Raw genomic sequence first — 83,961 nt, 5'->3', positions numbered from 1 at the left:
CGCTTCAGCGTCCGCCGGTCCATCGCGACCGTAGATCATGATCGACCGGCGGCTTCAACAACCGACTAAGTGGTACTTGCCACCTGCTGGTTACCGCGACGCCCGGTTTCGATGGTGGGGAGCTGGTCCGCTCAAGAAACGAATCTTGGAGCGCCCTACGCCAGCGCAGCTCTACCAAGAGGACGCCCTACGACGCCGGCCGCACCCATCGCCACATGGAGCGCTTCGAGACGTACTGCCAGCGGGCGAGAGACAGCCAGGGCCCGTGGCGCTGGCGTATGAGGTATCCGCGCGCCTGGCGCTCCACCGCGCCGACGCCTCACTCAACGCCTCTCGGCACGTCGTTGGCCGGACGAATACCAAATGGCAAACGACATCGGGCTGCGCAGCCTCGTCTACGCCTTCTGGTCGGGCGCCGGCTCGATGAAGAAGGCCATCGGCACACTGGGCAGGTGGTGCTCAGAGCTGGACATCAGCAGCAGCCGGTTGACGTTGTTGTGCTGGATGCCGTGAGTGGGAAAGATGCCGCGCACCACGCCCTGAGTAAAGGAGGGGACGGTCTGCCTCATCTGCCTTTGCGCCTCGCGGTTGAGGTGCTCCAGCCGACTAGCAAGCTGGGCATCCCTGTTGGGCTTCGCGCCCTGACGGCCCAGTTCGGAGAGACAGTTGAACACGTCGCGGAACAGCGGCCCGTAACCTTCGTAAGCGCCCGTCGCCGAGACGCGCATATAGTCCTCGAATTCATTAACGAACCCAAGCGGCGTCGCGGCAAGAGCGCGGGCGAACTCGGCGACCTCAGGGGGCTGGCAGCCACCCTGGCGCAGCACGGCCAGTTGAACTTCCTTCCAGCGGTGCGGTGAGTCGGTGACGATCGAGGCGCCCGTGGCCTGGGCGAGATAGAGGGCCATCTCAAAGTTCGGCGCCATCCTAAAACTGCTGTACTGGCCGCTATCTTTTCCCCCATCCATCAGTCCGTCCTGCACCGCCGCTAATGGGTCGAGCTCCCGAAGTCGCCGGAAGCCAGCGATGGCTGCGTCGCGGCCGTAGGCGTCCAATTTTGGCGACATCTTTCGTAACTGCGCAAGGTGGTATTCCTCGGGCATCGACATCAGGCTGCGGCGACAGTCCTGGTCCATCAACCGCATCGCGCGCTTATCTTCGGCCGGGGAGATGCGACTGCCGGCCGACCGCACATTCGCCATCTGCATCATCTGCTGGTGCAGGTAGATGTCGAACACCGTCGGATTAGGAATCAGATTGACGTAACCCGCCTCGACCAACGGCATCAGCTTCAGGAACAGGAACACGGTCTTGATGAATTCCTGATGGTATCTGCGGGGATTTTCGATCGGGCTGAACTCTGGGCGCATGTTCGCCGCGTGGAGGAACGGGCTCTCGATGATGAGTTCACCGAAGTAGAGCGCCGAACCAAAGGCAAACTCCATGATAGCCATGGGATGTAGAAGCCCGGTGTAGACCGCGCGCGGTCGGCCGTCGGGTTTCGGCAGGAGCTGCAGGATGTCGGTCTCGATCGGCCACAGCGCTCGGTAGAGGCTGTGAACATCGCGGATCTGCTCATCCGAAAGGGCGCGCCTCACTTCCAGCCAATCTGGCGCCTTGCCGAGCCCAAGTATTCCCTCGATCCCTCGATAAAGCATAAGGTTGCGCTCGCGAATCCCGCGCTCGGTCCAAATTGGCCGGAGCTGCTGCGGCAATGGCTGGCAGCAGATGCCAAACAACTTGCCTGAGCCGCAACCACAGACGTCACGAGGAGACAGATCGACCTTCGGCGGCGGTTTCTTGAGGAAATCAGCCTCCTTCTCGGTACGACCGAACGCGTCCTGGTAGTAGACGCGCCCGTCCTCGAAGCCGGCGAAGAGATCGCCGCCGAAGCGGCAGAGAGCCTCTTGGGGAGGGCGGAGCACCTCCCTCAGTGAATCCCATGGAGTCACGTCGCCCACCTCGGGGTCCAGCCACTCCTCGCGACCTGCGGCGACATAGCGGTGAGCGCGCGCCTTGATCACGCGGTTGATTCGGCGGACATCATCTGCGCTGAGCCGGCGCGTCCGTACGAACGTGTCCGTCCTCGTGAACGAGGTGCGGAAGTTCCGCGCGAAGGTGCGCTTCTCAAGCGGCGCAGCGTTCTTGTCCTTCGCGTATTCCAGGTTGGTGAGGATAAGGCAATGGTCACGATCGAGGGGGTAGATCGTCTGCGAGCCCTTGAGCGCAATCGATGGTTCGAGCGGGTAGCGACAGCCGGCGGCAGTCGGCGGCACACCATAGTTGTAGATGGTAACGGGGTGGTCGCTGATGATGAACTTCACTTCCGAATCCGCAGCAGACACGATCTCGCGCACGCCCTCCATCCAGATTGTGCAGTGCATCGCCTGGATGCCCTGCATCTCCATCATCAACTCGTTCTGGGATAGGCGAGGGTAGCTCATCTTCAGCCAGTCGAGCCCCTTGGGCGTCCGCAACTTCTGAATGTCGATGAAGCGGAACATCATCTCGAAGTGCGTGTGCCATGCACTCGGGTCCTCCCCGATGAGCGCCTTAATCGCCGGAGCGCCGTCGGCGTCTATCCGACCGAAGAGCCGCCGTTCAATTTCGTCGTTCAATAGGTCGCCGAATGCTGTCGTGTATAAGTCGCGCTGGACAAAGCATTGCTTGGGCGAGGATTTGAAGCGGGAACGGCCGGGCTTGAGACTCCCATCTGGCAGATGATGGGCTTTCGGCCGAAGGTCACGATACGCGAGCTGGGTGCAACCCGTCTCGAGAAAGCCGCGCTGGTACCAGATCGGGACGTAATGGTTATCGCGTGTGATGGACATGTGGCGGCGTTTGTAGGTCGAACGAGGCGAGTCCCGACGGCGTCGGTGATGTGCGGAGCGCCGCGTTAGTCAGTCGGTGAACGTTCAGGTTCTGTGGCGGCCGTATAGTACTACATGGTCACTTCGGACCTAGCCCGAGGAAGCTTCTCCTCGGAGAATCGCCGGGAGCCCGAGGGAAGTGACCGTGTAGTAATAGGGCCCCGTCCATTCCTTTGTTAGAAGCTTCTGCATCTTGTCCGTGTAGGGCGGCATCATGGCGCAGTATTTCAGCCACAGCTTGGCGGTGAACTGGCCTTCGGGCCGCACGTCGCCAGCGTCATGTCCGCAAGGGTAGCGCGCCCAGCCTTCGTTGCGCTCGGCAAGTGCGTAGAATGCCCAGCGGTCCCGAACCTTGAAGGGGACTGGGGGCTGTCCCTGATTAACTCAGCCAGAGAAGCATGGCTGCGACGTGCAGGACGGCGAGGTAGCTGGCCGCCATCTTGTCGTAGCGGGTAGCGACAACCATCCTGTTCCGTCACCTCGACATAGGCGTCCAGGGAGCACCGGGCACTCGCGACGCTCCGCACGCGTTACAGCCCCGGCGCCGTCACCCGCACCGTGGCCGTGCCGTTGCCCTGGCGGTTGAGGTCCGCCGTTCCACTCAGCCAGCGCACGCACCACTTAGCGCCCGCGGGCTGGAGCTCAGCGACGCCGCTTTCGCCGCTCAGGGATGAAGACCTCCACCGTCAGCTCCCGCCGGCCGTCGTCCTCCTGCTCCACATCCCGCGTCAGTCGCATCCGCATGGGGCCACCTCCGACAGCAGTAGGCGTTGGGAGCGCGGCTGGCGGCAATCCCCCAGAAGAGGTAGGCGGCAACGGCGAACGCAGTGGACACAGGCCCAGGGCGTCCCACAGCTCCCCCTTCTCCGCCAGCAGACGACACGGCGAAGGTGGCTTTGTGCATCGCGCCCGGTTGGGCCCGTTGGGTATTTAGTGTCCAGGTCGAAGCCCTCCTTACCCAGCCGGGACGAGGAGCCGAGTACCGGGTGGTCGCGAGCTGAACCATCAGCAATCTGCCGCGGTCGGCTCGGCTCCGCCCACAGAGGCGGCGGGAGACAAGAACGGGAGCGGCCAATCGGCGCCGAATCGCCGCCGATGTTCCGGACAGACCGGCAGGTTGACTTCCCCTCGAGTGCTTTCGCGTCCAATCCTAGCTTGGTCCCATGCGTTAGTAACTTGTCCGTTCGAAATGGGGGGCTACCCCCGTGGCGAACGCGGTAGGATTGGCTCGTATGCCCCTGAACTATCCGAGCGACTGGCGCTTCTCCGATGGAGTATTTCCTGTGCCAAACGAGGCGGTATCGGCGGTCGAGCGCCTTGTCGAAGAGATCGTTGGCTCATCTGACGATCCCCAAGAGGTGTACGAAACAGTCAAGCGCCGATTTGGAAACCCTGGAATGAGTAGTGACGCGTCCTGGGCTGAGACGGACATGGGCCGGGCACTTCGCCGGTCAATCGGTAATGCCCCTGGATTCGTGGACAAGCTCTGGATGGCTATTGAGGATCTCCGCGCAAGTGGCCACATCGTTCCATCTCACCACGTCGTCAACCAACTACTAGGCAAAGCGGGCATCATTTTCCAGATCGTTCCACCACGCCTAGTCCGAATGGACAACGTCGATTTAGCGAGCCCAAGCAAGACGTCTGTTCCACTACCTGCATCAGAGACGCCCGCCACGCCTCATACTCCCGCAAGCAAGACTGAGGATGCGCGCCACCAAATAAAAAGTATCGAGGAGCAGCTCGAAAGAATCCTCCGAATGCCCATCGAGTCGGAGCTTGAATTCGACGACTCCCTTCGACTTACTCAATCATGGACTCAGAATGCCTCGCATGCCTTTGAAAATCTCTCGCCCAATATTTCCCCCTTTGCGCAAGAGATATTGAATCAACTAAGGACCGCGCTGGTTCGGCCCAGTGCCGTCCACCATTATTCAGGCAAACAGCTTCTTGAAGCACTCAGCAAGGCACACTATGGGATCGGTGCTCTGCTCAAACGAGTTGATCTATACACGCAGGCCGATTCCGCGACCTCACCTCGCTCATCCACGAGCCAATTCGCCCCCCAACAATTCACATCATTTCTGAATGCGGAAAAAGGTGAGCCAAACATGTCCACCCAAGAGCCACCGTTCGACGTAGCTATCATCTGTGCCTTGCGTGTACCGGAACTCGAGAAGGTGCTCAAGACAGGTGAAGAGGCATGGAAGAAGCTTCCTGGCAATACCAGCGACCCACAGGCCTACCATCAAGGTGGCTACACGACCACAGCGGGCACACGCCTACAGGTGATCGCGGCTGCACCCAACCACATGGGCGCTCCTGCCTCTGCCGCGCTGGCCACAAAAATGATCCTCCGCTTCAAGCCTCGGCTCGTTGCAATGGTAGGCATTGCAGCCGGGTCCCGCGTGGACTCCGGAGGCTTTGGTGACGTACTCTCGCCAAACATTACATTTGACTACACCTCGGGAAAGCTCACCGATGACGGAGAGAAGCTCGCATTCAGCCCGGACCCCAATCCAGCCCATATCAATTCGCGACTCTTGTCCTTACTAAAGGAGTGGCAAGCCAACGGTCGCGGGCTGTATGATGTCTGGCGCAATTGGGCTGGCCTCAAGCCTGAGCGGCCACCCAAATTAGTCATTGGCCCGCTCGCCTCGGGCCCCAATGTCGTCGCTACCCGCAAGGTGGTTGACGACATTGAGCTGCATTGGCGCAAGCTTATCGGCCTCGAAATGGAAGCATACGCAGTGCATTGCGCCTGTCGCGACACGGTCTCCCCTGAAATTCCGTACCTAGCCTTCAAGTCAGTATGCGACTTCGCCGACAACAACAAAAGCGATGCGTGGCAGCCTTATGCTGCCTATACGGCGGCGGCATCACTGCATCAATTCCTCGCTGCTGAGTGGGAGAATCTCTTTCCGGACGGACGTTCAAGTCGCTAATACTACCCGGTCACTTGAATCCAGGTGCCCTGTGTGATCTACGGTTGGGATGACACCCGCGCAGCTCAAGAAGCTGGATGAGGCGCTGGGCGCCTATCTTGAAGAGATGGTCGCCGGCATGGGGCGACTGGAGAGGCGGCGCGCCATGGAGGCCTACGTCACGGGCCTGCTGCTGGATGGGGAGCGCAAGAGCATCGAGCCGATGGCGGCCCGGCTGGTGGAGGACGCCGGGAAAGTCGAGGCAATGCGCCAGCGACTGCAGCAGTGCGTCTCGCAAGGGACGTGGAGCGACGAGGCGCTGAGGGAGCGACTGGCGCGGAAGCTGGAAGAGCGGCTGCCGGAGGTGGAAGCACTGGTGGTGGACGACACGGGCTTTCCGAAGAAGGGGAAGCACTCGGTGGGAGTCGCCCGTCAGTACTCGGGGACGCTGGGGCGCACGGACAACTGCCAGGTGGCTGTCAGTCTGCACCTGGCTGGGGCACGCGGCAGTGGGTGCATTGGCATGCGGTTGTACCTGCCCGAGGAGTGGGTGACGGACAAGGCGCGGCGCAAGGCGGCCGGAGTTCCCGAGGAGGTGGGTGCCACGCGAAAATGGGAATTGGCGCTGTCGCAGTTGGATGACGCGCTGAAGTGGGGCGTGCGCAAGCACGTCGTCCTGGCGGATGCGGGGTATGGCAACTGCCGGGAGTTTCGCGAAGGCCTCACGGCTCGTGGCCTGCCCTACCTCGTCGCTGTGCCAGGGCAGCACAAGGTGTGGCCTCCGGGTGCGACGCCGCACCTGCCGGTGAAGAAGGCGGGCGCGTACGGACGCCCCCGGACACGCTTCGTCGACGACAGCGGCGTGCAGCCCTGGACGATTGAAGAGCTGGCGCGCCAGTTACCCGAGGAGGAGTACCGCCGCATCAGCTGGCGCGAGGGTAGCCGCGGCACACAGTCCTCCACTTTCGCCGCGGTGCGAATCCAGGTTGCCGAAGGCCATGTCGTGCGCAAGGCGCCCGGCGCTCCCGAGTGGCTCTTGTGCGAGTGGCCGCCAGGCGAGGCCGCGCCAACGAAGTACTACCTCTCATCTCTGCCGGAAGACACGCCTCTCAAACGCCTCGTCACCCTGGCGAAGCTGCGCTGGCGCGTCGAGCGCGACTACCAGGAGATGAAGGGCGAAGTCGGCCTGGACCACTTCGAGGGCCGCACCTGGAGAGGCTTTCACCACCACGCCACGCTTTGCATGGTGGCCCATGGCTTCCTCGCGCTCCGTCGAGCGCTTTTCCCCCCGGAGGAGGATTCCCTGGACGCTGCCCCAGGTGCGTCGGCGGCTTCAGCATCTGCTGCTGCGTCGCATCGGCCACTGCCCGCTGTGCCTCCGCAGACTCGGCGCTCGCGCTCCTCCTCGAGGACCGTCACACATCTGATCAAGTAGTACTAACCCGGCAGGGCCATTTTGCTTTTCACGGGCTTCGTGATGCTGAAGAGGCCGAGCTCGCCCCTCTCCCCCGCCGCACCAGCAGGCGCCTGAAGCGGTTGAGCCAGGAGTGGGGCCGCTCGCGGACGGGCCTGAAGGCATACCCCAGGTCGGCGCACGAAGTTCGGCCGGGGCCTTCGGACTGCGATGGACTCAATCCGCGACCACGAGGCCGAGGGGGACGGATGGCACAAGGCCGTCGCATTCAACACGCCCCACGGCATCCCCGTGCGCAGCACCCGAGGGATTCCCTCCAGGGCGTGTCGGTCGGGCACGCGTGGATGGTGGGAGCCCAGAGGGTGCTCCCGCCGGGCCGGCGGCAGCGGTTCGACGCAACGCTTCTGACACCCGCCGGCCGTCGTCCTTCTTCCCTACCAAAATCGGTTCCAGGCGCGGCTATCCACGGCCCGCGCCCCACGCCGTGTCGAGCGCCTTGCGGAACGCCTCGACGGGCTGCGCGCCCGAGACCACGTACTTTCCGTCGAGGACGAAGAACGGGACGCCCTGGATGCCGATCGCGTTCGCCTGACTCTGGTCGGCGGCGACCTCGGAGTCGAAGCCGCCGCGCTCCAGCACCTCGAGCGCGCGCGCCCTGTCGAGCCCGACCTCGGCGGCGAGGTCGGCGAGCACGTCGTACTTGCCGACGTTCTTGCCCTCCGTGAAGTAGGCGCGGAAGAGCCGCTGCATGAAGGCGTGCTGCCGGCCCTCGGCCAGCGCGAACTGCGAGAGCCGCTGCGCCGAGCGCGTGTTCACGACCAGCGCCTGGTCGAGGTGGTACTCGAGCCCGACCTCGGCGGCGCGCGCCTCGACCTGCTTGTTCATCGCGATGGCCTGCGCGCGCGGGATGCCCTTCGCCTTCACGAGGATCTCGGTCGCATTCATATCGCTGTCCACCGGCAGTCCCGGCATGAGCTGGTAGCTGCGGTAGCGGACCTCGACCTGCTCCTTGTGCGGGAACGTGTCCAGCGCCTTCGCGAGGAGCGCGTCGCCCATGTAGCAGAACGGGCACATCACATCGCTCCACACGTCGATGGTGAGCGGCCTGGTCATGAGCATTCTCCGTCGAGGTTGCAGACGCCCACGGCGGCGTCGGTGGTGAGCACGACGAGCCGCGGCGTGACCACGGGCTCGACGGGCTTCAGCTCTGAGGACGCGTCCGGCTTCGGGGCTTCCTGGGTCTCGGTCTCAGCTTCCATCGCGGTCTCCTTCACGCTGCGCGAGCTCGGCGCGTAGCGTCCGTGGGCGGCGGCTCTCATGGCCCACGAGCAGCCAGCCGTTGCCGGACGTCGCGCTCACTTCTTGCCATTCCAGATGATGGGCGCGCGGTGGACCCACTCGTGCTTGTCGACGCAGTCGAGGCAGAAGGTCGCCACTTCGGCGCGCGTCACGTTCAGCGTTCCGGGCTTCGCCCCCCCGACCTCGGTGGTGTGCAGCGGGCCGAGCGCGCCTGCGGGTTTGTCGTTCAGGCCGACGGCGCGCACCAACGTCCAGTCGGTGTCGCTCTTGCGCACGAGCGCGTCGACGCCATCGTGGTCGGCGTAGCCAATCTTGATGTTGCTCAGCTTGATGAACGCCCGGAAGAGCCACGAGACGGTCGGCCACGAGTCACCGGCGCCAATCGCGGAGATGAAGACGGCGCGCTTCACGTGCTGCTCGCCCATCACGGCGAGGATGTTTCGCGCCGTGTCCGTCATGAACCGCGGCGAGTTGAGCTGCTTCGCCCAGGGGTTGTCGGACGCGCGCGAGTTGTTGTGGGCGACGATGACCGCTTCGGTCCCCTTCATCGCATCGCGCAGGTCCTCGATTCTCTCCGGCGTGCCCTTCACCAGCTCGACCCCGGGCGGAGCTTCCAAGGCCTCGGGCTTGCGTACGAGCGCACGGACTTTGTGCCCGCGCTGCGCGGCCTGTTCGAGGAGGTGCAGGCCCGTCCGACCGCTGCCACCGAGGATGAGGAGCTTCGCCATTTCCAACCCGTAACACCGCACACTCTCTTTTGGGAAGTACGCACATTTATGTTAGTGCATCAGGGATGGCGAAGCCTGGCGATCTTCTCAAGGAGTCCTACGCACCCGACTGCCCCGGGCGGGACGTGCTCGACCACGTCGTGTCCAAGTGGGGCATGCTCATCATGCTCGCGCTCGCCGAGCGCACCTACCGCTACGCCGAGCTGCGGCGTCGCGTGGGCGGCGTCAGCGAGCGCATGCTCGCCCTGACGCTCCGTACACTGGAGGAGGACGGCTTCGTCGCGCGGCGTGACCACGGAGAGGTGCCTCCGCGCGTGGATTACTCATTGACGCCATTGGGCAGCGGGCTCGCGGAGCACCTCGACGCGCTCGGCCGGTGGATCGCGACGAACACGCCCAAGGTGCTCGCGGCGCGCGAGAAGCATCGTCAGCGCGCCGCGAAGTAGGTCCCGTCGAACGCCCTGCATCACGAACTTCTCGAGGACGACGACTGGCGGGTGCCAGAAGCGTTGTGGCGACGCATCGAACCGCTGCCGCCGGCCCGGCCGGAGCACCCACTGGACTGCCCCCCACGCGTGCCCGACCGGCACGCCCTGGAGGGAGTCCCTCGGGCGCTGCGCACGGGGATGCCGTGGGGCGCGTTGAAGGCGAAGGGCTTGTGCCATTCGTGTCCCTCGGCCTCGTGGTCGCGACTTGAGCCCATTCCAGGCCGAAGGCCCCGGCCGAACTTCGTGCGCCGACCTGGGGTATGCCTTCAGGCCCGTCCGCGAGCGGCCCCCTTCCTGACTCAACCGCTTCAGGCGCCTGCGGGTGCACTCGGAAAAGCGAGAGGACACCTGCGTCGCGATGCGACACTTCGTCTCGGCGCAGGTGGCGCTTGTCTTCTCCTACCTCCGCGAGGGCCTAGCTCACGGGCACCGTCCCGCCGTCAATCACGTACTCCGCCCCGGTGATCGCGCTCGCGCGGTCCGAGACGAGAAACCCGATCAACTCGGCGACCTCGGCTGGGCGCGCGGGACGCCCGAGCGGAATCCCGCCGAGCGAGCGCATCACGATTTCCTTCGCTCCCGCCTCGTCGGTGCCGTTCTTCGCCGCGATCTCGCTCATGAACCCGACGGAGGCCTCGGTCTCGACCCAGCCCGGTGACACGCGATTCACGCGCACGCCCTGCGGCGCGACCTCCTTCGAGAGGGCCTTGCTGTAGTTCGACAGCGCGGCCTTGGCCGAGGCGTACGCGGTCGTCGCTTCATGAAGCGGCATCTGCCGCTGGATCGACGTCACGTGCACGACCGCGCCGGTCCGGCGCTTGAGCATTCCGGGAACCAGTGCCCGGTCGAGACGCACCGCCGCCATCAGGTTCAGGTCGAGCGTCTTCTGCCACGCGTCGTCGTCGAGGACGGAGAAGCCGCCCGCCGGCGCCGACGTTCCACCTACGACGTGGACCAGGATGTCCACTGCTCCGGCGGCCTCCACAACGCGCGCACAGCCCTCGGCCGTGGCGACATCAGCGGCGATGAAGCCCTCACCCGCTCCCTCCCGCGCGGTCGTCAGCACCGTCGCGCCGGCCGCGCGCAGCCATGCGACCACCGCCTTGCCAATGCCCTTCGTTCCGCCCGTCACGAGCGCACGCCTACCCTCTAGCTCTCTCATCACGTCATCTCCTTCTGCAGGGTTGAAATGGGCATCACGGCTCACGGGCCGATGCTCAAAGCCGCGATCCGATCGCCCTTCATCCGGAACGCAAACGTGAGCGTGATGGGACTGCCGGGAAACTGGCCTGTCACCTTCGCGCGAACCTCGCAGGCATCGTCCTTCGCGTTCACCTCGAGGGGCTGCGCGACGGCCTGATACTTCTCCTGGGAGTCACGCCACCATTCGTCGATGGCCACATGCCCGACATGCCGATGTCCCTCATCCTCGACAACGGCATCGGGCGCGAAGGCGTGGAGCGGCGTGGCACTGTCCGCTTCGAAATAGGCTCGAATCGATGGGTGCATGGTCATGACCCAAGACGTAAGCCCGCACGATTGCCCTCTCAATAGGGACAAAATAGGATGCGGCATCCCGACCTACAGGACTATCGATGTATCAACCCGGACTGAATGACCTCGACGCCGTCCTCGCCGTCGCTCGCAGGAGCTCGTTTCGCGGCGCTGCCCTCGATCTCGGGATGTCGACGACGGCGATGAGCAGCGCGATCGCGAAGCTCGAAGCACATCTTGGCGTCCGCCTCTTCAACCGCACGACGCGCAGCGTCTCGCTGACCGACGCCGGCAGGGTGTTCGTCGAACAGGTGGCTCCGGGACTCGAGGACATCCGCGGCGCGATGGACGCGGCGCGCTCCCAGCAGGCAAAGCCGTCTGGCATGCTGCGCATCAACACCTTCGCGACAGCGGCGCGCGAGATCCTCGCGCCCCTGGTGCTGGAGTACCTCCGCCGCCATCCGGACGTGCATGTCGACGTCGTGACCGAAGGCCGGCTGGTCGACGTCGTCGCCGAGGGGTTCGACTTCGGCGTGCGGATGGCGAACCTCGTGCCAACCGACATGATCGCCATTCCGCTGGGAGCGCCCCAACGCCATGCCGTCGTCGCTTCGCCAGCGTACCTGAAGAAGCACGGTCGGCCTCGCGTCCCATCGGACCTCTTCCGTCATCGGTGTATCCGGGTGCGCTTGCCGAACGGCAGCCTCTTCCGGTGGGAGTTCCGTAAGCGGGGGCAGACGGCCCTGATCGATGTGACAGGGCCCATCACGCTGGACGAGGCCAGCCTCTCGCGGATCGCAGTCATGGAGGGCATCGGACTCGGCTTCTTCATGGAGCCGGACGTGCGCGGCGACATGGAAGCGGGACGCCTCGTTCGCGTGCTCGATGACTGGACACCGGAGCTCGCTCGGCTCTGCCTCTACTATCCCGGGCGGCGCAATGCCTCGGCCGCCCACACGGCGTTCGTCGCACTGGCCCGCGAAGTCGCGGTCGCTCGCTAATGAGGAACGAGTGCCGAGATGGCAGCCGCCGGAGCTATCGTGTCGGGGGCCTCTTCACCGAGGAATACCCAGTCACGCAGTGGCGGTGCCGTTACCGGTGGACCTGATGCCGCAGTGCATCCATCAGGAGGTTCAACAGGCGACCGGCCAGAACCTCTCCTGGCGCAATCGCTTCCGACGTCTGCTGGTGCGCTGGGAGAAGCGAGAGGACACCTACGTCGCGATGCTGCACTTCGCGTTGGTCATCATCACCTGGTTCCACTCGCGGAAGAGTCGGTATAGCAGGCTGTTGAAGAAGCCCGGTTTGCAGGTATGAGTCCGGGCTTCTCGTGCCCTCCGTTCTCAACCTTGTCATCCGGGGGGAGGCAGAGGGCGAAGGGCGCCTATGCGGCAGTCAGCCGCGCCATCCGCACCAGGTTGTACGCGGCGCCCACCAGGTAGGCCGCCAGTTCCGTCCGCGCCCACGGAAGCGCGCGCGTTCCGGGACTTCAGCCCCTCGAGCATCATCACGGCCGCGTCGCGCTCGGCGAAGCCATCCGCCGGCATCACCGCGAGGTCTACGAGCAGCCCGTTGCGATTCTCCATGACGCCATTGAGGCTGTAGGCCAGCCGCGCCTCCTTGCCGTCGCCCTTGCGAGCAAGCCGTGCCTCCGGGTCCGTCGTCGAGGCGTGCGTCGCATTGCCCCTCTTCTGCCCGTGGAAGTTCACCGTCGGGTTGCCCTTGTCGTCGGGCGGCTCCTTCTTCTCGTCCTTCTCGTCCTTCGGGCGGAACGACTTCAGGGACGCCCAGGCCTCAATCAGGCTGCCATCCACGCTGAAGTGCTCGCTGCTGGTAAGCCCCGCGCTTTGCGCCTGGCTCATGACCGCCAGGAAGAACCTCCGGGCGACGTCATGCTCCAAGAGCCGGTCCCGGTTCTGCGAGAAGGTGCTGTGGTCGAAGGAGGCGTCCTCCATCCCCATGTCGAGGAACCATCGGAAGAGGAGGTTGTAGTCGAGCTGCTCGCAGAAGAGCCGCTCGCTTCTCACCGAGTAGAACGCCATGAGCAGGCAGGACTTCAGCAACTGCTCCGGCGGGATGCTCGGGCGGCCGATGCCGCTGTACATCGCGTCAAACGTCGGCGAGAGCGCCGCCAGCGCGGCGTCCGCCATGTCCTTCACCCTGCGCAGCGGATGGCCCGCGGGGACCCGGTCTCCCGGCGTCCTCAAGCTGAAGAGTGCCGTCTGCTGCTTGGGCCGTCCGAGCATCACTCCCTCCGTGACGCGGAGGACACCACGCCTCGGTGCGGGGTGTCGATCCCTCGGAGGGGTTCCTCAACAGCCTGCTAGGGCAGCAGGGTGATGCGATTGAGCGCGGGGGCGGGCAAGGGGCTCGCCTGGGTGCTGTGTGCCTTCAGGTAGGCCTCCAGCGCGTCGTTGTCCACGGCGCCACCCAGCCGGTTCGTCCCCTCGGCGAACACCTGGAAGCCATCACCCCCACTCGCGAGGTAGTTGTTCGCGGTGACGCGGTAGTTCGCCGCCGGGTCCACCGTCACGCCGTTGATCCGGATGGACGCCGGGTCGACGCGGCTTCCGACGGGCGCTGACGCGCTGAACGCATAGGTGAAGCCCGCCGACGGAAGCAGCATGAGGGTGGCTCCCGACGGCCGCCACTGCCACTCCAGCAGTTGCTCGATTTGCGCGCCCGTCAGCGTCAGGGTGACCAGGCTGTTGCCGAACGGCTGCGTGGTGAAGGCCTCGCCGTAGGTGACCTCGCCCTGGGCGATGTCCGCGCGCATGCCGCCCGGGTTCATGAAGGCCACCTGCGCCCCACCCAGGTTCGCGGGCTTCGTCGCCTCCAGATGCGAGTCCGCGATGACGAGGCCCAGGGTGGACTGGCCCACGGAGTCCGACTGTGTCCTGAGCGTCTGCGACACCCAGCCGATGACCCGGTTGGCCCTCGGCGTGACGAGCTCCTGGTACTTCGTCACCAGCTCCTTCACCGCGCCGTCCTCCTGCACGTCGCGAGTGACGATGACGTTGTTCGCTCGCGCCTCCACGACGTCGCCCGTCGCCTTGCTCAACGTCAGGTCGATGTCCGTGACGAGCTGCCCCATCGACGAGGCGCTCGTGACGACCTTGCCATCGATGACGCAGTTGTAGGCCTGATGCGTGTGGCCGCTGACGATGACATCCACCGCGTCGTTGAGGCCCTTGGCCACGCCCACGATGGCACCTGAGATGAGGCCGTCCGCACCCGCGCCCTTGCAGTCGTTCACCAGCGAGCCCGAGGTCGGAATTCCGCCCTGGTGCACCACCACGATGATGGCTTCGATGCCCTGCCGCCGCAGCTCCGGCACCAGCGCGTTCACCGTCTGCACTTCGTCCTTGAAGGTGAGCCCCGCCACGCCCGTGGGTATGACGCTTTCCGGCGTAGCCTCCAACGTCATGCCGATGAAGGCCACCTTCACGCCCTCGAACTCACGCACGTCGTAGCGGGGGAACAGCGTGCGGTCCACGCCCGTGGCCACGTTGGCCGCCAGGAACTTGAACGTCGCGCCCGGGAAGCCATCCCCGTCCAGGCAGCCATCCACCGGGTGGCAGCCGCCCGACTGCATGCGCAACAGCTCCGTGCTGCCCTCGTCGAACTCGTGGTTGCCCACCGCGACCAGGTCCAGGCCAATCAGGTTCATCGCCTCGACGGTGGGCTCGTCGTGGAAGAGCCCCGACAGCAGCGGGGAGGCGCCGATGAGGTCTCCCGCCGCGACCACCACCGTGTTCGGATTGGTGGCCCGCAGGGCCGCGATGTGCCGGGCGAAGTACGTCACGCCGCCCGCCTTCACCCGCACCGCTCCACCGTCGGGGGCCACTCCCGTCAGGATCTGGCCCGCGGGCTCCTCGAGCTGCCCGTGGAAGTCATTGAACGCGAGCACCTGCACGCTCACCGTGGTGGGACCCGAGTCGGGAGCCCCCGAGTCGGGTCTCCCCGAGTCGGGTCTCCCCGCGTCGGGCGTCCCCGCGTCCGTGCCGGAATCCGGGGGCGGCACCTGGACGGAATGCTGCTCACAGCGATTGTCCTCGCAGACCCACTCCGTGTTCGAAGCCGGCGGTCCCTTGTATTCACGGCAGTCGGTGGCGTCCTGGCACTCGTCACGCCCGCAGCCGCCCTGGGCGAAGAGGAACATGCCGGTGACGAACGCTCCGGCGAGCAGGAAGACGCTGGGACGCGCGTCCAGAAGTGACGAGCGCGGGATGGCTTGTGGCATCGACGGAACTCCAGCGAACAGGGAGGGAGAACCTACCCGGGTTCGTGGACGATGGCGCGACTTCATTCGACGCTGTCAAAGAGGGGCGCCAGCGCGCGTTCCATGGCGTTGGCGGTCGCATCGCCGCTCTGGTTGGTGATGATGAACACCCCCAACTGATACTTCGGCACGACGTAGAGATAGCATTGCGCGCGAGGCACGCCGCCGTGATGCACGTAGTGGGTGCCCAACTGGCTGCTCTGGCCGATGTTCCAGAAATAGCCAATGCTGAAGTCCTCCGCGAAGCGCACCAGCGGCTTGTGTGACTCTGTCACCGCGGGATGGTTGCTCAACTGCAAGCGCAAGTACTTCACCATCTCCGGCATCGTCGCCTTCAAGGCTCCCGCCGCGCCCCAGGGCAGGAGTGGCATCGGCGTGGTGCCGACCGGGTTGTCGCTGTGGTAGCCAGGAGCCAGGCGGTGGGCGTCCTGGGCACGCAGGCGCAGCCACGTGTCGTGCATCCCGGCTTCCCGCGCCAGGAACTCCGAGAGCAACGACTCGTAGGGAGCCCCGTGGATCTTCTCGAGGGTGTGCGCGACCAACTCGGTGCCGGCGCTCGAGTAAGCATAGTCCTTGCCGAGCGGGCCCTTGATGCTGACGGTGTGCAGGTCCTGCCAGAACCGCGGCTGCCCGTAGTCCGCATAGGCGGCATTGAGCCTTGCCGGGGTGGCATGCGCAGTGAAGTCCCTCAACACCTCATTCACTTGCAGTGGCAACATCCCCGGCATGCCGCTGGTGTGTGTGACCAGATGGCGCAGACGGATCGGCTCGCCGTCTGACTGAAGGTTCGGATAGGCGGACGGCAGATACTTTTGTATCGGGTCGTCGAGGGTCGCCTTGCCTTCGAGGACAGCGTTTGCCAACAGCAGGCCGGCGAAGGTCTTGCTGACCGACCCTATCTCATAGAGGGTCGAATCATCGGGCGGATTGGACTTGCCGGTCTCCAGCTCACCCCGATGCAGGATGAACTCCTCGCCGCGATAGACCACTGCGATCGACGTTGCGTGCAGCAGTCGTGACTGCAGCAGGGTCGTCGCGGCCTGGTTCATTGCCGCGGGGATATCGCGGGCGGGTGCAGGGCCCGTCGTCTTGCAAGCGGCCAGCACCAGCATCATTCCAGCAATGGCTACGGAGAGTTTGTTCATCAGGCGCATAACGGGGATGGGCACTCTCGCACGCCCCCCAGGTCGGAGCCAGACACGCGAGGCCCCATGCCCAACAGTGGGAGTAGCTCTCGGCTGAGGGCCGCACCCTCTGGGGCCACCACGCCGGACGGCGCCTGGCGAGAACGCACGTTCATGATACGAGTGGCTGCCGGTATCATGTAGACGAAATCGAACAGAGGGGGACATCCATGCAACGGTGTTTCGGAGTGCTGGTCTGCGCAGCGCTGCTCGTCGCGTGCGGAGGGCCGGGAAGCGACCCAGCGAAGACGTCGGCGCGCATCGAGGTGGAGCGCCAGATCGCCCAGCGCGGCTTCGATCTGCGCGACACCGCGGTCGTCCCGATGAAGGACGGTGACGACACGTACCACCGACTGCACGTCCAGGGCGTCCCCGTGTGGGGCCTCGGGGCGAAGACCGCGAACGGCCAGACCCGTTTCACCGACATCCGCTTCGAGCCGGCGGAGAAGGTCGAGACCCGCGCCCGGATCACCCGGGCCGCTGCGGAGGCGGCGGCGCTCGCGGAGCTCTCCGATCCGACGGCGGCGATCGTCCGGGACGCGGAGCTGGTGCTCCGCCCGCGCGAGGAGCTGCGGCTCAGGCCGGACGCGCCGGCGCGCGCGAAGCCCAACGCCGAGGACTACGAGCGCGTGATCACCGAGCTGACGCCGATCTTCCGGCTGACGCTCTCCACCGGCGGACCGGGCTCCCGCTGGCCGACCCCTGAGCGATGGATCGCCCAGGTGGATGCGCGCTCGGGGCAGGTGCGGCTGGCGCCGATGCGGCTGGACCTCACCTACGGCAAGGCGACGCTGAAGGGCTACTACTCCGGCACCGCGATCTCTTCCGTCGTGACGGCCAAAGACATCCGGCAGTGGGAGCTCCAGGACATGCGGGGCAACCGCTACTTCGCGACGAGACGGAACGCGGACAAGAGCTACACCTTCCTCCCGTACACGAGCGCCGACGCGTACTTCGGCGACGGCGCGCAGTACGTGATCGGGTGGCCGATCCTCAGCGCGAACGGCGAGACCGCCGCGGTCGACGCCTTCGCGGCCGTGAACATGACGTCGACCATGTTCGAGTACTTCCTCGGGCGGACCGGCACCAAGGCGCTCCCGGCGATGCGGGTCAACCTCCACTATCCCTGGAACAACGCCTCCTACAACCCGGATGACACGACCCCGAGCCTCGACATCGGCTACCGCATCTATCCCGCGGAGCCGGGGATGACGACGCTGCAGCCGCTGGCCGTGACCGACGTGATGGCCCACGAGCTGGCGCACGACTTCTTCGGCCGCGAGGTGTACGGCAACCCCGAGCTCCTCGTGTACGAGCGCTCCGAGGAAGGCGGCCTCAACGAGGGCACGGCCGACATCATCGGCTTCTTCACCGAGCTGGGCCGCGACACCATGAAGGTGCGCCCGCTGAACGAGATCGACCAGACCCCGCTGCGGCAGGCCAGCCTGACGATGGGCGAGGACACCGGCTTCCCCGGCCGCAACATCCTCACGCCGATCTTCACCGAGTGGTCGCCCACCCTCGGCGAGGAAGACCCGCACTACGCGGGCGGACCGCTCACGCGGATGTACCTGCTCCTCGCGTACGGCTGTCAGCCCCTGGCGCAAGGCCAGCCCCCCGGCCCCTGGCAGTGTCCCCTCGTCCCCCAGGGCTTCACCGGCATCGGCCCCTCGATGGCGGCCGTGCTCTGGACCCGCGCGGTGGAGATGCTCTCGCCGGGCGCCAGCTACGCGCAGGCCCGGACCGCCATGCTCTCGGCCGCGGAGACGGCGGACGGCGCCTTCGGCGGCACGAAGCTGCGCGCCGTCGCCTCCGCCTTCGGCGCGATCAACGTCGGCACCGCGCCGGACACCAACCCGCCGCAGGTGTCGCTCACCTGCAAGCAGGCCGGCCCGGACATCTCATGCATCGGCAACATCACCGACGCCGAGGTGCCTTACCAGTGGCGCACGCCGTCGCGGCTCTCGCTCGATGGCGGCGCGCAGACGATCGTGCTGGGGGGTTGGAACTTCAACCGGAGCTTCTCCGGCGCCGGCCTCTCGGCGGGCAGCCACACCGTCACGCTCACCGCCTGGGATTACTGGAACAACTCCGCGTCGCAGACCGTGACGGTGACGCTGGACCGGACGCCGCCCACCGCGTCGCTCAGCGTGAGCGGCCCGCCGAAGCAGCCCCTGTTCACCATCACCGCGAACGACAGCGCGGGGATCGGCGGCATCGACATCTACGACGGCACGGAGTTCCGCACCCACTTCGGCCCGTCCTATCCGCCTCCCTACGAGCAGACGTACGACATCACGACGTGGACCGAGGGGACGCACCCGATGATCTTCAAGGTCTACGACGGGTTCGGAAACGTGACGACGCTCACCCACGCGCTCGTCGTGGACCACTCGCCGCCCAGCGTGACGCTCGGCACCTCCCAGGTCGGCGTGGTGGTCACCCTGAACGTGAATATCTCCGACCCGTGCGGCCTCACGTATCCGTACGGGCTCTACGTGGACGGACTCCTGGTCGCCTCACCGGCCGGTCCCAGCTCGGTGCTCACGTTCGGGGACGAGATGGCCCAGGGCGTCCACGCGTTCCACGCCATCGTGGCGGACGGCTGCGGGAACACCGCCAGCTTCCAGACCACCTTCATCAAGGCGATCTCGCCGCCGGCGATCGCCTCGATCGCGCGCGACGACACCCAGCCCAAGAAGCCCAGGTTCACCGTCACCTGCAACGCCCTCAATGGCGTCCACCACGTCGAGCTGCGCGAGAACGGCGTCGTTCTCCAGTCCGACACCACCGCGCCCTACGAGTTCGTGATCGACACCACCTCGCGCACCGATGGCACGTACACCCTGCTTTTCCAGTGCATGGACAACCAGGGCACCTCCAGCACCCCCGAGACCCGGACGGTCATCGCGGACAACACCGGGCCGACGTTCAACTTCAGCGTGTACGGCGCGGGCCGCTCGTACCTGGTGTCCGCGGGCACGGTGAGCGATCCGCGCGGCGTGCAGTCGGTGGCGCTGTTCGGTGGTCTGATCCCGGGCTTCTCCGTCACGTTGACCCAGGCTCCGTATCAGTACCTGTGGAACATCGGCGGCACGGCCACGATCCAGAGCGACCTGCCGTTCGGGGTCACGGCCCGCGACGCCTGGGGTAACGAGTCCACGCTCAGCCGCGCCTGCTACGTGGACACCGTGAACATGACGCCCGCGACGCTGTACTGCCACTGAGCCATCCACCACACGAAGCAGAGGGGAGCCCCATGAGGCGGTACTCCGGAGTGCTGCTGGGCGCGGCGATGGTCGTCGCCTGCGGCGGGTCGATGACTTGCGCGAACGGCGGTGGCGCGACAGCGGAAGGATGAGGGAGGGCAGGAGCACGGTACGCATGCGCGTGGGGGGGCGCGTCGCCCAACGTCTCGCGGCGTCGCCGGAGTGCGCGTGGGGCGGCGCCGCGCTGCGTATGCTGAGGCCCATGACGTCGTCCGCCCTCTTCGCGGGATGCCTCGCGCTCTCGCTCGCCGCCTCGGCCGCCCTGCCCTCCGCACGACAGGGACAGGTGCAGGTGCACACGGAGGATTTCCCCGCGGCAGTAGCGCTTGCTGGGGATGCGCCGGGCTGGCGGACGGTGGAGAGCCGTGAGTTGAATGAGGGGGCCGGCCCCTTCTGGCTGCGCACGCAGGTAGAGGTGCCCCCGCGTGAGGCCGGAGCCCCGACGCCTGCCCTCGCCCTGTCGGTGCTCGGGTCATGGGAGGCCTGGTGGGACGGCAGGCCCCTGGGGCGCAACGGTCAGGTGGGGCGCACACCCGCGGAGGAGGTACCAGGACGCGTCGATGCCCTGCTCCCGCTCCCGCCCGAGCTCAGCGCGCCGGGCCCTCATGTGCTGACGATGCGCGTCTCGGCGCACCGGCTCGGCTTCCAGCCCGTGGGCACCCTCCACTACCTGCGGGTGGGCGAGGCCGCGTCCCTCGCCCGGGCGCGGATGCTCGGCCTGGTGCCAGCCCTTTGCACGCTGGGCGCATTGGTGCTGATGGGGCTCTACCACCTCGCGCGCGTGCGGCTCGCTCACGGAGGGCTCGCAACGCTGCTGCTCGGCGTGCTGTGCCTCGCCGCCACGGCGCTCGTGCTGCTGGAGGCGTGGCGCGGGCTCGCCAACTACCCCTACCCACTGCACGCCGTGAGGCTGCGATTGCTGGCGGCGGCCGTGCTGGCGGTGACGGCGCTGCTGCCGGCGACCGTGCACGCGGCCTTCGGCGAGCCACGCCGCTGGCTGCGGTGGATGGGACTCGGACTGGGGCTGCTCTCACTCGTCTTCATTCCGGGCTTCGATGGCAAGAACGGCATCGCGCTCGGGGCCTCGCTCGCCGTCTCCACGGCGCTCGCCGTGCGCGCGTGGCACCGCGGGGAACCGGGGGCCATGGGCGCGCTGGCGGGGCTCGGCTTCGCCGGGACGCTCTACATGCTGGCCCCCTGGGACTTCTCCGAGCGCGGCTTCTTCCTCGCCTTTGGGGGGCTGCTGCTCTGCCTCACGGCGGTGCATGCCCAGCAGCAGCGCCGCCAGCAGGAACGGCTGGAGAGCGCGACGCGCGCCGCGGAGCGTCTGCAACTGGAGCTGCTCAAGCGCAGCCTGCAACCGCACTTCTTGATGAACACGCTGGGCGCGCTGAGTGAGTGGGTGGAGACGGAGCCCACGCAAGCCGTGCGCTTCATCGAGGCCCTGGGCTCGGTGTACCGGCACCTGCTCGCCGTCTCGGGTGAGCGCACCATTCCGCTCGCCCGCGAGCTCGAGCTGTGCCGCGCCCACCTGGCCGTCATGGGCTGCCGGCAGGGCACGGCCTTCCACCTCGAGACCGAGGGCGTAGACCTCGAGGCCCCCGTCCCCCCTGCCCTGCTGCACACGCTGCTGGAGAACGCTTTCAGCCACAACCGCTACATCTCGCCCCACACCTTCCGGCTCCAGAGCAGCCTCGTTGCCGATGGCGCCCGGCCGCGGCGGCGCTACGTCTTCCTCGCCCCCCTGGGCACGGGCACGCGCCAAGGGGGCGGTGAGGGCACCGGCTCGCGCTACCTGCGCGCGCGCCTGGAGGAGGCCTTCCCCGGTGCGTGGCGGCTCGAGGACGGGCCCGCGCAGGATGGGTGGATGACGCGGGTGGAGGTGCCGGCGTGAGGCTGCTCATCGTGGAGGACGAGCCGCTGGCGGCGCGCCGCCTCGCTCGGCTGTGCGAGCAGCAACTGGGGCCGGGCGCCCCGCCCCCGCGCGTGTGCGCGAGTCTGGACGAGGCGCGCGCGCTGCTGGCCGGGCGCGACGTGGACGTGCTGCTGCTGGACCTGAACCTCTCGGGCGAGGACGGCTTCGCGCTGCTCGCGGAGGCGGCCACGGGCGCATTCCAGACGGTGGTGGTCTCAGCGAACACCGACCAGGCGCTGCGCGCCTTCGAGTTGGGGGTGCTGGACTTCGTGCCAAAGCCATACACGCCGGAGCGGCTCGCCCTCGCGCTCGCCCGCGTGGGAAGCCGCGCGGCCACTCCATTGCGCACCCTCGCGGTGAGAAAGGGCGGAGGCGTGGTCCTCGTGCCACTGGACTCCGTCGCGTACATCCAGGGCGCTGGAGACTACGCGGAGCTGGTCCTGCGCGAAGGCGGCACCGAGCTGAGCGAGAAGAGCCTGGAGCGGCTCGAGCAACTGCTCCCCGCCGACTTCCTCCGCGTCCACCGCTCCTATCTCGTCCGCGTGACGGACATCCGAGAGCTCGTCGCCTCCGAGGGCTCGCGCACCGCGGTGGAGCTGCGGGACGGCACCCGACTGCCGGTGGGCCGCAGCCGACTGAGCGCGCTGCGCAAGCGGCTGGAGGCGTAGGCGCCGTCGCTACCGGTGCTCGGTACAGACGCCGCGAATGGCATCAAGGTGCGGCCGGTGCAGGAGCGTTGCACCGACCCGGCCACGGACGAGTGCTCGACGTCAGGGCTTCGCCTTGATCTCCAGCCGCTCATCGCGGAGCGCTTCGCCCTTCAGGAAGGCCTTCATGCGCTCGAGGATGCGCGAGTCCGACTGGAAAAGGCCGTCGTGTCCCGCGCCCACCAGCACCAGGTGGACGGTCCGGGAGAGCCCGGGGCGCAGGGCCTCCGCGTTGTCCGGACTCGTGCGCCCATCCAGGGTGCCGCTGATGAGGAGCACGGGCACCGCGGACTTCAGCGGACCGCGGAAGGACTCGCCCAGGTCGCTCACGCCGGGCACATCCCCTGCCCGCAGGGCTCCCGGGTTGGCGCTGCCACCGAGCAGTGCCTTCGCGGCCTCCCTCTTGATGAGGGCGTATCGCGCCGGGCTCACGCCGGAGGCCGCGTCCATGGCGAGCGACATGGGCGCCAGCCACCCTTCACGCAGTTGGCGCGCGAAGGGCGCCATCGGCGCATAGTCCCCGGCTTCCAGCGCCGGAAGCAGGGTGAGGAAGCGCCGGAAGGTGGCGGGGTCTCGAAGGGACTCGAAGGTGGCGCACTGAAGGTCGAAGGGGCTGACCCGCCAGGTGTGGCGCTCACCCTTCGCCGGGTCTGTGAACGCAACGGTGCGGGGCTCGCGCTTCAGCGACCTCAACAGCTTCGCCAGCCGCGCTTTCAGGCCCGGCCCGCGCTCGCCCTCGGCGCGCAGAACGGCCTCCCAGCGCTCGAGCAGGGCCTCCGCATGGGCAGGCCGCTTCCAGGTGTCGTCCGGCCCCTCGATGCCGGCGAGGATGACGTGGTCCACCCGCTGTCCGTGGCGCCGCAGGTAGGCGAGGCCCAGGTGGGTGCCGTAGCTGATGCCCCAGAGGTTGAGCTTCGGCGCGCCCAGCGCCTTGCGCAGCGCCTCCAGGTCGTCGGCGTTCTCCTCCGTGGTGTAGGCGCCCAGATCCACGCCGGCCGTGGCCCAGGTCCGGCTCGCCTCGGCGGCGGCCTTCTTCACCGTGGTGGTGAGCAGCGCCTCGTCCATGCGCTGCTCGAGCGGGATGGCCCAGCGCTGCTCCAGATTGGGATGGGGGTCGGACTGGCCGGTGCCGCGTTGGTCCAGCGCGATGACGTCGGCCACCTCGCGCAGGGCAAGGAACAGATCGAAGCGGACGCCGCGTGCGGCCTCGATACCGGAGCCGCCCGGGCCACCGGCCAGGTAGACGATGGGGGCCGCGGGCGAGGCGCTCGTGCTCTTGAAGCGCACGAAGCGCAGGGACAGACCCGGGCCCTCGGGGCGGGCGTGGCGCAGGGGCACGGTGACGGTGCCCAGCTCGGCCTGGACGCCGCGACCGTCGCGGGCCTGGAAGGCGTAGGGCTGCAGTTGGAGTTCCTGGGCCTGGGCGAGTGACAGCGGAAGGATGAGGCAGAGCAGGAGCACGGCGCGCATGGGCGTTCCTCCGAGAGCGGGGCGACCGCGAGGAGAATGCGATGGCCCGCGCGGCGCGTGGGGTGCCGGTCGCCCAACATCTCGCGGCGTCGCCGAAGTGCACGTGGGGTTGTGCCCATCCCAAATGCCCTGGTGTCTCAATAATCGGTGCGGTACGGGGTACGTGCAGGGCGTCGGCGCTGGCGTCGATTCACTCCACACTACACGCCTGTCCACGGCAGTTGGCTCAATCAGGCGGAGGTGGAGATTTCCCTGCTCTCCCGTCAGTGTTTGGGGCGTCGGCGCATCCCCACGCTCGACAAGCTCCGCTGTGAAACGCAGGCATGGCAGGAGTGGGCCAACCGCCACCGGCTCCAGATTCGCTGGCAATTCACCGTGCCGAAGGCCCGGGCGAAATTCCATGACCAACCCACAGACTTCACCCGGTCATGGGATTAGACTCGGCCGCATGGGACTCTTGACCTTCATCATCAACGTCACCCTGGACGGCTGCGTCGACCACCAGGAGGGAATCGTCGACGACGAGACACACGCCTTCTTCACCCGCCTCATGGACGAGGGCGGGGCGATGCTGTGGGGCCGCGTCACCTACGAGATGATGGAGAGCTACTGGCCAGCGGTCGCCCGCGGCGACGCGGAGGCGCCGCCAGCGATGCGCGAGTGGGCGGTCAAGCTGGAGGCCAAGCCGAAGTACGTGGTGTCGTCGACGCGAAAGGACTTCCCGTGGACCAACAGCCACCACATCGCCGGCGACCTGCGCGCGGGCGTGCAGAAGCTCAAGGACGCGACCCCGGCCGGCGTGCTCCTCTGTAGCGGCAAGCTCGCGACCGAGCTGGACCGGCTGGATCTGATCGACGAGTACAGGTTCCTCGTCCACCCCAGGATCGCCGGCCACGGCCCGACCCTGTACCAGAGCGGGCTGCCCAGCACGCGACGGCTCGAGCTGGTCTCGGCGAAGCCGCTCCGCTGCGGCGCGATCGCCGTGCACTACCGGCGCGCGCGCTGAGACGCCCGGCCCCGGCCGCCGGGAGCAGGAAGCCGAATCCGCCCTGGAGCGGGGCGGCACCCTATACTCCCGGCCCACGCTTTCCGGCTCACCCGACACATCAGAGCGATGGAGCCTGTTGCGCTCTTCGCCCTCGGGACTGCGCGCCCCACACCCCATCCGACACGCCGGACCCGTTCGCGGTCCCGACCGTTCGGGCACACAAACCTGTCCGCAAGCTTCGGTGCTCGCACGCTCTCGGTTTTGTGGAGCGGTAGAAGCCGAAAGGCATTCAACCTGCTGCGTGAGAACGCTGCCGACGGCATGGACACCGAGTCCACCCGGGACGGCTCCATCCCGGCGGAACCGAGGTCTCGTCACGAAGGCACGAGTTCGCGCTCCTGGAGCCGTCTGCGCAAGATGAGGTGTGCCACGCCCAGGTTGGGGAGCCAGCAGAGCCAGGCGACAATTCTGTAGGCCGTGATGAAGTCCCCCAGAGCGTAGCTCAGGACGGGCATCCAGAGTCTCAGCGTGACTGCCGCGAAGCAGGCGGCATAGCTGTATGTCATCATGTGCCGGTGTTCTTCGACTCGCCGGCTCTTGATGAGCCGATAGGCCGAGGCCGTGGTGTAGAGCCAGACGATGCCCAGGCTGACGAAGCCCGACGCGGCGATGACGCCCCCCGTGGCGAAGAAGCCGGCGTAGACGCTGGCGATCCCGCTCAGCAGGACCGCCACGACGTAGACCTTTCCGAGGAGCCGGTGTGCACCTGGGCGATGGAGTCGCAGTCTCGCGACGAACTGGGTCCAACCGATGGCCAGCGCGAGTCCTCCCAGGGCGATGTGCGTGTAGAAGGCCGCGTTCCAGACGGGGTCGGTCAGGAGTTCGCTGCTCTTCAAGGCACGAAGTCCGAAGTTCGAGGCCGCGAGGAAATAGCTCCCGGGATAGAGGCCCACAGAAAGACAGAGAGCGGAAAAGAGGATCCAGCACGCCTTGCTTGCCATCAGGGAGACTCGCGGTTCGGAACGGGGAGACACATGGAGGAAGGGGGAACACCCGGAACCGCGTGCGATGTTACTCGAAATGGACCGTGCACCAGACCTCGAAGGGCAAGGCGCTGATCGCAAACGGGAAGGGATAAGAGTGAGGTTCGCGGAGATTCAAGCGGTCCCCAATTGAATGGCACCAGCAGCCCCTCCGTGAAACATCTGAAGATGACTCGCCTTTTACCCTCGGAGAGTTTGAGTTCTCTGGACCGCTCTCAAGCGCTCCCTGACGCCCGCGCCACCGCTCACCGAGTGCTGCCGCCACTCGCTGAAGAGTACGCCAGGCACGCCGATGGGGGGACGAGAGTGGCGCAACCACCGCTCGGAGGACCCCATGCCGCTGCACCCCTTCGCCTCGACGCTGCTCACCGTCTGGCTGATGGCCACCCCCAACGACGACGTGGCGGCCATCCGCGCGGTCGTCGCTGATTATACCGAGGGGGTGAAGTCGGGCGACGAAGCTCGCCTCCACCGCGCCTTCCATCCCGAGGCGAAGCTCCTCTCCGTGGGGCCCAACGACGCGCTCGCCACATGGCCAGGCGCCGACTACATCCAGACGGCCGTGAAGCGCCCCTTCATCGGGCGCGAGGACGCGGTGCTCCAGGTGGACGTCTTCGGCAGCGCGGCGGTCGCCAAGGTGTCCGTGCGCACATCGAAGTGGGACTTCATCGACTACATCTCCCTGCTCAAGCTGGAGGGCAGGTGGAGCATCGTGAGCAAGGTCTACCACCGCGCGCCCCGGGAGGCGGGCACCGTGCGCGCGGAGACACCGGAGGGTCAGGTCAGCGAGTTCCAGGTGGACCGCGCGCTCTCGGAAGCGCGTCCCGGCGCCTACCACGCGCTCTATCTGCCCGGGGGGACCCACAGCGCGGACAGCCTGCGCATCGCCTCCGGAGCGACTGACTTCGTGCAGGGCTTCCTCCGGGCGAAGAAGCCGGTGGCGGCCATCTGTCACGGGCTGTGGCTGCTCGCCGACGCGGGCGGCGTGAAGGGCCGCCGGGTGACGTCCTTCCCATCCCTGCGGCGCGACCTGCAGAATGCAGGGGCCACGTGGGTCGATGAGGTGGTGGTGGTGGATGGCCTGCTCGTCACCAGTCGCCGGCCAGCGGACCTGCCCGCGTTCAACCGGCAGGTGGTGGCGCGCTTCGCCCGCACCGCCTCGCCCTGAGCCGACCTCCCCGGAGCCATGACGCCCTCGCGCCGCCTCTTCTGGAAGCTGAACGCCGCCGGATGGCTCGGCTACGGCCTGGCCACCTACGTCACCTACGCGCCCGTGCTGGCGGGGATGACCGCGGAGCGACGTGACGCCATGCTTGTCTTCAAGGTGATGCGCATGGCGCTCGGCTTCGCGTTGAGCCTGGGGCTGCACCGCGCCTGTCGCCACCTGCGCTCGGGGCGACTGCCCCTGTGGGGCCAGGCGCTGCTGTTGTTCCTGGCCTGCTGGCTGCTCGGCGGGGTGTGGTGGTTGTTGCTGCGCGCGGCCTCCGCGCCCCTGCGTCCTGCCTGGCACCAGAAGCAACCGTCAGCTTCCACGGCTTGAAGCCAGAGGCGGCCTCCTCCATCCAGAGGATGTGCATCCCTATCGCGAGCCTGGGCAGAGGCAGCCCATGTTGAAACGTCAAGCGAAGCCCTCGAATGAACAGGCGTCACGGCTCGAACCCCAAGCGTGACGAACCAACCGCGTCACTCCCAGCACACCTGTGGCCCCCCGACCGCACTCCAGAGGAGACGGCTGCTGGCGCGAGGTTTGCTATGCCCCCACGCCCATGTCCCGACGCCCCTCTCGCAGGTTCCGTTTCGCTGGTTGGCTCGTGCTGCTCACGTCACTCGCGTGCACGGGCCATCGCCCTGCCCCGCTCCGCATCGTCTCCCGCCATCCCGGCTGCTTCGGGCTGATGAACCTGGAGACAGGCCAGGTGGCCTTCAACGACAGCAGCCTCTGCCAACAGCGCCTGTCCCCCGCCTCCACCTTCAAGATTCCGCATGCGCTCATCGCGCTGGAGGAAGGCGTGTTGAAGCCAGACGAGGTGTTCCCCTGGGACGGCACCCCGCGTGGCGTCCAGGCCTGGAACCAGGATCAGACGCTGGACACGGCCATGCGTCGCTCGGCCTTGTGGGTCTTCCAGGGACTCGCGACCCGGCTCGGTCGTGAACGCGAGGAAGCCTGGATGAAGCGCCTCCATTACGGAAACGCGGAGGCCTCGGGGAACATCACCCTGTTCTGGCTTGGCGGACCGCTTCGCATCTCCCCCGAGGAGCAGCTCCAATTCCTGGCGCGGCTCTACAGGGGGCAGCTCCCCGTGAGCGCGGCCACCCAGGAGACCGTGAAACGCACACTGGTGCAGGGCCCCCAGACCGTGGCGCACGTCCGGGATGGCATCGACATGGGTGGCCCCTGGAAGGAGGGCGCGGTGCTCAGCGCGAAGACGGGCGCGCTCACGCTTCCAGAGGAGAATCTGACGTGGTTCGTGGGGCACGTGACCACGAAGGGGGGCGCCTTTGTCTTTGTCAGCACCGTGCGCTCCCCTCCGGGTCCGCTTGCGTCACCCCATCGCGCGCTGGCCGCCGCCATCGACGCATTGAAGGCCCAGGGGCTGCTCTGACAGTCGAGGGCGCCACCCCGCCACCGGCTGTAGGGCGTGCGCACCCGTGGCAACCACAACCATCCAAGGTAGGCCCCAGGCGCTAAAAAAAGACGTCTGGGGTTGAGTCTTCGCCTACCGGGTCGGACGCATGTCAGCGTGTTTCACCGCGCGTTCCATGTTGACGCGCTTGCCTCCCGGTCGGACGCGGCATGTTTCAGCGCGTCGGGGGCCTTCGTCTCAAGCGCCCGGAATCCATCGCAGTGCCTCTTTCACGGGGTGTTGGTCCACGTCCTGCAATGACTGTCTTTCGCAGTCGACGAACCCATCCCCCGTGAAAGAGGACGCAATGGACACCCCTGAAAACGCATTCGACATCTCCAACGTCGCCATCCCCTGGTCCGACCAGCAGGGAGGTGCGGGCGCCGTGTGCTGTAGCGGCGGACGTGTGCAGTACGCCGTCCCGGCTTCCGGCGCGCTGCTCACGCTGCTGTCGGCGGACGCCTCCAAGTACCAGAGCAGCCACACGTTCAGCGACCTCAACGTCTGGAGCGCGAAGAAGATCTCGGATCAGTTCCCGCCGAGCCTGCACGCGCGGTTCGTGGTCCAGACGGACCAGCTCATGTCCATCTTCGCGGTGGGGGACTACACCTTCGTGTTCTGGACCTCGCAGGACGGCCACCGCTACGCGCTGCGCACCCGCCCGGACATGCTCGAGCCCGCCGCTGTCGCCGAGATCGATTTTTCGGTCTGGGGCAACAACCACACCGTCAAGAGCAACGTCGCGGCGTTCGCGCTGCCGAGCACCCTGCCCTCCCTCGCGGGGAAGATTGGCGCCGTGGTCCTCGCCGAGGAAGTGGACTCCGGGAACCAAACCGTCCGTGGCGTGATGTTGCCACTGCTGTTCGATCCCGCGGACTTCACGCCCAACGGCACGTGGGCCGCGCAGATTCCGAATGGGGGCCACAGAGCCTCGCTCGGGTCGTTGCTCGCCAGCGACACCAGCGGACGCTCGGTCGTCGATGACTACCCGGCCGTGAGCGCGGGCTGGATCGATCAGGGCATCGTCAAGGGTCCCCATGACAGTGCTCCGCGCCCCTACATGAGCCTGGTGGTGGTGTGCAATAACAACTCCTCGAGCATCAAGAGCCTGTCCTTCGGGATGGATCTCCTGTCTGCGTTCGACGCGTATTTCCTGGCGACACACGGCGGGAACCTGACCGTCACGAAGATCAACGCCGAGCATGGCGACTCCGGCCTCTCCTTCGGGGCGAACGTCGGCATGGCGCCGGACGGTTCGCTGTCCGTGCACTTCCGGGACGGCAGCGACAACGTCCGGGTCGGCAAGCTGATCCCGAACTCGGCGCAGCCTGGCGAAGCGAATTACCAGCAGCCGGGCCTGTACCTGCCGGTGTGGGAGACGTCGCCGGTGTACCTCGCCTCCAGCACCAGCCACCTGACCACGCGCAATACGCCCTGCGGCGTGTACCTGCCGCTGGCGACGACCCGGGGGCCGTCGCCCAGCGCGGTCATGCGGTCCGACGGCTCCGGCGCGCAGGTGTTCGATGACTGCCCCTCCGTCCGCTTCATCCACCTCATCCTCAGCAGCGACTCGAACTACAAGCCGAGGCTGAGTACGTCGTACTGGGGCGCGTTCTTCTCCATCGAGAACTACCGGATCGACACCGCGACGGATGACTACCAGCAGGCGACGCTGGTCTCGATGGTGGCGGACAGCTTCCCCTACCCGGTGCCCTCGCGTGAGATCTGGGGCCCCGACAGCCCGTCGGGCATGGTGAACTGGCAGTTGTGCAACTACGAGTACCTGACGGGTGACGACACGGAAGTCGACCTGGACTACTCGTTCCAGTTGGGCGTGGGCCTCAAGGCCGAGGCCATCGTCACCACGGTGGTGGGGGTTCAGGCTGACGCGGAGGATGTCGCGGGCATCAGCGCGCTGGTCCAGAAGTCGGATGCCACGCTCAAGGCCAGCTCCTTCTCGGTGGCCACCCGGGGCTTGCCGCCCGTCGCGGGCGATCCCGAAACCGAGACCCTGCGTCTTTCTCCCAGCGGCGCCTTCTTTGGCGTCACGCCGCCCGCGCGGATGGCGACGAACGTGACCTTGTTGCAGCCGCGGGGGGGCGCCTCGTCGTCCTTCCTCGCCGTGACCGTGCAACCCATCATGGATGGGACCATCACCGCGCGCAGCGGCGGCTTCCAGAGCTACTGCTACATCCCCGGGCAGTTGCAGACCTACGACCCGGCGAGCATCGGCTCCACGATGGCCAATCGCTTCAGTCACCTGTCCGCGGATGACAAGCAGCGGTTCAGGATCAACGGGGTGGACTACAGCAGCCTGTACCAGGCGGACTACGTGGAGCGGGTGGCGGAGAAGTTCGGCCGCAACTGCTTCGGGCCGGGAGGCAATCTTCCGTACCTCGAGTTCTCGTTCTCCGAGAGCGGGATCCAACGCAGCGAGTTCCAGAGCACCTCCCGCTTCACGGCAGGGGGCGGGGCGTACGCCAACCATTCGGCGTATGCCGGGTTGGCCTGGAACGAAGAGGTGGAGAACTCGGTCGGCGCGCTCGGGGTGTATGAGGTCACCATCCCGATCTTCAATTCGTCTGGCTACCTGATGGTCGGAGTGGAGTGGGCCACCAGCCTGGTCGCTTCGTCCACCAGCACCAAGAGCTGGGGAGTCAAGCTGGGCGAGTACCTGACCCCGCTCGCCCCCGGCGAGGCCTACACGGTGCGCATGTACCTGCTGGAGCCGAGCCCGCTCTGGGCGCTCGAGATGAAGTACTTCGGCTTCAATCAAGGCAACCCCACGGCGGAGCAGATCGACTTCACCAACAGCAGCCCGGTGCGGATCCTCTTCACCGTCCCCTACATCTCGCCGGCGCTCCAATCGAGACTGGCGCGAGGCGTCTGAGCGCGGGAGACCGGGTCAGGGCCCCCGCACCCGGTCAGGGCCCCGCCCCTCCCGGACAGTGGCCCAGCTCGGCCCGGGCCTCCCGCGTCTCCTGGGCATAGGCCGCACGCCAGACAGCCAGCTCCTCCCAGGCCCGCCGAGCCTGCTCGCAGGACTCCTTCACCGCTCCCGTCTGGCGCAGCGCCCGCGCCAGACGGCGACGCACCCTGGGCACGCGCGCCGAGACCACCTGGCGGCCCGTGAGGGCCTCCAGCGCGGTCCTCAGCGGCGCCAGGGCCTCGGCGGGCCGGCCCCGGGCGAGCTGGACGTCACCCAGGACGAGCAGCGCCTCGATGCGCTCGGACGACAGGGGCCCCAGGTCCTTCTCCATCTCCACCAGCGATTGCTCCACGTGGCGCCGCGCCTCGTCCACCCGCCCCAGGAACAGGAGCGCGTCCGCCAGCGAGCGCAGCCCCGCGCCGTCCAGCTCGCCCCTGGCGGCCAGGGCCTCCTGGAGCGCGACCCCCCGGGCATGGAAGCCGCGCGCCTCGTCCGTCCGCCCCAGCAGGCGCAGCAGCCGCCCCACCTCGTGGACGTCCAGGGCCACCTCCGGGTGGGAGGCGCCGTAGACCTTCTCGCGATGCGCCAGCACACCGCGCGCGTGCGCCAGCTCCATGCGCCGCGCCCCCTGCTCTCCCAGGATGCCCACCCGGTTCGACGCCGTCCCCAGCAGCACCGGGCTGTCCGCGGCCACGCTCTTGCGCGCCACGGCCCAGCCCTCCTCCGCGGCCTGTCGCGCCCGGGCGGCGTGTCCCCACTCGAAATACACCACGGCCAGGTTGGACAACGCCCGGGCCACCGACAGGTTGGCCCCGCCCAGCGTCTGGCGAAGGATTCCGAGCGCCCGCTGGAGGACGGACTCGGCGCGCTCCAGCTCGCCCAGGAGCGCCAGCGTCCCGCCCAGGTTGAGCAGGGCCCGTCCGGTGTCGCGGTGCGCCGGGCCGAAGTGCTCCTCGTGCAGGCGCAGCGCCTCTTCCTGCCAGCGCTTCGCCTCCAGCAGCCGCCCCTGATGGCGGAGCAGCAGCCCCAGCCGGCCGCTCAGCTCCGCGTGCGAGTGCGTCTGTCCCCGCGCGCTGAAGGCCTCCAGCGAGGCGCGCAGCAGCGGCTCCGCCTCCGCGAAGCGGCCCTCCTGCTCCAGGAGCTCCGCCTGCACGTTGTCCAGCAGCGTGTCCAGCTCCGCGTCCCGGAGCGTCTCCGCCACCGCGCGCGCCCGGTGCAGGAAGGGCCACGCCTCTTGAGGCCGCCCCAGGCCGTACCCGTGCAGCCAGGCCTGGGCCCTCAGCACCCGCGCGAGCACGCCCGGCTCCCGCCCGGCCTCGGCCGCCAGCGAGCCCCGCGCCAGCGACTCGCGCGCGTCCTCGAACGCGCCGGAGTCCTCCTGCAGGAACGCGCAGAGCTGGTGCGCCTCCGCCTCCAGGGGGCGGTGCCGGGTGGCGAGCGCGCGCTCGCGGGCGGGGAGCGCGATCCGCAGGGCCTCCGGCGTATGGCCCGCGAGCATCTGCGCGTGCGCCCGGGCCAGCTCCGCGCGCACGGCGTCCACCTCCGCGCGGACCTTCGGGTCGTCCGGGGGCGACACCGCCTCCTGCAACGTCCGCACGTCCGCGCACCGCCCCACGCCGCCCAGCGAACCACCCAACCCGAAGCCCCGCTCCACCGTCCGCGTGTCCGCGCCCTGGAGCGCCACGGTCAGCCGGGACAGCGCTCCCAGCCGCCGGTCCAGGCACGTCATCCGCAGCCCGAGCACCGCCTCCGACTGCTCACCAAAGACGTGCGCCGCCTCGCAGGCGGAGCGGTGCGCGTGGGCCCAGTCCCGGGCCCACCGGTCCAGCGTGGAGGCCACGGCCTGGAAGGAGGCCTCCGCGTCCGGAGCCCGGGTGGCCAGGAAGGCCCGGCGCGTGGACTCGCGCACGGTGGCATCCCAGATGCCCGCGAGGTGCCGCTCGCTGCCCTGACACGTCTCGTCCGGCGCCGCCGCCGGCCCCAGCAGGAGGAACCCCAGGCCCACCAGGCCTCCCGCGACCACCGCCGCGACGGCGCTGCGCTTCCAGGCCCCCGCGTCCCGTGTGAGGCGGGCCCGCAGGGCCTCCATCGATTCGAAGCGGCGGGCGGGGTCCGCGCTCAGCCCCCGGCGCACCAGCGCCTTGAGCCAGCCCGGCACGCCCGGCTGCTCGGGCCGCACCGCCTGCCGCTCCATCGACGCCAGCAGCTCCTCGCGCGTCGCGCCCTCGAAGGGGCGCTGCCCGTTGAGGGCCTCGTGGAGGGCCACGCAGAAGGCGAACTGGTCCGAGCGCGCATCCCCCCGCTCGCCTCGCAGTTGCTCGGGTGCGGCGTAGGCCGGTGTCCCCAGCACCGTCCCCGTCAGCGTGAGGACCTCCGCGCTTGGAGGCAGGTGCCCGGACCTCGCGTCCCGCGCCACCGTGGCGTTGGCGAGGCCGAAGTCGGTGATGCGCACCTGCCCGTCGCGCGTCAGCAGCACGTTGTCCGGCTTGAAGTCCCGGTGGACGATGCCCAGCGCGTGCATCGCCGCCAGCCCCTCCGCCGCCTGCACGAAGCGCGCGACCGTCTCCCTTCGCGTGCGCGGCTTCTCCAGCAGCCACCGCCGCAGCGTGCCGCCCTCCACCAGCTCCATCACCAGGAAGAGCTGGCCCTGGTACTCCCCCACGTCGTGGAGCTGCGCCACATGCGGATGCGACAGCCGCGCCATCGTCCGCGCCTCGCGCTCCAGCCGCTGCCGCGCCTCCGTCAGCGAGTCCTCCCTCAGGCGCTCCGGGTTCAGCAGCTTCAGCGCCACCTTCCGGTCCAGCTCCGGGTCATACGCCGCATGGACCCGGCCCATGCCGCCCTCGCCCAGCAACCCCAGCACCACGTAGCGCCCCACCCGCGTGCCCGTGACGAGCGGTCCCGTGTCGGGCGCCGGGGTCTCCATCGCGCTCAGCGCCGCGAGCACGCTCCGGCATTCAGCGCAGCCCGCCACATGCGCGCGCACCTCGCGCATCCCCTCCGCCCCCAGCAGCCCGTTCACGTACCGCGCGAGCGTGTTCTCCTCGGGACAGCTCACCCACGCCCTCCCAGCAGTCCCGACAGGCTCAAGTCCAACCCTCCGTGGATGGTGCGCACCAGGCTCTCCAGCTCCGCGTCCCGCAGCGCCAGCCGCTCCGACAGCAGGCGCCGCGTCCGCTTCTCCAGCGTCTCCTGCACCCCGCCCAGCCGCCGGGAGAGCGTCGACTTGTGCAGGTCGTACAGCGCCCCCATCTTCTCCAGCGACAGCCGCTCCACGTAGTGCAGGCGCAGCAGCTCCCGGTCCTCGTCATCCAGCGAGGCCACCGCCTTCACGAAGGCCGCCCTCACGTGCGCCCTCGCGTCCTCGCGGATGAAGCTCAGCTCCAGCCCGCCCGGCGCGGGGTGCGCCGCCAGCACCTCCGCCTCCACCCGTGACGCGTCCCCCTGCGCCTTCCTCAGCCGCAGCGCCAGCCGGACGCCCACCATGTTCACCCACTGCGCCAGCAAGCCCACGCCCGCGTACCCCCGCAGCCGCGGCGGCGCGTCCGCGCGCGGCATCAGCAGGTTGGCCCGGAGCGTCTGCAGCACCTCGTCCGCGAAGGCCGGTGAGGGGTGGATCCGCGACAGGGGCACCCGCATCCGCTGGAGGACCTCCACCTCGAACCGCGCATCGGCGCCGGGCAGCCCCTGCGTACACGCGAGCGCCAGCGCCAGGTCCCTGGCGTGCAGCCGCTCCAGCGCGAGCGGCGGGTCCTCCGCCTTCGCCAGGTGCTCGCCCAGGTGCCGCGCGAAGTCGAGCGGCTCCGGCGCGGCGCCTCCCAGCGACGCGGCTTCCTCCAGCGCGCGCGACACCGCCTCACGCACCCCTGGCGCCACGCGAAGGCGGGAGGCCCGCGGCTCCCCCATCGCTTCCAACATGGCCTCGAGGGCCTCCGAGACACCCGAGCGCATTCCTGTCCCTCCCTGCATCACGCCCGCGAGGTGACGGAACAGCGGCCCTCCCATTCCACGCACCCGGCACCGAGTCTGCCACGACGGGCCGGGGCAGGCCCCTACCGGCGCGTCCCCGGCCCTCCGGATGACGACTCAGGAGCAGCTCGACTGCCCCGTGAGCGGCTTGTCCGTCGTGACGACGCAGGCGCAGTTGAGCACCTTGCAGTTGAACGAGGCGCTCTCCTCGCAGAGCGAGCGCACCTTGCGCCAGCCCACGATGGGCATGTTGGTGCGGTCCAGCTCCTGGGTGTAGAGCTCCTCGCCCTTGACGGCGAAGGCGTAGGTGAACGTCGCCGTCATCGATTCGTCGGAGGCGTCGCTGCAACTGCGGCTCACGGAGACGATGAGCTTCTCGCCCTCCGTCTTCCAGGTGCCCACGAAGTTGCTCCAGCTCCCCCCGATGAGGAGGACGGACTTCCCCTGGATGAGCATGGCCTCCCTGAAGCCATAGCCCCGCTCCGTGCGGTAGAGGCCATCGGTCAGCGCGCCACCCGTCAGGGGCGGCGCGTTCGTCACGACCTCGTGGTCCGACTCCCACGTCGTGCACCAGCCGATGGCGGAGCACTGGAGCGCGGCGCCGCCGCCACCACCGCCGTCGTCGTCGCCACCGCCGTCACCCTCGTTGGAGCTGCCGCACCCCACCGCCAGCAGGGAGAGCATCACCAGGAAACACGTCGCCGTCTTCATGTCGTCCTCACGAAAATCCACAGGGGGAAATGGCCCCATGGGGAGGAGACACGCCGGAAGGCGGCGTTGCAGGGAATCGACATCGCGCTCATCCGCGCGGCGAAAAGCCACGCATCCGCATCAGCGCCATGAGACACTGGCGACACATCTCGAAGGGTGTGCGTCGCGCTCCTGGCACGCACAGGTTCCTCGGTGGTCGGGCCGCCACCTTGCAGCGGACAAGCTCCGGTGTGGGGTCTCCATGCGCGTGCTCATCTCCACCTACGGTACCCGAGGTGACGTTCAGCCTTTCGTCGCGCTCGCCAAGGCCCTGAAGGCGCGTGGCCATGTCGTGGCGCTCTGCACGCCCACCGGTTTCCGAGGCATGGTGGAGCGCCACGGCATTCCATACGCGCACATGGACAATGCCGTGCTGGAGCTGACGGAGGCGGTGCTGCGCGCCCCGACACGTACCGAGCAGCGGCGGCTGTTCAAGGGGTTCGGCGCCATCGTCCGGGCGGGCATGGAGGACGAGTGGCGAGCGGCGCGGGAGCTGGAGCCGGACGTGCTCGTGTACCACTCCAAGGCGCTTGGAAGTCACCACATCGCGGAGAAGCTCGGGGCCGTCGAGCTGCTGGCGATGCCGCTGCCGCTGACCCGGACGCGCGAGTTCCCGGTGCCGATGGTGCCGGGGTTTCGACTCGGGGGTTGGCTCAACGCCCTCAGCTACCAGCTCCTGTCATTGGCCAACGCGGTCTGGGCCGGCGCGACCAATGACTTCCGCGTGAAGACGCTGGGCCTCGCGCCGCGCTCACGCTTCGCGGACCCCATGAAGAAGGCCGATGGCTCCGCGGTGCCGGCGCTGTACGCATACAGCGAGCATCTGCTGCCGCGCCCCGCCGACTGGCCTCCCGAGGCACACGTGACGGGCTGCTGGTTCCTCGACGAGGCGCACCTGTGGACTCCGCCCGCCGGGCTCCAAGCGTTCCTCGAAGCGGGGCCTCCTCCCGTCTACGTGGGCTTCGGCAGCATGGGCGCGGCGCACGCCGCCTCTCGTGCCGCCACCGTCCTGAAGGCCGTGGCGTTGACCGGCGAGCGCGCGGTGCTGGCATCGGGCTGGGGCGGCCTGAAGGCGGACGCGCTCCCACCCAGCATCTTCATGCTGGAGTCCGCGCCACATGACGGGTTGTTCCCTCGGATGAGCACGGTGGTGCATCACGGCGGGGCAGGCTCCACGATGGCGGGATTGCGCGCGGGCAAGCCCACCGTCATCTGCCCCTTTCTTGGCGACCAGCCCTTCTGGGGACACATCGTCCAGCGGGCGGGCGTAGGGCCCCAGCCCGTCCCCCAGAAGTCGCTGACCGCCGAACGGCTCGCGGAGGCCATCCGCTCGGCGAGGTCCCCGGCGGTCGTGGCCCGGGCCGCGGCGGTGGGCGAACGCATCCGCGCGGAGGATGGAGCCGCGCGCGCAGTCCAGCTCATCGAACAGGCGCATTCGGAGCGGCACACCCGGCGGGCATCGACCTGATGCAGGCCCCGGGGCAACCGGCCTCGCGGCGCCCGTGTCTCCTTCCACTGCAAGCAGATGCCAGACCCCGGGTGTTGCCGCAAGCCCCCCCGGCCGTGCTCCACCATCGCCCGTTTCGCTTCAGGAACGGGAGGCTGGAATGCACACGAACGGGGTGACGCGGCACGCAGTGGTGATCGCGGGAGGAGGCCCGACCGGGCTGATGCTGGCGGCGGAGCTGGCTCTGGCGCGGGTGGACGTGGCCATCGTCGAGCGTCGCGCCAGTCAGGAGGTCGCCGGCTCTCGCTCGCGCGGCCTGCACGCTCGCAGCCTGGAGGTGCTCGATCAGCGCGGGGTCGTGGAGCGCTTCACCTCGCAAGGGCAAGCGGTCCAGAACGTCGCGTTCGGGCAGGCGCCGCTGGACCTCAGCGACTTCCCGACGCGCCACAACCATGGGCTCGCGCTCCTACAGGAGCGCTTCGAGCGCATCCTCGCGGAGTGGGTGGGTGAGCTGGCGGTGCCCATCTACCGGGGGTGCGAGGTGACGGGCTTCGCGCAGGACGACACCGGCGTCGACGTCGAGCTGTCCGACGGCCGCGCGCTGCGGGCCAAGTACCTCGTCGGGTGCGACGGAGGGCGCAGCCTCGTGCGCAAGGCGGCGGGCATCGGGTTCCCGGGGTGGGACGCGTCCATCAGCTACCTCATCGCCGAGGTCGAGATGACCGGAGCTCCGGCGTTCGGCATCCGCCGGGACGAGAAGGGCACCTACGCCATGGGCAAGATGGAGGACGGCCGCGTGGGCGTCGTGCTGAGAGAGGAGCAGGTCGTCACGGGCGACGCGCCGACCCTCGAGGTCCTTCGCGAGGCGCTCATCGCGCTCTACGGGACGGACTACGGCCTGCGCGGCGCCACGTACCTCTCAAGGTTCACCGACATGACACGGCAGGCGGCGTCCTACCGGGACCGGCGGGTGCTCCTGGCCGGCGACGCGGCCCACATCCACTCGCCGATGGGCGGACAGGGGCTCAACCTCGGCGTGCAGGACGCCGTGAACCTGGGGTGGAAGCTGGCCCAGGTCGTGCGCGGCGTCTCGCCGGAGCCCCTGCTCGACACGTACCAGGCCGAGCGCCACCCCGTCGCGGCCCGTGCGCTGCGCAAGACCATGGCGCAGACCGCGCTGAGCCGCGGTGACGCGCGGATGGACGCCGTGCGCGAGACGCTGACCGAACTGCTGCGGATGGACGAACCCCGCAAGCAGTACGCGGCGATGATGTCTGGGTTGGACGTCCACTACGACCTGGGAAGCGGACACCCGCTGCTCGGGCGCCGCATGCCGGACCTCGACCTGATCACCGACGACGGCCCCCGGCGCGTGTTCCACCTGTTGCACGACGCGCGGCCCGTGCTGCTCGACCTGGGCGGGCCCGCCACGCTCGACATCACGCCCTGGGCGGACCGGGTTCGGAGCGTGACGGCGCGCTACACGGGGGCGTGGGAGGTGCCCGTTCTCGGCGCGGTCGCGGCGCCCGTCGCGGTGCTGATCCGACCGGACGGACACGTCGCGTGGGTGGGCGAGGGCACGGACCAGGGGCTGCCCGAGGCCCTGACCCGATGGTTCAGCCCTAAAACATGATATTCATGATTACCCCTCTTCCCCCAGGAGTGAGTCGCATGCGCCTGCTCTCAATGCCTCTCATCGTCGCTACCCTCCTCGTCGGTTGCAGTGAGGATCCAGAACCCACGTCGCCGGACTCGGGCGCCTCGCAGCAGGACTCAGGCGTCCCGGAGGAGCCGCTCCCCAGCGGTCCGCCGGTTCCGCAGGGCCCGCCCAACGTGCCCGAGTTCACGCCTGCCTTCCCCGGGCAGACGCGCGTCCCCGCCATCCAGACGAAGACGCCCCTCCAGGTCACCGAGCTTGCCTCTGGCTTCAGGAACCCCTGGGCCATCGCCTTCCTGCCCGACCAGCGCATGCTGGTGACAGAGAAGGCCACCGGCTCGCTCTACATCGTCACGCAGCAGGGCGCGAAGTCCCGCGCCGTCAGCGGCCTGCCCGCCGTGGACGCACGCGGTCAGGGCGGCCTGCTCGACGTGGAGGTGGGCCCGGACTACGCCCAGAGCCAGCTCATCTACTGGACCTACTCCGAGCCCCGCCAGGGCGGCAACGGGCTGGCGGTGGCGCGCGCGCGGTTCGTGGATGAAGCGCAGCCTCGCGTGGAGAACGTCCAGGTCATCTTCCGCATGATGCCCACGCTCGAGTCGACGCAGCACTCCGGGGGACGGATGGTGTTCACCCCGGACGGCAAGCTGTTCGTCACGCTCGGCGAGCGCTCCATCCTCGCGGGGCGTGTCCAGGCCCAGGACGTGAAGAGCCACTTCGGCAAGGTGGTCCGCATCAACCCCGACGGCTCCGTGCCCCAGGACAACCCCTACCTGGGCAACCCGGAGGCGAAGCCGGAGATCTGGTCCATCGGTCACCGCAACGTCCTGTCCGCGGCGCTCGACAGCCAGAACCGCCTGTGGACGGTGGAGATGGGGCCGCAGGGAGGTGACGAGGTCAACCGCCCCGAGGCAGGCAAGGACTACGGCTGGCCCACCATCGGGTATGGCGAGGAGTACTCCGGCGCGCCCATCCACCAGAGCCCCCAGGCTCCGGGCATGGAGCAGCCCGTGTACTACTGGGATCCGGTGATTGCCCCCTCGGGGATGACCCTCTACTCCGGGACCCTGTTCCCCGAGTGGAAGAACGACATGTTCATCGGCGGGCTGGCCGCCAAGGCGCTGGTGCGGCTCATGGTGCGCAACGACCGCGTGGTGGGCGAGGAGCACCTCCTCAAGGACCTGGACGCGCGCATCCGCGAGGTGGTCCAGGGCCCCGAGGGCGCCCTCTACCTGCTCACCGACGCCACCAACGGCAAGCTGCTCAAGGTCACGCCGAAGTGATGCATCCGTAGGCCACGGCGCGCTCCACGCGCGCCCTGGCCGCCTCAAGGCCGCGTCGATTTGATGAAGTCGATGAACGCACGCAGCGGCGTCGGCCGGGGTCGTGTCAGGGCTGGGCGGCGTAGAGCTGCCCGCGCATCTCGCCGTAGTAGGTATGGGCCTTGGTGTGCAGGTTGAAATAGAGCACGCCCTTGCGCGCGAGCGACTCCAGTCCGGCCAGGGTCCGCGTCTGGGCCAGGAAGCCCAGCTCCGCCGGGCAGCTCTCCGGCAGCCCGGACTTCATGCCCTTCATGTCCTTGATGAAGGTGACGTTCGCGTTGGTCAGCTCCACGGACCAGCGCCCGTTGGCGAGCGTCTTCGCCAGGTTGCCCACCTCCCCGAAGTCCACCACCACCGGGCCCAGGACGCCCGGCGGGCCGCAGTGGATGTGGAACATGAGGATGTCGGCGGAGTTGACGCCCGTCATCTCCACCTCCACGTAGGCCCGGGTCAGGTCCTTGGAGAAGCGCAGCACCCCGTGGCCCCGGGACAGGCGCTGCTCGCGCGGCGTGGAGGGCGCTGTGGCCCCCAGGCTCTTCTGCAGGGGCTTGGGGGTCTCGGACTCCTCGCCGGGCTCCTGGGCGGGGCTCAGGAAGGCTTCGTAGACGGTGAAGGTCGTCGCGCCGAGCGCGGGGTCCTTGGCATGGGACGACAGCGCGCCGAGGGTCAGGACGAGGGTCAGGGGCAGCGGGATGCGCATGGCGGGCTCCAACACGGCGGGAAGGCCCCATGGCGTAGCGTGGACGCCCCGCGCCGGGGATGGCCAAAGGTGGCCACCCGATGACCCGTTCCCGCCCACGGGCGCGCCTCACAGCGGCGCGATGGCCCGCCGGATGTCTTCGAGCACCTGCCGGATCTTCGGCAGCTCGCTGAGCGCCTCCGGGACGCTCACGCGCAGCGGCTGCTCACGCCCCACGACGTCCGCGAGCACGGGGACCAGCGTCCCCTCCGCCTCGCCCGGGTCCGCCAGGTCCACGCTGGGAATCAGCCCGATGCCCTGCCCCGCCAGACAGCACGTCCGGATGAGATGGATGTCCGTGGAGATGAGGGCGGGCTCCACCTGGAACGCGGGGCCTCGAAGCTGGGGCCACAGGCAGGGCTCGCCGCCGGGGCCCTGCCAGGAGAATAGCTCGTGGCCGCGCAGGGCCTCCACGGAGTCCGGCAGGCCGCGCTGCCGCAGGTAGTCCGCGCTGGCCCAGAGGCGCTCGCGGACGCGCAGCACCACCTGGGAGATCCAGGGGCCCCGGGGCATGTCCTCCCCGAAGTGCACCGCGAGGTCCACGTTGTCGAGCGGCTCCGCCAGCGGGTGGTCGCTGAAGCTCGCGTGGACCCGCAGGAGCGGATAGGTGCCGCGCAGCAGGCCGAACAGCGGCGACAGCAGGTGTGGCGGCAGGCCCACCGGCAACACCACGTGCAACAGCCCCGCGGGGGCCTGCCCGACCTCGCGCAGTGAGGCCACCAGGGCGCTCGTCTCCTGCATCATCAGCCGGCCACGGCGGGCGAGCACCTCCCCCGCCTCCGTCAACACCACGCCCGTCCGGGTGCTCTTGAGCAGGGGCACTCCCGCACGAGCCTCCAGCGCTTCGACGCGACGCCGCAGCGTCGTCCTCGAAACCCCCAGCGTGTCCGCCGCGGCCAGGAACGAGCCTGTCTCCGCGACGCCGACAAAGGCACGCAACTCTTCCAGGTCCATGCGCTCGACACGCGGGAGCGGACCGTCCAGGTCCGCTCCGCCGCGCCTCCCGTCGAGCGAGCATCCGCAGGTCACCCCGGGACTTGCAAGAAGAGGAGTCCCTCCCGTGAAACAGGCCCTTCCCCCCGTCCTCAGCCCGTCTTGCGCGACAGGTAGTAGACGTTCCCGCCCGGGTCCTGGTGCGTCGCTTCCAGCGTGAGCCCGTGCGCGCGCAGCAGGTCGCGATACCCGTCGGCGCTGTACGAGTGATAACGGAACGGCACGCCGTTCATCGGCGCGCCCTCCGTGGAGCCGTGGGCGTCGCCCGAGGTGAAGAGGAACGGGGCGCCGGGTCTCAGGGCCCTCGCGATATGGGCGATCGCCTGCTCCTGCTCCTCGTGGCGCAGGTGGAACAGGACACCCCAGGAGATCGCGGCGTCGAACGCCCGCTCCTGAAGCGCGGTCGACTGGATGGGCGCACACACCACCGGCACGTGGGGGAAGTTCGCCTGGAATCGCGCCAGCAGCTCGCGCGAGCTGTCCACGCCCACCACGTGACAGCCGTGCTCCAGCAGCACCCGCGTCAGCGGCAGTCCGGTGCCGCAGCCAACGTCCAGCACCCGGGCACCGGGGGGCAGTGAGGCCGCGAGCGCCGTCACCTCCGGGACGCCCATGGGGCCCGCGCGGTGGGCCGCATACCAGTCCGCGATCAAATCGTACTCGTGCACGCGTCAGCTTCCTCCAGGCACCCGGTCCCGGCTGCTCAAGGCTTGCAGATACTCCACCGGCGCCGTGACGCCACCACAGACAATCACCGCGATGCGTGACGCGGCGGCGAGCACCGAAGACGCCGCGTCGAGCGCCGCCAGCGCGGCCCCGCACGCGGGCTCCACCAGGATGCGGTGTTCGTCGAGGAACCGCAGGGAGGCCGCCACGGCCGCAGCATCGGACACGACGAGGTTCTCGATTTCATGGCGCGTTGACCACTCCATCGCCGCGTCGCAGGGCCGCTTCGCGCCGAGCGACGTGGCGACGCTCTCAATCGCTGGCAGTTCGATGGGCCTCCCCTGCGCGACCGAGCGCGCATAGCAGTCCGCGCCCCGGGTCTCGACCGCGACGACCGGCACGTCGCCCCAGCCATTGCGCGCCATGCCCTCCAGCACACCGCACAGCAGCCCGCCGCCGCCCACCGCCAGCACGACCGCGTCAGGCTTCGGTCCGGCCGCCGCCATCTCGTCGACCATCGTCGAGTGGCCCTGCCACAACAGGGGTTCGTCGAACGGGTGCACGAACGCGTCGTGAGCGCCGATGACGGATTGAGCAAACGTGTTCGCCTCCGCCCACGACGCGCCGTGGACGATCAGCTCCGCGCCTTCGAGGCGGATGAGGTCGCGGGCGCGCGTGGACGTGCTCTCCGGGACGACGACGAGCACGGGCACGCCGAGCTCGCGCCCCGAATAGGCGACCGCGATGCCGGCGTTGCCGCCCGACGACGACACGAAACGATGGGCGCCCGCCGCGCGCCGCGCCTCGCAGACCGCACCGACGCCGCGCAGCTTGAACGAGCCGGACGGCTGCATCGCCTCGAGCTTGAGCAGGACGTCCTTGCCGAGCCGGCGGGAGGCTGCTCGTGAACGGACATAGGGAGTCTGGAGATGGAGTGGCATGTGGAGGAGTTGCGGAAAAGACGTCCGCGGCGCGCGAACCGTTGTCACATCGCTGGCCAACCTACGGCCATCCGCCCATACTTCCCAATACCCTTCGAGGCATCAGGCCATGCCTTCCAGGTATACCCATGAGACAGGTCGAACTGCGCCATCTGCGCTACTTCGTGGCGGTCGCCGAGGCCGGCAGCATGATGGCCGGCGCCCGCGCGGTCGGGATCGTACAGCCCGCGCTCTCCCGGCAGATCCGCGAGCTCGAGGAGGCGATCGGCACCCCGCTGTTGGTCCGCCGCTCGACGGGCGTCGCGCTCACCGCGGCCGGCGCGAGCTTCCTGCGGGACGCGACGCGCATCCTCACCGAGCTGCAGGCCAGCCGCGACCGTGCGCTGCGCAGCGCGGCCGGCCAGCTTGGCGAGCTGCGGCTGGGCGTGCTGCCGAACTACTTCCCGCTGCCGGTGGTGTCGGACGTGCTCAAGGCCTTCCGGGACACCTGCCCGGACGTCATGCTGTCCATCGCGCCCAGGCTGTCGTCCGAGCAGGCGGCCGCGATCGCACGCGGCGAGCTCGACGGCGGCATCATGGCGTGGCGGCAGGACGTGGCGCCGCATCTGTCGGGCCTGCGGCTCCTGCGCGATCGGTTCGTGCTCGCGATGCTGTCCACGCCGGGCCAGCGCGTCCGCGCGCCCCGCCGACTGGCTGAGCTCGCGGGCGCGCCGTTCATCTGGTTCGACCCGCTGCGCTCCTCCGCGCAGCACCGGTTCCTGCTCGAGCAGTGCCGGCGGGCAGGCTTCACGCCGCGGATCGCGCAGGTGGGCAGCGACATCCCGACGCTCATCGGGCTCGTCGCGGCCGGAATGGGTTACGCCTTCGTGCCGGAGAGCACCTCACCCATGTGCCCGCGCACGGTGCGGCTGGTCGCGCTCGACGAGCTCGCCAGCCGCTTCGACGTCGAGTTCGTCTACGACGGCCAGGCGGACTCGCCGGTCGTGCGGCGGTTCCTCGCGGCGTTGCGCACGACCGTCAGCGCGTGAGCGGCCCCGCGCTCCTGATGGGCATTGCGCCTAGAGCTTCGCCGGCGCGTCGCCGTCCTTGTCCTTGTCGGGGATGTACTCGATGAAGGAGTTCTCGGTCTTGCCCGCCTCGATGGGGTCTGGCTTCAGCACGGTGGTGAGTGCCTTGTTCGGCAGCCAGGGCAGGTACGTGCTCAGCGCCATGAAGAGCTGCCGGCGGTAGCCGCGTACCAGTTGGTCGTTGAGGTGGACGCTGGCGGTGCCCGGGACGCCGTACATGAACTGGGCGACCTCGTTGGGGATGCCGTGGTTGATGATGTCCGGCCAGTTGGGGAACAGCCAGTGGGGCTCGGCTCGCGCGATGGTCCCCACGTGCTGGGCGGTGTGGATCTTCTCCAGGCCCGGGAGGACGTGCCGTCCGCCGTAGGGCACCGGGTCCCCCTGGTTCTGCACGAGCATGGCCCTGGTGCGAGCGGCCCGCAGCACGTGCTCGGGGGCGTCGTGATTGAAGGCGCCGCCGTTGAAGGTCGCCAGGTAGGTGTCGTCGAACCCCAACGTGTGGAGGAGGATGAACGTCTCCGCCGCGATGGACGCCCCCAGGCTGTGCCCCGTGCAGATGATGACCGTGTCCTTGGAGTAGCCCTCGAAGATCTCCCGCTGCCTCGGCGCCGCGGCCTGGGACGCGGTGTAGCCGACGCCCTTCGGGTCGATGTTCGCCAGGGAGCCGGTCGCCACCTGCTTGGCCTTCAGGACGACGTCGCGGTTGGCGCCATCCGAGTTCGTCCCCATCGAGTTGATGATCAGCAGGCCGGTGGGCTTGCTCTTGCTGTCGATGCCCTCCCAGAAGTACTGCCGGACCCCCGCGTGCGGCCCTCCCGTCTGGAGCAGGGTGCGAGCAAGGCGCACGGAGCGCGTCCTGGCGACCTTGGCCTGGTGCTCGACGGAGAGCAGCAGCGAGGTCTTCATGGTGAGGGGGAGGACGCACTCGAAATCAATGTGGACGTAGCCCGCCAGCATGGACATGGCCTGGAGGTAGGCGATGTCCGTCTCGCACCGGGGCAGTACCCGCGCGCCGAGTTCCTGGAAGTAGTTCTTCTTGACGCTCGACAGGGGGCTCTTCCTCGCCTCGTCCAGCATGCGCAGCGCGAGGCGGTAGTCCCGGACGCCCTCCTCGTCAGTGGCGAAGAGCGGAGCATCTCCCGCGACCCGCCGCGCCTCCATGCACGCCGTCTTGGCCCAGACGAGCAGCCGGTCCACATCGGGCTTCGGGCTGTTGACCTCCGCGGCGTACAGGCGCAGCAGCTCCTGGATGGGGACATCCACGACCGGAGTCTCCGGCGGGAGCATGTCCGCCAGCGCGGAGCCCTGGTCGCGGATGGCATGCGCGATCAGGGTGGCCATCCGCCCATCGCCCCAGGCCTGTCGGGAGTACGAGTCGAGGCCCTGGAGCACGGAGAGGCCGTGGTGGGTGATCTGCCGGAGCGGGACGAGCCAGGTCGGGTTGTCGACCGTGGCGTGCTCCGGCGCCGGGCCCAGGCGGACCCCCTCCGGGAGGGTGTTGGCCTTTCGGAGCAGGGCCGTGAAGAGGGGCTCGTTCACCGTGTCCCGGCTCGTGTGGATCCTCCGGACGTGCGCCTGTGCGGGGAGCGAGGCTCGACGGGTGAGCGCTGTCGTGCTCCTCGCGCCCCGCATGGGGGTCCCGACCAGGGCCTGGACGCTGGTGCCACCCGAGGAGGACGACACGGCGGCGGAGCTGGAGCTGGAGGTGCTGGCCACGGCCTGGGTCGGCGCCGCGAGCTGGCGGCCGGGGATGAAGATGGGGTGCCCCGCGATGAAGAACGGCACCATGCCGCCCGCCGAGAGAGGCGGGCCCAGGGGCGGATAGGTGTGGTTCGGCACGAGGATGCCGCTGATGGCCGGGAGTGGCCCGGTGCCCTGGCCGCCCCCCGCGCCGGCCGCACTCATCGGGTTGGGCGCCGCCGCCGCCGCCGAAAGGGAGGGCGTGGACGGCGCGGCGCTGGCCACGGGCGTGGCCGCCACCTTCCGGACCGCGGTTCGTCCGGAGCGTGCGCTCGCGGCGGCTCGGAGGGCGAGCGAGCTGGAGTGGCCGCCCGCCGCCGAAGTGAGGGCACGGACCGTGGTGGCGTGGAGCGAGACGGTGGCGACGCGGGGAAGTCTGCCGGCGAGACGTTTCATGCGGAGGCTCTCCTGGGGCCGGGCTGTCGAGGAGCATCGGCGCCGGGCGCACCCTCCTGGAGAGACGCATGAAACGTTGAATCTTGAAACATTGACAGCTTCGTCAACCCGGACCCAGGGTGTGAGCTGACGTCGGCAGTGCCTCTCGTAGGAACGACGCCATCCCCTCTCCCAACCGCTCGGGTTGGTCGAACGGAAGGCCGTGACCGGCGTCCTGTGGAGCGGACGGAAGCAACGGCACAGGCCCGGTCAAGGGGCCTGTGCCGTGGGCCACCGTGCGTTCAGCGGCTGATCCAGAAGGACTTGCTGGCGCAGACGTCCGCCCGCTTGAAGAACGCAAGGTCGAGCGTCGCCCCCTTGTCGTCGACGGTGGCCACCAGTTGCACGGTGTCACCGAGCTTGCTCACGGGAATCTTGACGGTCATCCCGGCATCCAGATGGCCCCGGAGCTCGAAGACGACGTCTTGCTTCGACGCGTCGATGACGACGATCCCCTCCACCGGCTTCGTGATCTCCACCAGCACGGCGTCCGCCGTGGTCTTGATGCCGCCCATCGTCTGGCCCTGGTCCCCCGAGCCGCTGCCCCTGGGCGAGAAGGTCGTCTCATGCCAGTTGCCCTCCTCGTCGAAGTAGCCAGCCCAGACGGCCTCGTGGGCCTGGTCGTAGAGGGTGACCCGGTCGCCCGTCTCTTTCGTGTACCAGCCGCCAGGAAGGGCTTCGGCCCTGCCTCCGGCCAGCAACACCCCCACCGCCAGAACACATACAAACAATTGATTCCGCATTGTCTCTCTCCTTGGCATCCAGCGAGGCCATCACCGTGAGTCCCGGCTGGCGAAACGTACGGGAGCCCGTTGGGGGCGGGCATCACCCATAGGGGTGACACTCCGCGTGTGATAAAGTCATTCCAGACGAGGAGGGAGGTCATGCAACGCGAACAGGTGCTCCTGGAGGTGATGACCGCGCTGACCCGCTCGCTCGACCTGAGGGAGGTCTTCTCGGAGGCCCATGGGATCTTGTCGCGCGAGCTGGCCGCGGACTTTGGAGCGCTTTGCGTGTCCAGGCCCGGGGAGCCCGGCCAATACGACTGGCCCGTGGTCCAGGACATGCCCCAGGTCTTCTTCGACCGCTACCCGGAGATTTCAGACGAGTGTTTCGTGAGCGCCTCGGTCATCCGGCGGCCCAACACCGTGCTGCGGGACACCGAGATGCTGTCGCTCCGGGAGATGCGGAACAGCGCCATGTATGCGCACTGCCGGGAGATGAACATGCCGGTGGAGCGCGTCATGTCCGTGGCGCTGGACATGGGGCTTGGCTGGCACAGCGGCTTCACCCTGTACCGGGACAACCCGAAGGCCTTCTCCGAGCAGCAGCGGGACCTCCTCCAGCGCCTGACGCCCATCCTGGCCAGGACGGTTCGCAACTGCCTCATGCTGGGAGACCTGGTCCGCCAGGGAGACCTGCTGGACCAGCTCTTCCGGCACACAGGGCTTGAGAGCATCGTGTTGAGCCCTCCCCACGCCGAGCTGATGCGCACGCCCCGCGCCACGGCGCTGCTCCATCGCTGGTTCTCCGAGGCGCCGTGTGGCCGCTTCGGTCTGCCTCACGTGCTCCTGGACGCGCTGGAGCGGCTCCGCCGCGCCGGACAGCCGATGCACTCCGGACAGGACGTCCTGACGTTCCGGCGGCCAGCGCGAAGCTTGAAGGTGACGTTCCTCCCGTTGCCGCTCCATCCCGGGAGGGCGCCCTGGGCGCTGTTGTTCCAGGAGGTGTCCCACAGCGTCCAGGTTCCCACCGAGTGGCGCAAGCGGCTCACCCCGCGCGAGCTGGACGTGGTGGAGCGTGTCCTGAATGGTTGGGACAACCGGACCATCGCCGAGGACATGGGCAGCTCGCTGAACACGTTGAAGACGCACCTGAAGCGGATCTTCGTCAAGCTGGCCGTGCCCAGCCGGTCCAAGCTGATCCTCCTCGCACAGGAGCGGAGCGCCGAGGCGGCGGGGTGACGGTCAGCGCAGGTCCTCCGGCCACTTGCGCTCCACGCCGGTGGGGTTCTGGTTGTACAGCTCCGCGAGCCGGGCCTTCACCTCCTCCACGGAGCCGACGATGACGTAGGTCCGCGTCTTGAGGTCGTCAGGCACGCCCTCCGACATGCCGAAGGTGACGCCGAGCTTGGAGCAGTCCTCCTGGGGGTCGTTGAAGTCGAACTGGTGCAGGCGGTACTGGAGGTCCGGCCGCGCCTCGTCCGGCGACCAGATGGCCATGGCCTGCTTGCCGTCCTCCGTGGCGACGATGAGCGGCACGTTCCCCGCCTCGTCCACGAAGCCTCCCTTGTCCGGGTCCTCCGAGTGCACGCGGGGGTACTCGCGCGACTCGCCCGTCGCCGGGTCGAAGCGGTAGTGCTTCTCGAAGCTGCCGTTGACGTAGGTGGTGGGGGCCTCGACGTAGATCTTGTCGTGGGGGGCGGCGAGGTGGATGTGGCTGTCGTACTGGATGACGTTGTCGTGACCGCCCACGCCGACGGTGATGTCCTTGGTGATGAGGTCCTCGGAGACCAGGGTCGTGTTCCTGGCCTTGGGGACGCTGTTGTACGGGCCCGCGTCCTCTCCCGGCTCCAGCCAGTAGGCGGGGTGCACGGTGCTGGTCATGGCGCCGGGCTGCGCGCCGTAGCCCACCACCTTCGTCGTGGACGTGGGCTCCGTGCCGTTGCGGCTGCTCCCCGCCTCGGTGGGCATCAGGGCCTCGTCGTAGCCGTCCAGTGAGAAGGCCACCTGCATCTGCCGGCCATGGTCCTTGTTGTTGATGTACTCCACGCCGTCGTAGACGAGGCTGGTGACAGCGCCGCCGTGGCTCGCGGAGGTGCCCATCTGCACCGTCGCGTTGCCGAAGGAGGTGTCCCCGTCCTTGGGGCCCGTGGTGCCGTAGGGGCCCGTGGGCGGCTGGACGCCCCCTGGGCCCTGCGTGGGCGCCGCCGTCATGTCCCCGCCGGGCCACGCGGTGCCCAGGCGCTGTCCATCCCGGGTGAAGGCCTGCACCTTGCCGCCAAGGTCGGCGAGGTAGCCGTTCTGGAACTCCTGGAAGGGCACCCGGTCGCCCTTGCCGGCGGCGACCTGGGCGTCGCGGAACGCCTTCACCATCGGGTCATCGAGGAAGGGCGGGCGGGTGCGCACGGCGTCCTCGAGGCCGGAGTTGGGGTAGCCCAGGAGGGAGTTGGTGCCCTGCCGGCCGTGGGTGAAGGTGTCGTCCGAGTAGGCCTTGCAGATGTCGCCGTGCACCTCGAAGGACACCCACTGGTTGCGGTCCGAGGGGTCCAGGCGCTGGCCCGGAGGCGGGCGGCAGAAGGTGTAGAGCTGCATCTGCCGCTCCCCGGTGGCGGGGAAGTCCTGGAAGAAGGCGGGGACGTTCTCGTTGCCGGGCACGGTGGAGCGGCCCGCCGGATACATGGGCGAGCGGGAGCCATGCATGACCTGGTCGGCGGCGCTGTCCGGAAGGGTCGTGCCGCGCTTGCGGGTGAGCTCGGCGTCGGCCTTGTCCCTGAACTGCTCGCACCAGGCCTGCCAGTCGCTGACGGACGGGTTGGACACGTCCGGAGGAGGCGCGGTCTCGGCCAGGGCCCGGGAGGACGCGGGCGCCGAGGGGCGGGACTGCGACTCGAAGCTGCTGCGGGAGAACAGCTCGCGGAGCAGGTGCCCGGCGTTGGACTCCTGGGACGTCGTTGGCTGCGAGGCCGTGTCCGCGCCCGAGGAGACCCGGATGCCATTCAGAGCCGATGAGAAACGAGAAATGCTGTCCATGTGGAACCTTCCCCCTGAGGCGTGCCACGCGATTCGCTGCACCTATGACGTACGACGGGCGAATCCATTGCCGGATTGCTGAATCAGCTCCAGCCGAACAGGCTTTCATTGTAAAAGCAGGAATAACCACCCACGTTCGACCAGGAGCAGCAGCGATGCCAGGAACGAATGTCCGAGCGCGGTCTCCCCTGCCGTGCTTCGTCGTTTGCGCGGTCTTCTCCCTCCTCGTGGGCTGCTCGGCGGAGCCGCCGCCGGAGCTGGCGGTCGCGCGAGCGGGCGCGGTCGTGCAGGACGCCAACTTCGCGGACTCGGTCTTCGTCAGCGGGCTCCAGGGCCCCACCACCATGACCTTCGCGCCCGACGGGCGCCTGTTCATCTCCGAGAAGAATGGCTCGCTGCGGGTCGTCGTGAACGGCCAGCTCCTGGCGACTCCGTTCATGACGCTCGCCGTGGACACCGACAACGAGCGTGGGCTGATGGGCGTGGCGTTCGACCCCAACTTCGAGAGCAATCACTATCTCTACGTCTATTACACGTCGGTCGCCGGCAGCATCCACAACCGGGTCAGCCGCTTCACCGCCAACGGCAATGTCGTGGTCCCCGGCAGCGAGCTGGTGCTCGCCGACTTCCCGACGCTCGACGCCGCCAACCACAACGGCGGCGCGGTTCGCTTCGGACTCGACGGCAAGCTCTATGTCTCGGTCGGAGAGAACGCGGTCTCCTCCAATTCGCAGAGCCTGAACACGCCGCTCGGCAAGCTGCTGCGCTTCAACCCGGACGGCAGCATCCCCACGGACAATCCGTTCTACGCGGCCGCCACCGGGCTCGCGAAGGCGACCTGGGCGATGGGGCTGCGCAATCCCTTTACCTTCGACGTTCAGCCCGGCACGGGCGTCCTGTTCATCAACGACGTGGGCGAAGGCGGCTGGGAGGAGATCAACCGCGGGCAGGCCGGGGCCAACTACGGCTGGCCGATGACGGAGGGCTATTTCACGAACCGCCCGGAGCTCACGCAGCCCTTCTTCGCGTATCCGCACGGCGCGGGCACGGCCGCCGGCAACTGCATCGCTGGCGGTGCCTTCTACAATCCCCCCATCCCGGCGTTTCCCAACGCGTATGTCGGTCAGTACTTCTTCGCGGACTACACCAACAACTGGATCGCGCGCATCGACCCGAACACGGGCGTGCGTTCGCTGTTCGCGACCGCCGCCGCGGGGCCCGTGGACCTCGATGTCGGGCCCGATGGCGCGCTCTACTACCTGGCGCGCGGCGCGGGCCAGGTGGGCCGCATCGCCTACACCGCTTCACTGCCGCCGAGCATCTCCCAGCAGCCGGCGAGCACGCTGGTCTCGGTCGGCCAGCCGGCGGCCTTCACGGTGTCCGCGAGCGGTGAGCCGCCGCTCACCTACCGGTGGCAGCGGGACGGCGTGGACATCCCCGGCGCGACCTCGCCGGGCTACGAGCTGGGCGCCGCGCAGCTCGCTGACAGCGGCGCGCGCTTCCGCGTGGTCGTGACCAACGGGCTCGGCTCGGCCACCAGCGCCGAGGCCGTGCTGACGGTGACGTCCAACAAGCCGCCGGTGGCCACGATCGTGACGCCGGCCTCGGGCGCGACCTACACCGCGGCCACCAACCTGACGTTCTCCGGCTCGGCCAGCGACCAGGAGGATGGCGCGCTGCCGCCGGGCGCGATGACCTGGAACATCACCTTCCATCACGATACCCACACGCACCCGGCCATGGCCGACATCACCGGCATCGCGAGCGGGAGCTGGCCCATCCCGAACATCGGCGAGAGCTCGGCCAACGTCTGGTATCGCGTGCGGCTCACGGTGCGTGACTCGATTGGCCTCACCCACACGACGTACCGCGACGTCCACCCCGTCACGGTCCCGCTCACGGTGACCAGCGTGCCGAGCGGACTCCAGGTCCTGATGGACGGGCGGCCGTTCCCGGCGCCGCATGACACGACCGGCGTGGTCGGTGTCGTCCGCTCCGTGGGCGTCGAGTCGCCGCAGTACGCGAACGGGAAGTTCTGGGCGTTCACGTCGTGGTCGGATGGCGGCGCGCAATCCCATACCTTCGTCACGCCTGGCAGCGCGGCCACCTACACCGCCCAGTTCGTCGAGACCTCGGGCGGGAGCTGCTATCAGATTCAAAGCGAGCGCAGCGACAAGTGGCTCACCGTCGACGGCGCGGGCAAGGTCATCGCCGGCAGCACGACGCAGGCCGGCGGGCAGATCTTCCAGCTCGTTCCGAACGGCACCCGGTACAAGCTCAAGGGCTCGGGTGACGCGTTCCTGACGGTGGTGGCGAACCAGCTCACGATGGGCGCCAACTTCAGCAGCGGGGAGTCGTTCACCCGGATTGCCTGCGGCTACGGAGGGCGCACGCGCGTCGGCTTCCAGGCTTCGTCAGGGAGCGCGCCCCATTGGAAGGAGACCACGACGGGTGCGCCCATCCAGAGCGGTGACGGCGGCAATGGCGGCGCCTGCAACCCGGACGATGGCGGCGCCTGGGAGGGCTTCTACCTGGAGCCGGTGAGCTGCCCGGGCGGCGGCACCGGGCCCGTGTGCGGCAACGGCACGGTCGAGAGCGGCGAGCAGTGCGACGACGGCAATACCCAGCCGGGCGATGGCTGCGATGCGACCTGCCACACCGAGGCCAGCGGCAGCGCGGGCTGCTTCCGCATCCAGAGCGAGCGCACCGACAAGTGGCTCACCGTCGACGGCGCGGGCAAGGTAGCCGCCCTCGGCACGACGCAGGCCGGTGGCGAGGTCTTCGAGCTCGTCACCAGCGGCGCGAAGTACAAGCTCAAGGGAGCGGGCGGCGCGTACCTGGCGGTGGTGACGGATCAGCTCACCGTGAATGCCTCGCTCGGCTCGGCGGAGGCGTTCACCCGCCACGACTGCGGCGTCTTCGGCGGGCGCAATCGATATGGCTTTGAATCGACGACAGGCACCGCGCGCAACTGGAAGGAGAACACCCCCGGCGCACCCATCCAGAGCGGCAACGGCGGCAACGTGGGCGTCTGCAATCCCACGGACACGGGCGCGTGGGAGGCCTTCTACCTGGAGCCCGCGACCTGCCCTTGAGCGGGCGTCAGGGGGCGTGAATCGCCAGGGCCAGTCGCGGCCCTGGCGATTCCCTCAGCGACGGATGCCCGTGAGCGCGAGCCGCAGCACCCTGCGCGCGGTGTGCGGATCATTCTCGTTCGCGACGGCGATCGCGTTCGCCAGCATCATCAGGTCCTCCGCCGTGGCGCCCGCTTGAAGCGCACCCACGGCGGACGCCCGCTCGACCAGGACCTTCAGCACGTTGAGCACCATGTCGGTGCAGCAGAGCTCTTCGGCGGAGAGCCCCTCCGGGCCGGCCAGCAGCGCGGCGGCGAGCCCGCGGTGGGTCGCGGTGTAGACCGTCGCCTCCTCCAGCCAGTCCGCCAGCTCGGCGGCAGGCGCCTTGCCAGGTTGCGCGGCTGCTTTCGCGCAGAGCTGCGCGACGCCATCCCGGAAGACCACCTCCAGCAGCGCCTGCCGCGACGGGAAGTGCCGGTGCAGGGTCGCCGAGCCGACCCCCGCCCGCCGGGCGATCTCCTCCAGCGACACCTGCGCGCCTTCCCTGGCGACCAGCTCCGCCGCGACCTCGACAATCCGCTCCCGGTTGCGTCGCCCGTCCGCGCGCAACCGCTTCACCTGCTCCACGGCGCCCTCCTCTTCACGAGTCCCTTCTCTTTGACAAACGGGGGACCCCTCCGTATTTAACACGGAAATAAACGGTGGGGTCCCCCACTTGAGAAGGAGCCGCCGATGCGCCGCAACGATGTCGTTCTCGTCACCGCCGCCACGGGACGCCAGGGGGGCGCCACCGCCCGGGCCTTGCTGGCCGAGGGCCGCACGAAGGTGCGCGTCCTGGTGCGCAATCCGGAGGCGGCGAACGCCAGGGCGCTCGCGGCGGCGGGCGCGGAGGTCGTCGTCGGGGACCTGGACGATCCAGCGTCGTTGCGCGCCGCCTGCGCCGGGACGCGGGCCGTCTTCTCGATGCAGTCCCCCATCGCCTCCGCGACCGGCATCGACTTCAGCAAGGAGCGCCAGCAAGGCAGGAACCTCGTGGAGGCCGCGCTCGCGGAGGGCGTCGAGACGTTCGTGCACACCGCGACGTCCGGCGTCGGCGACCACCGCCAGGTCGAGGGTTGGGCGGAGGGGCGCTGGAAGGCGCATGAGGAGTACTGGGAGAACAAGCTGGCCACGTGCGACTTGGTCCGCACCGCGGGCTTCAAGCACTGGACCCTCATCCTGCCCGCCACCTTCATGGACCACCCGATGCTGGATCCCGCCGGCTTCGTCGACGGGCGCCAATTGCTCACGGTGGTCAGGACCGACCTGCCCATAGGGTTGATCGCGCCCGAGGACATCGGGAAAGCGGCCTCGGCGGCGATCAACGACCCCGCGAAGTTCAACGGCGTGACGCTGCAGCTCGCGGGTGACCTGCTCACGCTCCCCCAGATCGCCGAAGTCCTCTCACGCATCGACGGCAAGGAGTACGTCGTCCAGTCCGCCACGGTGGAAGAGGCCGTCGCGGCCGGCCTGCATCCGGGCGTGGCGCAAGGCATGACATACATGAACGTCGCCCCGGTGCTGGCCCGGCCCGAAATCGCTCGCGCCCATGGCCTTTCGCCCATGAGCTTCGAGACCTGGGCGCGGCGGCGTCGCGAAACACCCTGACCCGGGCTCCCGCCCGCATGCGTGTCTTTCACTACCCATCTTCCCGAGCGCCCGTTTCTCGTGGTCTTGCAGTGCTCCCCCCCTGAGAAATGGAGTTCGTGATGAAACACCTCCTCTTGAGCATGTTCGGGTTCGCGGGCGTCGTCGGCGCCGCGGGCCTCCCCTCCGTCGCCGCGGCCCAGGTTCCTCCCCCGTCCTGGGTGGCGCAGCTCGGCGCCAACCTGGATGAGCAGGCCAACGCCGTGGCCGTGTCGGGCGCGAGCGTCTACGTCGTAGGCCAGACGACCAGCCAGCTCGGCGTCGACCCGAAGGCTGGCGGTCAGGACGCGTTCATTGCCCGGTACGACACCGCCGGCAACCTCCAGTGGGTCCACCAGCTCGGCACCGCGGGTGCGGACCGCGCCACCGCCGTGGCCACGGACGCGGACGGCAATGCCTACGTCGCGGGCATCACCTTCGGCGGCTTTGACTTCTATGCCAATGCGGGCGGCTTCGACTTCTTCATCGCCAAGTACGACACCGCCGGCAACCGCCTGTGGTTGCGCCAGAACGGCACGCAGATGGATGACTTCGTCACCGGCATCGCCATTGGCGCGGACGACACGCTCTATTTCACGGGCTACACCGGCGGCAGCTTCGCCAACGGCGGCAATCCCGGCCACTACGACATCCTCGCCGGGCTCTATGACACGGCGGGCAATCCGTACTGGCTCCAGCAGTACGGCGGCCCCGCGAGCGACATGGCGCGCGGCATCGCCGTCACGTCCAGCCACGAGGTCTACGTCGTCGGGAGCACCACCGGCAGCCTCGACGGCACCACGCCCCCGGCGCTGAGCGGCGACATGTTCCTGCTCAAGCTGAACATCCTCGGCGTCCAGCAGTGGGTCCGGCAGATCGACGCGGGCGACCTGGATGACGCCAGGAGCGTCGCCGTGGGCCCTGACGGCGGCGTCTACATCGCTGGCGAGACGTTCGGCGGCCTGGACGGCAACACCAACAACGGCACCATCGACGTGCTGCTCGCGCGCTACGACAGCGCCGGCAACCGCGCCTGGAGCCGCCTGCTCGGAGGCGGGCAGCCCGACTACGCGTTCGGTGTCGCCGTCACCGCGAACAACGTGGTGCAGGTCGCCGGCTACACCGCCGGGCTCGACGGCATCCCCTCCTCGGGCAGCGCCGATGCCTTCCTCACCCGCTACGACGCGCTCGGCGCGAAGCTGGGCACCCAGCTCCTGGGCAGCGTGCGCCAGGACATCGCCCGCGGCGTGGCCGTGGACGCGTCCGGCAATGCCTACGTCGCCGGGCAGACGGGCGGGAGCCTCGGCGGCAATCCCAACGCTGGCGGCAACGACGCCTTCCTCGCCCGCTTCTGAGCAGGGCCTCTGACGAAACCCCGGCAGGGCCCACGCGTCTCCGGGCCCTGCCGCAGGTCGCGCGTGACTAGCGCCGGTGCCGGGCGATGAGCGCGTTCGCCGCCTCCGGCCGGGCCTGGCACTCCAGCAGCGCGCGGAGCATCAGCGGGACGACGATGGTGGCGTCCGACTCGATGACGAACATGGGCGTCGTCTCCGTGAGCTTGTCCCAGGTGATCTTCTCGTTGGGGGTCGCGCCCGAGTACGAGCCGTAGGACGTCGTGGAGTCGCTGATCTGGCAGAAGTAGGCCCACGGCTTCACGGGCTTCTGCAGGTCGTACTTCGTCGACGGCACGACGCAGATGGGGAAGTCCCCGGCGATGCCGCCGCCAATCTGGAAGAAGCCCACGCCCCGGCCCTCGGACAGCTCCTCGTAGCGGTCGTAGAAGTCGGCCATGTACTCGATGCCGGACTTGACGATGCTCGCGCTGCAGTCCCCCGTCTTCACGTAGGACGCGAAGATGTTCCCGAACGTCGAGTCCTCGTAGCCGGGGACGACGATGGGCAGCTTGCGCCGCGCCGCCTCCATCAGCCAGCAGGCCTCCGGGTCCCCTTCGTACGCCGAGGGCTCCAGCACCTGGATGAGCTCGTAGAAGTACTCGTGCCAGAAGCGGCGCTCGCCCTTCGCGGAGGCGTTCTTCCACATGGGGACGACGATCTTCTCCACCGCCCGGAACGCCTCGTCCTCCGGGATGCTCGTGTCGGTGACCCGGCGCATCCGCTGCTCGAGGATGCGCGTGTCGTCCTGCTTGGTGAAGTAGCGGTACTCGGGGAAGTCCTTGTACGCCGTGTGCGCGACGAGCCGGAAGAGCGACTCCTCCAGGTTGGCGCCCGTCACCGACAGGCCGTGAATCAGGCCCGCGCGGATGGCGGGCGCGAGCGTGATGCCGAGCTGCGCGGACGACATGGCGCCCGCGACGCTCCAGAACATGCGGCCACCGCTCGACACATGCTCCCAGTAGGACAGGAGCGCGTCGCGCGTCGCGCGGGCATTGAAGTTCTTGTAGTTCGCGAGGATGAACTCGAGGACGGGCAGTTCGGACGGGGACATGGGGCCTCCAGCAACAACGGGGTCGTGACCCGGGAGGCGCCAGCCGGCGGATGCCACCCGAGGACACCCTACGGTCGCGACGAAGCGTCGCACCGCCATCGGAGCGTCAAGTGGCTGGCGCAGGGGTAGCACGGCGGGGGGCTCGCGGCTACGGCTTCGGCGCGGGCGCGGCCAGGCGGTTCGCCAAGGCCGACGCTCGCGACTGCGTCACCTGGGTGCGCGACCCGCTCAACGGCTTCGCGTCGATGACCGTTCCCTTCCGCTCGGGCACCGAGTACTCGGTCCGGCAGGCGGCGTGCCTTGCCCGAGCAGCGAATGCGCGGGCGGCGGCCCGCGCCTGTGGCTGCTCGCCAGCAGGAGAGCGCCTGGAGTCGGCCCCCTACTTCGAAAATATCGGCCGTAAGGCTGGCATGCCCCCTGCTTCCCTGCCCGGACATGTCTCAGCCCACGACACGACGAGAGGTCCTGCTACAAGCACTGACGGGCTATGCCCTGCTGCCACTGCTCCTGCGGCAGGACGCGCTCGCAGAGCCGGTACGCAAGGAGGTCCAGGCCTGGCTCTCCCGCGTCCATCAACTCTGTTCGGATGTCCATGACCGGCGGCTCGAGCCTCGGGAATGGCAGCAGCAGGTCGAGGCGCTCTTTGCCAGGGTTCCCCTCTCCGAGCTTGTTCGGGCCATCGACGCGGACCGCCTGAAGCCGGGCCTCGAACTGCCCGATGACCGGGCCGGTGTGACGTCCGCGCCATTGCCCAGGATCGAAGGGCTGCCGCGCGTCTTTGGCACGAAGCTCTTCGGGCTGGCTCAAGGCCGGGCCATCGTGCCGCACGGACATCAAAACATGGTGTCCATGCACGTGGTGCTCGGCGGAGAGTTCCACCTGCGTCACTTCGAACGCGTCGAGAGTCAGCCCCAGCACCTGGTGCTGCGCCCGAGCATCGACCGTGTGTCCAAGCCTGGGGATCTCTCAAGCATCTCGGACGCACACGACAATGTGCATTGGTTGGTGGCCACGAAGGGCCCCGCATACACCTTCGACCTCATCGTCGACCGGCTCGACCCGGCACTCGGCTTCGCGTGGAAGCTCGACTACGTGGACGTCGACGCAGCAGAGCCCCTGGCGGGTGGACTGCTGCGCGCGCGCCGGATCGACTTCAACGAGGCCCTCCGCCGCTACGGCAAGACCTGACTTCGCAGCGTGTCATTCGCGCCCACCACCAAAATACATCCACATTCGACCACTCAAACCAGACGTTTGCGTCTTGGATTGCAAGACGCACTGGGAGTATCATCCCACACGCCTCTCAACCCAAGGAGCATCAGATGCTGCGGACGCTTTTTTCCGGAGTTGCCCTGAGTTTTGCCTTCGTGGTGGGAATGGCTGTCTCCTCTCAGTTTGCCCCGGGCGAGGCCGTGGCGAACGAAGAGGCCGTGCTTGTGTCGACCGGCCCCAGCAGCGCGGTTCCGGACCAGACCACGGACGAGTCGTCGCGGTTGCTCGGGTGCTGCACGGGTGATGGCCAGTTCTGCATCAACACGGCGGCATGTCAGGCGCGCGGGGCTGGCACCTGCGGCGCGCCCTGTAACTAGCCCTCGGCCTTGGGCAGGTCACTCCCGGCCGAAGGCCTTGGCGAAGAGCTTCTCGATGCCCGACTTCTCGGGCTCGATGGCGATCGCGGGGGCGGGCGCGCCCATGGCGGTGCCGAGGGCGGGGCGCAGGCCCGACGCGATGCCCGGCTTGAGGTGGTGACGCAGGTCGACCGCCACGTCCGACTTCACGTGGGTGCCCAGGCCCAGGGCGGTGTTCACGTCCGCCGACTGCTTGAGGAAGCCATTCTCCAGGCCGAACGTGCCGCCGGCCTGGGCGGACGCGCCCGCCACCGCGCCCGCGGTGACCGAGCCGTGCACCCGGCCCACGTGCCCGCCCGCCGTGGCGTACGCGCCCGCCGTGGCGCCCGCGCCCACCTGGCCGGAGACCATCGCCGTGGCCGTCCTCGGGTCGAGCGTGGCCACGCCCTCGGCGTAGGCGGAGGCGCCGGCCTTCGCCTCACCCTTCACGTAGCCGCCCACGTGCCGGTTGAAGTCGTGGTTCGCGCTCGCCGTGACGCCCACGCCCGTCTCCGCCTTCGCCGTCAGCGCGGCGGTGTAGGCGTGCGCGTTCGTGTCCGCCGACACGCCGGCCTGGGCCTGCGCCTTGAACATGTTGGCCTCGCCGGTGACCTGCGCGCTCGACACGCCCATCCGGCCCGCGTGCGACTTCTGCCACGCGTAGGAGGCGTTGGGGCCCTGCAGCTCGGCCTCGGCCGAGTAGTGGTGCACGCCACCGCCGCTGTGGCTGGTGGTGGAGGCCTGCATCGAGCCCACGTTGCCGCTCAGCCGGCCGCCGCCGAAGGTGTCCTTCTCGAAGGGCCGGCCCGGCTTGTCGAGGAACATGTTCTGCTTCGCGCCCGCGGGCGCCGTGAGCTTGTTGTCACCGCCGCTCACCGCCACGTCCGAGGCGCCCGAGCTCAGCTCCCAGGGGCTGTAGGAGGGCTGGCCCTCGGGGGCCGCCGCGTGCTTCGGCGGCGTCGCCGTGTTCGTCGCGGGCGTCGTCGCCGTGGGCTTCGTGGCCGTCGTCGCGGGCGTCGTCGTCGCCGTGGGCTTCGTCGCCGTGGGCTTCGTGGCCGTCGTCGAGGCGGGGAGCGTCGACGCGCGCGCCGGCGGCTTCGGCTGGGACACCGTGGGGCTCGGGAAGGTGGCGGAGCGGGGCAGGGACGAACCGATGCGACGGGCCATGGCGGGAACCTCTGGAGTACGGCGAAGGGGGAGCAGTACAGCGATGCCCTCCCCTACTGCACCCGGCATGCCGGGCTCAGGCCGCCCGGTGCGGCCCATGCCCGCCTGTGGATTCAAGGAGTTGGCGGGAGGGGCCTCTCGGGATGGGCCCGCGCCCTGATGACCGCGGTCACCAGGAGGCTGGCGCCAGTCACCAGGGGCTCGCGCCTGACGCCCGGAGAGGACGCGGCGCGGGTACGAAATAGCCCCCACTGGGAGTTCGTTCCTCGAGCAGACCCCATGAGCCGCCTGACCTTCCCCGCTCCTCCCCCACCCCGTGCGACAGCGCGCCGGACCGCCGCCTGGACGTGGCGCACGCGGGCGCTCCTGCTCGCGGTGATGGGAGCCTCCGCCAACCTCACCGCCTGTGCCGCGCCGTCCGCGCTCGCCGTGTCTCCGTCCGGGGTGCCGGCGTTCAGCGAGGACATGCTGACGCCCGAGTTCTGGATCCGCCGCGCGCCGTCTCCCGATGCGGTGCTGCTCGATGCCGGTCAGGTGGCGGCGAAGCGCATGCGCGCGTTCGCTCCGGAGGGCGGCCTGCTCGACCTGAAGGCGCTCCCGGCCACGCTGACGCGGGCGCAGGTCGCCGGTTGGGTCGGGGATGCGCAGCGGACGCCCATCCAGGCGGTCATCGATGAGCAGGGCCGGCCGGTGACGGAGGCGATGCTCGAGGAGCTCCGGCAGAACGCCGCGGCCGGGCAGATCCCTGAAACCTCCGCCGCGCGTTACGGCCTCAGCGTGCGGCGCACGCATTTGCGGTCGCTGCCGTCCGACCGGCGCCTCTTCGCTTCGGAGGACCTGCGCGACTACGAGAGCCTGCAGGCCGGCGTCCTGTTCCCGGGTGAGCCGGTCGTCATCGCGCACACCAGCGCGGACCAGCAATGGCTGTTCGTCCAGACGACGCAGGGGCCGGCGTGGGTCAAGCGCGGCGACATCGCGGAAGGCACGGCGGACGCGGTGTTCTCCTACGTCGCGAAGGAACCCGGTCGCGTCGTCACGGGTGACCAGGTGCGCACGGTCTTCACGCCGGAGGCGCCGGAGGTGTCGGAGCTCGAACTCGACATGGGGGTCGCGCTGCCGCGGGCCGACGTGGCGCCCGGCGAGCCCGTCAACGGCGCCAGCAGCTATGCATCGTGGCCGGTGCTGCTGCCGGTGCGCGCGCAGGACGGCTCGCTGGCCTTCCAGAGCGCCCTGCTCCGCCGGACCGCCGACACCGCGCCGGGCCATCTGCCGCTGACGCGCGCCAACATCCTCCGCCAGTCCTTCAAGTTCCTCGGCGAGCGCTACGGCTGGGGGCACCAGTTCAACGCGCGGGACTGCAGCGGCCTGACCAGCGAGGTGTACCGCGGCATGGGGCTGCTCCTGGCGCCCAACTCCGGGCTGCAGGGGAGGAGCGCGGCGCTGAACCACCGCCTCTTCACCGCGCGGGACTCACACGCCGAGCGGGTGCGCGCACTGAGGCAGGCGGAGGTGGGTGACCTCGTCGTCGTCCCCGGCCATGTGCTGATGATCATCGGACACGTGGATGGCGAGCCCTACGTCATCCAGGATGTCCCGTTCGCCGTGTTCAAGGACCCGGCCACGCGGCAGCTCCGCAAGACGAAGCTGAACCAGGTGTCGGTCACCCCGCTGCTGCCGCTGTACGCCGATGACACGACCCTTTACGTGGACGCGATGACCAGCCTCGTCCACGTCACCCGGCCGTAGCGGGTCCGCTACCCGGGGCGAAGGGAAGCCCGGTCGATCTCCACGCAATCGCTGTCATCCCCCGGCGAGGCTTCACGGGCCCGGAAGCGCTCGCCTCCGGGGGTGATGAGGAACCAGGAGGTGGCGACCGCCGGGTCGTCCGCGGGAGGCGAGACCAGGACCTCTTCCCCGAGCAGGGGCGCGACCCGGGTGGCCACCTCCACCGAGGTGAGCGCGCGAGCGCGCGAGGCATCGATGTAGAGCGTCACATCCGTGCGGAACCCGGAGGACCGGAGCGCGGTCTCCACGAGCACCGCGGCCTCCGCGGGGCCATCCACGTCGAAGCGCGCCACGGCCTCGGGAGGAAGACCGAGCGCGCGGCCGATGCTCTCGAAGAGGCGTCCTTCACCCACGGCCCCCCGCGCGATGAATCCGACAACCTGTCTTTCCGGCGGCATGTCTCTTCCCCTCAGCCCGCTTTGTAGGCCTTGAGCGCGTCTTTCCTGTCGCTCTGCGACGTCCCCATCTTGTCCAGGGAGAGCGGGACGAAGCATCAGGTTCTCCTGCGAGAGGATGCGGCTGCCCGGCAAGCCTCTCACAAGAGGGGGCCTTGCCGGGCCTCGCTTCGCTACCGGGGAGCCTGCTTGCGCTTGGCCACCGAGGACTTCGGCTTGCTCTTGCTGTCGAGGTTGAGCGCCACCGCGGCCTTCACGAGCGCCTTGAACGCGCGCGCGTCGACGGTCTCCCCTTCATGGATGTCGATGGCCCTTCGCACGTTGCCCTCCAGGCTGGAGTTGAAGAGGCCCTTCGGGTCCGGGAGGCTGGCCCCCTTCGGGAACGTGAGCTTCACGGCCTTCTTGTACGACTCCCCGGTGCAGATGATTCCGTGGTGCGACCAGACCGGGTTGCTCCACTTCCACTCCTCGGTCAGCTCGGAGTCCGCTTCCCGGAGGAGCGTCCGCATGCGGGCCAGGGTCTCCGCCCTCCAGTCCCCCAGATCAACGAGCCGCTGATCGATGAGCCGGGAGGCGGCCTCTCCAGAGACGGGCTCACTGCCGCGGCTACCCATGGACAGCCTCCGGCGGACGGGCGGCGGCCTGGAGGCCGCGCCAGGAGACGTAGGAGAGCCCCCAGAGCACGCTGGTGCCCGCCGCGAAGGCCCATGCCTGCGGGCCATCCCCCACCGCGAAGTGGGCGATGAGCGCCGAGACGAGGTTGATGGCGAAGCCGGCGTAGGCCCACTCCTTGAGGCGCCACGGCACCGGCGCGAGCAGCGCCAGCACCCCGAGGACCTTGGCCCACGCCAGCTCCACCCGGAAGTAGCTGGGGAAGCCAAGGTGCACGAACCCATCCGCCGCGTCCTTCAGGCTCAACTGCGCGTAGGCGGTGAAGCCCATCTGCAGGCAGAAGAGCACGGTGGCGATCCAGAAGACGACGGCCACGGCTTTGGGGGACGGTCTGGCGGCGACGAGCGCCGGCTTCGGCAGGGTCGATTCCATGGTGGGCTCCTTCACTGCTTCGGGTTGCTGGCCTTCCAGGCGGGACTCTGGACCCCGAACTGCTCCGCGTACTCGGTGGTCAGGCGCTGCCAGTCGTACTTCATCGCTTCACCGCCCACGATGCGGCCCACCGGGTCGCCCGCGAGGTGCTGGTCCAGGACGTCGAAGCAGATGTGCCAGCCCGCGGCGCCCCACGAGATGAAGTTGCGGTCGATGTTGTGCCAGAGCGTGAGCCGCGTGCCGCCAGCGCCCGTCGGCTCCAGCTCCCAGCGCAGGTCCTGCGGCCCCCAACTGTACTCGAGCAGCTTCGGCGCCTCCGCCCGCTTCACGGCGGTCTCCGAGACCTGCGGCGTCGGCGCTCCGACCGTCGAGAGCTTCACCGGCCCCACGCTGGCCATGCTCCGGTCCGCGTCGAACGGCGCCCACTCGGCCAGGTGCGCGGGGTCGGTCAACGCCTGCCACACCTTCGCCGGGGGATGACGCAGATCCCGGACGAGGACGAGCGTCCACTTGTCGCCTTCCTTCTGGACCCTGGCTCCGGCCGCGGGGCCGGGGGTGTACTTCGCACGGTGGCTCATCGCTTCTTTCCCTTCCTGGGTTCGGGTTCCTGGTCCATCCGGTCGAGATGGCGTTCGAGCGCGTCCACATGGAACGTCCAGAAGCGCCGGAATGGCGCGAGCCATTCATCGACCTCCATGAGCGGCTCGGGCCGGATGCGATAGACGCGCCGTTGCGCGTCGACGCGCGACTCCACGAAGCCGGCGTCGCGCAGCACGCGCAGGTGCTTGGACACCGACGTCTGGGGCATCCGCAGTTGGTGCTCGATTTCGCCCACGGAGTGCTCCGACGCCGCCAGCAGGCTGAGGATGGCCCGGCGGTTCGGCTCCGCGATGATCGCGAACGATGATTCCATGCCCCATATATGCCCACGGCTTCATATGCCCGTCAAGTCATATACGAGCCCTGGCGAGGCCCGGGTGGGCATCCGGGCGGGCGGGCCCTCAAGGGGCGCGGGCCATCCAGAGCCGGCGGAAGAGGAGCGCGTGGCCGAACAGCACCGAGCCCACCAGGACCGCCGGCAGCCATACGAACGGCGCGAACATCAGCCGCCGCGGATCACCCGGCGACGGCCCTGCGCACCGCCGGGCGCTGGGTGTGGAGCCTGACGTACTCGAACAACCGCGGATGCCCGTCGAGCAGCCTCAGCGTGTGCGCCAGATGGAGGATGGAGGCCATCAGGATATCGGCGGCGGTGAACGCGCCTCCCACGAGGAACTCCCGGCCGCCGAGCCCCCTGTCGATGACGTCGAGCACGGCCGTGAGCCGGGCCCTGTGCTTCGCGTCGTCCGCGTCCGGCTGCGTGCGCCCGTGGAACGCCAGCACCGCGGGATCCAACTGGAGCTCCGCGAAGGCCATCCATCCGTAATAGGGACCGCGCTCCGCGCTCCCCACGGGCGGCGCCAGGTGCTTCTCCGGATACCGGTCCGCCAGGTGCAGGCAGATGGACAACGCGTCCAGCAGCGTGACGTCCCCATCCACCAGGGCCGGGACATCTCCCAGCGGATGCATCGCCAGGGACTCAGGGGGGGTGTTCTCCCGCCGGTCGAGGTCGAGCCTGACCAGCTCATAGGGCACGCCAAGCTCCTCCAGCAGCCAGCGGGGACGGACCGCTCGGGTCCTGGGGGCGAAAGAGAGCTTCATGGGTGGCACTCCTGGAGGCCGGGTGAGGCCTCAAGATGCGGCGGCCGGAGGGCCCGGACAATGCGGCCCCGGACGAACTCATTGTCAGGTTAATCTTGACGGTCATGATCCCACCGGCCGACATGCTCCTCTTCGCCACCGTCGTCCGCGAGGAGAGCTTCACCCGCGCGGCGCTCAAGCTCGGCATCACCAAGCAGACCGTCAGCGAGCGCATCCGCCAGTTGGAGGAGCGGCTCGGGGTCCGGCTCCTGGAGCGCACCACGCGGCGCCTGCGGGTGACGGGGGCCGGCGTCACCTACTCCGAGCGCTGCGCCGCCATCGCCGCGCTCATCGACGAGGCGAACAGCGAGGTGCAGCAGGGCATGGCGGATCCCACGGGGCTGATCCGGGTGTCCTCGCCGGTGCTCTACGGCCGGCGGTTCCTGACGCCTGTCATCTCGAAGTACCTCGACCGTTATCCCCAGGCGCAGGTGGAGCTGGTGCTGGCGGACCGCCGGCCCCACCTCATCGAAGAGGGGCTGGACGTCGCCATCCACATCGGCCCCCTGCTCGACTCGTCGCTCGTGGCGCGAAAGCTGGGAGAGAGCTCGGTCCACTTCGTCGCGAGCCCCCGCTACCTGTCGCGGTACGGCATGCCGGACGCTCGCAATCTCCGCTCCGCCCGCTGCATCGGCTTCAGTGCGTTCGAGACGTGGATGGCGGAGGGAGTGAAGACCCGCATCGACCCGGTGCTGACCGTGAACGACCTGGAGCTCGCGTGCGAGGCGGCCATCGCCGGGGTGGGCATCGCGCTCGTCCCGGACATCCTCTGCCGCGACGCCCTCCGTGACGGCCGGCTGAAGGTCCTCTTCGGCCCCAAGCCCGCGATGCTGCGGCCCATCCACGTCGTCTATCCCAGCCGGACGAACCTTCCGCCCAAGGTCCGGCTCTTCGTGGATGCCGTGGCCACGCTGGCCGCGCCCACGCCGCCGAAGGCCCGTGGCCGGAAGCGGAGGTGAGGCTCACCGGGGCGCGCGCCTCGACCGCTGGCCGGGGCCGGACACCCGCGCCATGCGGACCTGCGATGACCGCGGGCACTTCGACAGAGGCCAATCGGGCGAGCACCTCGAAGCCGCTGAACCGTGGGCTCAGCGCTTCCGGGAGGCCCTGCCCCGTGGGGTCTCGCCCGCGTACCGCCGGTATACGCGGCGGAACGCGGCCGCGTCGGCGTAGCCCACCCGGGCGGAGATCGCCTCGACCGACTCGTGCGTCGTCTCCAGGAGGTGGGAGGCGTGCGCCACGCGGACGCGCTGCACGAACTCGAGCGGCGTCATCCCCAGGCCGGCCTGGACGCGCCTCGCGAGCGTCCGCGTGGAGGTGGCGGCGGCCCGGGCGAGTTCGTCCAGCGTCAACTGCCGGCCGAGGTTCGCGGCCACGAAGCGCTCGACCGCGCCCAGCGCCGGGTCCGAGACGCGCAGGTGCTCCATCACCATGTACCGCGACTGCGAGACGCGCTCGTCGAGCACGAGGTAGCGGGCCACCAGGTGCGCGAGCGACGGGCTCGCGACGCGCGCCACGAGCGCCAGCATCAGGTCCGCATGCGCGAAGGCGGAGCCCGCGGTGAGGACCCCTCCGCTCTCAACGACCATCCGGTCCGAGCGGACGGTGACCTGGGGGAACCGGCGCGCGAACGCGGGCACGAGCCACCAGGTCGTCGTCGCGCTCCGCCCCGTCAGGAGCCCCGACGCGGCGAGGACGAAGGTCGCTGAACACGAGGCCGCGACCACCGCCCCCTTCGCCGCCGCTCGGACAAGGAGGTCGAGGACGCGCGCGGTGTCGGCGCGGGACAGCAGGCGTTCGATGGCGCGCTCGCTGACCGCGGAGAGCCCGGGCACCAGCAGCACGTCTCCCGCCTTCACGCCGCGAAGGCTGAGCGCGCCGTCCACGGAGACCGGGCGCCCCGTCCCCGAGCGCACCGGATTTCCGTCGAGCGACACCACGCGCTGGCGCAGCGAATCCGCTCGCCGGGGGACCGGGGCAAGGCCCGCCTCCACCAACCGCGCCGCCGCGGCGAACCCGTCGAGGCCTACGCCCAGCGGGCCCTCGGCCACGCCATCCAGGACGACATGGGAAATCACATTGGCAAGAGTAGACCGAAGCTTGTCGATTCCGCCACTGGCCGGAACGGCGGTTCTTCCGCATCGTCCGGGCATGCGAACCTCCGAGCCCGACTCCACCGCCGATGATCCGCTCGACGACTTCGAGCGGCGGTCCATCACCCTCGATTCCGCCACGCGGACGGTCTACGTCGCCGGCCGCGGCCCCGCGGTCATCGTCATGGCCGAGATGCCCGGCATCAGCCCTCACGTCGCGCGCTTCGCGCGCTGGGTCCGGGACGCCGGCTTCACGGTGTACCTGCCGTCGTTGTTCGGCAGGGACGGGGCGTACCCGCACGCGGAGGCGGGGCTCGCCGTGATGAAGCGCGCCTGCGTGAGCGCCGAGTTCCGCGCGTTCGCGGCGAACGAGTCCAGCCCCGTGACGCAGTGGCTGCGTGCGCTCGCGCGTCTGGCCCACCAGGAGTGCGGAGGCCCTGGCGTCGGCGCCATCGGAATGTGCTTCACCGGCAACTTCGCGCTCAGCATGATGCTCGAGCCCGCGGTGCTGGCGCCGGTCCTGTGCCAGCCCTCGCTGCCACTCGATGCCCCGGGCGCGATCCAGATCGCCCCGGAGGAGGCCGCGGCCGTCAAGGAGCGGCTCGAGCGTGAAGACCTGACGGTGCTCGCCTACCGCTTCGAAGGGGACCGCTACTGCACGGCGCAGCGCTTCGCGGCCTACGCCGCCACGCTGGGACCGCGCTTCGTCCCCAAGGTGCTGCCCGATTCAGCCGCGAACCCCAGGCCTCCGTCCTTCTTCGAGCGGGTGGTCGGCGGGGCCCACAGCGTCGTGACGGCGCACCTCATCGACGCCGCGGGAGAGCCGACGCTCGCGGCGCGCGATGAGATTGTGACGTTCTTCGCCCAGAGGCTCCGTCCGGGCTGACGGCGGCCGGGGGCACGGTCCATGTGAGCCGGGGCCTAGCCCCGCCCTGGCGCCAATGACTAGCTCTCTGGCGTTTCGAGCGGCACCGCCGGTCCAATCCAGAGGATGTCCCGGAAGGACAGGAGCCGCTCGCGGTACGAGCCGATGGGAGCGCGCGGGTGGAGGAGGATTCCCTCGTCGGAGACCTCGAGCAGGGCCCCGAGCGCGTACCACGTCCCGGACTGCGTCTGGCGCAGCAGCACCCCCTTGCCGAGATACGGCGCCAGGTTGGCGCGGCTGATGGCGGGGCCGTGCGTGAAAACGGGTTCGGCCCTGTAATGATCCAGGGGCCGCGAGGGGGCCTGGTATTGCTTCAGGAACCCCCACTTCGCGTGCCGGGCGTCTCTTGCCTCCAGCGTCTCGCCTTCGGGCACCGGGACGTGCCGCTCCTCGAACGCGTCCTCCTCGGGGGGCGCGACGGGCGCGGGGGCTGTGTCCTCCCAGCGCGCATGCCGGGTCCCCTCGGCCCAGCGCCAGGGCCAGGCATGGCGTCCCCCCACCGAGAACATCAGCCGGGGCTCGAGCTTCTCCCGCGAGCCCGGGGGACACACCACGGCGCCGTCCGGCTGCGCGCGCGTGAAGTCCCAGCCACGCTCGGACGGGATGAACCGCGCGACCTCGTCCGGCCAGGGGTTCCAGTCGCTCGGAGGTGGCACGCGGCCCGGCTCCAGCTCCAACGAGGTGCGGAAGCGCAGCGCGCCGGTGTTCACGTCCCAGAAGGCGATGTCGTGGGGCCCCGTCCCCACGAGCGTGTCGTCCGCGCCCCAGGCCAGTCCGTCGATGCCGCTGGCGCCCTCGAGCCGCCGGAGCATCCGGGCCGAGGACCCCACCTTCCACAGCTCGACCTTGCCTCCCTCCCCCAGCAGGCAGGCGCCCATGGTGCCATCCGGGGACCAGGCCCAGCGGCCCAGGTCGCCGCTCCTGGACGCCGGCCCGAACGAACGGCGCTTCAGGTCCACCTGACACAGGCGCTTGCCGCCCTCGAAGATGAGCACCTGGGGGAACTCGTAGTTGTTGATGAGCACGGCCAGACGCCGGCCGTCGCGGGACCAGACGTATTCCTCGACCGCGTGAACGCGCAGCTCGGCGTCCCTGTTCAGGACGGACACCGTCTGGCCGGTGTGTCCATGGGCGAGCCGGGGCGAGTCCTCCCCGTAGGCCAGGCGGGTGCCATCCGGCGAGAACGCCACCGGCAGCGTCAGCGCATCGAAGCGGTACTCCAGGTCGCCGCTCCGCACGTCGATGGCGGAGGCGGACGGATGGGACTGCGGCTCCGGGCTGGCGCTCGGCTCGAGCGCGAACTCGTCCTTGCAGTAGCCATGGATGCGTGAGCCATCCGGGCTCCACCGCACCCAGGTGTGCGGGCGCGACTTCGAAGGCTGTCCGTTCAACCGGGCCGGGCACCAGCGAAGGCCTTCGCTGTCCTCATGGATCCGGGTGCCCTCCCGGAACGGGACGATGCAGCCCAGCGCGCCGTCCGGCCCGGGCGTGGAGACGAACAGGTGGGCCTCATCCGGAGACCAGCACCACGCGGGCAGGTGTCCCGAGTTCTCCACGTGCTTGGGATTGATGACGGTCCCCCCCGGCGGCGAGCCCCAGCGACGGGTGACGTCGGCGGTGAAGCAGGGCAGCGCTCCGGAGAAGGCCCGCAGCACGCCGATGACGACCTGGCCCAGGATGACGCCAAGCCACTGCCCCGACGGAGACCACTGGAGGCAGGAGGGCTCCCGCGTCGAGCCGACCAGCGCCGTCTCGAACCCGACGGCGTCGACCACGCGCCCCGTGGCCAGCTCCCAGATGCGCACGTCGCCCCCGTGCGACTCGTCCAGGCGGTTGCTCGCGATGGCGAGATGGCGTCCATCCGGGCTGAGCGCGAAGCAGCGCTGCATGCCGATGTAGCGCGGGGTCTCCACGAGCCGTGCCCCCGCGGCCAGGACCTTGTCGGAGACGCGCCGGTGGAGCTCCGTGAGGCCGCGCTCCCGTTCCAGCCGGAGCAGCCGCTCGCGCAGCGGCGGGAGGTCCCGGCCGGGCTCGAAGTTGCCGAAGTCGGCCTGTTCCAGCAGCGCTTCGAGCTCCGCGTCGGAGCAGTCCATCAGCAGGGAGGGGTTCGCGAAGGGTCCTGGCATCTGGCTGGAGTCTCTCCTGCCCACGACGATACCGCACGGTCGGCCCCGCGCATCGCGAGCGGCGCCTTCCCGTGTAGGCTGGGAGCTTCGTGCCCGACCGCTCTCGCATCGCCAGGTTCTCCCGGGGCCTCCAAGGCGTCTGCCTTGGCGTGGGCCTGTCACTGGCCGCGTGCAGGAGCCCCTACCCTCCACCGGAAAACCCCTCCATGGCCTGGGTGAGCATTCCCGCCGCTGACGCGCGCGTGCGTTACGTGGGCCGCACGTACCGCTCCGATGCAGGCGTCGTCTTCTCCCATCCGGGCGTGACGGTGCGCGCGAGCTTCTGGGGGGACGCCGTACGGATGCGGCTCCATGACGCGGGCGCGGGCGGCGACATGGGGACCAACCACTTCGACGTCGTGGTGGACGGGGCCCCTCCCCGGCTGCTCGCGGTGGAGCCCGGCCAGGGCAGCTACCTGCTCGCCAGCGGCCTCCCCGTGGGGTTGCACACGGTGGAGCTCCTCAAGCGCACCGAGTCCCTGGTGGGCGCCAGCACGCTCCTGGCGCTGGAGGTCCATGGCGAGCTCCGCGAGCCGCCCCCGCCGCACACGGGGCTCAAGCTGGAGTTCGTCGGGGACTCCATCACCTGCGCCTACGGCACCGACGTCACCTTCCATCCCGAGACAGCCTCCTCCCGGGTGCCCACCTTCACGTCGAAGCACCAGAACCCCAGACGCGGCCATGGCTGGCTCACGGCCCAGCGCCTGGGCGCGGAGGCCGTGTTCGTCTGCTATTCGGGCCACGGCGTGTACCGCAACCTGGACCTGTCCACGTCCGGGTTGCTGCCCGCCGTCTACGAGCGCGCCGTCCCGGACCACCCCGCCGCCTGGGACTTCTCCCAGGGCTCACCGGACGTGATTGTCATCAACGCCGGCACCAACGACGCGTTCGCGGGCGCGGGCACCGCCGCGTTCCTCCCGGACGAAGCGGCCTTCAAGGCCGCCTACCGGACCTTCCTCGAACGGCTCCGCGCGCTGCATCCCCGCGCGCACCTCGTCTGCACGCTGGGCAGCATGACGGACGGCTTCAAGCGCAAGGAGCAGCAGGGCGTGGTGACGTCCGTGCACGTCGGCGATTGGATTTCCCAGCTCGTGGCGGAGCGCCAGCGGCTGGGCGACGCCCGGATCCACCGCCACGTGATGGCCGTGCAGAACCCGTTCGCCGACGGCGTCGGCGAGGACTGGCACCCCTCCGCCGCCACGCACCAGAAGATGGCGGAGTCGCTGAGCCGGTTCATCCAGGACGTCGTGCGCCCCTGAGCCAGGGCGCGCGGAACAAATCCCGCGTCACGTTCTGACGGGCAAGGACACGAAGGGGCCACTCCCTGGCATGCCCGCCTGTGATTGCCGTACGCGCGGTGCGTGTCAAAGGTTGCGTGGGGCGCGAGAGGGCCTTCGAGCACCACCGGGGCCGCCCCTCCTCCTTCACCGGGACCGGCAGGCTCCTCCTTCCCCAGGGCACGTATGAGTCCACTCTTCCTCCTCTTCGCGGCCATGGCCCAGACACCCACGCCGCCTCCCGACGCGGCGGAGGCCTCCGCACCGGCTTCCGTCGCGGCGGCCGCCGACGAGGACGAGGACGAGGAGGAAGGGCCCTGGACGGGGTCGGCGGGGCTCGGCGCCTCCTTCTTCACCGGCAACGCCCGCACCTTCACCCTCACCGGCGATGCCCTGGCGGAGTACGAGTCCCCGGTGTGGGCGCTCACCCTGGAGGCGGATGGCGCCTACGGCAACGCGGCCACCGAGGACGAGGAGGAGCGGGAGGTCACGGCCCTGACGCTCGGCGGCTGGGCGCGCGGCGACTACCGCTTCACGCGCCTGCTGAGCGCCTACACCTTCCTGGGCGTGCAGACGGACCACCCCGCCAGCCTGGAGCTGCGCACCGAGGTGGAGCTGGGCGCCGGCTTCACGCTCCTGGAGCGGACGAAGAAGTCGAAGGAGCTCCTGCTGCGCACGTACCTGGGCGCGGGCTACGCGAAGGACCGCCGGTTCCAGTACACCCCCACGCGCGAGAACCTGCCGGACGTGACGCAGTGGTCGCCCGCGGTGGGGCTGGCGTTCCGCTATGACATCAACGCGCACGTGTACGTGCGCGAGGACGCCGTGCTGCTGCCGGACATCTTCGGCGACCCCCGCGTCCTGCTGGACTCCACCACGAAGCTGTCCGTGGACATGACGGACCGCTTCGCGCTCACCACGTACTTCGAACTGCAACACGACAGCGCACCCGCGGCGGGCAAGGTCCGGACGGATACCTCGCTTTCGGTGGGGGCCGAGCTGGAGCTCTGAGGGATTGGAAAGGAGCAGCACTCCCATGGCCAAAGCGGCTCATTTCGACGACATCCAGGTCCCAGGCGAGACGAAGAAGAAGCAGCGCACGCCGCCGAAGAAGAAGGGCATGGAGCGGGTGCTCGACGCCATCGAGCGGGTGGGCAACAAGGTCCCCCATCCCGCCATCATCTTCGTCGCCCTCATCGCGCTCGTGATGGTGCTCTCCCACCTCTTCTACTGGCTGGGAGCCAGCGTCACCTACGAGACCATCAACCCGGACACCCACCAACTGGAGCAGACGACCACCGCCGCGAAGAGCCTGCTGACGGGCGAGGGCCTGCGCTTCATGTTCGCGGGCGTCGTCCAGCACTTCATGGACTTCAACGCGGTGGGCGTCATCATCGTCGCCATGCTGGGCGTGGGCGTCGCGGACGCGGCGGGCCTGGTGGGCGCGCTCATCCGCAAGCTGGTGGCGGTCGCTCCGGCCCGGCTCCTCACGTACATCCTGGTGTTCGTGGGCATCCTGTCCAGCATCGCGGCGGATGCCGGCTACCTGGTGCTGATTCCCCTGGCGGCGGCCGCGTACCTCACCGTGGGCAGGCATCCCCTCGCGGGCCTGGCGGCCTCGTTCGCCGGTGTCGCCGCGGTCTTCACCGTCAACATCCTGATCAAACCGCTGGACGGCATCCTGACGGAGATCACCAACGACGCCATCCACATCCTGGCGCCGGACCGCTCCATCGACCTGACGGCGAACTTCTGGTTCTCCGCCGCGTCGGTGTTGATGCTGACCCTCGTGGTGTCGCTCATCAGCGACCGGCTCATCGAACCCCGGCTGGGTGAATACAAGGGAGAGAAGCCGGCCACGGTGGGCGCGAAGCTGTCCCCGGAGGAGTCGCGGGGGCTGAAGTTCGCGTTCTGGGGGCTCGTGGGCGTGCTGGTGTTCTTCGGCCTGCTGGCGCTGCCCCCGGGGGCGCCGCTGCGCAACCCGGAGACGGGCGCGCTCGTCGGGGACTCGCCGTTCATGAACGGCCTCATCGTCGCCATCACCGTGCTGTTCCTGGTGACGGGGGCCGCCTACGGCGTCGGCGCCAGGACGCTCAAGAACAGCGTGGACGTCATCAAGGCCATGGAGAAGGCGGTCGCCGGGCTGGGCGGCCTCATCTTCCTGCTGTTCATCATCAGCCAGTTCATCGCCCTCTTCACCTACACGAACATGGCGACGATCGCGGCCGTGAAGGTGGGGGATGCCCTGGAGCACGCGGGCCTGGGCGCGCTCCCGCTGCTCGTGGGGTTCGTGCTGGTGGTGGCCGTCCTGGACCTCATCATGACGGGGGCCATTCCGAAGTGGGCCATCTTCGCGCCGGTGTTCGTGCCGCTGCTGATGCGGCTGAACGTGGACCCGGAGGCCGTGCTCGCCGCGTACCGCGTGGGCGACGGTCCGTTCAACGCCATCTCCCCGCTGAACGCCTACTTCGCGCTCATCGTCACCTTCGCCCAGAAGTACCAGAAGGACGCGGGCGTGGGCACGGTGGTGGCCTTGATGCTGCCGTACGTCATCGTGGTCTTCGCCGTGTGGATTGCCCTCCTGGTCGCGTGGCAGGTGCTGGGGCTGCCCTGGGGGCTCGGGTAGGCCCCCCACCCGGGCGCTTCCCTCAGCGCCGCGAGTCGCGCCGGCCCTGGGTCCGGCGGCCCCGGGCGGAGGCGTGGGCCTGCCGCTTGAGGGAGGCGAAGCGCTCCTGCTTCAGGGCCCCGCCCCGCTTCTGGCGGGTCGCCCGCTTCCCGGAGGCGGGGGCCTTCGCGGTGCGGCCGGCGGCGCGTGTCCGGCGCGCGGGCTTGCGTCCGCCCGTGGCCGTGCGCGTCGCCCGCCGGGTGGAGGGACGGCTCGCGGCGCGGGCCGGGGTCCGCGCCTTGCGCTCGAGCAGGGCGAGCCGCTTCTCGAAGCGCTCCAAGGTGAGGGCGAAGTACTCGGCCTTGCGGAGGGTGTTGCGGTTGCCCTCGGCGCGGCGGGAGCGGGAGGGCACCTCCTTGCGGAGCGCCTCCCTGCGCTGCCGCTGCGCCTCGTCCTGGTACTTCTCCATCAGGCGGCGCGCTCGCAGGATGCGTCCGCGCAGCTCGCGTGGCGTGAGCCCGGCCAGGTTGCGTGGGGCGCTGGACAGGACGAGCTGGGCTTCGCGCTCGGTGAGCAAGGACATCCGCTTCGACGGCAGTGTGCGCATGGGCTTCCCCCTCATGGGATTGCGTCGCGGAACATCCACACCTCGCATCCGCCGGCAAACCGCTCCCGGAGGCAGGGGCAGGTGACCTTCTGGACGTTGCACCGTCCCGGCGCCGTGCCCAGTTCCTCCATCAGGAGGCTTCCATGTTGACTTCGTTCCATTCGCGCGCGCAGGCCGAGTTCCACCCCGCTCCTTCCATTGAACCCCCGGAGGAGACGAAGCTCGCCGTGGCGGCCACCGTCCCCGCCGATGCCGGCTGCGTCGGCACGTTCGTGGGAGTGGACGAAGCGGTGAAGGCCCCTGGCATCGACCGCGCGTTCCTGAAGGCGGCGGGCTTCGAGGGCAAGGCCGGGCAGACGCTGCTCATTCCCCGCACGGACGGCCCGCCCCTGGTCGCCGTGGGCGTGGGTGAGCGGGCACGGCTGGACGCGGGCAGGCTCCGGGACGCCGCCGCCGCGTTCGCGCGGACCGCGGGCCAGCAGAAGCGCGTCGCGCTCCAGGTCCCGGACACGGGCAGCATCCCGGCGGACCTCGCCGCGCAGGCCCTGACCGAGGGCGTCCTGCTCGCCCGCTACCGCTACCGGCCCTACAAGCGGCGGTCCGAACAGGAGCCGCCGCTCGAAGCCCTGACGCTCGTCTCGGGCCCGGGCAACACCGGGGAGGTGGAGCAGGGGATGATGCGTGGAGGCATCCACTCCCGCGCCACGGCGTTCGCGCGAGACCTGGCCAACGCCCCCGCCACCCTGCTGACCGCCGCCCGCATGGCGGAGGTGGCCGAGTCCCTGGCCGAGCGCTGCGGCCTGGAGGTCGAGGTCTTCGACGGCGAGGCCCTGGCCGGGCTCGGCTGCGGCGGCCTGCTGGGCGTCAACGCCGGCAGCGCGGAGCCGCCGCGGATGATCAAGCTGACGTACACGCCCCGGGGCAGCCGCGGAGAGCCCGTCCAGCCCCTGGGCCGTGTCTCGCTGGTCGGCAAGGGCATCATGTTCGACTCGGGCGGCCTGGGCCTGAAGCCGAACGACCTGGTCCACGCCACCATGAAGGGGGACATGGCCGGCGCGGGCGCCATCCTCGCGGCGATGACGGTGCTGAAGCCGCTGGGCTGCAGGACGGCGGTGACGGCGTACCTGATGTGCACGGACAACATGCCCTCTGGCACCGCCATGAAGCTGGGAGACGTGCTGACGGTGCGCGGCGGCAAGACGGTGGAGGTCATCAACACCGACGCGGAGGGCCGCCTGGTGATGTCGGACGCGCTCGTCCTGGCCACCGAGCAGTCGCCCCGCCCCGACGCCATCGTGGACATCGCCACGCTCACCGGGGCGTGTCAGCGCGCGCTGGGCGTGCTGAGCGCGGGGGTCCTGGGCAATGAGCAGTCGCTGGTGGACCAGGTGAGGGACTCGGGGGAGCGCACCGGCGACACCGTGTGGCAGCTCCCGCTGGACCGGCGCCTGCGGCAGGAGCTGGAGTCGGAGGTGGCGGACCTGAAGAACGTCGGCGGCGACAACGCCGGGGCCATCACCGCGGGCCTCTTCCTGGAGGAGTTCGTGGACGGGCTCCCCTGGGCGCACATCGACATGGCGGGGACCGCGAGGGCCGAGCGCGACAACGCGTGGCGCAGCAAGGGCGCGACGGGCTACGGCACGCGCCTGCTCATCGACTTCCTCATGGGCTTCAAGCCCCCCCGCGAAACCCGCCACTGAAAGCCGGCGCTCGCCCCGGAAGGAGGCCCGGTGGGACCTGCCCCCCAAGGAAGAGGGGGCTGTCCACCGGGCGTCCCTGGGGGCCCTGCGTCACCGCACCGGCGCGCACTTCGCCGGGCCGAATCTGGCCTGGAAGTAAGGCGTGTAGAGGTCCGGCGCGAGCGTGAAGTTGCAGGTGTTCACCGCGTCCGGGGACAGGTCCTGGTGCTCCTGCATGTAGCGCGCGACGTAGTCCCGCACCCCGTCCGCGGAGGACCACAGCAGGCGGCCTTCCTTGAACATGCTGTACCCGCCGCCGCCACCGCCGCGGTAGTTGTTGACGGCGATGCGGAAGACCTGGTCGTCCTTCACGTCCTCGCCCTGGAAGCGCAGGTGCGTGAGCCGCGAGCCCGCGGGCTTCGTCAGGTCGTAGCCGTACTCGATGCGCGAGTAGAGGTCCCAGTTGTAGTCCGCGACGACGGGCGTGGTGGCCTTCGCGTCCTCGGGCTTCGCGGGCAGGTTCGCCGCGTCCAACTGCTTGAAGTACAGCGTGTTCATCTCCAGCGCGCGCCGGAGGATGGAGCCGTTGATCTCCATCACGTACAGCGTGTTGTCATAGATGTAGACGCTGTAGGCGTCCCGCAGGGTGACGTCCCCCGCGGGCAGCGCGACGTCGTTGGAGAACAGGGCCGTCGCGGACAGGTCCACGGGGAAGCCGGCCTCCGCCGCGGCCTCCTCCTGCACGATGTTGAGCAGGTCCGCCAGCGCGCTGTCCACGTAGCGGCCGGGGAAGCCGCCCACGAAGGCCGCCGTGGTGCTGCCAATCTTCTGGTTCACGTAGGCCACCGTGGTGTCGTGGGCGGCCTGGGTGAGCTGGGTGACGGTGGCGTCCACCGCCACCGTGTCGTCCACCGCGAGGAGCCGCGAGTCGTGCGCGTCCACGCCCCAGCGCTCGCCGTTCCAGGTGACGTTGAGCTGCACGTCGGCCAGGTGGCTGCCCCAGCGGTTGGGCTGCGTGAGGAGGACTTCACGGCCATCCTGCTGCTTCAGCAGCATCTTCGGGATGGGCTGGTGGGTGTGGCCGGTGAGCAGCACGTCCACGCCCGGCACCTGCTGGGCGATCTGCACGGCCTGGTTCTCAGCGGTGAGGTTGCCGCGGTCGGTCCACCTGGTGGCGTCCGCGTAGTCCGCGAGCCACGACTCGGGGCTGGTCGCGCTGCCCGTCGGCTGCTTGTCCGGGCCGCCGTGGATGGCCACCAGCACCACGTCCGCGCCGGCCTGCTTCATCAGCGGCACGTACGTCTTCGCGGTCTCCAGCGGCTCGTCGAAGCGCAGGCCGGTGATGTTGTCCTTGCGCTCCCACGTCGCCACGCCCGGCGTCACCAGGCCGAGGATGCCGACCTTCACGTCGCACACCGTCACCATCACGTACGGGGTGAAGGCCTCGGAGCCGTCGGAGCTCTTGCGCACGTTGGCGCCCAGGAGGGGGAAGTTCGCCTCGCCCTTGAACTTGTCGAGGACGTCCTGGCCGTAGTTGAACTCGTGGTTGCCCATGGCCATGGCGGCGTAGCCCAGCTCGTTCATGGCGGTGGCCATGGGGTGCTTGGACGCGTTGTCCACCTGGGCGTAGTAGGTGCCGAGCGGCGAGCCCTGGATGGTGTCCCCCGTGTCGACGAGCAGCGTGCAGTCCGGGTTCTTCGCGCGCTCCTGCTTGATGAGCGTGGCCACCTTGGCCAGGCCGCGCTTCGCGTCCGGCTTCCCGGAGAAGTAGTCCCACGGGAAGATGTTGGTGTGCAGGTCGCTGGTCTGCAGCACCGTCAGCGTGCGCGGAGACCGGTCCACCGGTGCCGGGTCGACGGGGGGATCGTCATTGGAATCACAGGCGGTCATCAGCGAGCTGGCGCCCACGAGACAGAACGTGCCGGTGCGCAGCGCGCGCATCAGGAAGGAGGAGCGGTTCAAGAGGCCTCGACCTTGTGCCATGCCGGAAGGCAATCTTCCGGAGGGGCGCGCACCCTACAGGAACGCTCTGACGTCCTGTCTGGATTCCCCCTCACTCCCCGGACGCCGGCTCCAGGTTGGCCACCACGCGGCGCAGGAGCGCCATGAACGCGGCGCGCTCCTTCTCGCTGAAGCCGGAGGTCGCCTGATCCGCGACCTCCTCCAACCGCGCCTTCGCTTCCGGCAGGCGCTCCCGGGCCTTGGGTGAGAGGGAGATCCGGCTCGCGCGCCTGTCGTCCGGGTGCGGGTGACGCTGGATGAGGCCGTCGCGCTCCATGCGCGTGAGGAGCGCGGCCATGGTGGGCTGTTCGACGTGGGCATACTCCGCGAGCTGCTTCTGGAGGAGCGGCCCGTGCTCCTCCAGCGCGAGGACCACCGGCAGGTAGGCCATCCCGAACTCGAGCGGCCGCAGCCGCTGCTCGAAGTGGCGCATCAGCAAGCGGGACGCGTGGTTGATCCAGAAGGTCGGGACGGTCTCGGGGTCCCAGCGGGGAGGCGTCTTCGCGCTCATTGGAGGTTGCCCGAGGAGTCCTCCGACTCCTCCTCGGCGGTCGGGTAGGCGGAGACGGCCAGGGCGATGCCCTGGTCCGCGAACCACCGGACGTCCTCCGGTGGGAAGTGGATGGAGCTGGTGAAGTGCCGCGAGGAGCCGACGAACAGGCCGAAGTCCACGACGCAGGGGACGGCCTGCTGGCGCAGCTCCAGGAGCAGCGGGGCCAGCACCTCCAGTTGCCTGCGGGCGGCGGCGACGGGGCCGTGCAGCGTGCCCTCGCCGTCCTCCACCAGGGTGAGGTTGAAGCCAGAGGTCGAGTGCCGCCCCTGGCGCTGGTGCGGCTCGCCCTGGAGCCAGACGGCGTCCGGGTGGCAGTCCGGGAAGCGATCCAGGACGGACGCCACATCGAACTCCGGGGCCTGGGCCCGTAGGACCGCCACCGTCATGACACCGCTCCAATCCCCTGCATCGACACGTCCATGGGCCCATCCTCGAACGGCGCGGGCCTTTTCGCGAGTCCGTCAGGTGGGGTGTGTTGGATCGTCCAGGGGGTCGCGGACGCTCCGGCGTCCCGACCGCGGCTGCTGACCCGAGGTCTCGAATCCATCGCTCACGTCCCCCGGGCTGAAGCTCCGCCCGGGTCAGATTCCGAGAAGGTCATGCAGCCGAAATTGAACCGGCTCCTGCGGGCACTTGCCCGCGAGGGGCTCGACGTTGCCTACGACGGTCGTGTCTACACGGTCCGCCTCCTGGCGGATCCCCATGCGCCCCCCGCCGAGGTCCTCCTTCCGCCGGACCTGCCGGTGGAGGGCAAGGCGCTCCAGCAGCTCGCGGCGCTCGCCGCGCTCCACCATCCCGACGGAGGCCGCGTGAAGCAGGTGCGCGCGACGCCGGACTTCCATCCGGGCGACTCCGGGGTGGCCATCGGGTCGGTGGTCCACACGGAGGGCCTGGTGGTCCCCGGCGCCGTGGGCACGGACATCAACTGCGGCATGCGCTTGCACGTCGCGGACCTCTCCGTGGACGCCTTCCTCGCCCGCCGCGACGCCTTCGTCGAGCGGATGAAGGGGCACTGCTTCTTCGGCACGCGGGACGTCGCCCAGGGCTCGCGCGCCCTGGAGGCGCTGCTGCGGGACGGCCTGCCCGGCTGGCTCCTGGAGACGGAAGGCCAGCCCCTGGGCATGGCGGCCCGCATGGACCTGGGCCAGCTTCACCGCGAGTCCGGCCGCGTCCACCTGGGCGGTGCACTGGAGGGCGACCCGGCCTGGGCGCCCACCGGGCTGCGGCGGGAGGGCGTGGTGCGCGACCCGGGCCTGGCCACCATTGGGGGAGGCAACCACTTCGTGGAGGTGCAGCGGGTGGAGGCCGTGGTGGACCGCGCGCGGGCGTGGGCCTGGGGCGTGCGGGAGGGGCAGTTGGCTTTCATGGTGCACTCCGGTTCGCGGGACATGGGCAAGCACGTGGGGCGCACCTGGCAGGAGCGGGCGCGCGCCGCGTGGCCCTCGGGGGCCCCGCACCCGGGGAGCGGCATCTTCCCGCTCGCGGATCCCGCGAGGGTGCGCGAGTACCTGAAGGCGGAGGCCACGGCGGCCAACTACGCCTTCCTCAACCGGCTGCTGCTCGCGGAGCTGGTGCGGCAGACGCTGCGGGAGCTCTTCGGGGACGTGGAGGCGCCGCTCGTCTACGACGTGCCCCACAACATCACCCTGCCCTGGGATGGCGGCTGGCTGGCGCGCAAGGGGGCCTGCCCGGCGGAAGAGGACCAGCCGGTCATCATCCCCGGCTCCATGGGCGCCACGTCCTACCTGATGCGGGGCCTGGGCAACGCGAAGGCCCTGGCGTCGGCCTCGCATGGGGCGGGGCGGGCGCACTCGCGCTTCTCCATGTCACGGGGTGGCGCGAAGCACCGGGAGGAGGACCTGGGGCTGACGGGGGTGGACTGCATCGCGCTCCGGGCCGAGCGCCGCATCGAGGAGGCCCCCGCCGCCTACAAGCCCATTGGCCCGGTGGTGGCCTCCCAGGTGGACGCCGACATCGTCCGGGAGGTGGCACGGCTGCGGCCCCTGATGACTTTCAAGGCCTGAGCGGAGGGCCCTGGGCCGTGGGCGCCTCCGGGTGCTCCCGGCCCGGCTACCGCTTCAGCTTCCGCTCCCGCGCGATTCGCGAGAACTCCGATTGGTGCGTCTCGCCGAAGTGGGTGGACTTGAGGTCGATATGCTGGATGTGGTCCGGAGCACGCATCCAGGCGCTGGGCGCGGAAAGCTCATCCCCAGCAGCTTGGCGATGCTGCTCGTGAGCTGATTCCGCAGACGGAACCGCGCCAACTCAAGCGCCTCTCCAGAGAGGCGTATATCCGGCAGTATAGAACACCTGGGCGGGCATCCCTCTGCATAGGTTCGAGAGAGGGCGGCGACATCTCGCTGGGCTGGAGGGTCCGGTCACCAGAATCTACAGCACGCATGGCCTGGGCACTAATTTTGCCGCCGACAAGCCACCCAGCCAAGATATCGAACATGGCTACGCCAACGCTCTCGCCAACTGAATCCATGCCTGCGAGCACGCATGAGGAGTCAATCAGGCACCTCCAGGAGTTCATGGAGCGCAGCAACGGCCTTCTCCAGAAGCAGCCTAGCGACGCAGAAATGGCCGCCTACCGAGAGACTCTGCGCCGCCTCCTGACTGATGCCTTCGGGGGTGACCTTACCTGGTGGTACGTCGCAGATAGGGCGGGAAGCACCCTCATCTGCAGTGATGATGAGTACGACGTCATTAAACACCGTCACTTTGAGATTCGCGAGAAGAGCGTAGTTCTCATTGAATGCATCAGCGAACTCAAGCGCAATGCAGCCCGCTCGTTCGCGGCTACTGCTTCGCGTGAGGTCTCTAGCCTTGGAGCGCTGATGAATATCCTTCGTCAGTTTCACCGCTTTGCGACGCAGCTAAAAAAGCGGCACGCAGGGCGCGAAACTTTGACAATCAAGGACGAGCACGACGTACACGATCTCCTGCATGCTTTGCTCCTTATGCACTTCCTAGATGTTCGTCCAGAGGAGTCCGCCCCTAGCTTTGCAGGTGCGAGCCCACGCTTGGACTTTCTGCTCAAGGAGGAGCAGATCGTTGTCGAAGTGAAGAAGACTCGTGAGTCGCTGACCGAACGGGGGCTTTGCGATGAACTCCTCGCAGACATTGCCAGGTACCAAAAGCATCCCAATTGCAAAATACTAGTCTGCTTCATCTACGATCCCGAGACACGCATCACGAATGTTTCCGGACTTGTCAGCGACCTTGAGAGCACTCCTTCGGCGATGCCTGTTCATGTGTTTATTGGCCCACAGCATTGAGTAAACGTAACCGTTCACCGACTCATGCTGCGTACGCGAACAGAGGGGCCTCCGCGCGAGGCAGCAGCGAGGGTGGCGGCAAACCCGACGATGCGTGCGCAGCATGTCCGTCAGGAAGTTCAGCACACCCCGCTCTTGTCGCTTGAGCGTGGAGACTGCGGTGAAGATGCGCTCGACGAAGCGACTGACTTCGGGTCATCGCGTTCCGAATGACGTCTTGCGGCACATGACGGCGCGGCGGATGCACTGCTCATCGAAGTTGTTCGTCAGCTCGATGCCGGGCACATCGGCAAACGTCCAAAGGCACTCTTCCAACTGGAGGATTTCTCGCGCCATGCCCGCTGTCTTCTTCTCCGCAGGCACCTCGGCCTGACGCAACCGCCGGCCCACCGTGCGCCACACCTTAACCACCGCGGCAAGAAGATGGATGCGCTCATGGCCGAGGTGGACGCCTACCTTGACGCGCGCAACATGCAGAGGACGGCCAGCCCTTTGCTGCGCGCCCCACCTACTCGACGCGCAGTTTGAGCCCGTTCGAGAATCACGACTCGTCGTTTAGACGCAACTGGCATGGCGGGGGCAGATGAGCCCCACGTTCCGCCCCACGGGATGCCGTTGCTCAAGCTCCCATGGACAGGTCCCCGCCTGAGATTCCGCACTGTCGCAGAACCATCCGCTTCCGGTTTAGCCGCCGCTCCCGAGAGAAGCCTCACGCTTCCGTCGTTCGCGCTCTCGGCGCTGCTGGCG

The 83,961-nt window shown here is 69.0% G+C and carries 69 protein-coding genes and 1 pseudogene; 32 read left to right on the top strand and 38 right to left on the bottom strand.

What is annotated here, in order from left to right; genetic code table 11:
- Window positions 1-395: 395 nt before the first annotated feature.
- Window positions 396-2,831 (bottom strand): DUF4238 domain-containing protein, encoded by a 2,436-nt coding sequence (locus K8556_RS35495; RefSeq protein WP_223744552.1) that lies wholly within the window; start codon window positions 2,829-2,831, stop codon window positions 396-398.
- A 1,271-nt stretch (window positions 2,832-4,102) separates the two neighbouring features.
- Here K8556_RS35495 and K8556_RS35490 point away from each other — a divergent pair.
- Together K8556_RS35490 and K8556_RS35485 are read left to right on the top strand one after the other, a co-directional pair.
- A complete protein-coding gene (locus K8556_RS35490; protein WP_223744551.1) occupies window positions 4,103-5,815 on the top strand; it encodes a hypothetical protein in 1,713 nt (570 codons plus the stop codon).
- A 49-nt stretch (window positions 5,816-5,864) separates the two neighbouring features.
- A complete protein-coding gene (locus tag K8556_RS35485) occupies window positions 5,865-7,229 on the top strand; it encodes an IS701 family transposase (RefSeq protein WP_223744550.1) in 1,365 nt (454 codons plus the stop codon).
- 438 nt (window positions 7,230-7,667) lie between these two features.
- Here K8556_RS35485 and K8556_RS35475 read toward each other — a convergent pair whose 3' ends face one another.
- The 3 genes from K8556_RS35475 to K8556_RS35465 form a co-directional block, all read right to left on the bottom strand.
- A complete protein-coding gene (locus K8556_RS35475; RefSeq protein WP_223744549.1) occupies window positions 7,668-8,321 on the bottom strand; it encodes a DsbA family oxidoreductase in 654 nt (217 codons plus the stop codon).
- A complete protein-coding gene (locus K8556_RS35470; protein WP_223744548.1) occupies window positions 8,318-8,467 on the bottom strand; it encodes a hypothetical protein in 150 nt (49 codons plus the stop codon). Before K8556_RS35470 ends, K8556_RS35475 begins: the two co-directional genes overlap by 4 nt.
- Before the next feature lie 96 nt (window positions 8,468-8,563).
- Window positions 8,564-9,235: an NAD(P)-dependent oxidoreductase gene (locus K8556_RS35465; RefSeq protein ID WP_223744547.1), complete on the bottom strand. Its 672-nt coding sequence runs from the start codon at window positions 9,233-9,235 to the stop codon at window positions 8,564-8,566.
- A 65-nt stretch (window positions 9,236-9,300) separates the two neighbouring features.
- Between K8556_RS35465 and K8556_RS35460 the strand changes: the two genes are divergently transcribed.
- On the top strand, window positions 9,301-9,681 hold the full coding sequence (locus K8556_RS35460) for a helix-turn-helix domain-containing protein (protein WP_223744546.1): 381 nt from the start codon (window positions 9,301-9,303) through the stop codon (window positions 9,679-9,681).
- A gap of 457 nt (window positions 9,682-10,138) precedes the next feature.
- On the opposite strand, the gene K8556_RS35455 is transcribed toward K8556_RS35460, so the two are convergent.
- Together K8556_RS35455 and K8556_RS35450 are read right to left on the bottom strand one after the other, a co-directional pair.
- Window positions 10,139-10,885: an SDR family oxidoreductase gene (locus K8556_RS35455; RefSeq protein ID WP_223744553.1), complete on the bottom strand. Its 747-nt coding sequence runs from the start codon at window positions 10,883-10,885 to the stop codon at window positions 10,139-10,141.
- Window positions 10,886-10,926: 41 nt separating this feature from the next.
- Window positions 10,927-11,232 (bottom strand): nuclear transport factor 2 family protein, encoded by a 306-nt coding sequence (locus tag K8556_RS35450; protein ID WP_223744545.1) that lies wholly within the window; start codon window positions 11,230-11,232, stop codon window positions 10,927-10,929.
- Between the two features lie 86 nt (window positions 11,233-11,318).
- Between K8556_RS35450 and K8556_RS35445 the strand changes: the two genes are divergently transcribed.
- On the top strand, window positions 11,319-12,218 hold the full coding sequence (locus K8556_RS35445; protein WP_223744544.1) for a LysR family transcriptional regulator: 900 nt from the start codon (window positions 11,319-11,321) through the stop codon (window positions 12,216-12,218).
- A 97-nt stretch (window positions 12,219-12,315) separates the two neighbouring features.
- Window positions 12,316-12,534 (top strand): hypothetical protein, encoded by a 219-nt coding sequence (locus tag K8556_RS35440; RefSeq protein WP_223744554.1) that lies wholly within the window; start codon window positions 12,316-12,318, stop codon window positions 12,532-12,534.
- Between the two features lie 35 nt (window positions 12,535-12,569).
- Here K8556_RS35440 and K8556_RS35435 read toward each other — a convergent pair whose 3' ends face one another.
- From K8556_RS35435 to K8556_RS35425, 3 genes are all read right to left on the bottom strand, one after another.
- The gene (locus K8556_RS35435) at window positions 12,570-13,367 is read right to left on the bottom strand and encodes an IS5 family transposase (RefSeq protein ID WP_223744543.1); all 798 of its coding nucleotides are present in this window, start codon (window positions 13,365-13,367) and stop codon (window positions 12,570-12,572) included.
- Window positions 13,368-13,540: 173 nt separating this feature from the next.
- Entirely contained in the window at window positions 13,541-15,460 is a 1,920-nt protein-coding gene (locus K8556_RS35430; protein WP_223744542.1) for a bifunctional UDP-sugar hydrolase/5'-nucleotidase, read from the bottom strand.
- Window positions 15,461-15,522: 62 nt separating this feature from the next.
- Window positions 15,523-16,644 (bottom strand): serine hydrolase, encoded by a 1,122-nt coding sequence (locus K8556_RS35425; RefSeq protein WP_223744541.1) that lies wholly within the window; start codon window positions 16,642-16,644, stop codon window positions 15,523-15,525.
- A 209-nt stretch (window positions 16,645-16,853) separates the two neighbouring features.
- Here K8556_RS35425 and K8556_RS35420 point away from each other — a divergent pair, with 209 nt between their 5' ends.
- The 3 genes from K8556_RS35420 to K8556_RS35410 all read left to right on the top strand — a co-directional run bounded on the left by K8556_RS35420 (window position 16,854) and on the right by K8556_RS35410 (window position 22,535).
- Entirely contained in the window at window positions 16,854-19,910 is a 3,057-nt protein-coding gene (locus K8556_RS35420; RefSeq protein ID WP_223744540.1) for an Ig-like domain-containing protein, read from the top strand.
- 244 nt (window positions 19,911-20,154) lie between these two features.
- Entirely contained in the window at window positions 20,155-21,846 is a 1,692-nt protein-coding gene (locus tag K8556_RS35415; protein WP_223744539.1) for a histidine kinase, read from the top strand.
- Window positions 21,843-22,535 carry a LytTR family DNA-binding domain-containing protein gene (locus K8556_RS35410; protein WP_223744538.1) on the top strand — a complete coding sequence of 231 codons (693 nt, stop codon included), beginning with the start codon at window positions 21,843-21,845 and terminating at the stop codon, window positions 22,533-22,535. Before K8556_RS35415 ends, K8556_RS35410 begins: the two co-directional genes overlap by 4 nt.
- Window positions 22,536-22,637: 102 nt before the next feature.
- Here K8556_RS35410 and K8556_RS35405 read toward each other — a convergent pair whose 3' ends face one another.
- Complete coding sequence (locus K8556_RS35405) at window positions 22,638-24,044, bottom strand: alpha/beta fold hydrolase (RefSeq protein WP_223744537.1); 1,407 nt, start codon at window positions 24,042-24,044, stop codon at window positions 22,638-22,640.
- A 448-nt stretch (window positions 24,045-24,492) separates the two neighbouring features.
- Between K8556_RS35405 and K8556_RS35395 the strand changes: the two genes are divergently transcribed.
- On the top strand, window positions 24,493-25,050 hold the full coding sequence (locus K8556_RS35395) for a dihydrofolate reductase family protein (RefSeq protein WP_223744536.1): 558 nt from the start codon (window positions 24,493-24,495) through the stop codon (window positions 25,048-25,050).
- Window positions 25,051-25,406: 356 nt separating this feature from the next.
- Here K8556_RS35395 and K8556_RS35390 read toward each other — a convergent pair whose 3' ends face one another.
- Entirely contained in the window at window positions 25,407-26,033 is a 627-nt protein-coding gene (locus tag K8556_RS35390; protein ID WP_223744535.1) for a DUF2306 domain-containing protein, read from the bottom strand.
- A gap of 376 nt (window positions 26,034-26,409) precedes the next feature.
- Here K8556_RS35390 and K8556_RS35385 point away from each other — a divergent pair, with 376 nt between their 5' ends.
- From K8556_RS35385 to K8556_RS35370, 4 genes are all read left to right on the top strand, one after another.
- Window positions 26,410-27,243 (top strand): DJ-1/PfpI family protein, encoded by an 834-nt coding sequence (locus K8556_RS35385; RefSeq protein ID WP_223744534.1) that lies wholly within the window; start codon window positions 26,410-26,412, stop codon window positions 27,241-27,243.
- A gap of 18 nt (window positions 27,244-27,261) precedes the next feature.
- Complete coding sequence (locus tag K8556_RS35380) at window positions 27,262-27,615, top strand: hypothetical protein (protein WP_223744533.1); 354 nt, start codon at window positions 27,262-27,264, stop codon at window positions 27,613-27,615.
- Between the two features lie 271 nt (window positions 27,616-27,886).
- Window positions 27,887-28,678: a penicillin-binding transpeptidase domain-containing protein gene (locus tag K8556_RS35375; protein ID WP_223744532.1), complete on the top strand. Its 792-nt coding sequence runs from the start codon at window positions 27,887-27,889 to the stop codon at window positions 28,676-28,678.
- A 328-nt stretch (window positions 28,679-29,006) separates the two neighbouring features.
- Window positions 29,007-31,589 carry a hypothetical protein gene (locus K8556_RS35370; RefSeq protein ID WP_223744531.1) on the top strand — a complete coding sequence of 861 codons (2,583 nt, stop codon included), beginning with the start codon at window positions 29,007-29,009 and terminating at the stop codon, window positions 31,587-31,589.
- Window positions 31,590-31,623: 34 nt separating this feature from the next.
- Here the strand turns inward: K8556_RS35370 and K8556_RS35365 are convergent, their stop codons facing one another.
- The 3 genes from K8556_RS35365 to K8556_RS35355 form a co-directional block, all read right to left on the bottom strand.
- On the bottom strand, window positions 31,624-34,686 hold the full coding sequence (locus tag K8556_RS35365; RefSeq protein WP_223744530.1) for a serine/threonine-protein kinase: 3,063 nt from the start codon (window positions 34,684-34,686) through the stop codon (window positions 31,624-31,626).
- The gene (locus K8556_RS35360; protein ID WP_223744529.1) at window positions 34,683-35,579 is read right to left on the bottom strand and encodes a transcriptional regulator; all 897 of its coding nucleotides are present in this window, start codon (window positions 35,577-35,579) and stop codon (window positions 34,683-34,685) included. The genes K8556_RS35365 and K8556_RS35360 overlap by 4 nt, the downstream gene beginning before the upstream one ends.
- Window positions 35,580-35,714: 135 nt before the next feature.
- Window positions 35,715-36,308, bottom strand: coding sequence for a hypothetical protein (locus K8556_RS35355; RefSeq protein ID WP_223744528.1), 594 nt, complete (start codon window positions 36,306-36,308; stop codon window positions 35,715-35,717).
- A gap of 241 nt (window positions 36,309-36,549) precedes the next feature.
- On the opposite strand from K8556_RS35355, the gene K8556_RS35350 reads away from it, so the two are divergent.
- The 3 genes from K8556_RS35350 (at window position 36,550) to K8556_RS35340 (ending at window position 40,734) form a co-directional block, all read left to right on the top strand.
- Complete coding sequence (locus tag K8556_RS35350; protein ID WP_223744527.1) at window positions 36,550-37,815, top strand: glycosyltransferase; 1,266 nt, start codon at window positions 36,550-36,552, stop codon at window positions 37,813-37,815.
- A gap of 139 nt (window positions 37,816-37,954) precedes the next feature.
- A complete protein-coding gene (locus K8556_RS35345; protein WP_223744526.1) occupies window positions 37,955-39,427 on the top strand; it encodes an FAD-dependent monooxygenase in 1,473 nt (490 codons plus the stop codon).
- Between the two features lie 38 nt (window positions 39,428-39,465).
- Window positions 39,466-40,734 (top strand): PQQ-dependent sugar dehydrogenase, encoded by a 1,269-nt coding sequence (locus K8556_RS35340; RefSeq protein ID WP_223744525.1) that lies wholly within the window; start codon window positions 39,466-39,468, stop codon window positions 40,732-40,734.
- Window positions 40,735-40,840: 106 nt separating this feature from the next.
- Here the strand turns inward: K8556_RS35340 and K8556_RS35335 are convergent, their stop codons facing one another.
- The 4 genes from K8556_RS35335 to K8556_RS35320 all read right to left on the bottom strand — a co-directional run bounded on the left by K8556_RS35335 (window position 40,841) and on the right by K8556_RS35320 (window position 44,172).
- Window positions 40,841-41,473, bottom strand: a complete 633-nt coding sequence (locus K8556_RS35335; RefSeq protein ID WP_223744524.1) for a CHRD domain-containing protein — start codon at window positions 41,471-41,473, stop codon at window positions 40,841-40,843.
- Between the two features lie 108 nt (window positions 41,474-41,581).
- Window positions 41,582-42,466, bottom strand: coding sequence for a LysR family transcriptional regulator (locus K8556_RS35330; protein WP_223744523.1), 885 nt, complete (start codon window positions 42,464-42,466; stop codon window positions 41,582-41,584).
- Window positions 42,467-42,597: 131 nt separating this feature from the next.
- On the bottom strand, window positions 42,598-43,173 hold the full coding sequence (locus tag K8556_RS35325) for a class I SAM-dependent methyltransferase (RefSeq protein ID WP_223744522.1): 576 nt from the start codon (window positions 43,171-43,173) through the stop codon (window positions 42,598-42,600).
- Between the two features lie 3 nt (window positions 43,174-43,176).
- Window positions 43,177-44,172 (bottom strand): pyridoxal-phosphate dependent enzyme, encoded by a 996-nt coding sequence (locus K8556_RS35320; protein WP_223744521.1) that lies wholly within the window; start codon window positions 44,170-44,172, stop codon window positions 43,177-43,179.
- 68 nt (window positions 44,173-44,240) lie between these two features.
- Here K8556_RS35320 and K8556_RS35315 point away from each other — a divergent pair, with 68 nt between their 5' ends.
- On the top strand, window positions 44,241-45,140 hold the full coding sequence (locus K8556_RS35315) for a LysR family transcriptional regulator (RefSeq protein ID WP_223744520.1): 900 nt from the start codon (window positions 44,241-44,243) through the stop codon (window positions 45,138-45,140).
- A gap of 30 nt (window positions 45,141-45,170) precedes the next feature.
- Here the strand turns inward: K8556_RS35315 and K8556_RS35310 are convergent, their stop codons facing one another.
- Both K8556_RS35310 and K8556_RS35305 read right to left on the bottom strand, forming a co-directional pair.
- Entirely contained in the window at window positions 45,171-47,315 is a 2,145-nt protein-coding gene (locus K8556_RS35310) for a hypothetical protein (protein ID WP_223744519.1), read from the bottom strand.
- 281 nt (window positions 47,316-47,596) lie between these two features.
- On the bottom strand, window positions 47,597-48,058 hold the full coding sequence (locus K8556_RS35305; protein ID WP_223744518.1) for a hypothetical protein: 462 nt from the start codon (window positions 48,056-48,058) through the stop codon (window positions 47,597-47,599).
- Window positions 48,059-48,238: 180 nt separating this feature from the next.
- Between K8556_RS35305 and K8556_RS35300 the strand changes: the two genes are divergently transcribed.
- On the top strand, window positions 48,239-49,318 hold the full coding sequence (locus K8556_RS35300; protein WP_223744517.1) for a helix-turn-helix transcriptional regulator: 1,080 nt from the start codon (window positions 48,239-48,241) through the stop codon (window positions 49,316-49,318).
- A gap of 3 nt (window positions 49,319-49,321) precedes the next feature.
- On the opposite strand, the gene K8556_RS35295 is transcribed toward K8556_RS35300, so the two are convergent.
- Window positions 49,322-51,106: a hypothetical protein gene (locus tag K8556_RS35295; RefSeq protein ID WP_223744516.1), complete on the bottom strand. Its 1,785-nt coding sequence runs from the start codon at window positions 51,104-51,106 to the stop codon at window positions 49,322-49,324.
- Between the two features lie 155 nt (window positions 51,107-51,261).
- Between K8556_RS35295 and K8556_RS35290 the strand changes: the two genes are divergently transcribed.
- A complete protein-coding gene (locus K8556_RS35290; RefSeq protein ID WP_223744515.1) occupies window positions 51,262-54,201 on the top strand; it encodes a PQQ-dependent sugar dehydrogenase in 2,940 nt (979 codons plus the stop codon).
- Window positions 54,202-54,255: 54 nt separating this feature from the next.
- Here the strand turns inward: K8556_RS35290 and K8556_RS35285 are convergent, their stop codons facing one another.
- Complete coding sequence (locus tag K8556_RS35285; protein WP_223744514.1) at window positions 54,256-54,807, bottom strand: TetR/AcrR family transcriptional regulator; 552 nt, start codon at window positions 54,805-54,807, stop codon at window positions 54,256-54,258.
- A 105-nt stretch (window positions 54,808-54,912) separates the two neighbouring features.
- On the opposite strand from K8556_RS35285, the gene K8556_RS35280 reads away from it, so the two are divergent.
- Entirely contained in the window at window positions 54,913-55,827 is a 915-nt protein-coding gene (locus K8556_RS35280) for an NmrA family NAD(P)-binding protein (RefSeq protein ID WP_223744513.1), read from the top strand.
- A gap of 101 nt (window positions 55,828-55,928) precedes the next feature.
- Complete coding sequence (locus K8556_RS35275; RefSeq protein WP_223744512.1) at window positions 55,929-57,200, top strand: SBBP repeat-containing protein; 1,272 nt, start codon at window positions 55,929-55,931, stop codon at window positions 57,198-57,200.
- Between the two features lie 67 nt (window positions 57,201-57,267).
- On the opposite strand, the gene K8556_RS35270 is transcribed toward K8556_RS35275, so the two are convergent.
- Complete coding sequence (locus K8556_RS35270; protein WP_223744511.1) at window positions 57,268-58,290, bottom strand: deoxyhypusine synthase family protein; 1,023 nt, start codon at window positions 58,288-58,290, stop codon at window positions 57,268-57,270.
- 148 nt (window positions 58,291-58,438) lie between these two features.
- On the bottom strand, window positions 58,439-58,561 hold the full coding sequence (locus tag K8556_RS39310; RefSeq protein ID WP_255653012.1) for a hypothetical protein: 123 nt from the start codon (window positions 58,559-58,561) through the stop codon (window positions 58,439-58,441).
- A gap of 164 nt (window positions 58,562-58,725) precedes the next feature.
- Between K8556_RS39310 and K8556_RS35265 the strand changes: the two genes are divergently transcribed.
- Together K8556_RS35265 and K8556_RS35260 are read left to right on the top strand one after the other, a co-directional pair.
- The gene (locus tag K8556_RS35265; RefSeq protein ID WP_223744510.1) at window positions 58,726-59,478 is read left to right on the top strand and encodes a hypothetical protein; all 753 of its coding nucleotides are present in this window, start codon (window positions 58,726-58,728) and stop codon (window positions 59,476-59,478) included.
- 134 nt (window positions 59,479-59,612) lie between these two features.
- Entirely contained in the window at window positions 59,613-59,879 is a 267-nt protein-coding gene (locus K8556_RS35260; RefSeq protein ID WP_223744509.1) for a hypothetical protein, read from the top strand.
- 18 nt (window positions 59,880-59,897) lie between these two features.
- Here the strand turns inward: K8556_RS35260 and K8556_RS35255 are convergent, their stop codons facing one another.
- Complete coding sequence (locus tag K8556_RS35255) at window positions 59,898-61,064, bottom strand: hypothetical protein (protein WP_223744508.1); 1,167 nt, start codon at window positions 61,062-61,064, stop codon at window positions 59,898-59,900.
- A 279-nt stretch (window positions 61,065-61,343) separates the two neighbouring features.
- Here K8556_RS35255 and K8556_RS35250 point away from each other — a divergent pair, with 279 nt between their 5' ends.
- A complete protein-coding gene (locus K8556_RS35250) occupies window positions 61,344-62,810 on the top strand; it encodes an SH3 domain-containing protein (protein ID WP_223744507.1) in 1,467 nt (488 codons plus the stop codon).
- Window positions 62,811-62,818: 8 nt separating this feature from the next.
- On the opposite strand, the gene K8556_RS35245 is transcribed toward K8556_RS35250, so the two are convergent.
- The 6 genes from K8556_RS35245 to K8556_RS35220 form a co-directional block, all read right to left on the bottom strand.
- Entirely contained in the window at window positions 62,819-63,202 is a 384-nt protein-coding gene (locus K8556_RS35245) for a hypothetical protein (protein WP_223744506.1), read from the bottom strand.
- Window positions 63,203-63,417: 215 nt separating this feature from the next.
- Entirely contained in the window at window positions 63,418-63,858 is a 441-nt protein-coding gene (locus tag K8556_RS35240; RefSeq protein ID WP_223744505.1) for a DUF1801 domain-containing protein, read from the bottom strand.
- The gene (locus K8556_RS35235; protein WP_223744504.1) at window positions 63,851-64,288 is read right to left on the bottom strand and encodes a DoxX family protein; all 438 of its coding nucleotides are present in this window, start codon (window positions 64,286-64,288) and stop codon (window positions 63,851-63,853) included. The genes K8556_RS35240 and K8556_RS35235 overlap by 8 nt, the downstream gene beginning before the upstream one ends.
- 11 nt (window positions 64,289-64,299) lie before the next feature.
- Window positions 64,300-64,866, bottom strand: coding sequence for an SRPBCC family protein (locus tag K8556_RS35230; protein ID WP_223744503.1), 567 nt, complete (start codon window positions 64,864-64,866; stop codon window positions 64,300-64,302).
- Window positions 64,863-65,201, bottom strand: a complete 339-nt coding sequence (locus tag K8556_RS35225) for a helix-turn-helix transcriptional regulator (RefSeq protein ID WP_223744502.1) — start codon at window positions 65,199-65,201, stop codon at window positions 64,863-64,865. Before K8556_RS35225 ends, K8556_RS35230 begins: the two co-directional genes overlap by 4 nt.
- A 203-nt stretch (window positions 65,202-65,404) precedes the next feature.
- Entirely contained in the window at window positions 65,405-65,989 is a 585-nt protein-coding gene (locus K8556_RS35220; RefSeq protein ID WP_223744501.1) for a glutathione S-transferase family protein, read from the bottom strand.
- 104 nt (window positions 65,990-66,093) lie between these two features.
- On the opposite strand from K8556_RS35220, the gene K8556_RS35215 reads away from it, so the two are divergent.
- Window positions 66,094-66,987, top strand: coding sequence for a LysR family transcriptional regulator (locus K8556_RS35215; protein ID WP_223744500.1), 894 nt, complete (start codon window positions 66,094-66,096; stop codon window positions 66,985-66,987).
- Between the two features lie 129 nt (window positions 66,988-67,116).
- Here the strand turns inward: K8556_RS35215 and K8556_RS35210 are convergent, their stop codons facing one another.
- Window positions 67,117-68,079, bottom strand: a complete 963-nt coding sequence (locus K8556_RS35210) for a helix-turn-helix domain-containing protein (protein ID WP_223744499.1) — start codon at window positions 68,077-68,079, stop codon at window positions 67,117-67,119.
- A gap of 100 nt (window positions 68,080-68,179) precedes the next feature.
- Between K8556_RS35210 and K8556_RS35205 the strand changes: the two genes are divergently transcribed.
- Window positions 68,180-69,007, top strand: a complete 828-nt coding sequence (locus tag K8556_RS35205; RefSeq protein WP_223744498.1) for a dienelactone hydrolase family protein — start codon at window positions 68,180-68,182, stop codon at window positions 69,005-69,007.
- 59 nt (window positions 69,008-69,066) lie between these two features.
- Here the strand turns inward: K8556_RS35205 and K8556_RS35200 are convergent, their stop codons facing one another.
- Complete coding sequence (locus K8556_RS35200) at window positions 69,067-71,172, bottom strand: WD40 repeat domain-containing protein (protein WP_223744497.1); 2,106 nt, start codon at window positions 71,170-71,172, stop codon at window positions 69,067-69,069.
- Between the two features lie 206 nt (window positions 71,173-71,378).
- Between K8556_RS35200 and K8556_RS35195 the strand changes: the two genes are divergently transcribed.
- From K8556_RS35195 to K8556_RS35185, 3 genes are all read left to right on the top strand, one after another.
- Window positions 71,379-72,470, top strand: a complete 1,092-nt coding sequence (locus tag K8556_RS35195; RefSeq protein WP_223744496.1) for an SGNH/GDSL hydrolase family protein — start codon at window positions 71,379-71,381, stop codon at window positions 72,468-72,470.
- 204 nt (window positions 72,471-72,674) lie between these two features.
- Window positions 72,675-73,499, top strand: coding sequence for a DUF481 domain-containing protein (locus K8556_RS35190; RefSeq protein ID WP_223744495.1), 825 nt, complete (start codon window positions 72,675-72,677; stop codon window positions 73,497-73,499).
- Between the two features lie 25 nt (window positions 73,500-73,524).
- Complete coding sequence (locus K8556_RS35185; protein ID WP_223744494.1) at window positions 73,525-75,114, top strand: AbgT family transporter; 1,590 nt, start codon at window positions 73,525-73,527, stop codon at window positions 75,112-75,114.
- Between the two features lie 22 nt (window positions 75,115-75,136).
- Here the strand turns inward: K8556_RS35185 and K8556_RS35180 are convergent, their stop codons facing one another.
- On the bottom strand, window positions 75,137-75,700 hold the full coding sequence (locus K8556_RS35180; RefSeq protein WP_223744493.1) for a hypothetical protein: 564 nt from the start codon (window positions 75,698-75,700) through the stop codon (window positions 75,137-75,139).
- Between the two features lie 143 nt (window positions 75,701-75,843).
- Between K8556_RS35180 and K8556_RS35175 the strand changes: the two genes are divergently transcribed.
- Window positions 75,844-77,400, top strand: a complete 1,557-nt coding sequence (locus K8556_RS35175) for a leucyl aminopeptidase (protein ID WP_223744492.1) — start codon at window positions 75,844-75,846, stop codon at window positions 77,398-77,400.
- Window positions 77,401-77,490: 90 nt separating this feature from the next.
- Here the strand turns inward: K8556_RS35175 and K8556_RS35170 are convergent, their stop codons facing one another.
- From K8556_RS35170 to K8556_RS35160, 3 genes are all read right to left on the bottom strand, one after another.
- Window positions 77,491-79,362 carry a bifunctional UDP-sugar hydrolase/5'-nucleotidase gene (locus K8556_RS35170; RefSeq protein WP_223744491.1) on the bottom strand — a complete coding sequence of 624 codons (1,872 nt, stop codon included), beginning with the start codon at window positions 79,360-79,362 and terminating at the stop codon, window positions 77,491-77,493.
- Between the two features lie 70 nt (window positions 79,363-79,432).
- Window positions 79,433-79,891, bottom strand: coding sequence for a MarR family winged helix-turn-helix transcriptional regulator (locus K8556_RS35165; RefSeq protein ID WP_223744490.1), 459 nt, complete (start codon window positions 79,889-79,891; stop codon window positions 79,433-79,435).
- The gene (locus K8556_RS35160) at window positions 79,888-80,319 is read right to left on the bottom strand and encodes a hypothetical protein (protein WP_223744489.1); all 432 of its coding nucleotides are present in this window, start codon (window positions 80,317-80,319) and stop codon (window positions 79,888-79,890) included. Before K8556_RS35160 ends, K8556_RS35165 begins: the two co-directional genes overlap by 4 nt.
- 213 nt (window positions 80,320-80,532) lie before the next feature.
- Here K8556_RS35160 and K8556_RS35155 point away from each other — a divergent pair, with 213 nt between their 5' ends.
- Window positions 80,533-81,957, top strand: coding sequence for an RtcB family protein (locus K8556_RS35155; protein WP_223744488.1), 1,425 nt, complete (start codon window positions 80,533-80,535; stop codon window positions 81,955-81,957).
- Window positions 81,958-82,467: 510 nt separating this feature from the next.
- Window positions 82,468-83,214: a hypothetical protein gene (locus K8556_RS35150; protein WP_223744487.1), complete on the top strand. Its 747-nt coding sequence runs from the start codon at window positions 82,468-82,470 to the stop codon at window positions 83,212-83,214.
- Window positions 83,215-83,236: 22 nt separating this feature from the next.
- Here the strand turns inward: K8556_RS35150 and K8556_RS35145 are convergent.
- Window positions 83,237-83,619 (bottom strand): annotated as a pseudogene (locus tag K8556_RS35145) (transposase); the annotation flags it as partial.
- Window positions 83,620-83,961: the final 342 nt, after the last annotated feature.

This window comes from Corallococcus sp. AS-1-12, from assembly GCF_020036995.1.
Lineage (GTDB): Bacteria > Myxococcota > Myxococcia > Myxococcales > Myxococcaceae > Corallococcus.
This window is presented reverse-complemented; position numbering and strand designations above follow the sequence as displayed.

Bases quoted from the DNA above. Each gene is read 5' to 3' on its own strand.
- K8556_RS35430 (WP_223744542.1), bottom strand. From the start codon at position 15,460: ATGCCACAAGCCATCCCGCGCTCGTCACTTCTGGACGCGCGTCCCAGC.
- K8556_RS35180 (WP_223744493.1), bottom strand. From the start codon at position 75,700: ATGCGCACACTGCCGTCGAAGCGGATGTCCTTGCTCACCGAGCGCGAA.
- K8556_RS35265 (WP_223744510.1), top strand. From the start codon at position 58,726: ATGTCTCAGCCCACGACACGACGAGAGGTCCTGCTACAAGCACTGACG.
- K8556_RS35185 (WP_223744494.1), top strand. From the start codon at position 73,525: ATGGCCAAAGCGGCTCATTTCGACGACATCCAGGTCCCAGGCGAGACG.
- K8556_RS35405 (WP_223744537.1), bottom strand. From the start codon at position 24,044: ATGCGCGCCGTGCTCCTGCTCTGCCTCATCCTTCCGCTGTCACTCGCC.
- K8556_RS35200 (WP_223744497.1), bottom strand. From the start codon at position 71,172: ATGCCAGGACCCTTCGCGAACCCCTCCCTGCTGATGGACTGCTCCGAC.
- K8556_RS35150 (WP_223744487.1), top strand. From the start codon at position 82,468: ATGGAGCGCAGCAACGGCCTTCTCCAGAAGCAGCCTAGCGACGCAGAA.
- K8556_RS35270 (WP_223744511.1), bottom strand. From the start codon at position 58,290: ATGTCCCCGTCCGAACTGCCCGTCCTCGAGTTCATCCTCGCGAACTAC.
- K8556_RS35495 (WP_223744552.1), bottom strand. From the start codon at position 2,831: ATGTCCATCACACGCGATAACCATTACGTCCCGATCTGGTACCAGCGC.
- K8556_RS35415 (WP_223744539.1), top strand. From the start codon at position 20,155: ATGACGTCGTCCGCCCTCTTCGCGGGATGCCTCGCGCTCTCGCTCGCC.
- K8556_RS35490 (WP_223744551.1), top strand. From the start codon at position 4,103: ATGCCCCTGAACTATCCGAGCGACTGGCGCTTCTCCGATGGAGTATTT.
- K8556_RS35420 (WP_223744540.1), top strand. From the start codon at position 16,854: ATGCAACGGTGTTTCGGAGTGCTGGTCTGCGCAGCGCTGCTCGTCGCG.
- K8556_RS35310 (WP_223744519.1), bottom strand. From the start codon at position 47,315: ATGAAACGTCTCGCCGGCAGACTTCCCCGCGTCGCCACCGTCTCGCTC.
- K8556_RS35350 (WP_223744527.1), top strand. From the start codon at position 36,550: ATGCGCGTGCTCATCTCCACCTACGGTACCCGAGGTGACGTTCAGCCT.
- K8556_RS35175 (WP_223744492.1), top strand. From the start codon at position 75,844: ATGTTGACTTCGTTCCATTCGCGCGCGCAGGCCGAGTTCCACCCCGCT.
- K8556_RS35235 (WP_223744504.1), bottom strand. From the start codon at position 64,288: ATGGAATCGACCCTGCCGAAGCCGGCGCTCGTCGCCGCCAGACCGTCC.
- K8556_RS35260 (WP_223744509.1), top strand. From the start codon at position 59,613: ATGCTGCGGACGCTTTTTTCCGGAGTTGCCCTGAGTTTTGCCTTCGTG.
- K8556_RS35390 (WP_223744535.1), bottom strand. From the start codon at position 26,033: ATGGCAAGCAAGGCGTGCTGGATCCTCTTTTCCGCTCTCTGTCTTTCT.
- K8556_RS35275 (WP_223744512.1), top strand. From the start codon at position 55,929: ATGAAACACCTCCTCTTGAGCATGTTCGGGTTCGCGGGCGTCGTCGGC.
- K8556_RS35280 (WP_223744513.1), top strand. From the start codon at position 54,913: ATGCGCCGCAACGATGTCGTTCTCGTCACCGCCGCCACGGGACGCCAG.
- K8556_RS35205 (WP_223744498.1), top strand. From the start codon at position 68,180: ATGCGAACCTCCGAGCCCGACTCCACCGCCGATGATCCGCTCGACGAC.
- K8556_RS35450 (WP_223744545.1), bottom strand. From the start codon at position 11,232: ATGCACCCATCGATTCGAGCCTATTTCGAAGCGGACAGTGCCACGCCG.
- K8556_RS35380 (WP_223744533.1), top strand. From the start codon at position 27,262: ATGACGCCCTCGCGCCGCCTCTTCTGGAAGCTGAACGCCGCCGGATGG.
- K8556_RS35295 (WP_223744516.1), bottom strand. From the start codon at position 51,106: ATGGACAGCATTTCTCGTTTCTCATCGGCTCTGAATGGCATCCGGGTC.
- K8556_RS35195 (WP_223744496.1), top strand. From the start codon at position 71,379: ATGGCCTGGGTGAGCATTCCCGCCGCTGACGCGCGCGTGCGTTACGTG.
- K8556_RS35160 (WP_223744489.1), bottom strand. From the start codon at position 80,319: ATGACGGTGGCGGTCCTACGGGCCCAGGCCCCGGAGTTCGATGTGGCG.
- K8556_RS35330 (WP_223744523.1), bottom strand. From the start codon at position 42,466: ATGGACCTGGAAGAGTTGCGTGCCTTTGTCGGCGTCGCGGAGACAGGC.
- K8556_RS35190 (WP_223744495.1), top strand. From the start codon at position 72,675: ATGAGTCCACTCTTCCTCCTCTTCGCGGCCATGGCCCAGACACCCACG.
- K8556_RS35370 (WP_223744531.1), top strand. From the start codon at position 29,007: ATGGACACCCCTGAAAACGCATTCGACATCTCCAACGTCGCCATCCCC.
- K8556_RS35475 (WP_223744549.1), bottom strand. From the start codon at position 8,321: ATGACCAGGCCGCTCACCATCGACGTGTGGAGCGATGTGATGTGCCCG.
- K8556_RS35465 (WP_223744547.1), bottom strand. From the start codon at position 9,235: ATGGCGAAGCTCCTCATCCTCGGTGGCAGCGGTCGGACGGGCCTGCAC.
- K8556_RS35250 (WP_223744507.1), top strand. From the start codon at position 61,344: ATGAGCCGCCTGACCTTCCCCGCTCCTCCCCCACCCCGTGCGACAGCG.
- K8556_RS35445 (WP_223744544.1), top strand. From the start codon at position 11,319: ATGTATCAACCCGGACTGAATGACCTCGACGCCGTCCTCGCCGTCGCT.
- K8556_RS35385 (WP_223744534.1), top strand. From the start codon at position 26,410: ATGCCGCTGCACCCCTTCGCCTCGACGCTGCTCACCGTCTGGCTGATG.
- K8556_RS35335 (WP_223744524.1), bottom strand. From the start codon at position 41,473: ATGCGCATCCCGCTGCCCCTGACCCTCGTCCTGACCCTCGGCGCGCTG.
- K8556_RS35290 (WP_223744515.1), top strand. From the start codon at position 51,262: ATGCCAGGAACGAATGTCCGAGCGCGGTCTCCCCTGCCGTGCTTCGTC.
- K8556_RS35255 (WP_223744508.1), bottom strand. From the start codon at position 61,064: ATGGCCCGTCGCATCGGTTCGTCCCTGCCCCGCTCCGCCACCTTCCCG.
- K8556_RS35300 (WP_223744517.1), top strand. From the start codon at position 48,239: ATGCAACGCGAACAGGTGCTCCTGGAGGTGATGACCGCGCTGACCCGC.
- K8556_RS35165 (WP_223744490.1), bottom strand. From the start codon at position 79,891: ATGAGCGCGAAGACGCCTCCCCGCTGGGACCCCGAGACCGTCCCGACC.
- K8556_RS35355 (WP_223744528.1), bottom strand. From the start codon at position 36,308: ATGAAGACGGCGACGTGTTTCCTGGTGATGCTCTCCCTGCTGGCGGTG.
- K8556_RS35425 (WP_223744541.1), bottom strand. From the start codon at position 16,644: ATGAACAAACTCTCCGTAGCCATTGCTGGAATGATGCTGGTGCTGGCC.
- K8556_RS35395 (WP_223744536.1), top strand. From the start codon at position 24,493: ATGGGACTCTTGACCTTCATCATCAACGTCACCCTGGACGGCTGCGTC.
- K8556_RS35220 (WP_223744501.1), bottom strand. From the start codon at position 65,989: ATGAAGCTCTCTTTCGCCCCCAGGACCCGAGCGGTCCGTCCCCGCTGG.
- K8556_RS35360 (WP_223744529.1), bottom strand. From the start codon at position 35,579: ATGCGCTCGGGTGTCTCGGAGGCCCTCGAGGCCATGTTGGAAGCGATG.
- K8556_RS35345 (WP_223744526.1), top strand. From the start codon at position 37,955: ATGCACACGAACGGGGTGACGCGGCACGCAGTGGTGATCGCGGGAGGA.
- K8556_RS35170 (WP_223744491.1), bottom strand. From the start codon at position 79,362: ATGGCACAAGGTCGAGGCCTCTTGAACCGCTCCTCCTTCCTGATGCGC.
- K8556_RS35340 (WP_223744525.1), top strand. From the start codon at position 39,466: ATGCGCCTGCTCTCAATGCCTCTCATCGTCGCTACCCTCCTCGTCGGT.
- K8556_RS35240 (WP_223744505.1), bottom strand. From the start codon at position 63,858: ATGGGTAGCCGCGGCAGTGAGCCCGTCTCTGGAGAGGCCGCCTCCCGG.
- K8556_RS35215 (WP_223744500.1), top strand. From the start codon at position 66,094: ATGATCCCACCGGCCGACATGCTCCTCTTCGCCACCGTCGTCCGCGAG.
- K8556_RS35225 (WP_223744502.1), bottom strand. From the start codon at position 65,201: ATGGAATCATCGTTCGCGATCATCGCGGAGCCGAACCGCCGGGCCATC.
- K8556_RS35460 (WP_223744546.1), top strand. From the start codon at position 9,301: ATGGCGAAGCCTGGCGATCTTCTCAAGGAGTCCTACGCACCCGACTGC.
- K8556_RS35470 (WP_223744548.1), bottom strand. From the start codon at position 8,467: ATGGAAGCTGAGACCGAGACCCAGGAAGCCCCGAAGCCGGACGCGTCC.
- K8556_RS35485 (WP_223744550.1), top strand. From the start codon at position 5,865: ATGACACCCGCGCAGCTCAAGAAGCTGGATGAGGCGCTGGGCGCCTAT.
- K8556_RS35455 (WP_223744553.1), bottom strand. From the start codon at position 10,885: ATGAGAGAGCTAGAGGGTAGGCGTGCGCTCGTGACGGGCGGAACGAAG.
- K8556_RS35230 (WP_223744503.1), bottom strand. From the start codon at position 64,866: ATGAGCCACCGTGCGAAGTACACCCCCGGCCCCGCGGCCGGAGCCAGG.
- K8556_RS35435 (WP_223744543.1), bottom strand. From the start codon at position 13,367: ATGGCGGACGCCGCGCTGGCGGCGCTCTCGCCGACGTTTGACGCGATG.
- K8556_RS35155 (WP_223744488.1), top strand. From the start codon at position 80,533: ATGCAGCCGAAATTGAACCGGCTCCTGCGGGCACTTGCCCGCGAGGGG.
- K8556_RS35315 (WP_223744520.1), top strand. From the start codon at position 44,241: ATGAGACAGGTCGAACTGCGCCATCTGCGCTACTTCGTGGCGGTCGCC.